This is a genomic window from Methylobacterium sp. J-118, from assembly GCF_057836565.1.
This window is the reverse complement of sequence record NZ_JBYQFA010000001.1, coordinates 5,015,001-5,129,235: the sequence shown is the minus strand read 5'-3', so window position 1 is coordinate 5,129,235 and position 114,235 is coordinate 5,015,001. Positions and strand designations below refer to the sequence as shown.

The window sequence follows — 114,235 nt, the reverse complement described above, 5'->3', positions numbered from 1 at the left end:
TCGCCTGCTCGGCCGAGAGGGTGACGAGCCGGCGGGCGGCCGCGAGGTCGAGGCTTCCGGACGCGAAGGCCGCCGAGGCGGCCGCCCGCTCCTGGCCGGCGGCCTCCTTCAGGGCCAGGAAGGCCGCGTAGGCGTTCGCCCGGGCGGCGAGGCCGGCCTCGTCGATCACCCCGCCCATCTCGCGCACGAGCCCCAGCCCCTCGCCGATCAGGCCGGTATAGAACGCCGCCGCCTGGGGCACGCCCGGCGTCAGGGCGTCCACCGCCCGGCGCTGCGCCGGGAGCCCGGCGAGCACCCGCGTGAAACCCGACCCGCGCGCCGCGAAGGCCGGGCCGAAGCCCGTCGCCGCCGCCATGGCCTCGGGCAGGCCGGCGAGCGCCGCATCGGTGCGCCCGCGCTGGGCCGCGAGTTCGGGCCCGAACTGCGCCCCCTTCGCGCCCAGGAACAGGCTGGAGGCTCCGCGCTCGCGCTGGGCCTCGTGCACGAAGGCGCTGATCCGGGAGGCGAGGCCGACGAGGGTCTCCACCCGGTCCATCTCGGCGCGCCGCGCCCACTGGTCCGACACCGCCAGGCCCGCCGCCGCCGCGAAGGCCAGGGTCGGAGCGAGCGCCACCACCAGGATGCGGGCGCGGAGGGAGGAGAGGACGGGCATTGCGGCGGTCTCGGGTCTTGGCGGCTTCAGAACCCCCGATGTCGCCGCATTTGGTAAAGGTCCGGTTTACCAAGGCGATCGGCGATCTCTGTAGGTCTACATTCGGGCGGCGTTCTGATCAGCATCAGTGACTTCGACAGACGGATAGATAAAGATGTTTGCATTGAATATAGCTGTGCTGAAGGTGAGAAAAGCTTGTCGGCGGTGTATTAAACCACTGGTTGTGATGTGGCGTAGATTTTCCGCGTGGCCAGACCGTCCGCCGCCATCTCGCGCAGCGGCGTCGTGATCCTGTTCGACCGGGCGCGCACGCCGGGTTGACCCGGGCCGCCTGCGCGCCATCCTGGGTGAGCATCACGGGCGGATCGACGCCGCGCCCCTCCAGCGCCCCCGGACGCGCCAAGGGCGCGATCGTGTCCCGGGCTTTGTGGCGTGAGGGGAACGCGATGGCCGAGGCGGATCCGGGGACCGGCATCTTCGACCTGGCGGCGCTGGCGGCGGCTTTGCCGGACAGCGCGGCGACGCTCCTGGTCGACACCTACCTGACCGACCGGGCGGCGGCGAGCGCCCGGGTGTTCCGGATCTACCGGCCGACCCCGCCGCATTACCATGCCACCTGCGACGAGTACCTCTACTGTCTCTCGGGCCGGGGCCGGGTCTGGCTGGGCGACCCGGCCGCCGTGACGGCGTTCGGCCCCGGCCAGCTGCTGTTCTTCGAAAAGGGCACGATCCACGCGATGCCGGAGCTCGAACCCGGGGAGCCGGTGGTGTTCCTGTCGATCGACACCCCCCGGCGGGCGCCCACCGACATCGTCTTCGTGAACCCGGAGGACGGCAGCCCCGCGACCTTCATGGCGCGCAACGCCGGGGCTTGAGCCTCAGACCCGCAGGGACCGCCCGGCCGCCGCCACGCCGAGGAGCAGGGCGGCCACGATCAGCAGGGCCGCGGGCAGGCCGAGCGCCTGCGCCACGAAGCCGATCACGGCCGGGCCCGCCAGCACCCCGGCATAGCCGAGCGTCGTCACCGCCGGCACCGCCACGCGCGCGGGCATCGCGGTCTGGCGGCCGGCCGCCGTGAACAGGACCGGGACGATGTTGGCGCAGCCCGCCCCGACCAGGGCGTAGCCGGCGAGCGCCGCCTCCCAGGCCGGGACCAGGACCGAGAGCGCGAGGCCGGCCGCCGCCAGGAGCCCGCCGAGCACGACCACCCGCCGCCGGCCGAGCCGGGCCACGATCCGGTCGCCCGCGAGCCGCCCGGCCGTCATGGTCACCGAGAAGGCCGCGTAGCCGAGCGCCGCCCAGGCGGGGTCGAGCCCGCGCTGCTGGATCAGGAACAGGGCGCTCCAGTCGAGGGCCGAGCCCTCGGTGAGGAACACCACGAAGCAGAGCAGGCCGAGCACCAGCACCGGGCCGCGGGGCAGCGCGAAGGCGGGTCCGCCGCCGCCTGCTCCGTCCGCCGGCAGGATGCCGGGCCAGGAGGCCGCGAACAGGGAAGCGAGGCCGGCGACCAGGAGCAGCACGCTCCGATCCGCGCCGATCCCGGCAGCCAGCAGGCCGCTGGCGATGAGCGCCCCCAGGATGCAGCCGAGGCTGTAGAGGCCGTGGAAGCCCGACATCATCGGCCGGCCTCCGGCGCGCTCCACCGCCACCGCCTGCAGGTTCATGACGCAATCCACCGTCCCCATCCCGGCCCCGAACAGCAGCAGCGCCCCGGTGAGCGGCACGAGCCCCGAGGCCGTGGCCAGCACCGGCAGGGCGAGGCCCAGGGCCAGCGTCCCGGCGAGCAGGACCGGCCGGAAGCCGAGCCGCGAAGCCGCCGCCCCGGCGCTCGGCATCGCCAGGATCGAGCCGATGCCGAAGGTGAGGAGCAGCAGGCCGAGCCCCGCCGCGTCGAGGCCGGCGCGGGCCTTCACCAGCGGCACCAGGGGCGCCCAGGTGGCATTGGCGATGCCGACGATCAGGAACAGCAGCCGGGTGGACAGGCGCTGCCGGCCGGCGGCCCGGTCCTCGGCTCCGCCGCGGGCGGCCGGGGCGGTCAGGTCGAGCGTCGGCATCGGCACCTGCGGTCGGGAGGGGCTGGGGGTGGAACGGAAAAGCGCGCGCCGAAATCAGTCCGACGCGACGTGGGGCCTTGGCTGCTGCTGCGCAACATGGCGGATGGGTTGGGCCATACCGCTTTGGCTCCGCTCTCCGTCATCACGCGCGCAGCGAAGTGACCCCGGGCAGCGCGACACCGGGGAGCGTAGCGCCGACTGGATTGCTTCGCTTCGCTCGCAACGACGGTTGCCTTTCACCGCGTGGTTGCCGACGTACGCGTTTCGTTCTAGCAAGGGCGGCATATGACGGGCCTGCGTCCCGCCGGCCCCCACCTTGCCGTCGGCCCCCTCGGGCTCGACATGTGTCGGAGCGGCGGCTGGCCCGCGCGCGAATCCGATCCGGAATCCGATCCGACTGCGTCGACGCCTCGAAAGACCGCTGCCCTCATGGCCAAAGCCCAAGCTGGAAGTCGTGCCGCAAGCCGCGCCGGTGCTGCTCCGAAAGCCGCCGCCCCGGCACCTTCCAAGACGGCTCCAAAGGCGCCCTCCAAGACCCCTGTCGCCAAGACCCCCGTCGCTGCCAAGACCCCTGAGCGCAAGGCACCCCAGCCCAAGCCCGACCGCGCCGGATCCGAAAAGAGGCGCCCGGCCCGGCCCGGCGCGGCCGCGGAGGCCGCCACCGACGCCAAGCTGGAGGCCCTGTTCGACGCCGCGCCGACGCCCGACCTGGACCGGCGGGTCATCGCGGTCCGGGGCGCCCGGGAGCACAATCTCAAGAACGTCGACCTGACGATCCCCCGGGACAAGCTCGTGGTCTTCACCGGGCTCTCGGGCTCGGGCAAGTCGTCGCTCGCCTTCGACACGATCTACGCCGAGGGGCAGCGCCGCTACGTCGAGTCGCTCTCGGCCTATGCCCGCCAGTTCCTGGAGATGATGTCCAAGCCCGATGTCGACCAGATCGACGGGCTCTCGCCGGCGATCTCCATCGAGCAGAAGACGACCTCCAAGAACCCCCGCTCCACCGTGGGCACGGTCACCGAGATCTACGACTACATGCGCCTGCTCTGGGCGCGGGTCGGCATCCCCTATTCGCCCGCCACCGGCCTGCCGATCGAGAGCCAGACCGTCCAGCAGATGGTCGACCGGGTGCTGGAGCTGCCGGAGAAGACCCGGCTCTACCTGCTCGCCCCGGTGGTCCGCGGGCGGAAGGGCGAATACCGCAAGGAAATCGCCGAGTACCAAAAGAAAGGCTTTCAGCGGCTGCGCATCAACGGCGAATATTACGCGATCGACGACGTGCCGAAGCTCGACAAGAAGTTCAAGCACGACATCGACGTGGTGGTCGACCGGATCGTGGTCCGGGCCGACATCGCCGCGCGGCTGGCCGATTCCTTCGAGACGGCGCTGGAACTCGCCGACGGGATCGCCGAGATCGTGTTCGCCGACGTCCCGGAGGGCGAGACGCCCCGGACCATCACCTTCTCGTCGCGCTTCGCCTGCCCGGTCTCGGGCTTCACCATCGCGGAGATCGAGCCGCGGCTGTTCTCGTTCAACAACCCGTTCGGCGCCTGCCCGACCTGCAGCGGCATCGGCCACGAGATGCGGATCGACCCCGAGCTGGTGATCTCCGATCCGGCCCTGAGCCTGAAGCGCGGCGCGGTCGGCCCCTGGGCGAAGTCGACCTCGCCCTATTACGGCCAGACCCTCGACGCGCTGGCCGAGCATTACGGCTTCAAGACGAGCGTGCCCTGGCAGGGCCTGCCGGAGGCGGCCCGCGCCATCGTGCTGTACGGATCGGGCAGCCAGGCGGTCCGCTTCGCCTACGACGACGGGTTGCGCAAATACACGGTCAACAAGCCGTTCGAGGGCGTGATCCCGAACCTGGAGCGCCGCTACAAGGAGAGCGATTCCGACGCGGTGCGCGAGGAGATCGGGCGCTTCATGAGCGAGACGCCCTGCGCGGCCTGCGGCGGCAAGCGCCTCAAGCCCGAGGCCCTCGCCGTGAAGATCGCCATGGCCGACATCGCCGACGCGACCGCGCTCTCGGTCTCCGAGGCGCACCGCTGGTTCTCGGACTTGCCGGACAAACTCACGCCGAAGCAGAACGAGATCGCGGTCCGGATCCTGAAGGAAATCCGCGACCGCCTGAGTTTTCTGGTGGATGTCGGCCTCGAATACCTGACGCTCGCCCGGGGCTCCGGCTCGCTCTCCGGCGGCGAGAGCCAGCGGATCCGCCTCGCCTCGCAGATCGGCTCCGGGCTCACGGGGGTGCTCTACGTGCTGGACGAGCCCTCGATCGGCCTGCACCAGCGCGACAACGAGCGCCTGCTCGGCACGCTCAAGCGCCTGCGCGACCTCGGCAATTCGGTGATCGTCGTCGAGCACGACGAGGACGCGATCCTGCAGGCCGATTACGTGGTCGATGTCGGCCCGGGCGCCGGCATCCACGGCGGCGAGATCATCGCGCAGGGGACGCCCGCCGAGGTGCTGGCCAACCCGGCCTCGCTCACCGCCCAATACCTCACGGGCAAGATGTCCGTGCGCACGCCGACCGCGCGTCGCAAGGGCCGGAAGGGCAAGCTCGGCCTGTTCGGCGCACGGGGCAACAACCTCAAGGACGTGGATGTCGAGATCCCGCTCGGCACCTTCACCTGCATCACCGGCGTCTCGGGGGGCGGGAAGTCGACCCTGGTGATCGATACCCTGTACAAGGCCGTCGCAAAAAAACTGAACGGCGCGCTGGAGCACCCGGCCCCCTACGGCCGGCTGGAGGGGCTGGAGCACCTCGACAAGGTCATCGACATCGACCAGTCGCCGATCGGGCGCACGCCGCGCTCGAACCCCGCCACCTATATCGGCGCGTTCACGCCGATCCGCGACTGGTTCGCGGGCCTGCCGGAGGCCAAGGCGCGGGGCTACCAGCCCGGCCGCTTCTCGTTCAACGTCAAGGGCGGGCGCTGCGAGGCCTGCTCGGGCGACGGCGTGATCAAGATCGAGATGCACTTCCTGCCCGACGTCTACGTCACCTGCGACGTCTGCAAGGGCAAGCGCTACGACCGCGAGACCCTGGAGGTGAAGTACCGGGCCAAGTCGATCGCCGACGTGCTCGATTCCACCGTCGAGGAGGCGGCCGAACTGTTCAAGGCGGTGCCGGCGATCCGCGAGAAGCTCGAGACCCTCAAGCGCGTCGGCCTGCATTACGTCCATGTCGGCCAGCAGGCCACCACCCTGTCGGGGGGCGAGGCCCAGCGGGTGAAGCTGTCCAAGGAGCTGTCGAAGCGCGCCACCGGCCGCACCCTCTACATCCTCGACGAGCCGACCACCGGCCTGCACTTCCACGACGTCGCCAAGCTGATGGAGGTGCTCCACGAGCTCGTGGACCAGGGCAACACGGTGGTGGTGATCGAGCACAACCTCGAAGTGATCAAGACCGCCGATTGGGTGATCGACATGGGTCCCGAGGGCGGCAACGGCGGCGGCCGGGTGGTGGCCCAGGGCACCCCGGAGGAGATCGCCCGCTCGACGGCGAGCCATACCGGCCGGTTCCTGCGCGCGGTGCTGGAGCGGCGTCCCGCCCGCCGCAGCGCCGCCGAGTAGCCCACCGAGTAGCCCGCCGCGTCACCCGCCCGGTCGCCTACGACGCGCGAATCCGGTGGCGCAGGGTGCTCCGACCCGGCAGGTTCTGCCGGGTGGCAGCCGGATCCGGTCCGCATCCGGGGTGATTCGAGCCGTCCTGCCGCCGTCCGGACCCGGCGCCGACGCGTCCGGACGCGGATTTCGGCCGCCTCCGGGCCCGCAGGGTCGGCGCGCCCCATGCCCGATCGCCCCCCTCGGGCTTGCCGGTTTCTCCCGCGAACCGCGGCGCCAACAGCTTGACCATTCAACGATATTCTTCCGGATGGGACGCTCCGCGCCGGTCCTGTGGACAGTGTTGCATCGCCGCAAAAATGCGGCTTTTGCGCAACGGTTCGGCCGGTTGTGCCGTTTCAGCGAGCATTCCACTGTCTTTCCGCAGGTCTCTGTAGAATAGTTGCAGACGTTGAGACGGGCAGGCTCCGTGGGGGCGCTCGGCAGGTCCGAAGCCGGCAGCCGCGATGGGCGAGCAGACCGGCATGGAAATGCCGAATGCGGGACGGATGCCTTGGGACCTTGGGAAGGAATGAGAAAATGATGAAACACTGGCTCGCGGCCGGCGCGGTCGCGCTCACGGTCGGCATGACGTCGACGATCGCGCAGGCGCAGACCACGACCGTGCCGGGCGAGCAGGTCGGCCTCGCCGTCGGCGCGCCCCTGCCGGAAGGCATCTACGCGATCAACACGTTCACCTACCGCCGCACCGACGGCCGGAACGACGCCGACACGGCCGTCAACATCCCGGTCCTGGTCTGGTCGACCCCGCTGGTGCCGCTCGGCGGCCGGGTCGAGCTGCTCGTCGCCCCCCCGACCGTGTTCGCCTTCACCCGCAACCCGGCGGGCCAGGCCAACAAGGACATCTCGATCAACGTCGGCACCTTCGTCGGCGGCATCTGGGCGTTCGACCTCGGCAGCAACTTCGGCGTCAGCTTGCTCGGCGGCGTGTACCTGAACGACCTCGACGGCGACCGCGGGTCGATCAATGGCCGCGTCGTCAACGGCGTTGTCACCGGCACGCCTGTGCTGCCGCAGCTCTCCTCGAACACCTACCGCTTCGGCGTGGCCGGCAGCTACACCGGCGACGGCTGGAACATCACCGGCAACCTGACCGCCAATATCTACGACTCCCCCGGCCGCTTCCCGGGCCAGGTCGGCGCCGCGATCGGCCCGCTGCGCCTGTCGGACGCCCTGAACTTCGACATCACCGCGACGAAGAAGTTCGGCAACTTCGAGATCGGTCCGGTCGCCTACGGCACCTACAACTTCGACATCAGCCAGTACAGCGCGGCGGCCGGCAACCGCGGCCGCTTCGCCATCGGCGGGCTGGTCGGCTACGACTTCAAGATCTTCACCGTCCAGGCCTACGTCGCCCGCGACGTGGTGACCGGCGCGAGCTACACCAACGCGTTCGGCCGCACCCGCAGCGACTACTCCACCGACGGCTGGATCCGGTTCATCGTCCCGCTGTACTCGCCGGTCGCCGCCGCGTCGCCGATCCCGGCGCCGCTGGTCCGCAAGTACTGAGACGCGCCCCCCGGTCCCCCGCCCCGCGGCGGGTGACCGGAGGCTTCGACAGACCGTCCCTCCGGACGGTGGACCGCCCGGCCCCGGCCGGGCGGTCTCTTCGTTTGGCCGGTGCGGCGAATGGCGTGCGGGTGGCCTCGCATGGGTGTCGCCGGCGGCGCGGGCATCCTATCTTGTGCGCTTTCGTGCGCCCGGTTCCCGCCAGGGCGCGGACGAGCCGAAGGACTCTCATGGCGACGCAGGGTGAGTGGAAGATCCCCGCGCAGGCCCAGCCCAGGCCGGCGGATTACGGCTACGACCTCGACCGGGCGCTCTCGGCGGTGCTGGCCCTGTCGGCGCGGGTGCCGGACGGCGCCTTCACGGCCGAGACGCTGGGCACCGAGCGCGCCGGCAACGGCGTGGTGATCCGCGAGGACGGCCTCGTGCTCACCATCGGCTACCTCGTCACGGAGGCCGAGACCGTCTGGCTGACCACCCGGGACGGCCGCTCGGTGCCCGGCCACGTCCTGGGCTTCGACGCCGCCACCGGCTTCGGCCTCGTCCAGGCGCTGGGGGACCTCGGCGTGCCGGCCCTGCAGCTCGGCCGTTCGGCCGGGCTCAAGACCGGCGACCGGGCGGTGCTGGCGGGGGCGGGCGGGCGCCAGCGCTGCGTCGCCGTCGAGGTGGTCGCCCGCCAGGAATTCGCCGGCTACTGGGAATACGTCCTGGACGAGGCCCTGTTCACCGCCCCCGCGCACCCGCATTGGGGCGGCACCGCCCTGATCGGCCCCCAGGGCGAACTGCTCGGCATCGGCTCGCTGCAATTGCAGCAGGGCGGCTCCGGCAGCGCGCGCCCGATCAACATGGTGGTGCCCATCGACCTGCTGCCGCCGATCCTCGACGACCTCGCCACGCGCGGGCGGGTGAACCGGCCGCCGCGCCCGTGGCTCGGCCTCTACGCCACCGAGAGCGAGGAGGGCATCGTGGTGATGGGGCTGGCCGATGGCGGCCCGGCCGAGACCGGCGGCCTCCAGCCCGGCGACGTGATCGAGGCGGTGGCCGGCGAGCCCGTGGCGGATCTCGCCGCCCTGTTCCGCAGCGTCTGGGCGCTCGGCGCGGCGGGGGTGCGGGTGCCGCTCAACGTCCGCCGCGAGGGGCGCGGGGTGAAGCTCGCCCTGGTCTCCGCCGATCGGGAGCGGTTCCTGCGCACGCCCTCGCTGCACTGACGGTCCGGACACCCCTGCGGCGTGCGCGGCCTTGCCTGCACGGACTTGCCCGTGCGGACTTGCCCGTGCGGACTTGCCCGGGCCGCCGCGAGCCTGTCCCCGGTACAACCTGTGGCTCAGCGTCGGTTCAGGCGGCCGCGCCGAATCTCCCGCGACCGGCCGTCGATCCGCCGGATGTGAACGAGGAGATCCCGTCATGACGATTCCGGGCGCATCGCGCGTGAAGGCGCTCATCCTGGTGGCCGCGGTCACCGGCGGCCTCGGGCTCGCCGGCTCCGCCCAGGCGGCCGGCGGCTGTGGCCCCGGCTTCCACCCCAATCCCTGGGGTCTCTGCCGCCCGAACTGGGGCCCCCGGCCCTACGGCTCCTGGCGCCGTCCGGTCTATTACGGCGGCTACGGCTACGGCTACGGCCGGCCGCGGCCCGTCTACCGGCCCTACGGCTTCTACGGGCCGCGCCCGTTCTATTGATACCGGACCTCACGGATCCCGATCCGCGGTCGGGATCCGTGAGACCTGGGGGAGCGGGCACGCCCCTCGCTCCCGGTCATCGGGGCGCTTCGCGGCCGGCGCCACGCGCCAGAGGCCGGTGTCCCGGACCGACATGCGCCTAAAGAATGACCATTCGTAAACCTTGCCGATTTCTTAATCCGGTCATGCAATCATCGCAGGTCTGATGCTTGAGCTTGGGACTCCTGCTGCGCTGCAGCGGGTTTATATGTGCGTTGCACCAACAAGAGGCAGCGATGCGCAAGGAAGCGTCATCGTCTGCCCGAGCAGAGGTCACAGCACATATGTCCGCCGCCCGTAGCGTCCTGAGCCGCGTACGCGCCTATCTCCGGTACCGCGACACCGTTTCCCAGCTGTCGCGCCTGTCGGATCGCGATCTTGCCGATCTCGGCATCAACCGCAGCGAGATCCACGGCATCGCCCGCGCCTGATCGCAGCGTCCGCACGCCGATCGAAGGACCGCCGCCCGCTGATCCGGACGACGGTCCTTCGCGTATCGGGACCGCAGCCGGCCGGGCGCCCCGCACCGAAAGCGGCCTAAGCCGCCGGGATACGGCCGGGCCCCGCGCCCTTTTCGCCGCCGGACCGGTGACCCTGCCGGCGAATGGTGCTTAATCGCGGGCATGACACAGACCATCCACATCGTCGGCGGCGGCCTCGCCGGGTCCGAGGCCGCCTGGCAGGTGGCCGAGGCCGGCCACCGCGCCGTCATCCACGAGATGCGCCCGGTGCGCGGCACCGAGGCCCACCGGACGGACGGGCTCGCCGAGCTCGTCTGCTCGAACTCCTTCCGGTCGGACGATCCCGAGGCCAACGCCGTCGGGCTGCTGCACCAGGAGATGCGCAGTCTCGGCTCGCTGATCATGCGGGCCGCCGACGCCAACCAGGTGCCGGCGGGCGGGGCGCTCGCGGTCGACCGTGAGGGCTTCTCCGCCGCGGTGACCCGGGCCCTGGAGCAGCACCCCAACGTCACCCTCGTGCGCGGCGAGGTCGAGGGCCTGCCGCCGGAGGATTGGGGGCCCTGCATCGTCGCCACCGGCCCGCTCACCGCCTCGGGCCTGGCCGAGGGCATCCGCGGGCTCACCGGCGCCGAGTCCCTCGCCTTCTTCGACGCCATCGCGCCGATCGTCCACCGCGACTCCATCGACATGGAGGTGGCGTGGTTCCAGTCCCGCTACGACAAGCCCGGCCCCGGCGGCACGGGGGCCGACTATCTCAACTGCCCGATGACCCGCGCACAGTACGACGGGTTCGTTGCCGCCCTCGTGGAGGGCGAAAAAATCGAGTTCCAGCAGTGGGAGGGCACGCCCTATTTCGACGGCTGTCTGCCGATCGAGGTGATGGCCGAGCGCGGCGCCGAGACCCTGCGGCACGGCCCGATGAAGCCCGTGGGGCTGACCAACCCGCGCGACCCGCTGGTCAAGGCCTGCGCGATCGTCCAGCTGCGCCAGGACAACGCGCTGGGCACCCTCTACAACATGGTCGGCTTCCAGACGAAGCTGACCTATGCCGAGCAGGTGCGGATCTTCCGCACCATCCCCGGCCTGGAGCGGGCCGAGTTCGCCCGGCTGGGCGGCCTGCACCGCAACACCTACCTCGACAGCCCGCGCCTGCTCGACGCCACCCTCCGGCTGAAGGCCCGGCCGTCCTTACGCTTCGCCGGCCAGATCACCGGCTGCGAGGGCTATGTCGAGAGCGCTGCGGTCGGGCTGATGGCCGGCCGCTTCGCGGTGGCGGAGGCCGCTGGCCACCCCCTCGCGCCGCTGCCCCAGACGACGGCGCTGGGCGCGCTGATCGCCCACATCACCGGCGGCCATGTCGCGGCGGATGGCGAGGCCAATGCCCCGCGCTCGTTCCAGCCGATGAACGTCAATTTCGGCCTGTTCCCGCCCCTGGCGCAGGCGCCCCGCAACGAGACCGGCCGGCGCCTGCGCGGGCCCGAGAAGGCGGTGCTGAAGAAGCGCGCCCTGACCGACCGGGCCCGGGCCGACCTCGGGGCCTGGATGGCGGGGGCGCAACCCGCGGACTGGAGACAGGCGGCGGAATAGCGCCGCGTCCCGGTTTCAAAAGGTCCGGGACCTTTTGCGGGTGCAGGGCAGCGCCCTGCTGTCGGGCTCCGCCCGATTGCGGGGCTCCGCCCGATCGCGGGGCTCCGCCCCACGACCCCGCCAAAGGGCTGGAGCCCTTTGGAAACCCCGTACGCGCATGGGCCTTGCACGGTCCGGGTGTTCAGCACCCGGGCCGCCCATGACTGCGATCGACACCCAAGCCTTCCTGGCCGACCTCTACGAACTGCGCGCGATCGGCCGGTTCCGCACCGGCGTCCACCGCCCGACCTTCTCGGCCGCCGACATGGAATCCCGCCGCTGGCTGATGGCCAGGCTAGAGGCCTGCGGGCTGGAGGCATCCATCGACGGGATCGGCAACGTGCTGGGGCGCCATCGCGGCCCCGGCCCGCATCTCCTCGTCGGCAGCCACATCGAGACCCAGAACGAGGCCGGCTGGCTCGACGGGGCGCTCGGCGTCGTGGCCGGGGTGGCGTTGGCCCGGGCCGGGCTGCCGGTGGACGTCGTCGCCTTCGCCGACGAGGAGGGCCACTTCTCCGGCGGCTTCCTGGGCAGCCGCTCGGCGATCGGCGACCTGACCGAGGCCGAGATCGATGAAGCCCGCAACCGCACCGACGGCACCCCCTTGCGCGCGGCGCTCGCGACCGCCGGCCTCGCCGGCCTGCCCCGGATGCGGCTCGACCCGGACCGCTACCGCGGCTTCCTGGAGATGCATATCGAGCAGGGCACGCAGCTCGAATCCGCCGGCCTGCATCTCGGCGTGGTGAGCGGCATCGTGGCGATCTGGCAGTTCCGGATCGTGTTCGAAGGCAACCAGGACCACGCCGGCGGCACCACCATGGCCGAGCGCCGGGACGCGGGTCTCTCGGCGGTGCGGCTCCTGGCGGCGATCGACCGGGCATTCCCGACGGTCTGCGGCCCGCGCAGCACCTGGACCACGGGGCGGATCACCCTGGATCCCGGCGGCTACAGCATCATCCCCGGCTGGGCCGAGGTGGCCTTCCAGTTCCGCGACGTGGCGATGCCGGTGCTGGAGCGGATGGAGGCCTGTCTGGAAGCGCTGGTGCGCGAATCGAACCGGCGCGAGCGCTGCCCCGCCACGCTGACGGCCCTGTCCAAGGCGATCCCCGCCCCCTGCGATCCGGCGCTGATGCGCGCGCTCTCGGAGGCCACCGAGGCGGTCTGCCCCGGGGGCTGGCAGGTGATGCCCTCGGGCGCCGGCCACGACGCCCAGAACGTCGCCCGGATCCTCCCGGCCGCGATGCTGTTCGTGCCCTCGATCGGCGGCATCAGCCACCATTGGGCGGAGGACACCAGCGACGCCGACCTGGCGCTGGGGGTGCGGGCGCTCGGGGATGCGGCGGCGCGGGTGCTGGCGGGGTGAGGGTGTCATGGAGCGTAAGGCCGCAGGGCACCGTCAAACGCCTTCGACGGCAAAGCCGTAAGTATTTATTTTGATCATATGGGAAATTTCGTAAATAATTCAAAATATCGAACTCTAAGGGATCGGTATTTACTGCGTCGATTGAGACAGTGAAAGCTGATCCGACGCGACGGCTATGTCCAGGCGGACCCCGCGAGGCCTTGCCTGAACGCCGGTGGGCATCCTGGGAGCGAGGACCCGCAACGCAAAGCTGGTTTCGGACCACGTCGTCGGGCGAGCATTTCCCAACGTCCAAGGTCTCGGCAAACGCAGATATGCTGCTCTGCAAACTATTTAATCAAATCCTTCAAAATGATATAAAATCATCCCAGCGACACGCACCGTCTGGAAAGCCCTTTTTGGCGCAAGGCGACTGACGCGCGACTTGACCCATGCCATGTGAAATTTTTTGAACAACTATACGGTGATATAAATTTCTTATCTTAAATAAAAATCCGAATTTTTACTCCAAAATATCTCGCATAAATCGCGAGAAAGTCGATTTTTTGACCCTAAACGGCGCTTGACGCGTCTCTGTGTGGCATATAACTCACAAACTATGCTTGATAGGCATGTCATTGTTTGGAGATGAGCGAATCAAATCGATATGAGTGTCTACAATAACTAATGTTATGCAAATAAAAACCTCGGAACGGCAATGATATTAGAAGATATATTACTATATGTAATATATAATCAGCGGTCTTGCTGGGAATAAGTGTCTCAATATTGAAAGCTGATCGAGCGTCGGGGTCGGAGGGACAGGTGGCAGCCACTGCCTTATCGGTCGGGGTCATCATACCGTCGCGCCTGCAGCGGATTGAGCCCGAGTCGCGGACGAGTAAGTATTTCGTGGAGCGCGCGATCGCCAGCGCATTGGCGCAGTCCGTCGTCGTAGAGAACAATGTCAGGCTCAGTTTCATTGTGGGCATCGACACGGATGCGGATATCCCGCCGCATCTTGCGGAGCGCAGCGATATCGTCTGGGCGCGCAGCGACGGTCGTTCTCAGGCTGGAGCCCTGAATGCCGGTATCGATGCGGTCGGAAGTCAATTCGACTGCATCGCATTTCTGGAAGACGACGATCGCTGGAACCAGAACTATCTGAATCTGTGTTCGGCGGCGCTGAGAAGCTACGGCTTCGTCTCGACGACCCAGCTCGAAGTCGACGAGAGCGGCGAGATCGTCCGCATCAACGACTTCCCGACGCCGTCCGGCTGGATCATGCGGCGCGACACCCTCCGGCGCGTCGGCCGCTTCGATCCCGCGATGCGCTGGCATCTCGATAACGAATGGCTCGGCCGGCTCGGTGACAGCGGGATCCGGCGTTGCCACCTCATCGACGCCCTGGCGCCCGCGACCGTCGCACTCGCGGAGCAGGTGCGGCCTTGGATCGCCAACGTCGCGCGACTCGGCGGGGCCAATTCGGAGTTGCAGCGCCATACCCTGCTGGCGCCCCTGGTCACGCGCCTGGTGCATTCCCGCTCGGGCATGGCTCGGATCGCCGCCGATCCGGCCCTCATTCAGGAGAGCCGGACGGAATACGCGACGCTCAACCGCCGGTACGGCCGCATCCCCTGGTGAGACAGCCCTGGGCAAGGATCCGGCGTGATGAGACGGAGGCCAGAGATGGTGGACGGGATTGTGGAAGGGGCTGCGTTCAGTGTCCGAACAGCTGCATGTTGCGATCGACGCGCGGGCAAACCTCGGGGCGGCCGGCGGCGTGGCCGAGGTCACGCGCGGACTGGTGACGCATCTTTATCATCTCCCGCCGGACGCGTTCAGATTTTCTCTGATCGTGGATTCCGCGGCGCGCGACGATCTGCGCGCCATCATGCCCGATCATTGCAAATTGCTGCCGCTGCAGGGGGAGGCCCTACCCGTGCGCGAGCGCGAACTGAGGCTGGCCGGCACGCAAGTGGCCAAGCGGATGTTCAATTTCCAAGATGCGAGTGCGACCCTTCAGGTTAATCTCTTAGACGCCACCGGACCCTTGCGGGCCGCAGGTGTGGCGGCGGTGCACGCCCCGACGCAATTCACGCTCGATTCCGATCTGCCGCTCCTCTACCATCCGCACGATCTCCAGCATCTCCATCTGCCGCAGTTCTTCTCCGACGATGATCTCCGGCATCGCGAGGTCATCTATCAGTACTTCTGCAGAGCAGCGACGATCGTTCCGGTGGCCTCGCGCTGGATCGCCGATGATGTCCATCGGCAGTACCGCGTACCGCTCGAGAAGATGCCCATCATTCCGTTCGCGCCGCCCGCCTCCGACCGCACGCCGCCGACACCCGCCGAGGTTCGGGCGATCTGTGAGCGTCTCCAGCTTCAGCCGGGCGGTTTCCTGCTCTATCCGGCGGCCGGCTGGGAGCACAAGAATCACATCCGCCTGGTGGAGGCCGCCGCCCTGTTGCGGGCCCAGGGTCTGACGGCGCCACTCATGGTGTTCACGGGTGCGTTCACGCCGTTCTCGCTGCGCATCCTGGAGCGGGCGGCCGAACTGAACGTGACCGATTGCATCCGGTGGGGCGGTTACATCGCCCATCGCGATCTGGTCCTGCTCTATCACTTGGCTCGGGGTGTCGTCGTGCCGACGAAGTTCGAGGCCACCAGCTGCCCGATCTACGAGGCGTTCGCGATCGGTTGCCCTGTCGCCTGCTCCACCGCGACGTCGCTTCCGGCACAGACGGCCGGGGGGGCGCTCCTGTTCGATCCCGACAACAGCGGCGAAATCGCCAGCGCTCTCTTCAAGCTGTGGTCGGATGCGCCGATGCGGGACCAACTCGCCGCCCGCGGGCGGGAGGTCGTCGCCCAGCACACCTGGGAATCGGTCGTGCGTCGGTTCGGCGTGCTCTACCGCAAGGCCGCCGGTCGGCCGTTGAGCGAGGCGGACGAGAGACTGCTCGCAACCGGTCCGTCCGTCTGATCGGGACCGCGCGTCCCGCCCTCCGAGGGCGCGTCGCCCCGGCCTGGCCGGGCGGCAGTCGCCGCTTGACGCGGCTTGCGGGGCCCCTCCCCTCGGAGGGCGCCTGCGATCCCGGCAGCGCCGCGAAGGCCGCTCCGATGCGGTCCCGCCGAGGCAACGCTCCGCCGTCTCGCCCGTTGCTCCGAAGCGACACCGGAGGGCGGCCATGCAGATCCGCAAGGAAGCGACCTACGACGGGGTGTGGACCGTGTTCGTCGGCGAGGGGCTCTGCTTCAGCGATCTGAGCGAGCCGGCCGCCGACGCGCTGGTGGCGGCATTCGTGCGGTTCGCCCTCTCCCGGCACTGAGCCTCACCCCCCCGGCACCAGCGACCGGAGCGGGATCACGTCCGGCCGGTATTCCTGCATGCCGCCGGCGATCCGCTCCTCCACGGCGTCGAGGAATTTTTCCGGGTCGGTGATCGAACACTGGCGCAGGTCCCAGAAGGCGTAGCGCCACCATTGCACCTTCAGGTAGCGCTCGATCAGTGTGTCGGGGAAGCGCATCTTCACCACCCGGGCCGGGCTCCCGGCCACGATCGCGTAGGGCGGCACGTCCTTGGTCACCACCGCCATGGCGCCGACGATCGCCCCATCGCCGATGGTGATGTCGGGCATCAGGAAGGCGCCGTGGCCGATATAGACGTCGTTGCCGATGCGGACGCGCTTGGGCCAGAGATACGGGCCGCAGATCTCGTAATCCTCGGCCCGCGGATCGACGCGGTCGAACACCGCCGCGTGGTGCGTGTAGAACAGCGGCGAGGTCGAGCCGCAATGCACCGGGTGGCTGCCGCGGCCGACCTGCACGCTCTCGCCGATCGAGCAGTAGCGGGCGATGTCGGCGCCGAAATAATAGCCGCTCACCGCGTAGGAGAACGCCCCCATGGTGAGGCAGTAATCGACCCCCATCCACTTGAGGCTGCACGGCGGCTCGAAGGTGCAATCCTCCGGCAGGCCGAACGGGGCCGGATGCAGCACCGAGATGCCGCGCCGCAGCATCTCCTGTTTCATGTCCTCGTTGACGGAGATCATGCGGCGTCCTCGGCGATGGGGCGTTCGGTCCGGACCCGCGCCCTGTCGGCGCCGACCCCGAGGCGGCGCCGGATCTGCTGCGGGGCGGAGGTCCCGCGGCGCGTCTCGGGGCTCGGCGGAGGCGCCCTCACCGCCTGCCGCCACGGGGCGCGGTCACGGCAGCGGTCTCGGATCGGGTCATGGGCGGCTGTCGGGGGGGCGTCGGGATGTGCGGGATGGCGGGGTCGGTGACCGGTCGCACTAACGGAACCGGCGAGGCCCGTAAACCGGGGCGCCCCCGGACGATCCTGGTCCCGACGCGGCGGCCCCGCAGATCCGAGCGCCGGGTCGCCCGCCCGAGCCGTTGCACGCGGCGGAATTTCGATATATCTAAAAATACGTCATATCGAGAGTGAGTCGACATAGGGGCATCCCGATCCCATGGACACCTTCCGCAGCGATCCGTTCCACACCCATCCCTTCGACGCCTATCGCGTCCGGGCCCATCGCGGCCCGATGGGGGGCGATCCCCACGGGCGGCACGGTCCCCACCGGCCTCACGGCCGCGGCGAGCGCCGGATGTTCGGCCGCGGCGGCCGCGGCGACCTCGCGCGCTTCTTCGCCCATGGCGACCTGAGGCTCGTGATCCTGCACTTGATCGCCGAGAAGCCGCGGCACGGCTACGAGATCATCAAGGCCATCGAGGAGCGGGTCGGCGGCGCCTACAGCCCGAGCCCCGGCACGGTCTATCCGACGCTCACGCTCCTGGAGGAACTCGGCCACGTCACGGTGACCCAAGGGGAGGGCACCAAGCGGCTGCACACGATCACCCCGGAGGGCCAGGCCGTCCTCGACGGCAACCGCCCGACCCTGGAGGCGATCCTCGCCCGGATGGCGCAGGCGGAGGCCGCCCGGGGCGACGGGCCGCCGCCCGCGCTGGTGCGCGCCAGGGAGGGGCTGACGCTCGCCCTGCAGATGCGCCTCGCCCGCGGGCCGCTCGACGCCGGGCAGGTTGCCGCCATCACGGCCGCCCTGGAGGCGGCGACCGCCGCGGTGGAGCGGGCGTGACCGGCCGCCATCGGGATACGGCCGGTGCCTGATCCGCGGCTGGGGCGCGTCGCCGTCGGGATCACCCTGTTCCGGCCGGACCCGAGCCAGGTGGACCGCGTCCTGGCGCAGGTCCCGGCCGGCTACGCCGCGGTGATCGCCTTCGACAATGGCGGTCTCGCCGCCGGGGACGCGGCGCGCCTCGCCCGCGCCGGGGTGCCCCTGCTGTCGGAGGGGCGCAACCTCGGCATCGCCGCGGCGCTCGACCGGATCGCCGGGGCCGCCCGGGCCGCGGGGGCCGACGCGCTCCTGCTCCTCGACCAGGATGCCGAGCCGCCGGCCGGCCTCGCCGCCGCGCTGCTGGCGGCCCGCGGCCGGCTGCGGGCCGCCGGGATCCCGGCGGCGGTGGTGGGCCCCGCCCCGGCGCCGGCCCCCGGCCACAAGGCGCCGGCCTACCCGCGCCGCCCCGGCGCGCGGGCCTGCGGCGACCTCGCCCCGGTGCAGTTCCTGGCGACTTCGGGCTCGCTGATCGACCTCGCCGCCCTGGCCCGGATCGGCCCGTTCCGCGCCGACTTCTTCATCGACGGGGTCGAGCTCGAATGGTGTTTTCGCGCCTGGAGCCTCGGCTTCGGCTGCTATCTCGCGCGCGCCGTCGCGATCCCCCACCGGGTCGGCGGCGGGGTGATCCGCGCCTTCGGGATCACGATGCCGCGCCAGCCCCTGTTCCGCATGGCGACCTACCTGCGCAACGCGGTCTATGCCTGGCGCCTGCCGCACGTGCCGCTGCGCTGGAAGCTCGCCCAGGCCGCCTACCTGCCCGTCCAGGCCGGGCTCTACTGGGCGGATTCGGGCTTTCGGCCCGCCGTGCTGCTGCGGCTCCTCGCGGCCGCCCGCGACGGCGCCCTCGGGCGCCTCGGCCCGCCGAAGGACCTGTTTTGACCGACCGCCCTGCCCCCCGGGCCGATCTGGACGTGGTGATCGTCAACTGGAACGGCGGCACCCTGCTCCACGCCTGCCTGGCGAGCCTCGCATCCGTCCAGGATGCCGGCTCCGTGCAGGTCATATTGGTCGACAACGCCTCCCGGGACGACTCGACGAGCGACCTGCCGCCCCTGCCCCGCCCCCTCCGGCTGATCCGGAACGCGGAGAATCGCGGCTTCGGCCGGGCCTGCGACCAGGGGGCCGCCGCCGGGGACGCCCCGGCGATCCTGTTCCTCAACCCGGACACGCAGGTGGCGCCCGACGCGCTCCGCCTGGCCCGGGCCGCCCTGACGGCCGATCCGCGGACCGGGATCGTCGGCGCCCGGCTCGTTGACCCCGAGGGGCGGACTGCGCGCTCCTGCGCCCGGGCCCCCTCGGCGCTCGGCCTCCTCGGCCGCGCCCTGGCGCTGGACCGGATCGGGCTCGTGCCCCCGCATTTCCTCCTCGACTGGGACCACGCGGAGGACCGCGCCGTCGATCAGGTGATGGGCGCCTTCCTGATGATCCGCCGCGACCTGTTCCGGGCCCTCGGCGGGTTCGACCCGCGCTTCTTCGTCTACTGGGAGGATGTCGACCTCTGCACCCGCGCCCGGGCGGCGGGCTTTTGCGTGCGGCACGTGGCCGGGGCGGTCGCCCGCCATCTCGGCCAGGGCACGACCCGGCAGGTGCGGGCGCGGCGGCTGTTCTACTTCCTGCGCAGCCAGATCCTCTACGCCGGCAAGCACCACGGCACCGCGACCGCCCTGGCCGTCACGGCGGCGAGCTTCGGCGCGCAGGTGCCGCTGCGGCTCGCCCTGGCGCTCGCCCGCCGCGCGCCGGACGAGGCCGCGGCGGTGCTGCGCGCGGCCGGCCTCCTGGCGGCGGCGCTGCCGGGCCTCGTGCGAAGCCTTCTGGCGCGGCCGACCGGCTGATCCCACGGGTTCGGGCCCAAGCCGGCAGGAGCCGACAGGAGCCGACCGGGCCCGATCTCCGAGTCGCGTCCCGGACATGCGCGCGTCGCGAATAATAGATGCCGGGCCGGTCCGCGTGCGCACACCGTCGCGGCGACCTCCCGGACCTGTGCGCGGCCGCATCCGCGCGCCACGCGGTCGATCCGGACCGATTCAAATTTTCATCCCTGAAAATTCGACCAGTTTGGTCAATAAATCATAAAATTCGATGTTTAATATAACAATTCAAATATACATGATCGAATATTAGAATATATATTTGCAATATTTCGAGATCGAATGTTGCATAAATCCGTCAGTTACAATTTTTCGATGGCCGGATGATGCCCTGTCACTTGCGCTTAAAAATCTGAATTGCAAACACGCGTCACGGTGAAAAATTCCATAGGCTCTGGAGCTTTTTTATCAGGCTGCGAGATCAATCATGAAAACACCCACTTATAGTGTGCTTGACTTGCGCCAGGCCCTTACATTTTCGGCCGCGGTCGCGAGCGTTGGAATCTTCGCGATGGCGGTGGCGCCCGGACATGTCCTGGCGCAGGGTGTGAATGTCGGGACGCTCAACAACGGGTCAGGTGGCACCATAACCGGTGGAGCTGGCAACGTCGGTCCCGCAGGTGCGGCCGGTACACAGGGGGCCACCGGGACGGCAGGTGCGACAGGCGGAGCGGGCACGGCGGGGACTTCAGGGGCGGACGTTTCCGGCAGCAATGCGAGCAACAGCAACGCGGGAACCGTGACCGGCGGGGCCGGCGGGGCCGGCGGCACCGGCGGGACCGGTGGCGCTGGCAGAGACAGCAGCGCTCCCTTCTCCCCGGCGACCGCGGGGCACGGCGGGGATGGCGGCCCGAGCGGCGCTGGCGGTGCCGGCGTGTCGGTCACGGGTTCGAGCGTGACGTTTTCCAACACCGGCACCCTCGGAGGCGGTGCAGGCGGCGTTGGGGGCGACGGCGGCCCCGGGGGACGAGTGTACTTCAGCGGCACGGACGGTGCCGGGGGCTCCGGCAGCACCGGCGGTGCCGGCGGCATCGGCGCTGTCTTTTCCGGGGCCGGCGCCGCGTTCACCAACGGGGGCCGGGTCCAGGGTGGCCTCGGCGGTGCCGGCGGCCGGGGCGCCACCGGCGGGGGTGACAGCCTGCTCAATTACACCACCGACGGCGGCGCCGGCGGTCATGGCGGCGACGGCGGTGCCGGCGGCTTCGGCGTCTCGTTCTCGGGACCGAACGCCGTCTTCACCAGCAGCGGCACCATCATCGGCGGCTCCGGTGGCGCGGGGGCCGCCGGCGGGACCGGCGGCGTGAGCGGCGGACCGAACAGGACCGGCAGCGGCGGTGACGGCGGCGATGCCGGAAACGGCGGCGCCGGCGCCGCGGGCGTCTCGTTCACCGGGACGAACGCAACGTTCACGAATACCGGCACGGTGACCGGCGGCAGCGGCGGGACCGGCGGCGACGGCGGTGCCGGTCAGCCCAGGGGCGTCAACAACACGTCAGGTTCACGCGACGGAATCGGAGGTCGGGGCGGAAACGGCGGTCCGGGCGGTCCCGGCATCGTCGGCGCGGGCGCGGCCATCACCAATTCCGGCACGATCAGCGGTGGCAATGGCGGCGCGGCCGGAAACGGCGCGGGGGGGAGCCCCAACGGCACCCCTGGCCTTGGAGGCGCCGGGATCACCGGTTCCGACCTGAGCGTCGTCAACGCCGGCACCGTCTCGGGGGGCCTCGGCGGCGACGGTACGACGCGCGCCAATGCCATCACCTTCACCGGCGGGACCAACCGCCTGGAACTGCAGGCGGGCTACACCGTCACCGGCCTCGCGGTGGTGCAGGGTGGCACCGCCACGTTCGCACTCGGCGGCGCGACCAATGCCAGCTTCGACGCATCCCTGCTCGGCCCCGTCGGCTCGCCCACGGCCCAGTATCAGGGCTTTTCCACCTACGAGAAGACCGGAGCCTCCACCTGGGCGCTGACAGGGACCAACAACACCCTGTCCGACCCCTGGACCGTCAGAGGCGGGATTCTCAACGTCACCGGTTCGCTCTCGGCGGCACCGTTCACGGTCGGCTCCGGTGGGACGCTGGCGGGGTCCGGCACCATCGGGAGTCTCGCCGTCGCCAACGGCGGCCTCGTCAGTCCCGGTGCGGTCTCGGGTGCGCCCACGACGCTGACGGTCAATGGATCCGTCACCTTCGCCGCGGGCGCGACCTACGCTGTCCGCGCCACGCCCACGGCCTCCGATCGCATCGCCGCGACCGGTGTCGCGACGCTGGGCGGCGCCCAGGTCTCCGTGCTGGCCGGCTCGGGCACCTACGCGGCCTCCAACACCTACAATATCCTCGCCGCTCAGACCGTGTCCGGTACGTTCGGGTCCGTAACTTCGAACATGGCGTTCCTGACGCCGAGCCTCAGCTATCCCAACAACACGGTGGTGCTGACGCTCACGCAGACCGCGCCGGTCCAGAGCGTGTCGACCACGCCCAACCAGACCAGCACCGCCACAGCTGTCCAGGCCGCAGTCTCGACGACACCCCCGGCCGCGACGCCGGCCGCGACGCGATCAACGCCGCCAGCCGCAGCGCAATCCACGACACCGGCTGCGACGCAGCCGACGACACCGGCCGCGGTGCAGTCCACGACATCGGCCGCGGCGCAGTCCACGACACCGGCCGCGACGCAGTCCACGACATCGGCCGCGACGCAGTCCACGACATCGACCGCGGCGCAGTCCACGACACCGGCCGCGACGCAGTCCACGACGCCGGCCGCGGTGGTTGCTTCGGCGGTCCTGACACAGTCAGCACCGGGTGCGATCCAGGCGCTCAACGCCCTCTCGGGCGAGGTCCAGGCCAGTGCCGCGAGCGCCCAAGCCCAGATCGCCTTCCTGGTCCAGGAAACGATCTTCGACCACCTGCGCTTCGGCGAGAGCAACGGTTTCGCTCAGGGCCTCGGCCTCGGCGGCCCCGGCCTGACGGGCTCGATCGGCCAGCGCTTCGCCCCCGGCACTACCCTGCCGGCAACCTACACCACCGGCGGGTCCGGCGCCCCGACCGTCAGCCTCATACCGGTGCGGCCCTTGCCGCCGACCTACGCGGTCTGGGGCCAGGTCTTCGGCGCGTTCGGCGAGACCGCCAGAACCGCCAACACCGACCGCCTCACCGCGCAGGCCGGCGGGTTCATGCTCGGCATCGAGACCGCGCCGGGCGTGCTCGGGGGACCCCTGGACGGGTGGCAGGCGGGTATCGCGGCCGGCTACAGCCTCACGGCCTTCGACGTCAGCGCCCGGCAGTCGACCGGACAGATCGAGAGCGGTCTGGCTGCGATCTATGCCCGCGGGCCGGTGGGGCCGCTGCAGGTGCGGCTCGGGGCGGTCTACTCGGGCGATGCGCTGGACACGCGCCGTACCGTGATCTTCCCCGGCTTCAGCCAAGCGCTGACCGGCAAGGCGGGGGGGTGACAGCGCCTACGGCTTCGGCGAGGTCGGCTACCGGTTCGCCTGCGCGCAGGGCTATGTCGAGCCGTTCGTGGGCGGGTCTGCGCTGCACGTCCACCGCGAGGGTTTCACGGAGGTGGGCGGCGCCTCGGCGCTGACGGTGTTCGGGCGCTCCTACGACATCCAGACGGCCACGACCGGCCTCCAGGGGCAGGTGCTGCTGGATCTGTTCGGGACGGAGCGCCCGGTGGTCGCGCGCGGTCTGATCGGCTACCGGCGGGCGTTCGGAGATGTCGTCCCGTCCGCGCTGCTGGCCTTCGGGGGTGGGACGCAGACGTTCCAGACGGCGGGCGCACCGGTCGCGCGGGATGCGCTGGTGACCATGGTCGGTCTGGACTGGCAGGTGGCGACCAGCACGACAGTGGGCGTAGCCTATGTCGGACAGGTGGGTGAGCGGGCAGAGAGCCACGCCATCAAGGGAAGCTTCAACGTCCGTTGGTGACGGGGCTCCGTCCCGCCCGGGGTGTCCCGCAGGTTCCCGATCGCGCGACGCCGGGTCCATGACCGGGCGCGGCGCCCGGCGCCTGCGGGACACTCGAGACCGGCCAGACCTGCGACCGAGGGGTCGAAGCCGGACCGTCCGTCACCGGCCGATATGGGCCACGGAGGCGATCTCCACGCGGGCGTCGGGCTTCACCAGCCCGCACTGGATGCAGTACCGCGCCGGCTTCTCCCCCGGGAAGTATTCCGCGTAGACGGCGTTGATCGCCGCGTAATCGGCCCAGTCCGTCAGGAAGACGTGGTTGAAGGTGACGTCGTCCATCGTGCCGCCCGCGGCCTCGACCACGCCCTTGATCGTTTCCAGCACGTGGCGGGTCTGGGCGCCGGCGTCGCCGACATGGACGACGTTGGCTTGCCGATCGAGCGGCAGCGTGCCCGAGACGTACAGCACCCCGTCGGCCAGCGTGCCCGGCACATAGGGCGCCAGGGGCTTGGCCGAACCCGGCGGAACGACGACCTGCTTCGGCATTTTTTCGGGACTTTCGCGTTGCGGGTGCCGGGACGGCGGGCGGTCTATCCGGCGGCGGTGCGCGCCTGCGCGGCCAGGGCCTGTTCGAACGACGCCACGTCCGAGACCCAGCCGAAGAAGGTCTCGATATTGGCGAGCGCCCCCTCGTGCAGGCTCCGCGGCCCGGCCTGATGGGTGGCATCCGCCAGGACGATCCCGAAATACTCCCGGTGGTAGCCATCCCGCAGGGTCGATTCCACGCAGACATTGGTGGCGATGCCGGTGAAGACCAGCGTGTTCACGCCCCTTGCCCGCAGCATGCTGTCGAGCGGCGTGTTGTAGAAGCCGCTGTAGCGCGGCTTGCCGAGCACGATATCCTCGGGCTCCGGCTTCAGGGCGTCGACCAGGGCGTAGTCCCACGAGCCCTTGGCGAGCAGGCGCTCGTTCATGTCGGGTCGCCGCCGCATCGTCTTGAGGGCGTTCGACTTGTGCCAGTTCGGCGAGCCCGGGCCGCCGGCCTCGACGTAGTCCGGGTCCCAGCCGTTCTGGAACCACAGGACCCGGATCCCGGAAGCCCGCGCCGCCGCCACCGCGCGGACGATCTGGGCGATGACCGGGCCGGTGCCCGACACGTCGAACCCCGCGAGGTCGAGGTAGCCCCCCGGGCTCGCATAGGCGTTCTGCACGTCCACCACGATCAGCACCGTGGCGGCGGGATCGAAGGCGATCGGTTCCGGCCGGGCCGGCAGCGTCACGCCGCCGTGCCGGCCCCTTGCATCGCGGAACCCCGCGGGGGCGGCGCCCATCACGCGACCTCCGCCAGCGGCGCCGCGGCGATGTGCCGGCGCGTGTGCATCAGCGGCTGGATCCGCGTCCCGAAGGCGTCGAGCCCTTTGAGGAAATCGTCGAACACCAGCAGCACGCCCTCCACCCCGGCGATCGCCCCGATCGCGTCGAGCATGGCGGCCACGGTGGCGTAGCTGCCCACCAGGGTGCCCATGTTGAGGTTCACCGCCCCGGCGGCATCGGCGAGCTGGCGCACGTTGGTGTCGGCCCCGGAGGTCGTGTCGGCCGCGCCCTGGCGGCCGAGCCACGCGATCGCCTCGGCATCCGCCCCCGCCCGGTAGTGCTCCCAGGTGGCCATGGCCGCGGCGTCGGTCTCGTCGGCGACGATCATGAACAGGGCGTAGCAGGTCACCCGCCGCCCGGTCTTCGCGCTGGCCTCCGCCAGCCTGTCGACCACGGGCGCGAAGGCGGTGGGCGTGTTGAGACCCTTGCCCAGGCAGAAATTGTAGTCGGCATACTGCGCCGTGAAGGCCAGCCCCGCCCCGCTCTGGCCGGCGCAGATGATCTTCATCGGCGCCTGCGGCCGGGGGCTCAGCCGGCAATCGTTCATCTGGAAATACGTGCCCTTGAGGTCGCTGACGCCGGTCTCCCACAGCGCGCGCAGCACCTGAGCATACTCGGCCAGGTATGCGTAACGATTGGCGAAATACGCGTCGCCCGGCCACAGGCCCATCTGGTCGTATTCCGGCTTCTGCCAGCCGGTGACGAGGTTCAGGCCGAAGCGCCCGTCCGAGATCGAGTCGATGGTCGCGGCCATGCGGGCGACGATCGCCGGCGGCAGGCACAGGGTCGCCGCGGTGGCGAACAGCCGGATCCGGGTGGTGACGGCCGCGAGCCCGGCCATCAGGGTGAAGGATTCGAGGTTGTGGTCCCAGAACTCGGTCTTGCCGCCGAAGCCGCGCAGCTTGATCATCGACAGGGCGAAGTCGAACCCGTAGCCCTCCGCCTTCAGGGTGATCGCCTTGTTGAGCGCGAAGCTCGGGCGGTACTGCGGGGCGTTCTCCGACAGGAGCCAGCCGTTGTTGCCGATCGGGATGAACACCCCGAGGCTCATGGCCGCCTGTCCGCCCGGCGTCCCGCCGGCGGGATCCCCGGGCGACGGCGCCCCCGTCGCGGCCTCGCTCTGCGTCATCCACCTGCACTCCACCGGGCCGGCTCCCGACGCCCGGGACCTGAGTCGGCCGATCGGAGGCTCGCAAAACCGGGCTGGAGGGTCAAACCCGCGGCGGCGATTCGGCGCGAAAATGCCTCTCTTTCCAGCGGCTTGCACAACCGCAGCGCGATGCCTGCCCAACCCATGCGCGCTCGATGCGTGCGGGCCGCAGGGCCAGAACAGGTTTCCATGCGGGAAGTCTGAATGCGATGTCGCGCGCCGATTGTCGTCGCCGAACCGGAGACCATTTCCTGACGTCGATGATAAGTCTCGGTTCGGTCTTGCCGGAGTGACAGCGATGCGCGCGTGGCCCGCCCTCCTCCTCGTCCTCGGCCTCGCGGGACCGGCGGCCGCCGACGAGGGGGGCCGGGCGGCGGCCCGGGCGGTGATCGCCGCGCAGGAACAGGCCTTCGGCCGCGACGACGCGCAGGCCGCCTACGATCAGGCCGCACCGGCGATCCGGGAGCTGTTCCCGAATGCCGACCTGTTCCTCGGCATGGTGCGCAACCAGTACCGCCCGGTCTACCGCCACCGCAGCTTCGTGTTCGGCGAAGCGCAGGACACGGACGCGGCGGGGGTGACGCAGTCGGTGGCGATCCAGGACGAGTACGGCGTCGACTGGACCGCCGAATACAGCCTCGCCCGGGATGCGGACGGGCGCTGGCGCATCACCGGCTGCCGCCTGATCAAGGCGCCGGGCACCAACGCCTGAGCGGCGGCGCCCGGCGCCGGCGGGGTCAGCGCGCGTCGGACCGGAGGGTCGCGAGCTTGTCGAGGAGCTGCAGGGTGATGTCGGCGCAGGCCTTCGTCGTCTCGTCGTCGGCGCATTTCACGTCGAGGCGGGCGTCGCCGCGCGCGATCACGAAATGGGCGCCCCTCGGCGGCGGGGGCGGCGGGCCGTCGGGGCCGGGGCCGCGCCGGGGCCCGCCCGGGGGCGGCGGCGGCGGCGCACCGGCCTCGGGGCCGGGTCTCGGGCCGCCGGGCGGCGGCGGCGGGGTCTGGGCGAAGGCCACGGTGCCGGACAGCAGGGCCGCGACGCCGGCCAGGGCGATGATTCGGGTCATGTCGGCTCTCTTCGAGGATCGGTCCGCCCGCATCTTTGCGCAGGGATCCGCGCGTCGCCGGGCCATCCGGCTGATAGGCGTCGGTGTCCGAACCGGCCCTGAACCGTGCCGTTCAGCCCCGGTTAAACCACCGGCCCTGCCCCGCGGGCAGACCGGCCGCGCGGCGGAGACCGCCCTCTTCTTTCGACACGCCCGCCGGCATCGTGTAGACGGGGCGCCTTCCTCGGAGGCCCCTGTGCTCCACGTCTCGACCCGCGGCGAGGCCGCGCCGCTCTCGTTCTCGGACGCGCTCCTGGCGGGCCTCGCCCGCGACGGCGGGCTCTACGTGCCCCAGACCTGGCCGCAGCTCGGCCGCGCGGAGATCGCCGCGCTGGCGGGCCGGCCCTACGCGGAGGCCGCCAAGCGCGTGCTCCGCCCGCTGATCGACGGCGAGATCGCCGGCCCGGACCTCGACCGGATGATCGACGAGTCCTACGCCACGTTCCGCCATCCGGCGGTCTGCCCGCTGACCCAGCTCGACGACAACCTGTTCCTGCTGGAGCTCTTCCACGGGCCGACGCTCGCCTTCAAGGACGTGGCGATGCAGCTGCTCGGGCGGCTGATGGACCACGTCCTCGTCCAGCGCGACACCCGCGCCACCATCGTGGGTGCGACCTCGGGGGATACCGGCTCGGCCGCCGTCGAGGCCTTCGGCGGCCTCGACCGGGTCGACATCTTCATCCTCTACCCGCACGGGCGCGTGTCCGAGGTCCAGCGGCGGCAGATGACCTCGGTGCCGGCCCAGAACGTCCACGCGCTGGCCGTCGACGGCACCTTCGACGATTGCCAGAACCTGGTCAAAGCCCTGTTCCAGCACGCCGATTTCGCCGATGCGGTGCGCCTGTCCGGGGTCAACTCGATCAACTGGGCCCGGGTCGCCGCGCAGGCCGTCTACTACTTCACCAGCGCGGTCGCTCTGGGCGCCCCCCACCGCCCGGTCTCCTTCGCGGTGCCTACGGGCAATTTCGGCGACGTGCTCGCCGGCTGGGTCGCCAAGCGGATGGGCCTGCCGATCGAGCGGCTGATGATCGGCACCAACGCCAACGACATCCTGGTGCGCACCCTGGAGCACGGCGCCTACGCGCTGCGCGGGGTCGTGCCCACGACCTCGCCCTCCATGGACATCCAGATCTCGTCGAACTTCGAGCGGCTGCTGTTCGAGGCGCTCGGCCGCGACGCCTCGTCCCTCGCGCGGCTGATGGCCGGGCTGAAGCAGTCCGGCGGCTTCTCCCTGAGCCCGGAGGTGCTGGCCACAATCCGCTCCGAGTTCGACGCCGTCGCGGTGCCGGAGAGCGACGTGATGGAAGAGATCGCCCTGACCCAGGCGGCCACCGGGGTGGTCCTCGATCCCCACAGCGCCATCGGCGTGCGCGCCGCCCGCCGGCTCCTGGAGCAGGACCCCGCAACCCCTGTCGTCGCCCTCGCCACGGCGCACCCCGCCAAGTTCCCGGACGCGGTCGCCAAGGCCACCGGCGGCCTGCGCCCGCCGCTGCCGCCGCACCTCGCCGACCTCATGGACCGGCCCGAGCGCATGACCCCGGTAGCCAACGACCAGGCCGCCGTGGAGCGGCTGATCCGCGCGCGCGCCCGCATCACGAGGGGCGCGTGAGCTTGGCGCGACGGTCCCCCTTCCCCCTCTGCGGGGGGGGGGGTGGCCCAATGGGCGCCCTCTGCGTCAGCAGGGGTCGGGGCGGGACGAAGTCCCGCAAGAGGGGAGCGACGGTGCAGGACATCGCTCGGCCTTCATGAAGGCTTTTGCCCCTTCCGGAAGCCGGGTTCCCCACTCCCGACTCCCTTCGGGGGCCACCCGCCCCCGCAGACGGGGGAGGGATCCCGCGCCGGATTCGGCCCCCCACGCGACGAGCCGTTGATGAACCAGCACTTCTCCACGCACGCCGCCTCCCCGTCCCTGCGCACGACGCAGCTGCCCAACGGCGTCACGGTGGTCACCGAGCCGATGCCGGGCGTGGCCACCGCCAGCCTCGGCGTCTGGGTCGGGGCCGGCTCGCGCAACGAGCGGGCGGACGAGGCCGGGCTGTCCCACCTGATCGAGCACATGGCGTTCAAGGGCACGCGGACGCGCTCGGCCCAGAGAATCGCCGAGGAGATCGAGAATGTCGGCGGCGAGATCAACGCCGCCACCTCCACGGAGGGGACGAGCTATACCGCCCGGGTGCTCGGCGAGGATGCCGGCCTCGCCCTCGACGTGATCGGCGACATCCTCACGGATTCGGTGTTCGACGCCGGCGAACTCGCCCGGGAGAAGGGCGTGATCCTGCAGGAATACGCCGCCGTCGAGGACACCCCCGACGACGTGGTCTACGACGCCTTCACCGAAGCCGCCTTCCCGGACCAGCCGGTCGGCCGGCCGATCCTGGGGCGGCCCGAGACGATCCGGAGTTTCGACGAGGCCGGGATCCGCGCCTATCTCGCCCGGGAATACACGCCGGACCGCATCGTCGTGGCCGGGGCCGGGGCCGTGACCCACGAGGCGATCGTGGCGGCGGCCGAGCGGCATTTCGGCGCCCTGCCGGCCGCGGGGGCGCCCGCCGCTGTCCCGGGGGTCTATGGCGGCGGCGAGCGGCGGATGCCGCGCAAGCTCGAACAGGCCAACGTGGTGATCGGCCTGCCGGGCCTGTCGTTCCGGGACGCGGGCTACTACGCGCTGCACATGTTCGCGCAGGTGCTCGGCGGCGGCCTGACCTCCCGGCTCTGGCAGGAGGTGCGCGAGACCCGCGGCCTCGCCTACGAGATCCAGGCCTTCCACTGGCCGTTCTCCGATTGCGGCCTGTTCGGCATCGGCGCCGGGACCGCGGGGGCGGACCTGCCCGAGCTCGTGGACGTGACACTCGCGGCCACCGCCCGGGCGGCCCGCGACCTCGACGCCACCGAGATCGCCCGGGCCAAGGCGCAGCTCAAGGTCTCGCTGCTCTCGGCGCTGGAGACCCCGGGCGGGCGGATCGAGCGCAACGCCCGCCAGATCCTGGCCTGGGGCCGGGTGATCCCCGCCGGGGAGGTGATCGCCAAGGTCGACGCCGTCACGGTGGCGGATGTCCGCGCCGCGGCCGCCGCGATGCTCAAGGGCGCACCGACGCTGGCGGCGATCGGCCCGATCCGCAAGCTGCCCAGCCTGGACCGGATCGGAGCCGCGCTCCGGGGGGCGTGATTCTTTGGTGGGCCGCGCGGGCGCGCGCCATGCCGTGCGCCCTCCCTCCCTCCCCGTTGCGGGGCAGGGGGCCCCCCGGAGGGGGGCGGGGCGAAGTCCCGCTCGGGGGGGGCGACGGTGCAGGATGAAGCTGCGCCCGCCATGAAGGCTGTGCCTTATCCTGAAGCCGGGCTCCCCTCTCCCGACCCGGCCTGACGGCCGGCCCACCCTCCCCCGCAGAGGGGGGAGGGAGCGAGGCGGAGCCGCTTGCGCCCACGCGCCGAGGAAGATCTGTGAAGCCGACGGGGATCGGCGCGCAGGGGAGAATCCGAGCCGGACAGGCCCGGAGACGCCCCGGAACGGCCGGCCCCTGCCCCGCCCAACTTGATTTGGCCGCAAAGGAGCGCGATCCGCGGCATGTGGACCGGCCCCGGGGCGACCTTGCCCCGGGTCGGGCCCGCACCTATCGATCGAGGCCGCCCGGGCGGTCGATGCCGCTTCTCGCACGGCCGGAAGTCAAGACACCCTTGCGCATCCTCGCCCTCCTCCTGACCCTGGTCGGCGGCCTCGTCGGTGCCCTCGCGCTCAGCGGTCCCGCCCGGGCCGTGGAGGCGGTGCGCGTCACCCTCGACGCGCCGGTGATCGACCTGACCTCCGCCATCGAGCGCTATCGCTCGGACGGCGACCTGATCCAGATCTCCACGGCGCCCGGCAAGGACGGCATCGTCCGCCGGATCGTCGTGAAGGCCCGCGATGCCGGCGCCCGGCCCGACTGGATCGTGTTCGCGCTCACCAACGACACCGACGAGCAGATCGACCGCATCCTGGTCGCCCCGCATTTCCGGCTGGTGGATTCCGGGGTGATCTGGCCGGATCTCGGCGGCTCGCGGATCGCCGCCATCACGGCGAGCCAGGGCATCCGCCCGGAGCGGGACGAGAATCCGGAAGCCGACCAGTTCACCATCACCCTGGATCCCGGCACGACCATCACCTACGTGGCCGAGTTGCGCGGCGCCAACATCCCCCAGCTCCACCTCTGGGACCAGGACGCCTATCGCCGGAAGGCCGCCGGCCTGACCCTCTACAAGGGCATCATCATCGGCATCAGCGGGCTGCTGGCGCTGTTCCTGACCATCGTGTTCGTGGTCAAGGGCGCGATCATCTTCCCCGCCGCCGCCGCGCTCGCCTGGTCGGTGCTCGCCTATGCGTGCATCGATTTCGGCTTCCTGCAGCGGGTCTTCCCGGTCACGGAACTTGCCGAGCGGGTCTACCGGGCCTCCGCGGAGGCGGTGCTCGGGGCGACGCTCCTGGTCTTCCTGTTCGCCTATCTCAACCTCGCCCGCTGGCACGTGCGCTACAGCCACGTGGCGTTCTTCTGGCTGGCCTTCCTGGCCGGCCTCGTCGGGCTCGCGGTGTTCGACCCGCCGGTGGCCGCGGGGGTGGCGCGCATCTCCATCGCGGCGGTCGCCGGCATTGGGCTGCTGCTGATCCTCTACCTCGCGGTCCATAACGGCTACGACCGGGCGATCCTGCTGGTGCCGACCTGGCTGCTGCTGGTGATCTGGGTGACGGCGGCGGGCTTCGCGGTCACCGGCCAGATCGGCAGCGACCTCGTGCAGCCGGCGCTGATCGGCGGCCTCGTGCTGATCGTGATGCTGATCGGCTTCACGGTGCTCCAGCACGCCTTCGCGGGGGGCGGCCTCAGCCACGCCCTCGTGTCCGACACGGAGCGCCGGGCGCTGGCGCTGACCGGGGCGGGCGACGTGGTGTTCGACTGGGACGTGCCCGCCGACCGGGTTTTTGCGGGTCCCGAGATCGAGGCCCAGCTGGGCCTGCCCCGCGGCACCCTGGAGGGGCCGGCGACCAACTGGCTCGGCACGCTCCACCCGTTCGACGTGGAGCGCTATTCGGCGGCCCTCGACACGGTGATCGAGGAGCGGCGCGGCCGCATCGTCCACGATTTCCGCCTGCGCTCGGCCGCCGGCACGTTCTTCTGGTACCGGCTGAAGGCGCGGCCGGTGATCGGCGCCGACGGCGAGGTGATCCGGGTGGTCGGCACCATCGCGGACGTCACCGAGATCAAGACCGCCGAGGAGCGCCTGCTCCACGACGCCGTGCACGACAGCCTCACCGGCCTGCCCAACCGCGAATTGTTCGGCGACCGCCTCGACGCGGCTCTGGCCTTCGCCAGCCAGGACCCGCGCCTCAAGCCGACCGTGCTCGTGCTCGACGTCGACCGGTTCAAGGGCATCAACGACGCGATCGGCCTGTCGGCGGGCGATTCGATCCTGCTGACCCTGTCCCGCCGGCTCGGCCGCCTGCTGCGGCCGCAGGACACGCTGGCCCGGGTGGCGGGCGACGAGTTCGCGGTGATCCTGCTGTCGGAGCGCGAGCCCGACCGGATCCTGGCCTTCGCCGAGATGATCCGCCGGGCGATCGCCACGCCGATCACCTACGCGGACCGGGAGATCTTCCTCACCGTCTCGATCGGGCTCGCCCTCCACGAGGCCGGCGCCAACCTGAAGCGCGAGGAGGTGTTCAAGAGCGCCGAGGTCGCCATGATCCAGGCCAAGCGCAACGGCGGCGACCGGATCGAGGTGTTCCGCGCCCATATGCGCACCGACCGGACCGACCGGCTGATGCTGGAGAGCGACCTGCGCAAGGCGATCGAGCGCAACGAGCTGAAGGTGCTGTTCCTGCCGGTGGTCCGCCTCGAGGACCGCACCGTGGCGGGGTTTGAGACCGTCCTGCGCTGGGACCATCCGAAGCTCGGGCGCATCCCGGCCACGACCTTCCTGCCGCTCGCCGAGGAGAGCGGCTTCGTGGTCAATCTCGGCATCTTCGCCCTGGAGCGGACCGCCCTGGAGCTCGCCGCCTGGCAGCGCTCCCTGGAGGTCGAGCCGCCGATCTTCGCGGCCTGCAACCTGTCCTCGCGCCAGCTCCTGCGCCACGACCTGCTGCACGACGTGAAGACCGTGCTGGCCCGCTCCGGGGCGCTGCCGGGCTCGCTCAAGCTGGAATTCAGCGAGAGCCTGGTGATGGAGAACCCGGAATATGCCGCCCAGATGCTGGCGCGGATCCACGACCTCGGCGCGGGCCTGTGCCTGTCGGATTTCGGCACCGGCTACTCGGCGCTCTCCTACCTGCAGCGCTTCCCCTTCGACACGATCAAGGTCGATTCGACCTTCGTGCGCCAGATCGGCACCGGGCAGACCGCGATCCTGCGCTCCATCGTCCGCATGGCGAGCGAATTGAACCTCGCCATCGTGGCGGAGGGCTGCGAGTCCGAGGCCGACGCCCAGGCGCTCGCCGGGCTCGGCTGCGAATACGCGCTCGGCCCGGCCTTCGGCGAGCCGATGACCATGCTCCAGGCCCGCCAGATCGTCGGGGCGGCGCCGGAGGCGGCGTGAGGTCGGGCCGGCCCGGCCGATCCGGTCCGTTGCCGACCGGCGATCGACGCGGTGGCAGGGGCGGTGACGACCCTGCACCCTGTTGGGCTCCCGGGCCGGAGTTTCGGGGACATGCCTTGGGGGCCCGTCGCGTCCCGCCAACGGGCACAAAGCGATCGATCGGTTTAAGCCGCCCTTAACCATGCCCGCGCAAGATCCTGTTGATGGACGGGTCCTTCAGCGCCCGGGATGGGGATGGTCGGATGGCCGAGGCGGCGCGGCGTTACCAGCAGGCAGGCAGCTCCGATCTCGTGCGCCGCCTGATGGCGCGTCCGGTGCGGCTCGAGCAGCAGGCCCGGACCCGTCTGCCCCGCCCCGGCCGCGATCCGCGCCCCGCCGAGGCGGCTGCCGACGACCTGCTGGACGGCCTGTCGAACGATCTGGACGAGGCCGACGAGATCGTCCGCCTCGAGACCGAGCTTCAGGTGGTCAAGGCGGTGCTCCGCGCCCAGCGGCAGGAGGTCGAATCGCTGCGGGCGCAGCGCCAGCTCCTCACCGAATCGGCCCCGACCGACGACGTCCGCGCGACCCGGGAACGCTGGGCGGCCCTGGTCGACTCGCTCCTGATCCGTGCCCGCTGATCGCGCGGCGGACATGCGGGGTCAGGCCATGGGGGCGCGCTGCTCGCTCGTCGTCAACGGTCGGTCGGTGCGGGTCTCGACCGGCGACACGCCGCTCGAGGCGGCGCTCGCCGAGGGCATGATCGCGCCGCTGCAGGCCCAGCCCGGCACCCTCCTCGCCGGCCAGGGGGCCGTCGCGCCGTCCGGGCGCCGTCCGCCGGCCCGCCGGGCCCGGGCCGAGGCCCTGCGGCCGGCCCTCCCGGGGGCCCCGATCCCGGGCCAGGAGGCGGCGGCGGCCCAACCCGTCACCGTCCGCAAGGGCCATGTCACGGAGATCCGCCGGCTCAGCCCCGGCATCGTCGAGATCGTCGCGACCCTGACCCGGCGCCCCACCCTCGAACCCGGCCACCAGGCGCTGGTCACCTTCGCGGGGATGCAAGCGCTGACGCTGTCCCCGACCCTGCGGGTCGACGGCGCGGCCGAGATCAACGAGGCGGTGTTCCACGTCGCCTGCGACCCCGAGGGCGGCCCGGTCGACGCGATCCGGCTCGACCAGCCCGTGCGCCTCAAGGGCCCCCTGGGCCGGGGGCAGTACCGCCCCGGGGGCGGGCGCCTCGTCCTGGTGGCGGCCGGCGCCGGCTTCGGCGCGATCTGGGCGATCGCCCGGGCGGCCCGCTACGTCGAGCCCGCCCGCGAGATGGCGCTGGCGGTCGGGGCCCGGGACGCCCTCGACCTGTACATGCGCGAGAGCCTGGACTGGCTGCGCCGCACCGGCGTCGCCCGGATCGTGCTCTGCGCCGACCGCGGCCGCCAGCGGCCGCCGGACGTGCGCTCGGGTCCCCTCACCGCCCACCTGCCGAGCCTGCGCTCCACCGACGTGGTCCACGTGGCCGGCGACGTCTCGACGGTGGGCGCCGTGCAGGTGCTCGCCGCCTCGGTGGGCGCCCGCTGCTACCCGATCGTGCTCGACTGAGGACCGCCGCCTCGACGCGGGCGGGATCGGCTGGTACCTGGCCCGATCCCCCTCCCCGACCGTGAGCCGAGCGGTTCCCCCTTCCGATGGTCCGCGTCCTCTGTCTCGGCTACAGCGTCACGGAGCTGCCGGGCTATGTCGAGCGGGCCAACGCCCTGGCCGAGGCCGAGGGCCGCCCGGTCACCTTCGTCCGGAGCGGCTGGGGCGGCCACTCCCTGCCCTCCATCGCCGGCCTCATCGACGAGATCCTGGACGCGATCCCCTGCGACCACGTCCTCCTGGAGCTGTTCACCGGCAACGTCCGCTATTTCGACGGCGCGACCCTGCGGGCCTATCTCGACGACATCCTCGCCGGGACCGCCCGGCGGAACCTGCCGGTCGCCTTCCTCAACCTCCACCAGGGCGGGGTCGACTACGCGGCCGAGCCCGTCGCCGGCCTGCTCGCGGAGTACCGCGCCCTCTACGGCATCCGGACCCTCGATATCGCCGCCCCCGTGGCGGCGGCCGGCGCCGGCGACATCACCTATCTCCTGAGGGACGGGACCCATGCGAGCCCGGCGGGGGCCGACCTCTACGGCACCCTGGTCTACAGCTTCCTGCGCGCGCCGCCGCCGGGCCGCGACTACATCCCGTGGTTCCGGGGACTGCCGGGCCGGTTCGAATCGCTGCCCCTGCGCACCCTCCCCGGCCAGGTCTGCGGGTTCGATCTGCGCCGCAACGGCATCCCGCTGCACTTCCGGGAGATTCCCGAGGGCGCCCGCGCCGAGATCCCCCTGGGGCGGCCCCGCGACGTGATCGGCATCCTCGTCACCTACGGGCCGCGGTCGGGCACGCTGATGGTGCAGGATCCGGAGACCGGGCGGGGGCGCGGTCTCGTCGCCTACGATGAATTCTCCTACTACACGCGCGCGATGTTCCGCAGCGTCACCCTCCGGGGCGCCCGCGTCCTGACGATCGCGCAATCGGCGGAGCGCCCGGACATCCCCCTGCGCAAGGGCGAGCCGGATCCGGGCCCGCGGCTCGGGCGGGTGTCCCACGTCTTCTGTCTCCGCCGGCTGAGCCTCGCCGAGCGCGCCGCGCTCCTGCGCCATCGGGTCCGGCGCAGCCTGCGCCGCGTCGGGCTGCGGCTCGGCGGCGTCCGGAGGGCGTGACGCCAGCCCGCACGGGGCACGGACGGGGCACGGAGCGCGGATCGGGGCCGGGCACCACGGTCTGCATCCCCGCGCGCGGGACCTGTGGTTGGGGGAACTCGACGGGGATCCGGCCCTTCGAAGCGCGCGACCGCCCCTGGCGGCACGGTCGTGACACCGGACCGTTCCGGCATCGCCCCGGGGCGTCCCCTCCCCCGCGAGCGACCAGGATGGGATCCCGATCCATCCGGTGAATCCCGGCCCGGGATGAGGCACGAAGCGTCCGATGCGCGTCATCCTGAGCGTCGGCGACCGCCGCTCGGGATGTGGGGCCCGAACGCGAAGGCCATTTCGGTCCTGGCAAAGCACAATCTGATTTCTTGAGATCAGAAGACAGGCGTCAAAATTGAGTGCTGTCTTATTCATCTATTGATTTATAAAACGCTCGATAAATCCACGACGATTTCAAAACATGCAGTGCAAACGTCGGGAGATTTCGAGGCCCTGTCATGGTACCGTCGCGACGAGAGCACGTGGGAGAGAGAGAAGCATGCGCATCCTGCAGAACGCCGGATTGCTCGTCAAAATATCCGTACCCATCTTGATCATGGTCTGCACCAGCACGTTTATCGTAATTTATTCGATGAATGCGCTCCATCTTATGGAGCAGAGAAGCAATTATATGGTCGATTATTATTTTTCGCGTCTGGAAATGTTTGCGCAGGTCCGCGAGAAATTCGTCGACGCGACCCTCATGAACCGCAACATCGTCATCGGCCAGCCGGAGATCGACCGTCCGGCCTTCAGGAAACAATACGATGCGGCCGTCAAGGCCGTGGCCGACAATCTCGAGACGCTCGCCGCGGGTTCGCGGCGCAAGGAGATCCGGGACATGCAGCGCAACCTCGGCACCATCGCGCGCGACTATTTCGATCTGCTCGACCGCTCCAACGCTCTCGCCCTCGGGAACGACAGGGCCGCGGCGATCCAGGTCGGCGTCGTCGCGGGCCGTGAGATCCGGGCGCGGTTCAACGCGGCGGCGGAGGCTTACGAAGCGCAGGCGGCAGCCCGTCTCGGCGAGGCGAAGATCGCGTCGCAGCGGGAGACCGCGCAGGCCCGGATGGTCCTGATCGGGTCCGCCCTGGGGGGGCTGCTCGTCGCCCTGGGCCTCTCGGCGGCGATCGTCATCCTCGGCGTGGCGCGGCCCCTCTACCGCCTCGTCGCCGCGCTGCAGCGCATGGCGCGGGGGGATATCGGGGCCGCGATCCCGGAGGCCCGGCGCGGCGACGAGATCGGGATCGTCGGTCGCGCGGTCGAGGAGATCAAGGCCATGGTCGCCCGCAACGCCGCCGCGGAGGCCGCGCGCAGGCAGCAGGCGGAGGCCGCCGCCGCCGCCGAGCGCCGGCGCGGCCGGTTGGATCTGGCCCGGACCTTCGAGGAGGCGGTGGCCAAGATCGCGGACCGTGTCTCGTCCGCCGCGGGGGCGCTCTAGAACACGGCCCACCAGATGAGCCTGACCGCCCAGGAGACGGCCAGCCAGTCCGGGGCGGTGGCGAGCGCCGCCGAGGAGGCGGCGGCCAACATCACCACCGTCGCGGTCTCGACCGAGGAACTCGGCCAGTCCATCCAGGAGATCGGCCGCCAGGCGGGCGACGCGTCGAGCCTCGCGCACCAGGCGGTCGGCGAGGCCGACCAGACCGCCGGCCTCGTGTCCGAGCTGCAGACGGCGGCCCGGGAAGTCGGCGACGTGGTGCGGCTGATCGCGTCCATCGCCGCGCAGACCAACCTGCTGGCGCTCAACGCCACCATCGAGGCGGCGCGGGCCGGGGAGGCCGGCCGGGGCTTCGCGGTGGTGGCGGGCGAGGTGAAGGCGCTCGCCGAGAAATCTGCCCGGGCGACCGACGGGATCACCGCGCAGATCGGCCGGATCCAGGGCGTGACCGGCGCGGCGGTCGGCGCGATCGGTACGATCATCGACCGGATCCGCGAGATCAACGGCGTGGTGACCGCGATCGCGGCGGCCGTGGACGAGCAGGGCACGGCGACCCGGGAGATCGTGCGCGCCGTCGCCCAGGCGACGCAGGGTGCCGCGGAGGTGACCGGCACCATCGCCGGGGTGGCCCAGGCCTCGGAGCGGACGGGGGGCGCGGCCGATCAGGTGCTCATGGCCGCCACGGCCCTGCTGCGTCAGTCCGAGGGGCTCTCGGCCGAGATGGACCGCTTCCTGGTCGGCATCCGCGCCTGAGGGCGGCGGCCGGCCGGCGAAGCCGCCGATCCCCCGACACGGCTCGACGCGGCCCCCGCGGCCTGCCACCATCGGCCTCCCGGGCGGCCGCGGCCGCCCGCAGCCAAGGGTGCGCCATGATCGGATCGGTATCGCGGGCCGTGATCGTCCAGCCGGGGGGCGGCTTCGATCGGGTGGGGTTCGGCGAGCGGCCGGTCCCGGAACCCGGCCCCGGCGAGATCACCGTCCGCCTGCGGGCCAGCTCGCTCAACTATCACGACTACGCCGTGGTCAGCGGCCTGTGGGGCCCGAGCGAGCCCCGCGTCCCGATGTCCGATGGGGCCGGCGAGGTCGAGGCCCTGGGCCCCGGCACCGACGCCTTCGCCGTGGGCGACCGGGTCGTCAGCACGTTCTTCCCGACCTGGACTGAGGGCACGCCGCGGGTCGAGGGCTTTGCCACCGTGCCGGGCGACGGGGTCGACGGCTACGCCCGCGCGCGGGTGACGGCGCCGGCGACGGCCTTCACGCACGCCCCGCGGGGCTGGGACCACGCCGAGGCGGCGACGCTGACCACCGCCGCCCTGACCGCGTGGCGGGCGCTCCACGCCGATGCCGGCCTCAAGAGCGGCGACGTGGTCCTCGTGCAGGGCACCGGCGGCGTGTCGCTGTTCGCCCTGCAATTCGCCAAGGCGGCGGGCGCCACGGTGATCGCCACCTCCTCCAGCGACGCGAAGCTGGAACGCCTGCGCGAACTCGGCGCCGACCACGGGATCAACTACCGCGCCGACCCGGCCTGGGGCGAGACCGCCCGGCGGCTGACCGGCGGGCGCGGCGTCGACCACGTGCTCGATGTCGGCGGCCCGGCGACGCTGGAGCAGTCCATGGCCGCCGTGCGGGTCGCCGGCCACGTCTCGGTGATCGGCATCCTCTCGGGCCTGGCGGGGGAGCTGCCGCTGGTGCCGGCCCTCCTGAAACAGATCCGCCTGCAGGGCGTGCTGGTCGGCAGCCGGCGCCACCAGATCGAGATGATCCGCGGGATCGAGGCCTGCGGGCTGCGGCCGGTGATCGACCGCCGCTACCCGCTGGACGATCTCGTGGCAGCCTTCCGCCACCAGGAGAGCAACCGCCATTTCGGCAAGATCTGTATCGAGATCTGAGGTCCGGGGCGGTCCATCCCGGCCGGGGCTCAGCGGAAGGCGATCCCGAGCCCGCGGGGCATCGCACCCGCGCGGCGTGGTTCCGGCCGGCTCGACGGCGCGGGGGCATGCGCGCAGCCGTTCTCGCAGAAGGCGCGGAGCGTCCGCCGGTCAAGGCCGATATCGTGGAGCGCCGCGTCGTCGAGCGCCGACAGGACGTGCAGATTGCGCGCCGCGGCACGCCGGCTCCGGATAGACTTCAGGAACGCGACGATCATGATCCAGCCTCCGTCGGGTCGATCGATCACGGGTCATCCGTGATCCGCCCACGCAGCGTCGCCGTCTCGCCCCGTCTTCGCATCCTCCATTCTGACGGTCGCCCGCGGGTCTGGCGGTCGCCCGCGGGTCGAAACCACCCGCGGGCAACGCCGGCCGCGCGACGCCGCGTCGACCGCGTCCGCGATCACCCGGGGATCCGGCCGTGTCCCGGGATCACAGGACGACAGGACAGGCGGCCGTTCCCTGGGCGCGGTCGCCTGTCCTTCGGATCGACACGCGGGGGCCGCCAGGGTTCGGCGGAACCGGGCGCGCCGCGCGATCGCCTCAGTAGCGGCAGACGCGCCGCGGCCCGAAGGGCGTCGGGCGGAAGAAGCAGCGCGGGCCGTAGAAGCGCGGCCGGCGGTAGATCGGCCGGCAGCGGCCGTAGGGGCCGGGCGCCCAGCCGGGGCCGCAGCCGAAGGCGACGGTGCCGACCGCCGGGGGACCGGCGATCGTATCGGTCCCGACGGGCGTCAGGGGCGCCGCGCCGGCGGAGGCGAGGCCGAGGCCGCCGATGACGGCCGCGGCGGCCGCGAGCATCTTCACGTGCATCATGATCAGACCTTCTGTTCGGGCTCGCGCCGGGCCAGCCCGGCACGAGGGCGAGGCAGATCGGTCATCGCGCCTGAATAGCGGCTGACCTTGGCCGTAATCGTCCGGAAACAAGCGATTGGACGTCCCGGGCGGCTCTACAGGGCGGAATCGGCTCCCGGTGCCGGTCGGGCGCGACGCCCGTCGATAGCCCCCGACCCGTCGGGCCTGCCGACATAGCCGGGGATAAAGCAGGGCGCGTCAGGTCCGCGCGCCGCGCCGCCGGAACGGAGCCGCGGGCCTGGTGTTGTCTGCCAAATCTTTATTCGGAGACACGACGATGTCGGGAACCGCCAAGAAGACCGATCCCAAGCTGTGGGAGAAAGTCAAGAAGGATGTCACCAAGTCGGAGAAGGGCGGCAAGCCCGGTCAGTGGTCGGCGCGCAAGGCGCAGATGGCGACGGCCGAATACAAGAAGGAAGGCGGCGGCTACGCGGGCAAGAAGGCGGATGACAACCACCTCAAGCAATGGACCGACGAGGAGTGGGATACGAAGTCGGGCAAGGCGAGCGGCAAGACCGGCGAGCGCTACCTGCCCAAGAAGGCCCGCGAGACCCTGAGCGACGCGGAGTACGACGCCAGCACGGCCAAGAAGCGGGCCGATACCGCCAAGGGCAAGCAGTTCTCGAAGCAGCCCAAGGCCGCGGCCAAGAAGGCCGCCGCGGCGCGCAAGACCGGCAAGGCGGCCGGCAAGGCAAGCGGCAAGACGGCGGGGACCACGAAGGCCGAGCTGATGCGCAAGGCCCGGGCGCAGAACGTTCCCGGCCGGTCTCGGATGTCGAAGGCGGAGCTGGAGCACGCCGTCCAGGCCTGACACCGGATTGCGATGAGCCCGATTCATCGCACACCGCCCGCGCGCCGGCGGCCGTCCGCCGAACCTCACGGATCCCGACCATGGATCGGGATCCGTGGGCTCGGTCGAGGCGGTCATCGGGACGCCTGGGGCCGCCCCCACGATGCGAGACATCCCGGGAGAGACTCCAGGGCCGCTCCGCGGCGCGAACGGCCGGTCCGATCGGGCCGGGGATGCTCAGGTCGAGGGACGGTGCGGCGGGGCCGGGGTGGCCCGCAGGTCCGCCATGACCGGACGGGTCCCCGCCGTGCCGGAGGGCGCGGCGGGGTGGCTGGCGGCCGGGTCTCAGTAAGAGCCGAACTTGTAGTTCAGACCGACGCGCCCGAGCACGCCCTCGTTCCGGAACCGCGTGGCGAAGGATCCGAAATTCCCGATGATTGGCAGGAGCGGGACCGTGCGGCTGCCGAGGTCGTAATAGAGCGCCTCGGCTTTCACCGTCACCGCGTTGGAGTGGAAGACGTTCAGGAACGAGTCGGTGGGGAGGGCGTACTCGACGCCGCCGCCGACCGCGTAGCCGGTCTCGGTGCGCGAACGAGTGCCGAAGAAGACCGGCGGCAGCCCCGCGAACTGGAAGAAGCTGCCGCGGTAGATCTGATTGGCATAGGCGAAGCCGCCGGTCGCGTAGAACAGGGTCCGGTCGACGGCATAGCCGAGGCGGCCGCGCACGGTCCCGAGGTAGTCGCCGGACTGGCTGTAGGTGTTGTTGCCGATGACCTTGTTCTGGAAGCTCCGGGTGCGCTTCAGATCGGTGTAGGCCGCATCGGCTTCGACGCCGACGACGAAACCGGAGCCTGGCGTGACCTGATAATTGTAGCCGACCTGCCCGCCGCCCGTGAAGCCGTCCCGCGGGAGCGGGATCGTGCTCGTGTAGGAGCTCGGGAAAATCACCCTGCGGCTGACCAGGGTACCCGCGGTGTACGCGGTGTCCTGGGTCGAGGTGATGTAACCGGCGTTGATGCCGAAATAGGCGCCCGTCCAGGTGAAGACCGGCAGCGGAGCCGGCACCGGCTGAAGGGCGCGGCGGGGCAGATCGGCGGCCGAGGCGGTCGCGGTCAACGCTGCGAGGGCAGCCATGGAGGTGAGGATCTTGCGCATGCCTGATTGTTCCAAGGACAGGATGTGTCGTCCGAGGTAAACGATCCGTTCGGAACGTTCTGTAGCAGGTCGGCAACAGTCAAAAGTGAAGTCTATTGGCCAATAATTAGCGGATTGCTCCAAAATTTTGAGGAAAAATTGCCTGCCAGAAAATGGAATTTCCGCCTGGATCGTCGGTAGATTTATGGTGAGCCGGTCTTTTAGTTTGAACGCCGAGACTTATACGGCGCGGGCGACGGTCCTTCGGCGTGAGGGGCCTGAAAAGACAACGGCACCCGATCGGATCGATCGGGGCCGTTTCGGGCCGCCGGCTTCTCGGCATCGCCTCGCGCCGAAGTGTCATCCGCTCCGGTCACGCCTCTCGGGAGGGGACTCGATCGGCTTGAGCGTGCGGCGGCTGCCTTCGACCCAACTTGGCCGCTTGGGTCTCCACGGGCGCTTGCCATGAGCGGCCATGCGTGGGCCGTCCGGCAACCTCGCCTCAGAGGTGGACATCGGACGTTGCGGGCAGGGATAGTTCGCGCAGGACCGCCCGGTGGGACCGATCATGCTGCAACTGCAACCTGTGCCGAAGGTGATTACCTTCGATTGCTACGGGACTCTGGTCCGGTGGCATGACGCTGTCCGGTCTGCGGCCCGCGCGATCCTGGCCAAACGCCTCACGGAGCCTGACGCGCAAGATCAATCGGTCGCTCTGGCTGACCGGCTGCGCAGCGCCGCCGTGGAGCGGCAGCAGCGCCCGCCCTACTGCGACTACAAGTCCGTCCTGCGGTCTGCCCTCGCCGTGACCCTCGCCGAGGCCGGTCATACGGCGAAGCCCGAGGACGAGGAGATGCTGCTATCGACCCTGGGCCGGATCGAGCCGCACCCCGACGTCCCGGCCGCGCTCGATCGCTTGCGCACACGCTACCGGCTCGCGGTCATCAGCAATACGGACGACGACCTGATCGCCGGCACCGTCGCGGCGATCGGGGTGCCGATCGACTTCGTCGTCACCGCCGAGCAGGCTCGCGCCTACAAGCCCGACCACCGGCTCTTCCTGCACGCCTACGCCACCTTGGGCGTGACCAAGGAGGAGACCGTGCACGTCGGCATGGGACAGTTCACCGACCTCAAGGTCTGCCACGAACTCGGCATCCGGTCCGTGTGGATCGACCGGGTCGGCGAGCCGCTAAACCCGGACTGGCCGCCGCACGCCAAGCTGGACGATCTTGCGGGTTTGCCCGACATGCTGTCGGTCTCTTGAACGGCTTCCGAGCCGGTCTGTGGGTCCGCAGAGGGTCGCGACCGGGTGCGACGGCGATGCCTGATCTCTTCGATTGTCGCCCGGAAGCGGACCGGCGAAAACCCACCCTTCTCAGACGTTATCACGGCCACGCTGATTGAGTTCAGGCCCTGGAGCGGTCGCCGCCGACGTCAGAGACCGGTTCGGCGGCGCGCGCACGTCACATCCAGGCCCTTCAGCCGTTCCCTGTCGCAACGCGATCGGGCGCGGCTCTAATGGTCGTGGCCGCAGCCCGGGCCGTGCGCATGGCCCTGCTCGGGATGCGCATGCCCGTGGTCATGCGCATGGCCCTGCTCGGAATGCGCATGCCCGTGGTCATGCGCATGGCCTCCGGCGTGGTCAGGGCCGTGATCGTGGCCGTGCGTGTGGGCATGCCCATGGCCGTGCTCGGGACCGTGATGGTCGTGGTCGTGATGGTCGTGCCCGTGATCGTGCCCCTGCCCGTGATCGTGGCCGCAGGTGCTGTGGTCGTGGGCCGCGTTCTCGGGCCGGAAGGCCCGCGAGACCGGGCTCGCGAGGCAGCCCTGGCCGCGCACCAGCTCGGCCGTGGCGGCACTGGCCGGGATGTAGAGCGCCTCCGCGGCGATCTCGGCGGGGACGTGGCTGCTGCCGAGCTGCCAGGCCAGGCGCATCAGCCGGGCCGGGTTCTCGGCGCGCACGGCGAACAGATCCTCCGCGGCGGCCCGCACCGCCACGAGCCGGCCGTCGTCGAGGCGCAGCGCGTCGCCGTCATCGAGGGTCGCGGCCTTGGTCAGTGCCACCGCGAAGCCGAGCCCCCCCTCGGCGACCAGGGTTCCCGGGAGCGCGGCCCGGCCCGCGTGGTCGAGGCTCACCGTGTCGGCGACGCGGTCGGAGCGCACCGCGGCCCGGCGGACGATCGTGGTGGCTGTCGGCATGGGACCCTCGGACAAGACCTGCTGCACCCCGGCCGGGGTGCCCCTCGGGGCCGAGGCATAGGGCGAGACCGGAACCGGGCGCAACTCCGGTCCCGGGCCGATGGAACCTTAGCCGTAGGCTCGCCATTAGCATTCCTGCTAAGCTCGGCGCGATCCGTCACGATCACGGCCAACGGCCGGACCGGATGCCAAGGGAGTTCTGGGGACCATGAAGAAGCTGACTGCCGCCGCCCTCGCCACCATCGCCGCCCTCTCGCTCGGCGCCTGCAACACCCCCGAGGACCGGGCGCTGGGCGGTGCCGGCCTCGGTGCGCTCACCGGCGCGGCGATCGGCGCGGCCGCCACGGGCCGCGCGGGCGGTGCCCTCGCCGGTGCGGCGATCGGCGGCGCCGGCGGCGCCATCGTGGGCGCCTCGACCGCGCCCGCCTGCCCCTACGGCACCTACCGGGACGCCTACGGCAACGTCTACTGCCGCTGAGACGGGGGCGGGCCGGGCGCGTCCCGGCCCTTCCGCGGGGCTTGAGGAGCGGCTATCCCGGCCCTCGGCCGGGGCGTCCCGGTGCCGGACGCAAAGCCCCTCGCGATGATCGCACCGAGTCCACGAATCGCCCCGGAACCGGTCTGGCCATGAATGCGGCGGCCGAGTCCCAGGGCGTCTGGGGCAAGATCGGAGGCGCCGGCCTCGGCCTCGCGATCGGCGGTCCCCTCGGGGCGCTGGTCGGCGGCGTCGCCGGCCATTTCCTGCTCGACCGGGTCGGCGCGCCCTTCGGCCGGACGCCCCGGGACGTGGTGTTCACCACCGGCTTGGTGGCGCTGGCCGCCAAGATGGCCAAGTCCGACGGCGTGGTGCTGCCCTCCGAGGTCGAGGCCTTCGGCCGGGTCGTGCGGGTGGACGCGGCGGCGCGGCCTGGGGTCGAGCGCCTGTTCGACCTCGCCAAGAAGACGACGAACGGTTTCGAGGCCTATGCGCGCCAGCTCGCCGCGACCTTCGGCGACGAGCCGGCCCTGCTCGAGGACGTGCTCGACGGCCTGTTCCAGATCGCCGGCGCCGACGGGGCGCTCCACGAGGCGGAGGAGCGCTACCTGCGCGCCGTCTCGGGCATCTTCGGCTTCGACGAGGCCGCGTTCCAGCGGATCGCCGCCCGGCACGTGCGACTGCCGGACGATCCCTACGCGGTCCTCGGGCTCGACCGGGACGCCGACGAGGCGGCCCTGAAGGCCCGCCACCGGGCGCTGGTCGCCGAGCACCATCCCGACCGGGCGCTGGCTCGGGGCCTGCCCGCCGAGGCGGTGGCGATCGCCACCCGGCGGCTGGCCGCCATCAACGCCGCCTACGACCGGATCGCGCAGGAGCGCGGGGTGCGGTGAGCCTCATCCCGGACAGCCCCCTCGCCCGCCGGGTCGCCCCCTCGCCGAACCACGGCGCGCGCCGGGGCGGGCGCCTCGACACGCTGGTCCTGCACTATACCGGCATGGACAGCGCCGCCGCCGCCCTGGCGCGGCTGCGCGACCCGCTGAGCGAGGTCTCGGCGCATTACCTCGTCTTCGAGGATGGCGGCCTCGTCCAGATGGTGCCGGAGGCGCGTCGGGCCTGGCACGCGGGCGCGGGCGCCTGGAAGGGCGAGACCGACCTCAATTCTCGCTCGATCGGGATCGAGATCGTCCATCCGGGCCATGCCGGCGGGCTGCCGCCCTACCCGGAGGCGCAGGTCGCCGCGGTGATCGCGCTGGGCCGGGACATCCTCGGCCGCTGGCCGATCCCGCCGGAGCGGGTGCTCGCCCATTCCGACATCGCCCCCGAGCGCAAGGAGGATCCCGGCGAGACGTTTCCGTGGGACAGCCTCGCGGCGGCGGGGATCGGCCATTTCGTGCCGCCGGCACGCCTCCGGGACGGACGGTTCTTCGCCCAGGGCGATGTCGGCCAGCCCGTGGAGGCGCTGCAGGCGATGTTCGCCCTCTACGGCTACGACCTGCCGGTTTCCGGGGTGTTCGACGCGCGCACGCACGCGGTGGTCACCGCGTTCCAGCGCCACTTCCGGCAGGCGCGGGTCGACGGCGTGGCCGATGCCTCGACCATCACCACCCTGCGCGATCTGATCGCGGCCCTCGGCTGACGCATGTCCAGAGCGTTCTTCCCGTTTTGGCGGGGCGTCGGGGTAAAACGCCGATCCGCGCGGAGGGAGATGTTTCGCGCCGCCGCAGCATCGATGGCCGCGATACCCGAGTCTACTTCAGATAGACACGTGTGTCTGTGAATTGAACTGAAAGTTAAAATCTACTTTTTCAAGCATTCATGTCTTGCAGACAGGTGCTGTTCAGATTGTTTTCCATACTGGCATCCGTGAGCGGATCCACGACGGCCGCTACCCTGTCTATGAGCTGGCGGACATGAATAAGTCAATATCATCCATGGCTTTCGCGCTTCTCTTCTGTCTTGGCGGATGTGGAAAGTCGGGCTTGACCAGCGAAGAGATCGAGAAGGCGTTTCGATCCATGGCTCCTTTCAACGAGCGAACGTCGCCGGCCTTTCATGATTTCAAGGTCCGCCGGTGCGATGCCGTAACGGATGACAAGGTCTTCAACTGCGAATTCCAGTTTATGCAGATGGGCAGAACGGAGGTCGCGAAGGCGCAGTTCAGCCGCAGCCGTGACGGCTGGGCGATGGTCGATTTCGCCTCGATCGCCTCCTACAACGATTCGAAATAGAACCCGGACGGCCGGGACATCGACCCGCGCAGGACCGCGCCTGGGCCGGGGGATGCGCAGGCACCGCCGGCAAATCGTCCGGGGTCGGCGCCGGGCCCCGCTCCCGTTTCCCGGATCGCGGCGCGCACGGCGAAGCCGGGGGGCCCTACGCCCCGTGGGCCCGTGCCTCACGCTCGGGCTGGCCCGTGTCCCGCTGCGCCTTGTCCTCGCCGCGGGTCCGCCACAGGCTGTAGCCGACGCCCGCCGCCAGCAGCGCCAGCGTCACCACGAGGGAGACCCAAGGCGGGACCGCCACGAGGCCGAACGTGTCGGCGACCACGATCTTGGCGCCGATGAAGATCAGGATGAAGGCGAGCGCGGTCTTGAGATAGGCGAAGCGGTCGACCATCGCGGCCAGCGCGAAGTAGAGGGCGCGCAGCCCCAAGATCGCGAAGATGTTGGAGGTGTAGACCACGAAGGTGTCGGTGGTGATCGCGAAGATCGCCGGCACGCTGTCGACGGCGAAGATCACGTCGGCGCCGTTGACCAGCACCAGGGCGAGCGCCAGCGGCGTGAACCACAGGGCCCTGCGGCCGGTCTTCGGGTCGGTCCTGCGCACCGCGAAGCGCTGGCCGTGCAGGTCGGGCGTGACCCGGAAGGTCGTCTTGAACCAGCGCACGACGGCGCTGTTCTGGAAGTCACCCGCCTGTTCCTCGCCCGAGAGCAGGATCTTCAGCCCGGCGTAGATCAGGAAGGCGGCGAAGAGCGAGAGCACCCAGTGCACCTGATGCACCAGGGCGGCGCCGAGCCCGATCATCAGGCCGCGCAGCAGCACGGCGGCCAGGATGCCCCAGAGCAGGACCCGGTGCTGGGCGGCGCGCGGGACGCCGAGCGCCGTGAGGATCATGGCGATGACGAAGACGTTGTCCATCGACAGCGACTTCTCGACCACGAGGCCGGTGACGTATTCCTCGCCCGCCTGGGAGCCGAGATACCACCAGACCCAGCCGCCGAAGGCGAGACCCAGGGCGAGGTAGAAGCCGGTGAGCAGGAGGCTCTCCCGGACGCCGATCTCGTGCTCCTTGTCCCGGTGCAGGAGGCCGAGGTCGAAGGCGAGCAGGCAGGCGATCAGGACGTGGAAGCCGAGCCACATCCACAACGGCTTGCCGAGCCATACGACGGTAAGGACGTCCATCATGCGCGGGACCTGATGCTGATTCCGAATGGAAAGCATCGGCTCCGACATCACGGGCGCTGAGAAGCGCCCGCCAGAGGGGCCCGCAGCCGATGGGGCCGAGGTAAGCGGTGATCCGGGCGAATCAAGGGCAGGCGCGGCGGCTGACGGCCGGGTGGAGCGCGCCCCGCCGAGGTGGAGACCGGTTCGGTGTCAGCGAGCCCGTCGCATCGCGGATCTGGCGCCGCCCGCGATCGGGGAGCGGATCTAGATCCGGAACGGGAGCGAGTGGCCGAAATTGGCCACCACGGCTTCGGCCGAGCCGATCTGCTGGCCGTCGAAGAAGGCCTCCAGCGCCGCCCGGTCGTTGGGCATCGCGTGAAACTCCGCGACGATGTCGAGATAGCGATCCTCCAGGACGGTCGAGGACGGATCGAGGTTGGTGAGGCAGACCAATCCGGTCGGGGCGCAATCGACGAGGATCACCTTGAGATCCGGACGGTATTTCTGGATGATGGGGATGATCTTCCAGACATCACCCGTCCAGGCCGCCGCCCACGGACCGGGCGTCCGCCCCGGTGTATTGTTCTGCCGTTCGATCATCTCGCCGTCGAACGGCAGGCAGTCGTGGATGGTGATCAAGCCGGAGCGGCCGGACAACCGCTCGGTGTTGTACACGTCCCGAAGCAGGTATTCGAACAGATGCATGCCGTCCAGGAATGCGAAATCCAACGGTCCGGCGGACCGGACTTCGTCGGCGTGATCGCGGAAAAACCGATCGCTCGTCATCCGATAGAGGCGCAACGACTCCTTCCCCGCCGTCGGATCGACCGTCAAGGCGAACCCAGGATCGACGCCGAAAGCGGAGGGGACGGAGATCTTGGACAGATTGATCCCGTTTTGGACACCGATTTCCAGGTAGGTCCGTGCTTCCCGCTCGAGGACGAGCCGTGCGATGAAATCCTGGTAGAGCAGGCCAGTATAAGGGGAGTCCGTTATCTGTGCCATGGTCTATCGTTCCCCGTCGCGCCATCGATTCGGCTGGCGTCGAATGCTGTGCAGGATGTCCGCAAGCCTGGACTTGTCGAGAGCCTATCGAACTCTGTCGGCATACGCCTTCAGCAGGGCGCCGGTGTAGTTGAGAGCCGCCCCCTTGCAAAGCACGTTCTCGGCGAAGTGCGACCCGGCCGCCGCGATGGGCGCGTATAGACCCGGGGACCGCCGCTCCTCCCGGACGATCGCGATGACCTGTTCCTCGCTGGTGATGTCCAACATGTTGCGGCCGTCGATCAGGCCGCTGGAGTAATGCAACAGGCAATCGCTTCTGTATTTCATCAGCACGCAGTTGCTCTTCAATATGATCGCCGGCCTGGAACAGGCCGCTCCATTGCCGTCGAGGGACAGCGCAAACTTGCCGCGGTAGGTAAAGTCCCAGTCGAGGGGGCCGGTGCCGAAACCTTCGGCGCGCATCAGGGCATCGGCCTCCGGATCGCATTGCACGACCGAGGTCAGCCTGAAGTCGGCCTCGGGGCGATCGGCGAAGAACCGCGCTGCGCGCAATCGGGGGAAGCGGGCCCCGCGCACCGCGTCCGCCGTGATGTGACCGCCGCCCGTGGTCGATCCGCAGAAGGTGGCCACCGGCGTCTTGTCCGCGTAGGCGCGGTGGTCTTGCGGAGCCGCCCCGAGATAGTCGAGGGCGATGAGGTCGACATCGGGTAGGAGCAGGTTGCGCTGGCCGGCCAACTTCTGAAACGAGAAGACGGGAAGCCCTTCATGGTCCGGCGCCTCATCCTGGATGTCGACCGCGATCAGCATGTCTCGCCGCGTGGGAAAGGCGCGGAACGTTTCGATCAATAGCCTCAGGTAGCAGTGAAATCTCGATACGTAACTGGGATGTACGAATACGTCCGCGGGCTTGTCGAGAAGGCTGACGGTATCGTCCGTTGCTTGGAACAGGCCGATGGACGGAGAAGTGTTCAATCGTTTCAGGCGATCATTCAGGTCGACGACGCCGAAGGAGGCATCCTGCCACGGCCGCATCTGATCCGCGACGAAGCTGCTCAGCAACGTGCCTGTATCAGGGGGAGATCGGCCGGTCATAACGCGCTCTTGAACCTAGACAATACGGGGCCTGCCATCGGCGGCCGCGAGATCGCAGACCATGCCGTCCCGATCGATCACCGGCGCCGATACGGCAACGGGCCGATGTCGATGATGGAAGCGGCGATGCAGGAGCGATCATCGCAGGCGAGGGCGCACCATAATGCATCCGCGATAGGCGGTACAGTCAAGCTCGTGGTCTCTGCCTCGCTGCCGTCGCGCGGCGTGCGATGCAAGCGCGTCGTCTCTGTCCCGGGGGCCGGCACCGCCGTTCGGGACGATGCGCCGGCTACGGCCCCACGCCATCCTGGCGGTGGGGAGGCCCGATCGGCTCGGCCGCGTCGCCCTCCGGATGCCCGCCCGCGGCCGGCCCGCCGCCCATCGTCGGCGAAGAGCGCTCGCCGAGCGGCCGCTCCTCCATCAGCGCCAGGAACGCGAAGGCCGCCAGGAGCCCGAGGCAGGCGGCCACGAACACGAAGCGGAACGTCAGGGCGAGGCGGGCCGGGTCGGCCCCGCGGATCAGGCTCTCCACGTCGTGGCCCCCGGACGTACCCGCGACGCCGCCCAGCACGATCGTGCCGAAGGCCGCCACGATCAGGGCTCCGCCGAGGGACCGAAAAAAATTCATCGACGCCGTGGCGATGCCGAGCTGGTGGCGCGTCACCGCGTTCTGGATCGCGATGGTGGAGAGCGGCAGGATCGTCCCGATCCCCATGGAGAGCAGCGCGAACAGCAGCTCCATCAGCCAGAAGGGCAGCGCCCGCCCCTGCCACGCGATGACGGCGCAGCAGGCGATGCTGAGGCTCATCATGGCGAGCGGCACGCGCTTGTAGTGCCGGAAGTAGATCATCGACCGGCCCGACAGCGTCGCGCCCGTGACGGTGCCGACCATCAGCGGCACCAGGGCCAGGCCGGATTCGCTCGCCGAGAGGCCGATCACCCCTTCGAGGAAGATCGGCACGTAGATGGTGAGCCCGATGAAGGTGCCCATGGCGAAGCAGGCGGCCAGCGTCGCACTGTAGACCACCTGGTTCCGCAGCACCTCGGTGGGGATCAGCGGCTCGGCCGCCGTGGCGAGCCGCGCCGCGAAGCCGCCGCCGAGCAGGAGGGCCAGGGCGAGGAGGCCGAGGACCGGCGCGGAACTCCACGGGTAGCGCACGCCGCCCCAGCTCAGGGCCAGCAGCAGGGCGATGGAGCCGGAGACCATCAGGGCGGCCCCGGGCCAGTCCAGCCGGTGCCGGCGGTCGTGGCGCGGCAGGCGCTTCAGGTTGGCGTTGGTCAGCGCGAAGGCGAGGCAGCCGATCGGCAGGTTGATCCAGAAGATCAGCGACCAGTGCAGGTGCTCGGCGAAGAAGCCCCCGAGCAGCGGCCCGGCCACCGAGGCCGCCACGAACACGCCAGCGATCACCACCTGATAGCGCGCCCGCTCCTTGGGCGACATGATGTCGGCCAGGATGGTCTGCGCCAGCGCGATCAGCCCGCCGCCGCCGATGCCCTGGAGGCCCCTTGCCAGCGCCAGCGTCACCATCGTCGGCGCGAGCGCGCAGGCCAGCGACCCGAGCACGAAGGTCGCGATGGCGATCAGCAGCATGATCCGCCGGCCGTGGATGTCGGACAGCTTGCCGTAGAGCGGGGTCACCGCCGTGGAGGCCAGCAGGTAGGCGGTGACGATCCAGGGGAGGTTGGCGGCGTCGCCCAGCGCCAGCCCGATGGTCGGCATCGCGGTGGCCACGATGGTCTGGTCGAGGGCCGCGAGCAGCATCGCGGTCATCAGGCCGTAGACGATCGCCCGGATCTCGAGGGGACTGAGGCGGGCCTGCGCGGCGGAGGCGGCCGGCGTGGACGGGGCGGCGTCCGCCTCGGTCGCGGGGACGGTGGTGGAGAGCGCCACGGGTCGGAAGCCTCTTTCTGGTCCGCGCCGGACCGGCCGGCTGGACGGGAACGAGGTCGCAGCGTCACGGTTGCGCGGGCGATACGGCATTCGCTGCCAAACTGGACACCGGTTCGGCGCCAGCGAGCGCGTAACTACAGGGGCTTTAACGACGCGCAGCCCCGGATCCTACGCGGCCCGCGGTCCCCTGCCTTGTGCCTGAGACGGGGTGAAAGCTGTGCCGGTACGCTCCAGGTATCCGGGCACGGCAGGCGCCGGAGCGAAGGGCTGCATCCGGCATCGGATCCGGATCGGCCCTGATTTGCCTCACGCGACGGCCGGCGCATAATTCGACGATGGCCGACATCATCTACCGTGCCGCGCGGGCGACCGACGCGCTGACCATCGCTGCGATCCACGTGGCCAGCTGGCGGGACGCCTATCGTTCACTCCTCGATCCGGTCTTTCTCGCCGGCCCTATCGAAGACGATCGCCGCTCCCATTGGCTCGGGAAATTCGACACGCCGTCCGCGAATTTCCTGGTGGACGTCGCCGCGACCGCCGATGGAAACCTTGTCGGCTTCGCCGCGACACACCGTGATCGCGATCCGCGCTGGGGCAGCTTGCTGGACAACCTGCACGTCCTTCCGGAGATGCGGGGCAGGAAGATCGGTGAGGCCCTGCTGCGCTCGGCGGCGCGCGCCCTTGCCTCTCGGCAGGCGGACGATGGCCTGCACCTCTGGGTTTTCGAGGCCAACGCGGCTGCCCTTCGGTTCTATACGCGTTTGGGCGGCCATGTCGTTGAACGGAAACTGTCGCAGGCCCCGATCGAAAACGACAGGATGATTCTGCGGGTTCATTGGCCGACACTGTCGGACTTGCTTTAGAGCATCATCCCGAAAGGCGGTTTCCGGCTTTCGGGGAAAAGTTGATGCAAAACTAAAGACCTAGCGCATCGTCCCGGTTCTGATATCCGGGACGATGCGCTGGAGATCGGGGCAGGCTCGCACGGCCACCCCAGCCAGACGGTCCGGCCCCGGAAGGCCGGCCGGCCGCGGCCCCATCTTGACAGGCCCGCGCCGCCTGCCGCTCTCCAGGCGGATGCCCGACGACATCCATGACATCGCCCGAGAGGTGGCCATCGTGGGCGGCGGACCGGCCGGGCTGGCCGCGGCCGAGGTGCTGGCGCAGGCCGGCCACGCGGTCACGGTGTACGACCGGATGCCGTCGGTGGGCCGCAAGCTGCTGATCGCCGGGCGCGGCGGCCTCAACCTCACCCACAGCGAGCCCCGGGGGGCGTTCCTGTCCCGCTACCATCCGGCCGGCCACCTGGACGCCGCCATCGCGGCCTTCCCCCCGGAGGCCCTGCGGGACTGGTGCGCGGAGCTCGGCGAGCCGACCTTCGTCGGCTCAAGCGGGCGGGTCTTTCCGCAGAGTTTCAAGGCCTCGCCCCTGCTGCGGGCCTGGCTGGCGCGGCTCGACCGTCTCGGGGTCCGGATCCGCACCCGCCACCGGCTCGCGGCGATCGCCGAGGCGCTGTCTTCCGCGGACCCGGGAGATCCCGATTCCGGGGCGGGATCGCCGCACCTGCAGCTCTATTTCGAGACGCCGGACGGCCCCCTCGTGGTCCGCCTCCGGGCCGCCCTCCTGGCCCTCGGCGGGGCGAGCTGGCCGCGGCTCGGGTCGGACGGGCGCTGGGTGCCGCTGCTGGAAGGGCTCGGCGTGGCGGTGGAGCCCCTGCGCCCTGCCAATGCCGGTTTCACCGTGGCGTGGTCCGCCCTGTTCCGGGCGCGCTTCGCCGGGGCGCCGCTCAAGCGGGTGGCGCTCGCCTGCGACGGCAAAGCCGTCCGGGGCGAGGCGGTGATCACCGCCGCCGGGATCGAGGGCGGGGCGGTCTACGCCCTGTCGCGTCCCCTGCGCGAGGCGGTGGCGGCGCGGGGCCACGCCCGGCTGCTCGTGGACCTGCGCCCCGACCTGACCCGGGAAGCCCTCGCCCGCCGCCTCGCCGGCGCCCGACCCGGCGACTCGGCCGCGACCCGGCTGCGCAAGGCCGCGGGGCTCGCGCCCGTGGCGGCGGGCCTGCTGCGCGAGGCCGCCGGGGCCGCGCTCCCCGCGGAGCCCGAGGCGCTCGCCGGGCTGATCAAGGCCGCGCCGCTCACCCTCACCGGCTCCGCGCCGATCGACCGGGCGATCTCGACGGCGGGCGGGGTCCGGCTCGACGCCCTCGACGGGCGGTCGATGCTGCGCGCCCATCCCGGCCTGTTCCTGGCCGGGGAGATGCTCGACTGGGAGGCCCCGACCGGCGGCTACCTGCTCCAGGGCGCCTTCGCGGGCGGCCGGGCCGCCGCCGCCGGGCTGCGCGACTGGCTGCGCGGCGCCGGTGGCTGAGGCGCCGGCCTCACGGCCGCGCGCAGAACCCGACGATGCCCGCGGCCTCCGCCGGGCAGCCGGCGCCCTCCCCGTCATAGACCGGGGCGCCGGCCTTGAGGCAATGGGCCGTGACCAGCGTTTCTTCCGACGGACAGGTGATGGTGCAGCCGCCCGCGCAGTCGGACTTGCGCACGGCCCGGAGGGCGGGGCCGGCCTCGCCCCGGGGCCCTGCCCCGCCCGGTGATCCCGCCTGACCGCCGGGACCCGGCGGACCCTGAAGGCCCGGGGCGCCCGGATCGCCCTTCGGACCCGGCGCGCCCTGTGGGCCGACCGGACCGTTGGGGCCGGCCTCGCCCCGGGGTCCGACAGCCCCCTGCGGGCCGGTCTCGCCCTTGTCGCCCGCCTCGCCCTTGGCACCGGTCATCCCGGGCGTGCCCGCGGCGCCCTGGGGGCCGGGCGGTCCCTCGGGGGCGCAGTTGGCCACCACCGCCTCGCGCTCGTCCGGATCGGACTTGAGCGTCACCACGCAGGTCGCGGGCCGATAGGGGAGCCGGACGGTGAACCGCCCGCGCCGGTCGGCCTGGACCGAGATGTCGTCGTCCAGGACCACGATCGCCCCCGGCTTGCGCACCGAGCCCGAGATGCGCAGGTCGCCAGCCTCGATCCGGGCGTCGTAGACCATGATCGGCTGGCTCGGGGCCTGCGCGCGCCGGGGCCGCGGCCTGGCTTGGCGCGAGGGCGTCTCGGAGGATGGGGCGGGGCCGGGATCCGGCGGCTGCTGCGCGAAAGCCGCCCCCGAGAGGGCGAGCAGGATCGTCAAGGCGAGGGCTGGGCGCATGCTCGGACCGTGTCGGCCGCGTCTGGCGCGGCACACGACTTGTGGTCCCGGGTCGCGGACCCGGTCAACCGTGGCTTTGGTCGCGGGCGGCCCGACCGATTCCACAGGCGTCCACATCCATCCACAGGCCAAGCCGCTGAACCAGCGTCCGATTCCGCGACCCTGCGGAAACGGTTTGAACGTGTTCCTGTTATGTTCCTATCGTCCGGCATGATCGGAGCACGCGCAGATGGGGCTGGACCCTGCGAACCAGACCGGGCGGGATCCCGCTCCCGGCAGCCCCCGGGAGCAGCTGGCGGCCCTGCGGGTGCGCCTGGCGGGTCCCGGCGCCCCGGCGGCCCCGCGACCGGTCCTGCCGCTGGGCCTGACGGCGGTCGACGCGCATCTGCCCGGCGGCGGGCTGGCCCTCGGGCCGCCGCACGAGGTCGCCCCGGCCGAGCCTGCGGATGCGAGCGCGGCCCTGGGCTTCGCCCTGGCGCTCTGCGCCCTCCACCTCGCCCGCGCGGAGGGCGCGGCGCTGATCGCCGCCGCGCCGAATCAGCCCCTGCCCCACGGTCACGGCCTGGCCGGCCTCGGCCTCGATCCGGCCCGGCTGCTGCTCTTGGAGGCCGGCAGCGACGCGGAGGTGCTCCGCGCCCTGGAGGCGGCGCTCCACGCCCGCGCCCTGCCGGCGCTCGTCGGTCTGCTCGCGGACGGCCTGCCGCTGAAGCCGGGCCGGCGCCTGCAGCTCGCCGCCGAAGGGGGGCAAGGCGACGCGCCGCCGCTCCTGGTGATCCTGCGGCCCGCCGAGGCCGGGCTGCCCAACGGTGCCGCCACCCGCTGGCGGATCGCCTCGGCCCCGGCCGCCCGGGACCGGTTCGGCACCCTGGACAACCCGCGCTGGCGGGCGCGGCTCGAACGCTGCCGCAATGGGCGGGGCGGCGCCTGGCTTCTGGAGTGGGACCATGCCGCGCATCGTCTGCGTCTGCCTGAGCCACTGGCCCGTGACGCGGCTGCGGCGGGCCGGTCTCGCGCCTGATCAAGGCCCGCTCGCGGTGGCGGCCGAGGGGCCCGGCGGCCTGCGGCTCCTCGCCCTCGACCCGGAGGCCCGCGCCCTGGGACTGCGGCCCGGCGAGCCCCTGGGCCGGGTCCGGGCGCGGATCGGCGTGCCGCTCCAGGTCCATCCCGCCGATCCCGACTCCGACCGGGCGGCCCTTCTGCGGCTCTGCCGCTGGGCGGAGGGCTACGCCCCCGGGGTGGCGCCGTTCGGGCCGGCCGAGGCGGCGGACGGGTTCTATATCGACGTCGCCGGGGCGAGCCATTTGCGCGCCGGCGAGGGGGCCCTCGTGGACGACCTCGCCGGGCGCCTGGCGCGGTCAAAAATCCCCGCCCGGATCGCGCTCGCCGACACGCCCGGCGGCGCCTTCGCGCTGGCCCGCTACGGGGCCTCCGACCGGGTGATCGTACCCCCCGGCGGGGCCGCAGGGCCTCTGCGGGCGCTGCCCGTGGAGGCCCTGCGCCTCGATCCCGGCACGGTCTCGGGCCTGCGGCGGCTCGGCCTGCGCCGGGTCGGCGAGATCGACGCGCTCGCCCGGGGGCCGCTCGCCCGCCGCTTCGGGGAGGCGCTGCTGCTGCGCCTCGACCAGGCGATGGGCCGCCGGCCCGAGCCCCTGGCGCCGCTCACCGCGGAGGCCGCGTATCGGGCCGCCCGGGGCTTCCTTGACCCGATCGGCCGGCAATCGGACATCGTCGTCACCGCCCGGCTGCTGATGGCCGAGATCGCCCCCCGGCTGGAGCGGGACGGGCTCGGCGCCTGCGCCCTGCGCCTCGTGCTGCACCGGGTCGACGGGGTGATGCGCGTCCTCGATCTCGGCCTGTCCCGGCCCGAGCGCTGCCCCGAGCGCGTCGCCGCTCTGGTCTCCCTGCGCCTCGACCGCCTCGGCGCCGGCCTCGATGCCGGCTTCGGCTTCGAGACCGTGGCGCTCACCGTGACGGTGACCGGTGCCCTGTCGGCCCGCCAGACGGAACTCGGGGCGGCGCCCGAGGGCGACGGCATCGACGCCCTCGCGGACGCCCTGGCGCAGCGCCTCGGCCGGCCGCTCCTGCGCCTCGGGGCGCGGGCGAGCTACATCCCGGAGCGGGCCGCCCAGCCCCTCCCCTGGACCCGCGCCCCGACATCCTGGCCGGATCACCTCCCGCCCCGGCCCCTGGTGCTGTTCCCCCGGGGCGAGGCCGCCCTCGACGTGCTGTCCACGGTGCCCGAGGGACCGCCCCGGCGCTTCCGCTGGCGCGCCCGGATCCACGCGATCGTCCATGCCGAGGGGCCGGAGCGGATCGCGGCCGAGTGGTGGCACGCGCCCGGCGCGGCCCGGGACTATTACCGGGTGGAGTGCGAGGCCGGCCGGCGGCTCTGGCTCTACCGCGACGGGCCGCACGCCCCCGGCCGCCCGGCCGCGTGGTTCGTCCACGGGGTGTTCGCGTGAGCCATCCCGCCTACGCCGAGCTCGCCCTCACCACGAATTTCTCGTTTTTGCGCGGCGCCTCGCATCCGCAGGAATACGTCGTGCAGGGGGCGGCCTACGGGCTCGCGGCCCTCGGGATCGCCGACCGCAACACGGTCGCCGGGGTGGTGCGGGCGCATGCGGCGGCGCAGGCCCTCAAGGCGGAGGGTTTGACGATCCGCATCCTGCCGGGGGTGCGCCTCGTCACCGAGGACGGGTTCGAGGCCGTGACCTATCCCGCGGACCGGCAGGCCTGGGGCCGCCTGTGCCGGCTGCTCACCCGAGGGAACCGGCGCAGCCGCAAGGGGGCGTGCCAGTTCTCCTTCGCCGAGATGCTGGAGGCCGCCGAGGGACAGATGTTCATCGCTATCCCGCCGGGCCGGCGCCTGCGCCCCCCGGACGGTTTTTTGGGCCGGCTCGAAGCCCTGGCCGCGGCCGCCCCGGGCCGGACCTGGCTCGGGGCGAGCCACGCCAGGCGCGGCGATGAGCGCCGCCGGCTCGGTCTGCTGGCCGAGCTGGGCGAACGCTCCGGAGCGCTCATGGTGGCGGTCTCGGACGCGCTCTACCACCATCCCGACAGGCGCCCGCTCCAGGACGTGGTGGCCTGCATCCGTGAGCGCTGCCGGATCGGGGAGGCCGGCTACCGGCTGGAGGCCAATGCCGAGCGCCACCTGAAGTCGCCCGCCGAGATGGCCCGGCTGTTCGCCGACCATCCGGAGGCGCTCGCCCGCACGATGGAGATCGCCGAGAGCTGCGACTTCCACCTGTCGCAGCTGCACTACGAGTATCCCGACGAGCCGGTGCCCCCCGGGCGCACGCCCCAGGCATACCTGGAGGAGAAGACCTGGGAGCGGGCGGGCTGGCGCTATGCCGGCACCATCCCGGCCGCCGTCGAGGCGACGCTCCGCGAGGAACTGCAGCTCATCGCCCAGCTGGACTATGCCCGCTACTTCCTGACCCTGTTCGACGTGGTCGAGTTCGCCCGCGGCAAGGGCATCCTCTGTCAGGGCCGCGGCTCGGCGGCCAATTCCGCCGTGTGCTTCTGTCTCGGCATCACCGCCGTGGACCCGTCCAAGCACCGGCTGCTGTTCGCCCGGTTCATCTCGGAGAACCGGGGCGAGCCCCCCGACATCGACGTCGATTTCGAGCACGAACGCCGGGAGGAGGTGATCCAGCACCTCTACGACCGCTACGGCCGGGAGCGGGCCGCCCTCTGCGCCACGGTGATCCACTATCGCCCGCGCATGGCGATCCGCGAGGTCGGCAAGGTTCTGGGCCTCACCGAGGACGTGACCGCTTCGATCGCCGACACGGTCTGGGGCTCCTGGGGCAAGGACGTGCCGGACAAGCACGTGCGCGAGGCCGGCCTCGACCCCGACAACCCCGCGCTCCGGCAGGCGCTCGATCTCGCCCACCAGCTGATCGGCTTCCCCCGCCACCTGTCGCAGCATGTCGGCGGCTTCATCCTGACCCGCGGCCGCCTCGACGAGACCGTGCCGGTGGGCAACGGCGCCATGGCGGACCGGACCTTCATCGAGTGGGACAAGGACGACATCGACGCGATCGGCCTGATGAAGGTCGACGTGCTGGCGCTGGGCATGCTGACCTGCCTCAAGCGCGGCCTCGATTTTTTGGAGAAGGACCACGGCGCCTTCTACGAGACCCTGGCCGACCTGCCCCCGGAGGATCCCGAGACCTACGCGATGCTGGCGAAGGCCGATTCCGTCGGCGTGTTCCAGGTCGAGAGCCGGGCGCAGATGTCGATGCTGCCGCGCCTCAAGCCGAAGGAATTCTACGACCTCGTGGTCCAGGTCGCGATCGTGCGCCCCGGCCCGATCCAGGGCGACATGGTCCATCCCTACCTGCGGCGGCGCTCGGGGATCGACCCGGTGGTCTATCCGGCCCCGCATCCGGACCACGGGCCGGCGGACGAGCTGCACACGGTGCTGCACAAGACCTATGGGGTGCCGCTGTTCCAGGAACACGCGATGCAGATCGCCATCACGGCCGCCGGCTTCACCCCGGCCGAGGCCGACGGGTTGCGCCGGGCGATGGCGACCTTCCGCCATGTCGGCTCGATCGGCGGCTTCGAGCAAAAATTCGTGGGCGGGATGACGCGCCGCGGCTACCCGGCGGAGTTCGCCGAGCGCTGCTTCGCGCAGATCAAGGGCTTCTCCACCTACGGCTTCCCGGAGAGCCACGCGGCGAGCTTCGCGCTCCTGGTCTATGCCTCGGCCTGGATGAAGTGCCGGCACCCGGACGTGTTCCTGGCGGCGATCCTCAACGCCCAGCCGATGGGCTTCTACCAGCCGGCCCAACTGGTGCGCGACGCCCGCGCCCACGGGGTCGAGGTGCGGGGTGTCTGCGTCAATGCCAGCGCCTGGGACTGCACCCTGGAGCCGGCCGGGGATCCGAAGCGGCACGCGGTGCGCCTCGGCCTGCGGCAGGTGAGCGGTCTGCCCGAGGCCGCCATGCACCGGCTCGTGCGGCTGCGGGCCAACGGCTATGCCAGCATCGAGGGCCTGCAGGCGGCCCTCGCCCTGCCCCGCAACGCCCTGGAGCGGCTCGCCGAGGCCGACGCGTTCCGGTCGCTCGGCCTCGACCGGCGCGCCGCCCTGTGGATGGTGCGCACCCTGGAGGGGACCTCGGCGCGCAGGGCGGCCAAGGCCGACGGCGCCGAGCGCCGCGGCCACCTGCTGGAGGCGCCCCTGCCGCTGTTCGCCTGGCACGCCGATGACGGCCTGTTCCGGCACGAGCCGGCGGTGGACCTGCCGTCGCTGCCGCTCTCCGAGGCGGTGGCCGAGGATTACGCCGCCACCGGCCTGTCGCTGCAGGGGCACCCGGTCGCGTTCTTCCGCGGCCGGCTCGCCCGGATCGGCGCGATCCCGGCCCGGGCCCATCTCGATCCGGCCCTGCCCCAGGGCGCCCGGGTCACGGTGGCGGGCCTCGTGCTGATCCGCCAGCGGCCGGGCACCGCCAAGGGCGTGGTGTTCCTGACCCTGGAGGACGAGACCGGCATCGCCAACGTGATCGTCTGGAAGACGGTGTTCGAGGCCAACCGCCGGGCCGCCATGCAGGCCCGGTTCCTCGCCGTGCGCGGCCGGGTGCAGCGGGCCGAGGGGGTGGTCCATCTGGTGGCCGAGGGATTCCGCGATCTCACCGAATCCCTGCGCGACCTGCGCGCGGCCGGGATGAAGCTGCCGCCCGAGACCACGGATTTCGGCGCGCCCCCGGACCGGCGGGTGTATCCGAGCCGGGATTTCCACTGAGGCCGGCCCGGATCGCCGCCGCGGACGCGCCGGCCCGCGCGGCCCCGGTGCGGCGTTCTGTCTATCCCAATCCGGCGCCAAAGCGCCCCGGCCCTGAACCCATCGCGTGGATCGTCCGTTAAGGCAGCGCCTGTGACTGCGCAGGCAGAAGCCGATTGCCGGAGGTGACGAACGCCGGGCACGAGAGAGCAGGGACGATGGAACAACCCGACGCCTGGCATCAGACGGACCAGCTCGACGCCGCGCCGGGCAAGGGCGATCCGTTCGCCGCGGCGGTGCGCGCCACGCGGATGGCGATGATCATCACCAATCCGCGCCTGCCCGACAACCCGATCGTGTACGTCAACGACGCCTTCCTGCGGATGAGCGGCTACACGCGGTCCGAGGTGCTCGGCCACAATTGCCGGTTTCTCCAGGGCGCGCAGACCGACCACGGCGCCGTCGCCCTGATCCGCGAGGCGGTCGAGGCCCGCACCGATATCGCGATCGACATCCTGAACTATCGCAAGGACGGGACGCCGTTCTGGAACGCGCTCTATCTCAGCCCGGTCGCCGACGAGTCCGGCGAGGTTCTGTTCTTCTTCGCCTCGCAGCTCGACGTCACCGACCGCGTCGACGCGCATATGCAGATCCAGCAGGAGAAGGACCGCTTCGAGGCCGAGGTCGCCAAGCGCACCCGGGACCTGACCGATGCCCTGGCCACGCAGACCATGCTGGTCCACGAGGTCGATCACCGGGTGAAGAACAACCTCCAGATGATCGCGGCGCTGCTGGCCATGCAGACCCGGGCGATCACCGATCCCGCGGCGCGCGCCGCCATGGAGGCGATGCTGACCCGGGTCGAGGCCCTCGGCACGGTCCATCGCCGGCTCTACCAATCCAACAACGTCGAGCGTTTCGACGTGGCCGAGTTCGCCCGCGACCTCGCCAACGACTTGGTCCGCGGCTCCGGCCGCGACCGGATCCGCCTGCACCTGGACCTGGAGACCGTGGAGATCCCGGTCGCCAAGGCGCCGCCGGTGGCGTTGATGATGAACGAGTTGATCACCAACGCCCTCAAGCACGCCTTCCCGGACGACCGCCCGGGGCGGCTCTCGGTGACGGTGGCGCCGGACGGCACGCATGTCACCATCAAGATCGCCGATGACGGCGTCGGCATGCCGGTCCAGGCGATGGAGCAGCGCTCCTTCGGAAAGCGCCTGATCGGCACGCTCTGCCGCCAGCTCAATGCCAGCATCGCCTGGATGACCAATGATCCGGGCACGATCGTCAGCATACGCCTGCCGCGCGAGATGGCCGGCGGTCTGGAGGCCCCGTGACCGAGCCGCTGCGGATCCTCGTCGTCGAGGACGAAGCCCTCATCCTGATGCAGATCGAGATGATGCTGGAGGAGGCCGGCCACAGCGTCGTGGGGACGGCGATGACCGCGGGCGAGGCCATCGCCCTCGTCCACGAGACCCGGCCCGAACTGGTCCTCATCGACCTGCGCCTCGGGGACGGCTCCTCGGGTCTCGACGTGGCGCATGCGGTGCGCGATCTCGGCGGCATCACGGCCGCGTTCATGACCGCCAACGCCCGGGCGCTCAGCGACGACATGGCGGGGGCGACGGCGGTGATCGCCAAGCCGTTCACCGGCACGGTGCTTGAGGAATCCCTGGCCTATCTGGAGGATTGCGTGCGCCGGCCGCCGCCGGACGCGCTGGTGCCGGCGGGGATGCGGGTCGCGCCGGCCTGGCTCGCGAGCTTCGCCCAGATGCGGGCCTGACCTCGACAGGCGCCGCGCCGCGGGTAGAGTGCCGCCATGCCGAGCCTGACCGTTCCACGCCTCCTCGCCGCCCTGGCCTGCCTGCCGCTCCTGGGATCGGCCGCCCGGGCCGATCCCTGCGACGACCTCGCCCGCCAGATCGCGGGGGCCATCGGAGGCAGGGTCGGCAAGCGGGCCGGCCCGAGCATCGACATCCGCCTCGCCGGCCCGATCAAGTTCGACGTGACCTGCCGGGCCGAGCCGATCGTGCAGGCGACCTCCGCCGAGCCCGCCCCCTCGGCGACCTTCTTCCACGACCTGTCGGCGGCCTCCGAGATCCTGATCGGCGAACCGGCCGCGACCGTCGAGCCGATCATCGCCAACGCCTACCGGACGTCCCTGTCGGAGCGGCGCAAGTCGTTCATCCAGCAGAGCGGCTGGTCGGCCTCCTGCTACACCGACCCGGGCAGCACCACGATGCGCACCCTGTGCTCGGTGGGGCGCATCCCGCCGGGATGACGCGCCCTTGACCGAGTGGAGCGCCGGCGGGATCCTCGATCTGCGTCGACTTGGCCCGGGCTGCCCACGATGATCCCATGACGATTCTCGAGACTCCGCCCGTCGACAGGACCGATCCCCACCAAGGATTCTGGGACTTCATCGAGACGCGGCCTGATGAGGAGAAATGGGAACTCATCGGGGGCCAGATCGTGATGCAGGCCCAACCCAACCTCGTTCATCAGTTCATTGCCAGCGCCTTGCAGCGATTTCTCGACGGCGGCCTCAGGCGGATAGGCTCACCACGCGTTACCCTGCAGAATCCCGCCATCGACCTATGGCCGGTTCGCGAGGGCCATATCTACGTGCCCGACGTTGCGGTTCTCGATCTGGCCGACATCGAGGCCGGATTGAATGCTGTCGAGCGCTGCTACTTGGCCGCCGAGATCCTGTCTCCGAGCGACCACCGCAGGCTTCCCGGCACGCGCCAGAAGAAGATCGACGTCAAGTGCGCCGGCTACGAAGCCCTGCCGCTGTGCGAGGCCGTGCTCCTGATCGAGCTGAAGAGCCCCGCCCTGACCCTATCGGCGCGAACCCGAGAGACCTGGACCCGCACCCGCCTGACCGGGGACGACCGTCTGGTCCTCCCCGGCTTCGGCCTCGACTGCGCGGTGGCCGACCTCTACGTCCACACGCCCGTTGCGCAGGGCTGATCAGTACTCGATCACGCCGTCCAGCGCGTAATGCTTCACGGTCTTCCGATTGGCGATCAGCTCGTCCACCGTCGGCTCGCCCTTGAGGGCGCGGGCGATGGCGAGCTTCGTCGCCTCGTAGTTGGTCCTGTAGAGGTCCTTCTGGTCGAGGTTGTCGTCCTCGGCGCAGCGCTGATCGAGCCAGATCATGATGATCATGCACAGCTCGTCGAGGCCGTCCTTGGGCAGGATGCCCTCGATGATGCAGTCCACGATCGCGTCGCCGGTGGCCGCCTGGACCACGCCGCCGAGGAGCTCGGCATACTCGGCCGTGTGGATCGTGACCTTGGTGGTCATCATCGTGGCCGGGCGCACCAGCTGATTGAGGTCGCGCACCACGAACATCCGGGTGTGGCCCTGGACCTGCCCCATCATCGAGGCGAAGGCCTGGCCCACCGGCCCGCGCACGGAACCGATCAGCACCTCCGGCATGGCGTCGGTGTACTGGCCCTCGGCCGCCAGCACCGTGGCCTCGCCCGTACGGAACCAGATCTCTTGCATGTCTCGACTCCACCTGATCGGAGCCCGCGGGAGACATCATCGCGCCGCCCGCGTCAATCGGGTCAGAGCAGGCCGATCCCGTCGAGCACGCCGACCATCGCGAAGGCGATCGTGAGGCCCGAGACGGCGTAGACCACCCACTTGTAGGCGCCGTCCACGCGCTTCCCCTCCGGCAGGGCCCGGGTGGCGAGCAGGATGAGGAGGCCGAGCGCGAGCGGCAGGAGCAGGGCGTTCATCACCTCGACCGCGATGTTGAGCGCCACGAGATTCGGCACGAGCTGCACGGACACCGCGCCGGCCGCCACCACCAGCGCGAAGGCGCCGTAGAAGGCCGGCGCCTCCCGGGGCGATTGCTCCAGGGAATGCGGCTTGCCCGTCACATCGCCAAAACCCCAGGCGAGGGCCAGGGCCACGACGTTCAGCGCCACGAAGGCCGCCGCGATGATCCCGACCCCGAACACCACCTGACCGAGCCACGGCCCGAGGGCCGGCGTGAAGGCCCCCGCGAGGTCGCCCACGGTCTGCAGACCGTCCTTCGTGCCCTGCCCGGCCTTGCCGATCGTGGCGGCCGCCGCGATCAGGATCGCGCCCATCACGCATTGCGAGATCACCGCGCCCAGGAGCGTGTCGAGCCGCGAGCGCCTGGCGTGGTCCCAGCCGAGGCCTTTGTCGACGATCGCCGATTGCTGGTAGAAGATCATCCACGGCATGATCACCGCGCCGATATTGGCGGCGATCAGGACTCGGTACTGGCCGTCGCCGAGCGGCATGTGGGCGAAGGATGCCACGATCGCCCCCGGATCCGGCCGCGCCGCCACGGCGAGCCCGATGAAGACCAGCTCGAACAGGCCGACCGCGATCGCCACCCTCTCGACCCGCCGGTAGCTCCCGGTGAACACGAGGCCGAGCAGCAGGGCGGCCGGCAGGCCGAGGCTCACGAGCCGCGGCACCCCGAACAGGTCGCCGATGCCGGCGATGCCGGAGAATTCCGTGACGATGGCGCCGATCCCGGCGACCACGAGGCCGCCAAAGGAAATCCAGGCCCAGACCGGCCCGTAATGCGCCCGGATCAGCTCGCCGTGGCCGCGGCCGGTGGCGGTCCCGAGCCGCACCGTCAGCTCCTGGACGACGTAGAGGATCGGCACCAGCAGGATCTGCAGGAGCAGCAGCGAGTAGCCCCAACGGGCGCCGCTCTGGGCCGCCGTGATGAGGCTTCCGACATCGGTGTCGGCGAGCATCACCACGAGTCCGGGGCCCGCAGTCTTGAGGAACGCCGCGAGGCGGGGCAGGGAAGCGCTTGGCACGGCTCGGGAACAGTCCCGGGCCGGGGCAGTTCCGGCGGGAGCCTGCGGCGTTTTCCCGGGGCGCACCGGGAGGGTTGAGCGATGGCGGAGAGCGCGGAACGGGGGCCGGGCTGGAGCCTGCAGGCGAGCGCCGTGCCCGAGGGGGTGCGGCTGGAACTCGCCCTGTCGGATCTCGGGGGCGGGCCGGTCACCGCCGCGATCGTGCTGGACCGGGCCGAGGCCCGGGCCTTCGCGCGCGCCCTGCTGGCGGCGGCCGGCGACGCCACCGAGCGCACCTTCCCGAAGCCGGATGCCTGACGCATCCCCCCGGCACCGGTGTCCCGGCCGGCGGGTCAGGGACGCCGGACCCCTCCGGCCCGGCGGATCAGCGCTGGGCGGGGCCCGGATTGCGGCCGGGCAGGCGCGGCACCACCGTGCCCCGCCTCTCGACCGGCGCGTCGCAGGCATAGGCGAACTCGGTCTTCAGCGGATCGAACACGGTCTCGCCGGTGACCCGGCACTCCTCCCGCACGGTCTCGTCGAGATAGGCGCGGGCGGCGGTGCGGAAGCGCTTGACCCGGGTCGCCTCCGGCTCGGGATCGATCCGGACCTCGCTCAGGTTGCAGCCGGCATATTCGCGCAGGGCGTTCGAGACGATCAGCATCCGGCGCAGCTGCCGGTTGTCGTAGACCTCGTAGGGCTCCTTGCAGCCGATCGTCACCACCTGGGGGGTGAGCGCCACGTAGTTCCGCGAGATGTACGAGAAGCCGGTGGTGCAGCCGGCGAGTGCCGAGCCCAGGAGGGCGACGCCCAGGGCGAAACGGATGGACCCTGGCGCCGCGAGCTGTCGCATCCTCGTCATTCCCAGCCCGATACCGACCCGCCGCCGGAGCCGCCGGTCTTGTCCGGCGGGGCGCCCGGGTGCATTGAAACGGCTCCGCTTGTGCCGTCAATGCGTTTGTGCCCCGCCTCTGCCGCCGGGACACGAGCGTGGCCGTATTACGCTTGCGGAACACTTGCGGAACGTTTAACGTGTTCGCGATTTGTTTCAGCGGCCGCCCCGGGGCGGTCCGCCAAGCCGCGAGGCCCCCTTCGATGCTCACGCGCAAGCAGCTGGACCTTCTGCGGTTCATCCAGAGCCGCATGCAGGAATGCGGCGTTCCCCCGTCCTTCGACGAGATGAAGGACGCCCTCGACCTGAAGTCGAAATCGGGCATCCACCGGCTGATCACGGCCCTGGAGGAGCGCGGTTTCCTGCGCCGCCTCCCGAACCGGGCGCGCGCCATCGAGGTGATCCGCATCCCCGAGAGCCTGCACCAGTCGCCGACCCCGGCCCCCGCCCCCGAGCCGCGCCGCTTCACCCCGAGCGTGGTCGAGGGCGGCAAGTCCAGGCAGCCGTCCCAGCCGTCCCAGCCGGCGGCGACCCGGATGATCGACGACGGCGGCCGGGCCATCTCGATCCCCGTGATGGGCCGGATCGCGGCGGGTACGCCGGTCTCGGCGATCCAGAACCAGAGCCACGCCATCACCCTCTCCCCGGACTTCCTGGCCGGGGGCGAGCACTACGCCCTGGAGGTGCGCGGCGATTCGATGGTCGAGGCCGGAATCCTCGACGGCGACCTCGTGGTGATCCGCAAGCAGGACACCGCCAATACCGGCGACATCATCGTGGCGCTGATCGACGACGAGGAGGCGACGCTCAAGCGCCTGCGGCGCCGCGGCTCCTCGATCGCCCTCGAGGCCGCCAACCCGGCCTATGAGACCCGCGTGCTCGGTCCCGACCGGGTCCAGATCCAGGGCCGGCTCGTCAGCCTCGTGCGCCGCTACTGAAGCGGTTCCGCCGGGGCGTCGGCCGGGGCTTGCGGCACTTCGGATGAGGCCATGCCGCCGGTTCCCTCGGCGGGGGGATCCGCCCCCGGCTCGGAGCCGGCCGGCGGTGCCGCCCGCGGACGCCAGGGCAGCGACCGTCCGTCGCCGCGGGCCGCGCGCATCGTGAACCCGCCCCCGTCGACGCGCAGGGCGACGGCGCCGTGCGCCGCCAGGACCCGGCGGTCGATCACCAGCGGCCCCGTGCAGGTCGGCGGCGCCGTGAGACTCGTGATCACCACCGCGGCCCGGGCGCAATCCTCGGGGAAGGCGCGCCGGTCCCGGATCAGGGCCACCGCCCGTCCGTCCGGCAGAAGCGTCGTACAGCCGAGCCGGTCGCAGCGGCCGCCGGGCCCCGCTCTGGCCGCCCGGTCGGGCCGGCGCCCGTCGCCATCCGCCTTCAGCCATTGTTCCAGCACGAAGCCGGAGGGGCTGCCGAGGGCGGCCAGGCGGCCGTCCGGCCCCCGCACCGCCGCGCCCCAGCCCTGCCGGTCGACGTAGAGGTCCTGCCGGTCCGGAAGGGCCGCGAGGCCGAGCCCGAGCAGGAGGGGCGGCACGGCGAGCCAGCGCAGCCGCGAGGCCGGGAGCGTCGCCAGCAGCAGGCCCGCCGTCATCGCGGCCAGGGCGCCGGTGCCGAAGGCCGGCAGCACCACGGTCGCCCGCTCGAACCCGGCGATCCACGCGGAGATCGCCAGCATGCCGCCGACCGCCTGCCCCATCAGCCACCAGACCGGCCGGTCGAGGGCGAAGGGATAGGCCAGGATCCCGATGACCGCGGACGGCATCACCACCAGCGAGACCAGCGGCAGGGTCAGTGCGTTGCCGACGAGGCCGAACGGCTGGACCGTCTGGAAATGGTAGGTGGCGAAGGGCGCGGTGGCGACCTGCGCCACCAGGGTCGTCGCCAGGGTGCCGGTGACCGCCGACAGCCCGGTGCCGACGAGCCGGCCGATCCGCCCCGCCCCGGGCCGGACGAAGAGGCGCCCGTCGATCAGCCGCGCGCAGGCGATCAGCCCGGCCACCGCCCCGAACGACATCTGGAAGCTGGGGCCGAGCAGGCCTTCGGGCTCCCGCGCCAGGGCGATCAGGGCGGCCAGCGCGAGGTTGCGCATCGACAGGGCCGGCCGGTCGGCGAGGATCGCGCCCAGCATGATCAGGGTCATGATCAGCGAGCGCTCGGCGGCGATGTCCCAGCCCGAGAAGGCGCAGTAGGCGCTCACCCCCACCATGGCGAAGCCGGCTGCGATCTTCTTGATCGGCCAGAACAGCGCGCAATGGGGGACCAGGGCGAGGGCGGCCCGGACCAGCCAGAAGACGACGCCGGCGGCCAGCACCATGTGGAGACCCGAGATCGAGACCACGTGGTAGATGCCGGCGGCGCGCAGCGCATCGTTGGTGGCCGGGCCGATCAGCCCGCGCTTGCCCGTCACCAGGGCGGCCGCCACCGCCCCCGCCTGGCCGCCCTCGGCCCCCGCGATCCGGCGGGTCAGCGCGTTGCGGGCCTCGTCCAGCAGGGCGGCGAGGCGCAGGCGCAGGGGCGGCGGCTCCACGGGTGCCCGGACCGTGACCGCGCCGACCAGGGAGCCCACCGCGCCGATGCCCTGGAAATAGGCGTCCCGGGCGAAGTCGTAGCCCCCCGGCCGGGCCGCCTCCGGGGGTGGCAGCAACCGGGCGGTCGCCGCGATGGACTCCCCGGGCCGCGGGATCGGCGTCTTGCGGAACGAGACCCGCACCCGGGCCGGCCGCAGCTCCGGCGCGAGCCCGGCAAAACTCTCCACCCGGATCACCAGCCGGGCGCCGACCTCGCGCTCGTCCAGCGCCTCGACCATGCCGGTGAGCGGCCCGATGGTGGTCCGGGCCAGGATCGGCGCGTCCACCTGCGCGACCCGCCAGGTCGCCGCCGCGAAGCCCAGGAACGCGGCCGCCGCCGCCAGGGCCAGGGCCAGGGCCGCCGGCCGCGCGCCCAGGACCGGCACCGGCGCCAGGGCGAGGGCGGCCCCGATCAGCGGGGCGGCCAGGACCGGCTCGCCGTCCGCCGCCGCGAAATAGACCAGGATCCCGGCGCCGAAGGCCACCGCCAGCCAGGGGAACAGGCGGCGCTGCTCGGCCTCCCGGGCGAGGCCCGCGGCGGCCCAGTCGCGCAGCGCCGGGAGCGCCGCCGCGCGCGGGGTGGCCCGCGTCAGCACGCCCCCCGCCAGCCTCGCGCCGATCCGCCGCATTGCCGCCGCCCCGATCCGCGCGATCTGTCGACGCCGGCCCAGCGATTCCCGGCCCGATTCTTAACCCATCCGGCGGCCCGTGCTACAGCCGGCGCTTCGTGCTAGGGCGCCGTGTCGAGCCCCGCGCCGCGCCTCGCGCCCCCTCCCGACCCGCCCCCGAACACACCGGACCGATGTCCTCAGCCGTCGTCACGCGCTTCGCCCCCTCGCCCACCGGCTACCTGCATATCGGCGGGGCCCGCACGGCTTTGTTCAACTGGCTCTATGCCCGCCACACGGGCGGCCGGATGCTGCTGCGCATCGAGGATACCGACCGGGAGCGCTCCACCAAGGGCGCGATCGACGCGATCCTCGACGGCCTCACCTGGCTCGGCCTCGATTGGGACGGGGACGTGATCTTCCAGTTCGCCCGGGCCGAGCGCCACCGGGCGGTGGCCGAGGAACTGCTGGCCGCGGGCCGCGCCTATCATTGCTACGCCACCGCCGAGGAACTCACGCAGATGCGCGAGACCGCCCGGGCCGAGGGTCGTGCGCCCCGCTACGACGGGCGCTGGCGCGACCGCGACCCGGCCGAGGCCCCCGCCGGGGTCAAGCCGGTGATCCGCCTGCGGGCGCCCCAGGAGGGCGAGACCGTGGTGGAGGACGCCGTCCAGGGCCGGGTGACCTGGGCCAACAAGGATCTGGACGACCTCGTGCTTCTGCGCTCGGACGGCACGCCCACCTACATGCTCGCCGTGGTGGTCGACGACCACGACATGGGCGTCACCCAGATCATCCGCGGCGACGACCACCTCACCAACGCGGCGCGCCAGAGCCAGATCTTCTCGGCCCTGGGCTGGGCGATCCCGAAGATGGCCCATATCCCGCTGATCCACGGGGCCGACGGGGCGAAGCTGTCGAAGCGCCACGGGGCGCTCGGCGTCGAGGCCTATCGCGACCTCGGCTACCTGCCGGCGGCCCTGCGCAACTACCTCGTGCGGCTCGGCTGGAGCCACGGCGACCAGGAGGTGTTCTCCACCGAGGAGATGGTCTCGGCCTTCGATCTGGGGTCGGTGGGGCGCTCGGCGGCGCGGTTCGACTTCGCCAAGCTCGCCAACCTCAACGGGCTCTACATCCGCTCCAGCGCCGATGCCGACCTCGTGGCGGCGATCGAGACGATCCTGCCGAATGTCGGGCCCGAGCGCGGCCTCGCGGCGCCCCTGCGGCCGGAGCTGAAGGACAAGCTCACCCAGGCCATGCCGGGCCTGAAGGAGCGGGCCAAGACCCTGATCGAGCTCCTCGACAGCGCCTATTATCTCACCGCGCAGCGCCCCCTGACGCTGGACGACAAGGCCCGCGCCCTCCTCTCCGACGAGGGCCGCGCCCGCCTCGCCGGGGTGCGCCCGGTGCTCGAAGCGGTGTCCGACTGGAGCGCGGCCTCGACCGAGGACGCCGTGCGCCACTACGCCGAGACGGCCGGCTGCAAGCTCGGGCAGGTGGCCCAGCCCCTGCGGGCGGCGCTCACGGGGCGGACCACCTCCCCGCCCCTGTTCGACGTCATGGCGGTGCTCGGCCGGGACGAGACCCTGGCCCGCCTCGGCGATCAAGCGCCGCAGGGCTGAGGGTCTCCGCGGCGTGCGGGATGGGACCTGCGGCCTTCGGCCCGGATTTCGCTTGGTCGAATTCGCTTGGCGTCGGGGTCCGGTTGTCACCGACCCCGTTGCTGCTGCAGTGCCGTTTGGGTAACCCATGACAGTGAGCACCCGCAGCATACGGCGCGGTGCTCAGGCCCCCGGGACCGGCTCGGGCAGCCCGAGGCCGGCATCCGCCACGTCGCCACAGAAGGGTCCACGATCCATGAGCGCACCCAGCACCATCACCGTGGACGGCAAGTCGATCGCGCTGCCGGTGAAATCCGGGACGATCGGGCCGGACGTCATCGATATCGGCAAGCTCTACGCCCAGACCGGCGCCTTCACCTTCGACCCGGGCTTCACCTCGACGGCGAGTTGCGAATCGAAGATCACCTACATCGACGGCGACGAGGGCGTGCTGCTCTACCGCGGCTACCCGATCGAGCAGCTCGCCGAGAAGGGCGACTTCCTCGAGACCTGCTACCTGATGCTGTTCGGCAGCCTGCCGACCGCCGCCCAGAAGGCCGATTTCGACTACCGGGTCACGCGCCACACCATGGTGCACGACCAGATGAACCGGTTCTTCACCGGCTTCCGGCGCGACGCGCACCCGATGGCCGTGATGGTCGCCTCGGTGGGGGCGCTCTCGGCCTTCTACCACGACTCGACCGACATCACCGACGAGAGCCAGCGGATGATCGCGTCGATCCGCATGATCGCCAAGATGCCGACACTGGCGGCGATGGCTTATAAATACTCGATCGGCCAGCCCTTCGTCTATCCGAAGAACGATCTCGACTACACCTCGAACTTCCTGCGGATGTGTTACGCGGTGCCGTGCGAGGAATACGAGGTCAACCCGGTCTTCGCCCGGGCGCTGGACAAGATCTTCATCCTGCATGCCGACCACGAGCAGAACGCCTCGACCTCGACGGTGCGTCTGGCGGGCTCCTCGGGCGCCAACCCCTTCGCCTGCATCGCGGCCGGCATCGCCTGCCTGTGGGGCCCCGCCCATGGCGGCGCCAACGAGGCGGCGCTCAAGATGCTGATGGAGATCGGCACCCCCGAGAACGTCGGCAAGTACGTCGCCAAGGCCAAGGACAAGAACGATCCGTTCCGCCTGATGGGCTTCGGCCACCGGGTCTACAAGAACTACGACCCGCGCGCCCGGATCATGCAGAGCACCACGCACCAGGTGCTCAAGGAGCTCGGCAAGACCGACGATCCGCTGCTCCACGTCGCCATGGAGCTGGAGCAGATCGCCCTCAAGGACGAGTACTTCATTGAGAAGAAGCTCTACCCGAACATCGATTTCTACTCGGGCATCACCCTCAAGGCGATGGGCTTCCCCACCGACATGTTCACGGTGCTGTTCGCGGTGGCGCGCACGGTCGGCTGGATCGCCCAGTGGGCCGAGATGATCGAGGACCCGATGCAGAAGATCGGCCGGCCGCGCCAGCTCTATGTCGGCCCGGCCCAGCGCGACTACGTGCCGGTCGACGCCCGCGGCTGAGGCTGGACCTGTCCCGGACGACGAGCAGCGGGGCGGCCGAGAGGCCGCCCTTCGCGTTTGCGGAGGCGATCGAGCTTCGCCTGCCCTATCGGCCGCCCTACGATTGGGCGGCGATCCGCGCCTTCCTGGCCAGGCGCGCGATCCCCGGCGTCGAGACGATCGACCCTGCGGCGGCCTACGCCCGCACGATCCGCGTCGCGGGGCGGCACGGCCTCGTGACCGTCGAGTCCGGCGACGGCTGCCTGCAGGCGACGCTCCGCGGCGTCGGGACCGGCGACGCGCCGGCGGTCTCCGCGCGCCTGTGCCGCCTGTTCGATTGCGACGCCGACCCGGCCGCCATTGCCGTCTGCCTGGCCCGGGATCCGGTTCTGGCCCCGCTCGTGGCGGCGCGGCCGGGCTTGCGCCTGCCCGGCGCCTGGGACCCGTTCGAGACCGGCTGTCGGGCGATCCTCGGCCAGCAGGTCTCGGTCGCCGCCGCGATCGGGCTCGCCGGGAAGATGGTGGCGGCCTTCGGGACGCCCCTCGCGGAGCCGTTCGGCGGCCTGACCCACGTCTTTCCCGCACCGGCCGATCTGGTCGAGGCGGATGTCGCCCTGGCGCTCAACATGCCGCGGGCCCGCGGCGCGGCGATCCGGGCGCTGGCCGCGGCGGCGCTGGCCGACCGGGACCTGTTCGCCCCGGCCGAGTCCCTGGAAGCCGCGGTGCTGCGCTTCACGGCGATCCGCGGGATCGGACCCTGGACGGCGCAGTACATCGCCATGCGGGCGCTCAAGCTGCCGGACGCCCTGCCGGTGGGCGATGTCGGCCTGCTGCGGGCGCTCGCGACGGCCACCGGACGGCCGAGCGCGGCCGAGCTTCTGGCCCTGGCCGAGGCGTGGCGGCCGTTCCGCGCTTACGCGGCGCAGCACCTCTGGGCGGCGGACGAGGCGGCCGTGACGGGGCGGTGATCGGGGTGCCAATCCCCCCTTCGGCGCCGCCGTCTTTGCGAGCGGAGCGAAGCGATCCAGTCGGCCCCGCGCTGATGGATCGCTTCGCTAACCCTGGGTCACTTCGCTGCGCTCATGAGGACGGAGGACCGGTTCGCATCGGCGTTCAATCACCATGGTTGTTTGCGGGGTCATGGATGGCGCCATACATCGGGGTGTGCGGCACCCGCTTCGGGATCTTCGCCCATGACGACAGCCCAGTTCCTTCTCCTGCTCGCGGTGCCATTTGGTGGCGGCGTGCTGGCCTTCGGCGCGTTCTGGCTCGGCCAGCGTTCGCACTGAGACGGGGTCTGTCCCACCCGCGCCCTCATCGCCTGACGGATCTACACTTCGCCTTTGGGATCCTCGTCCGGCTGCCGAGTATGGCATTCCGGAACTGCCACGCGCGCACCCTCCCCCCTCTGCGGGGGAGGGTGGCCCCTGCGTCAGCAGGGGTCGGGCCGGGACGAAGTCCCGCACGAGGGGAACCCGGTGTCCGGAAGGGGCGCGACCTTCACATAGCACAGAGCTATGTTCTGCACCGTCGCTCCCCTCTCCCGACCCCCTTCGGGGGCCACCCTCCCCCGCAAAGGGGGGAGGGAGACGCGCGGATCCGGCCTCGTCGAATGAAGATGTGGGAACATCGCGGCCGCGCAGCATCTCAGGATGAGGCGGTGGATTGGAGATCCCTCACGCCTTCACGCCCACTTCAGCGCCCGAACCGCTCGAACTTCGGAAAACTGCGCGCCATCATCAGCCCGACCTCGGCGCGGTGGCCGAGCCACTTCTCCAGCACCGCCGCGTTGGCGAGCCGCCCTTCGGCCGAGCCGTCCTGCCAGGGAAGGCCGTCCGCCAGCTTGAACACGTGCGCGTCGAGCAGCCCGCCGCTGCGGCAGCGCTGGAGGCGGACGCCCTTGCCTCGGGCGAGTTCGGCCACTTCGGAGACCGGGAAGACCAGCAGCAGCTTCTCGGTGTTGACCACCGCCACGTGGTCGCCGTCCGCCGGCACTAGCACGGCCGCCGTGGCGTCGCCGTCGAGGCCGAGCACGCTCTTGCCCTTGCGGGTGTTGGCCACCAGCGCGTCGGCCGGCGCCACGAAGCCGCGCCCGTCCGAGCCTGCGATCAGCAGCTTGGTCTCCGGCCGGTAGGGCAGAGCCGCCACGATCTCGGTGCCGTCGTCGAGGTCGGCCATCAGCCGCACCGGGTCGCCGAAGCCGCGCCCGCCCGGCAGCTTCGAGGCCTCCAGGGTGAAGACCTTGCCGTTCGTGGCGAGCAGCAGGATTTTCTGGGTGGTCTCGGTGGGGAAGGCGATCTTCAGGCTGTCGTCGCCCTTGAACGCCACCCCCGACAGGTCGGCGACGTGGCCCTTGAGCGCCCGGATCCAGCCCTTGGTGGAGACGATCACGGTGATCGGCTCGCGCTCCACCAGGGCCGCCGTGAAGTCGATGCCGCCGACATCCGGCGGGCTCGCCAGGGTGGTCCGGCGCTTGCCCAGCTTGGTCTCGGGCCCGAACGTCTTCTTCACGGCGCGGATCTGCGCCTGGATCGTCTTCCACTGCGCCGGCTCGGAGGCGAGCAGATCATCGATCTCGGCCTTCTCGGCGGTGAGCGCCTCGAACTCGCGCTTCAGCTCCATCTCCTCCAGCTTGCGCAGGGAGCGCAGGCGGGTGTCGAGGATCGCGTTGGCCTGGAGTTCGGTCAGCTCGAACCGGGCCATGAGGGCGGCCTTGGGCTCGTCCTCCTCGCGGATGATCCGGATCACCTCGTCGAGGTCGAGGTAGACGATCAGCAGGCCGCCCAGGATCTCCAGGCGGCGGTCGATCTGGCCCAGGCGGTAGCGCGAGCGGCGCTGCAGCACCACGCGGCGGTGGTCGACCCATTCCCGCAGGCACTCGACGAGCCCGATCACCTTCGGCACGAGGCCGCCGACCAGGACGTTGAGGTTGAGCGGGATCCGGGCCTCCAGCTCGGTGAGCCGGAACAGCGATTCCATCAGGATCACCGGATCGACCGTGCGCGAGCGCGGCTCCAGCACCACGCGCACGTCCTCGGCCGATTCGTCGCGCACGTCGGCCAAGAGCGGCAGCTTCTTCTCCTGGAGGAGTTCGGCCATCTTCTCGATCAGCCGCCCCTTCGGGATGCCGTAGGGGATCTCGGTGACGACGATGTTCCAGGTGCCGCGGCCGAGATCCTCCTTGGTCCAGCGGGCGCGGACCCGGAAGGCGCCGCGGCCGGTCCGGTAGGCCTCGGCGATCGACTCGGCCGAATCGACCAGGATGCCCCCCGTGGGGAAGTCCGGCCCCTGCACGAATTTGGCGAGATGCGCCGAGGTCGCCTCGGGATGGTTGATCAGGTAGAGCGCCGCGTCGCACAGCTCGGCGGCGTTGTGCGGCGGGATCGAGGTCGCCATGCCGACCGCGATGCCCTGGCTGCCGTTGGCGAGCAGGTTCGGGAAGGCCGCCGGCAGAACGACCGGCTCCTCCTTCTCGCCGTTGTAGGAGGGCCGGAAATCGACCGTGTCCTCGTCGATCCCGTCGAGGAGCAGGCGGGCGACCTCGGTGAGCCGGGCCTCGGTGTAGCGGTAGGCGGCGGGGCCGTCGCCGTCGATGTTGCCGAAATTGCCCTGCCCGTCGACCAGCGGGTAGCGCTGGGCGAAGTCCTGGGAGAGCCGGACCAGGGCGTCGTAGATCGCCTGGTCGCCGTGCGGGTGGAAGTCGCCCATCACGTCGCCGACGATCTTGGCGCATTTCTTGTGCGCCGTATTCGGATCGAGGCGCAGCAGCCGCATCCCGTAGAGGATCCGCCGGTGCACGGGCTTCAGCCCGTCGCGGGCATCCGGCAGGGCCCGGTGCATGATCGTGGAGAGGGCGTAGGCGAGGTAGCGCTCTTCGAGCGCGGATTTCAGCTCGACGCTCTCGATCCCGTCGCCGGATGGCGGCTCGAAGGGCTGGCCCATGACGGCTCCTCAATGCAACGTTTCGAACGCCCGGCGTCTCGCCCCCGGGGCCGTGCGGCGAGACCCGGATGACGGATCCGCCGCGGTCACCCGCCGGCGTGGCGGATCTGGAGGCGGGGCTTGGCCGGAATGCCCCGGCCGAACGGGTTCGAACAGAACAGGAACATTACCCGGCCTCGCGACCGAGCGCAACGAATCGCGCCCGCTCCTCGGGGGGGGCGAGGCCGCGCGGGCCCCAGACGTGCCGGTCGAGGAAGTACCCCGTCAAGGTAAACCCTTGGGCAACGCCGTCCGGCCCCGGCGATCCGCCCGCGTGCAGGAAGGTGGGGAGGGCGAGCAGCCGATCGCGAAAAGGCTCGCCGGCCGAGGCGCTGACCGCCCGGCCGCTCCGGGGCGACACGTAGGCCAGGGCGTCATTGCCGCCGGTGGCGGCGCAGGCGGTCAGGTCGAGGCCGAAGCCGAGCTCCGACAGGATCTCCAACTCGAAGCGCACCATCAGGGGCGGCGCGATGGCCGGATCGTCGAGGTGCTCGACCAGGATCCCGGCCGCCGCATAGAGCGCCGGGTGCGGGTCGCGCTCGGGGAGGAGCCGCAGCAGGGCCGCCAGGTGGCCGATCCCGTAGAGGGCGAGCCCCGACCCGATCAGGCGCGAGACCTGCGAGTCGAGGGGCTCCACCGCGTAGGCGCCGAGACCCTCGTCGAGGCGCGCCCGCCAGGTCAGCCGGACCCGGTTGCCGGGCTGGAGCACCGGCTGCATCCGGCGCGAGCGCCCGCCATGCACGAGCCCGAGATGGCGCCCGTGCGCCTCGGTCATCGCCTCCAGGATGACGCCGCTCTCCCCGTGCCGGCGTGAGCCCAGCACCAGCGCGTCGTCGGTCCATTGCATCGGGGTCACATCACCGGCGGGCAGGATCGGGATCGCGGCCTCCGTGAGCCGCGTCGAGGCCGTCATATAAGATGCTGTTGCCCGGATCCCGAGCCGTGGTCGGGATCCGTGAGGCCCGGCGGCCGTGCCGCCTTTGCGCGGCCGGCGGGGGGCGGTAGCTTGGCCGCGGAGAATCGCCCGCATGCCGTCTCGCGCCGTCCTGGCTCTCGCCGCCCTGATGATCACCTCGGCCGCCGCGCTGGCCGCCCCCAAGGCGACGAAGCCGCCCGCCGCCGAGGACGCGCCCTCCCCGGCCCTGAAGGCGCGGATCGCCGCCCTAGCCGTGAGGCAGGTCGAATTCGGTTCGGTCTCGCTGCTGCCGGTGCGGTTCGAGGGCAGCCGGCTCGCCGGCCCGGTCGCGGATGGCGGCCGGACGATCTACTGCGTGTCGAGCCGGATGAGCGGCCGGACCTTCGGCAAGCCCGAGCGGCCCAAGGCGGTGATGCGCTACCAGGCCGACCGGCTGGAGGTGATCGACGACGACGAGGTCTGCACCGGCCATCGCAGCCAACCCTTCCCGGAACTGGACACGCTCGGCAACGCCCGGTGAGCCGGCCGCGTTGACCGCCGTGTCCCCGATGCCGGCACGCACCCTCGACCTCAGCCTCGACCTGATCGCCCGCGCCCATTCCGTCCCGGTGCCCGATGATCCGAGCGCCCTCGACCTCCTGAGCGACGCGGAACTGCGCCCGGGGCTGGAGGCGATCGTCGCGGGGCGCGCGGGCCGCGATATCTGGGTCTTCGCCTACGGCTCCCTGATGTGGCGCCCGGAATTCCCCGTGGCCGAGCGCCGGATCGGGACCGTGCGCGGCTTCCACCGGCGATTCTGCCTGCTCCAACGCCGGTTCCGCGGAACGCCGGAGCGGCCGGGCTTCGTCCTGGCGCTCGACCGCGGCGGCCTGTGCCGGGGCGTCGCGTTCCGCCTGCCCTGGACGGAGATCCGCACGGCGCTGATGCCGGTCTGGCGGCGGGAGATGCGCGGCCGGGGCTACGTCGCCCGCTGGCTGCCGGTGCAGACCGAGGCCGGGACCGTCCCGGCGCTGACCTTCCTGGCCAACCGCGCCAGCGAGCGCTACGCCGGCCGCCTCTCCGACGCCGAGATTGCGGAAAAAATCGCCGTCGCCTGCGGGCATGCCGGCCCGAGCGCCGAGTACCTGTTCCGCACCGTCGAGGCCTGCGAGCGGCTCGGCATCCGCGACCGGCACCTGTGGAGCCTCCAGGCCCTGGTGGCCGCCCGGCTCAGGGCCTGCGCGGCGCCGGCCTGACCCTCACGACCAGGCCCGCTTCATCGCGATCACCATGCGGCCACCCGCCTGCTCGGTATCCGGGTTGCGCGGCTCGCGGATGCCCGGCGCACGCCCGGTCGTGACGTAGACGACCAGGGTCAGGGCAAGGAGGATCTTGATGCGCATCGCGACGCTCAGGGTTGAGCGGGCGTGCATAGGATCGATCGGTTTGTACGGAGTTTCCGCCGGGCTCACAGGTTGCGGTTGTGGGCCGTTCCCGCGAGCATGGTGAACGAACAGTTGCGGCCGGGCCGCGATCGTCCGGAGCATCATCCCGAAAGGTGGTTTTCGGCTTTCGGAAACAGATGATGCCGAACCAGAGACCTCGCGCATCATCCCGAAAGGAGGTTTCCGGCTTTCGGAAACAGATGATGCCGAACCGGAGACCGCGCGCATCATCCCGAATGGTGGTTTCCGGCTTTCGGAAAAAATGATGCGGAATCAAGGACCTGCGGCATCGTACCGGGTCCGATTGTCGGGACGGTGCTGGAGCGCATCGTCCTGGTTCCGATGTCCAGGACGATGCGCTATGCCGCCGGCCCGGGTTTCCCACGGGTGGAGGACAGGATGCGGCTCAGGATCGGCGTGGCTCTGGCGATTCTGGGGGTTGCGGTCGCTGTGCTCGTGGCGGGTCCCTGGCCGCACGGCGTCCGGCTCTCGGACGTCCTGACCGGAGGCACCCCCGTCCTGCCTGATGGGTCGCGGCCGGTGGCGGGATCCATGGAACTCTCCGGCCATGCCACCTTCGGCGCCGGCCAGCATCCGGCCACCCTGCGGCTCGCCTGCGATCCGGCCGGATCCGGCCTGTCGGCGGTGCTGACGGTCCCGCACTCCGCGGCAGCGGCGGAGGGCTTCGATGTCGCCGGTCTGGAGGGGGACGGACATGCGGCGCCGCTCACCGGCATCCTGGTCGCGAATGCCGGCGGCGTCCGGTCCGTGCGGATGCCGGCGCAGGGCGCGGAAACGCGCGATCCCGACACGGGCTTCAGCCTGACGGTGGCTGGCGCCCGCCGGGGCGAGGATCCCCTGCGCGGCGTTACCCTCGCCCTGACCCAGGCCGGCACGCGGCTGACCTGGACACAGGCAAGCCCGCGCGCCGGGGATCAGACCCTGACGGCGGGTTTTTCGGTCGCGGACAGTGACGCGGCGGCGCTGAGGACGGCGCTCGGCGGTTGCCTCGCGGTGCCGCCGCATTAGGGGGCGTAGCCGGGTCCGGCGTCGCCGGACCCGCGGTGATCAGCGCCCCTTCTTGTAGAGCTTGCTGGCGATCTCGAAGATCTCCTCCGGCGCGTAATCCGGCGCGAAGGCGCCGTAATTGCCGTCGAGTTCCGGGATCTTGCCGCCCTCGGGATAGCCGTCGACCACTTCGAGGTTGCCCGGCGGGTCCCCCGGCAGCGCCACCTCGTCGTTCGACCAGACGCCGGCGGCTTCCTGGTAATCCGCCTCGCTGAAGGTGTAGAGGCGCCGGTGCTTGCCCTCGTCGAGGTACTTCTGACACTCGGGCACCCGCGACAGGTCGATGTTCGGGGTCGGCAGCATCTTCTCGATCTCGACGCCGGTCAGCTTCTTCAACGCCAGCGCGTAGGCGTGGGCGTGCAGGGATCCGCGCACCAGCAGGTAGGCGCAGACTTCCCGGCCGGTCGGCTCGATCATGGTCTCGTAGACCCGCAGCTTGTGGATGCGCGCGCCGCATTCCAAGTGGAAGTTGTGCAGCAGGTCGATGATCAGGTTCCCGGTCGTCGTCACCATGTCCATGTTCCAGGACGCGGCGTTGGCGTTCATCGGCATCGCGCCGCCGCCATTCGCCAGGAAGCTGCCGGCGAGGCGGACATCCTGCATCTCGGCGAAGGGCGCCTTGGAGATGTCGACGTCCTTGGCCGGGTTGCCCGGGCCGTTGTTCAGCATAGCGATGCCGGTCGAGACCAGCTCGACATGGCCGATTTCCTCGGCAAAAATGCTCGACACGAGGCTGTAGAATGGCCGCAGCTTGGTCTTGTTGCGGAAATTGAAGCTCTGGAACATGTAGTTCCCGAGGGTCGACATCTCGCCATACTTGCCACCGAGCAGTTCCTGCAGGGCGGCGGCTGCGTTGGGCTCCGGCTTCTTCGGCTCCGGCAGATCCGTCAGCAGGCGGTCGATCTTCATGAACATGCGGAAAGCTCCGTTTGCGCGAGACGCGCATAGGGCTTACCGGCGAGGCCGCCACATGTTCCGGTTGTAACCGTCGATCTTCGCCCCCGGGGCCGGTCCATGACGCCGCGGCGGCCGGGGCCCGACGCGGCGCAGCCGTGCGGATTTCCATGATGGCGCGGACCGCCGGAAGCCCGCCAACCTCAACGACGATCGCCCGCAAGCCATCGCCCTCCGGGCCTCGGCCCCGAAACCCCAGGCGGTCGGAGGCGCGGGCGTCGGCCAAAAACAAACCACGCGGCGCGCGTTCGGCGCGCCGCGTGGTTCGGGTGGTCACTCGGCAGCGTTCCGAACCGACCCTGCCGAACAAGCGGCAAGGTCGGGCCGTCAGTCACTGCCCTCGCTGTCGGATCTCAGTACGAGCCGAACTTGTAGTTCAGGCCGGCGCGGATGACGGCGAACTCGTCGGAGCGGCGGCCGAGGGTGTTGTACGCCACCGGGAAGTTGGTGGCGGCGTTGATGACGAACGCGCCCTGGTTGCGGGTGTTGCGGTCGAGGTTGACGTACAGGCCTTCGACCTTGAGCGTCACGGCCGAGGAGCGGAAGAAGTTCAGGAACGAGTCGGTCGGGAGGGCGTACTCCATGCCGCCGCCGACCGCGTAGCCGGTGCGGAAGCTGTCGTTGCCGGCGTAGCCGCCGAAGGAGCGGTCAGCGCTGCCCGAGCCGTAGGCGAAGCCGCCGGTGCCGTACACCAGCACGCGGTCGAAGGCGTAGCCGAGGCGGCCGCGCACGGTGCCGAAGTAGTCGAGGCTCGACAGGCCGCGCGGGTCGGTGACGTAGTAGCCGGGGGCCAGGCCGCCGACCAGCAGGGCGTTGTTCCGGCTGCGGCCGAAGTCGAGGTACTGGGCATCGGCCTCGATGCCGACGACCACGCCCGAGCCCGGGGTGAACTGGACGTTGTAGCCGACCTGGGCGCCGCCCGAGAAACCTTCCTGGTTGCGCTGGCCGAAATAGGCCGTCGTGCCGTTGCCGTACGGGGCCGGGACGGCGAAGCTCGAGGTGTTGTTGCTGCTGGCGTCGAACGCGTAGCCGGCGTTGATACCGAAATAGGCGCCCGTCCAGGTGAACACCGGCACGGGGGTGAACACCGGCGGCGGCGCGGCGCGGCGCGGCAGGTCGGCGGCCGAGGCGGCGCCGGTCAGGAGGGCCGTGGCGGCGCTCGCGAGAAGAAGCTTCTTGATCATCTGGTCCTCTGTCTCCCGTTGGGCGGGATGTGTACCCGATCACAGAACGACAGGTTGCGGCCGCGCGATAGTGCAGCGCTGCAACAGCGCGAAGTGATGTTTTCGGGCGGCCGATAATCCCGTGCGCTGCGGCACATTCCCGATGAAAGTGCCGCGATGCCGGTATTCCAGATGATTCCGTGAACAAGAAGCCCCGCCGCGCGAAGGCGTGCGGGGCTTGAGTTCGCTTGTGAACGTTCCCAGGACCAACCAGGAAGCTTCCCGGTGCGTTAGACCGCACCGGGTGACGGCCCGCAAGCCCACTCGGCGCGGCAGAAAGCAGTTACCCTTAACCGACGCCCGGTTGCGATCGTGCCCGCCGTCGAACGCCCGGAGACCCGGCGGGTCGCCGCCGCGTTCCACCGGGACCTCACGTCAATCTTCCGCGGGTCGGACCGGCCGGCGCCTGGACATGACCAGTGATCGCCGGGGCTCATCCGCCGCCGACAATTGCGGCTCATCTCGGCGACCCGCGGTTTATGCCCTTGGCCGATGGGGTTTCAGCAGTGCAGGGTCGCGCCGATACGACGAAGCGCGGGGTAAATCACGCACCCTCGCACGATCTGGCGCCGGCACAGCCCGCGCCCGGGCGGAGCGACCGGCCTGTGGAGAAGCGGCAGATGTCGAGCGTGACCGAGCGGACCGCCCGGCATCAGCGGATCGTGGCGCCCCTCCCCGGCCCGTATCCGGCGCTGCGGTCACGATCCCGGGACACGCGCATCAACCCGGTCGCGCGGCCGTTGATGGCGGCTTGCGCGCGGGGGCCGTCCTGTGGTGACCCTGTCGGCATGGTGCCGCTGCGATTCCCCGTCCGAGCCGGTCCCGGGCGTGGCCCGGGCGTGCCTTGCCTGCGGGCCTAGCGCGCCGATGTTCGGCTTCTCCCTCAATGCCACCGAACCCGACAGCATCGCGCACATCATCCAGGTGGCGCTCGCCCCCGCCTTCCTGCTCTCGGCGCTGGCGACGCTGCTCAACGTGTTCTCGACCCGCCTGGGCCGGATCTCCGACAAGGTCGACGCCCTCTCGGCCGAGGCCGCCCGGGCGACGACCGCCGAGGCCGCCCGCCTGTCCCGCCGGCTGACCTTCCTGCGGCGGCGCTCCTTCGTGCTCGACGTGGCCGTCGCCCTGGCCTCGCTCGGGAGCTGCCTGATCGGCCTGGCCGTGCTGACGCTGTTCGTCGGGGCGCTGCGTGACGGCGCCGCCGCGTCGATCCTGTTCGCGTGCTTCGGGGCGGCCCTGGTCTGCACCGTCGCGGCGATCACCGCCTTCATGACCGAGATCCTGATGGCCGGTCGCGGCGTGCGCGACGAGGTCGACCGCCATCAGGAACAGGCGCACGCGCGGCGGTGACGCCGCCGGCCCCGCACCCGGCGCCGTGTGCGCTCCGATCCCGTCCGCGCCGCCGCCGGCCGTGTTTCGATTGCATCTTGGCGGGAACCGGGCCTTAATCGGCTCGGTGCTTCATGTCGCCGCACGCGACGTCCGAGGGTTCCGTCATGACGATCGCGATCCTGGTGGCCCTCCTGGCCGGAGCTCTCTCCCTCGGCGTCCTGTCGTCGGTCGCGCCGTTCCGGCGTCGCGAAGAGATCGAGCTGGATGACGGTGGCCCGCTCGACGACGCGCTGTTCGATCCGGCCGGTCCGGTGATCGATCTGGAGCCGCGTCGCTAGAGCCTCGTCCCGACAGGCGGCTGCCGGCTTTCGGACCAAGACGAGGCCGATCAGAAACTCAGCACCTCGTGCCGGTGCCGATATCCGGCATGATGCGGCGGACGCGGCCGGGCCGGCGCTCTCCGCGGCGGCGTTACGATTCGGTCTCGGGCGCCCCCGCCCCGGAGGGCGTGTTCTTCTGCCCGGACCAGACGATCCGGCCGGCCGCGTCCCTCAGGGCCGCCGAGCCCGAACGGCCGGAGAGGAGCTGCGCGAATCGGGCCTTCGCGTCGGCCACGGCCGCGGCCTCGGAGGGCGCGTGGATCTGCTCGTCGTGGATGATGATGCCGCTGGCGCTCTCCCGGTGCACGACGCAGTGCAGCCGATAGGGCGCCGGCGGTGGGGGCGCGGCCATGGCGATCTCGGGACCGGCTGACGGCACCTACGCGGCGACCGGGCCGCCGGGCGCCGAGGATCCCCCGTCCCGGCTCGCGAAGACACAGCCCGACACGTACACCTCCCCAGTCGACCCTTGGGACAGATGGCATATCAGAAATATCCGGCCCGAAAACGCGCGCCCGAGATCGGTCTTTCCCCCGGCCGATCCGGTTCCAGCCCCGCAGACCCGGTCGCGAGTGCGTTCCGCCGCAGGGGATGCCGGTTCGGCGCAGGAACGCACGTTTTGACCCGGAGCCGGAGCCGTTCCCCGTCGCAACGCGACCGGGAACGGCCCTCGCGCATCGTCCGGGATATCGGAACCCGGACGATGCGCGTGGTCTTCGGTTTCGCGTCATCGCTCCGGAAGCCGGAAACCACCGTTCGGCCTGATGCTTTACCGGCGCCGATGCGTGTGCCGCTCGACCACCCGCTGCCGATGCGTCGGCAGGCCGAGCCCGCGGGCGGGCGCCGTCCGGAGGCCGGCGGGGCGGGGCGCGGGCAGCAATTCCGGCGGGGCCCTGGGTGTCTCCACCACGACGGCCTCCAGAACCATCGGCCGTACCGGTCGCGCGGGGCGCGTCGGCCGCGCCGCGAGGGTCCCGAGGGCCCAGAGGCCGAGGCAGAGCAGGCCGACCAGGATCCCGTCCCCGGACGGCTCCGCGCGGCACATCAGGATCCCGGTGCCGGTGAGGGCGGCGGCGGCCGCGAAGAGCCGCGGTGTCGGATCGCCGGAAATCATGCCGCAGCCTCCGCGCTTCGTGCTGAATTCCCCTCGACGAGGCCGCTGCACGTGTCGTCAGCGGCCCGGCGCGCCGGACCTGTCCCCAGGCCGGCGCAGAACGCTCCCGCCTCAGCCGGCCAGGCTGGATGGCGGCTGCCACGCGACCCCGGGATGCTCGCGAATATCGCCCGCCCTGGTCCCGGTATCGGCATCGCTCGTCCAGTCGCCGGGCTCCGCGATGGCGGCGATCTCGGCCTCCGGATAGGCCGCCGTCAGGAACAGGCGCGCCTCGCCCTCGGCCTCCGCCCTGACCGTGACGAGGGGCTTCTGTCCCCGGGCGTCGCGCACCTGCGCGATGAACAGCTTGGTCATGATCCCCCTCAGGCCTCCACTTCCTCGACGTGAAGGCCGCCGGCCCGCAGGTGGGGCGGGATGCCGGCACGGTCGCGGTAACCGGCCGCGTGGGCCATCGCGTCCAGGGCCGTCAGGGAATCGAGCGCTGCGCCGATCCAGAGGATGACGCCCGTCGCCGCCTGCATGATCCGGAAGACCTTCACGCCACACTCGCGTCCGCACAGCCCCATTGGTCGGACAAGCTTGGCGCCCGCCCGGCTGTTCCCGGTCGAAACGGTCGCGACGAACGATTGTGCCAACGCCGCCGAAGCGTCTCGCCCCGGAACGGGCCCGGCCGGCCGGCGTTGTTCGGCCCGAGCTGGCGGCAGCCGGCGTTCTCAAGGTCGTCGCCGGCAGCAGCCGGTGGTTTCAAGGTCATCGCCGGCTACAGCCGGCACGGCGAGACCCGATCGGGACGGAGCATCATGACCAGCCGCACCGTCCCGTCCGCCCTGCTCGCCCGCGTCGCCGGCTCCGCCGGACTGGCTGTCGCGCCGCGCACGCCCGACGGAAGCACCGGCAATGGCGCCATGGGCAGCGGCGCAGCGCCCGGCGGCCGGTAACGCGCCGTTAACCATGACCGCCGAAACCCCAGGGCCTCACGACCGTGCAACTTTCCCGTCCCGCAGCCGTCCGGCTCGCGGGACGTCTCGTATCCGGCCCGTCGTCCCGGATGGCAGCAGGCGCGGCACCCCTCGGCGCGCAACGCGCTCACGGGTCGAGGGCGTCGTCATCGCCGTGATCGCCGGCTCTCGGAACCAGGCGAAGCCCCCGCGCTGTCCGGGTCCGCATTCGATCACCGGCGGGGCATCGTCTCTTCCTCTTTTCTTTAAAGCCGCATCTCCTGTAAGAGGCGCGGCCGGACGAGTACTCGAACACGGGGGTGTACGACACGGGTGATGCGATCGAACTCAGTTCTCCGGCTCGAGGATGAGCGGCCAGGTCTTCATCAGGCGGCGGCCTGGCGCGAGGCCGTCGCGCCGTTCTGGACCTTCGCGATCCGGAAGGAAGATCTCGCGGACTTCCGCGGCCGGTCGCATGTCCAGCACCTCGGCAATGCGATCTTCTGCCGTGCCGGCGCCTCGGGCCTGCGCTTCACCCGCGAACGCGCCCTCGTGGCCCGCATGGGGGTCGATCACATCCTGGCCCATGTCCGCCTCTCCGGACGGTCCCGGATCGAGGCCGGCGGCGGCGAGCGGGATTGCGGCCCGGGCGACATCTGCCTGCTCGACCTGTCGCGGCCGCTCTCCGCCTGCTCCACGGACTACGAGGCCCTGACGGTGGTGCTGCCGCGCGGGCTCTTCGGCGCGCATCAGGGGGGGCTCGATTCCCTCCACGGTCGGGTGATCCCGGGCGCGAGCCCGTTCGGCCGGATGCTGAACGATCATCTGCGCGCCCTCGCCGCGCACGCCCCCGGCTTCTCGGAGCCGGAGGCCGCGGCGGCCGCGCAGGCGACGGCTTTGCTGCTCGGCACGGCGGCCTCCGGCCTGCCCGGCGCGGGGCCGGCCGGTCGAGACCCGGACAGCGCCCCGCTCCGCCTCGCCCTCCGCCGGTTCATCGAGGCCGAGCTGGCCGCCCCCGACCTGAACGCCGAGACGCTCGGGCGGCGGTTCGGCCTCTCGCGCAGCGCCCTGTACCGCCTGTTCGTCCCGCTCGGGGGCGTGTCCGGCTACATCCGTCAGCGCCGGCTCGCCCGCGCCTACCGCGACCTCGCCGCGGGCGGCGGGCGCGGCGCCCGCATCTCGGAGGTGGCGTATCGCTGGGGGTTCGAGAGCCCCGCGCATTTCGCCCAGGCCTTCCGGGCCGCGTATGGCCACGCCCCCCGGGACCTCCGGACCCGGCCCGAGGCCCCCGCGGACGCGGCCCCGACCGAGGCCTGGACGGATTTCTACGGCTGGGTCCTCAGGCTGGCGGCCTGAAGCGCAGGCCCGTGCGGAGCCCGCGTCGGGACAGGCCCCTTGTGCGCCCCGCCCCGCATCGACCATAACCCCCGCGATGATCTTCGGGGTTCGGCATGGGCGCGCCGTCCGGGCGCGGGGCTGGTGGGCGCTCACCGTCCGCATGCTCGCGCTCGTCCTGACGCTGTCGGTCGCCGGACCGGGCTTCGGCCTCGCGGCGGATCTCGCCTTCCACGCGGGCAGCCATCACGGCCGGGGCGCGGGACCGGCCCTCGACGCGCCGGCAGCCGCCGCTACCGTCGATCCCGGCCTCGACACCCACCTCCATTGCGGCTGCCATCAGGCCGCCCGCCTGGAGATCGCGGCGGTGGCGCCGGCCGCCGTCCCGGGCCGGCCGCTGCGGGCCGGCCGCGCTGAGGTGCGCGCCTCCGTCAGTCCCGACCGGCTGCCGCGGCCCCCGCGGGCGTGAGCTGACGCCGCCGACCGGCGCGCGTCCCGCCCGGAGACCGGAAACGGCCCGGGCCCGCCCTCACGCGACCCCTGAACCGGACCTCCGGGCCGCCGCGCGCGGCGCCCCGCCGTCCCGGCCGAGCCGATCCCATGCGCATCCTCCCGTCCGCGGCCCTCGCCGGGGCCCTTCTGGCCGCCGGCATCGCCCTCGGTGCCGCCGTTCCGACCCTGCCCGCCCGCCTGCGGCAGGCCCTCGCCGTCGCCGGGCTCGCGTCGGCCCCGGCCGCCGGCGACGGTCACGCCGCACCGGACGACCACCCGCACGACGGCCCGGCCCACGAGGCGGGCCAGGCGGAGGGGGCGATCCGGATGCGGCCCGATCAGGTCGCGGGGCAGGACATCGTCACGGCGCCGGTCGGCGGCGGCACCCTGGCGCGCCACCTCCTCGTGCCCGGCACCATCACCCCCGACACCGACCGGATCGCCCGGGTCCCGGCCCGGGTGGTCGGGACCGTGGCCGAGATGCGCAAGCGCCTCGGCGACCCCGTGCGGACGGACGAGATCGTGGCGATCCTCGACAGCCGGGAGGTCGCCGACGTCAAGAGCGAGTACCTCACCGCCCAGGTCCAGGCCGAGCTTCAGCGGATCAACTACGAGCGCCAGCAGAAGCTGCTCGCCTCCCGGAGCGCCTCGGAGGCGGCCTTCGAGACCGCCCGGGCCGCCTTCCTGGAGACCCAGCTCCGGGTCGACCTCGCCCGCCAGAAGCTGTCGGCGCTCGGCCTCGACGCCGCTGAGGTCGCGGCCGCCCAGAAGCGCGACGAGGCGACCCCGAACCAGTCCACGCTCCGGCGCTACCCGCTGCGCGCGCCGCTCTCCGGCCGCATCGTCGAGCGCCGGGTCGATGTCGGCACCGCGGTCGGCAAGGAGGGCGACCCGGCCGACCTCTACACCGTGGCCGATCTCTCCACGGTCTGGATCGAGCTGTCGGTGCCCACGCTCGATCTCGCCCAGGTGCGGGAGGGCGCCCGCGTCACGGTCACCCCGGGCCGGGCGGGCGAGGCGGAGCGCCGCGCGGAGGGACGGGTGATCTTCGTGAGCCCGTTCCTCAACGCCGACACGCGCTCGGCCCGGGTGGTGGTCGCCCTGCCGAACGCCGACCTCGCCTGGCGGCCCGGGACCTTCGTCACCGCCGAGGTCGCGATCGCCGAGGACGTGGTCCCGGTCCGGATCCCCAAGGCGGCCGTCCAGACCCTCGCGGGCCGGAGCGTGGTCTTCGTGCGCACGGCCGAGGGTTTCGCCGCGCGCCCGGTCACCCTCGGCCGCTCCGACGACGAAGCCCACGAGGTCACCGCCGGGCTCGAGCCCGGCGCCGAGATCGCGATCGGCAACACCTTCCTGCTGAAGGCCGAGCTCGGCAAGGCCGAAGCCGGCCACGACGATTGAGGCGGCGGACCATGATCAGTCGCATCCTCGCCGTCTCGGTCCGCCAGCGCTGGCTGGTGCTGCTCCTCGTGCTGCTGGCGGCGGGTCTTGGGGCCGCCGCGCTGACGCGGCTGCCCATCGACGCCGTGCCCGACATCACCAACAACCAGGTGCAGATCAACACCCTGGCGCCGTCGCTCTCGCCGGTCGATGTCGAGCGCCAGGTCACCTACCCGGTCGAGACGGCGCTCGCCGGCATCAAGGGGCTGGAGTATACCCGCTCGCTCTCGCGCAACGGCTTCTCGCAGATCACCGCGGTCTTCGCCGAGTCCCTCGACATCTACTTCGCCCGCCAGCAGGTCGCCGAGCGCCTGTCGCAGGCCAAGGAGGACCTGCCGCCCGGGATCGAGCCGCGGATGGGCCCGATCTCCACGGGGCTCGGCGAGATCACCATGTGGTCGGTCCAGTACGCGCCGGCGGCCGAGCGGACCGTGGTGCCGGCGGGGCGCCCAGGCTGGCAGCCGGACGGGCGCTACCGGACCCCGGAAGGCCAGATCCTCGCGACGGAGCTGGAGCAGGTCGCCTACCTGCGCACGGTCCAGGACTGGATCATCCGGCCGCAGATCAAGTCCGTTCCCGGCGTCGCCGGGATCGACGGGATCGGCGGCTTCGAGAAGCAGTACCACGTCCAGCCCGACCCGACGACGCTGACCGCCCTCGACCTGTCCTTCGCGGACGTCGCCCGGGCGCTCCAGGCCAACAATGCCAACCAGGGCGCCCGCTACCTGGAGGAGAACGGCGAGAGCTACGTGGTGCGCGCGGCCGGGCGCCTGGAGAGCCCGGAGGCGATCGCCGACGTGGTGGTGGCCAGCCGCGGCGGCGTGCCGGTGCGGATCCGCGACGTCGCCGCGGTGCGGATCGGGCGCGACCTGCGCACCGGCTCGGCCAGCGAGAACGGGTGGGAGACCGTCATCGGCACCGCCCTGATGCGGATCGGCGAGAACAGCCGCACGGTGGCGGCCGCGGTCGACGCCCGCCTGGATCAGATCCGGCGCGCCCTGCCCCCGGGCATCGTGGTCCAGACGGTCCTCGACCGGACGCAGCTCGTCGACGCCACGATCCGGACCGTCGCGAAGAACCTCGCCGAGGGCGCGGCCCTCGTCATCGTGGTCCTGGTCCTGCTGCTCGGCAACATCCGGGCCGCGCTGATCGCCGCCCTGGTCATCCCGGTCGCCATGCTGATGACCGTCACCGGCATGGTCGCGGGCAGGATTTCCGCCAACCTGATGAGCCTCGGGGCGCTCGATTTCGGCCTCATCGTCGACGGGGCGGTGATCATCACCGAGAACGCGCTCCGCCACCTCGCCGAGCGGCAGCAGGCCCTGGGGCGTACCCTCGCGCTGGAGGAGCGCCTGGAGACAGTGCGGGTCTCGGCCGAGGAGATGATCGCGCCGTCCCTCTACGGGCAGGCGATCATCATCCTGGTCTACGTGCCGCTCCTGACCTTCACCGGCGTCGAGGGCAAGATGTTCCAGCCGATGGCGCTGACCGTCATCCTGGCCCTGGCCGCGGCCTTCGTCCTGTCGCTGACCCTCGTGCCGGCCCTGATCGCCATCGCGCTCACCGGCCGGATCACGGAGGCGGAGAACCCCCTGCTGCGCGGGCTGAAGGCGGCCTACCGGCCCGTCCTCGGCGCGGCGATCCGGGCGCCCGCGCCCTTCGTCGGGGCGGCGCTGCTGCTCCTGGCGGGGGCGGGCCTGCTCGCCGCCCGGCTCGGGACCGAGTTCATCCCGCTCCTCGACGAGAAGAGCATCGCGCTCAACGCCACCCGGATCCCGTCGACCTCCCTGACCCAGTCGCAGGCGATGCAGCTCAAGGTCGAGCAGGTGATCGCCCGGTTCCCGCAGGTCGCCTACGTGTTCTCGAAGACCGGCACCGCCGAGGTCGCCACCGACCCGATGCCGCCGAATTCCTCCGACACCTTCGTGATGCTCAAGCCGCAGGCGGACTGGCCCGACCCGGCCCTGACGAAAGCCGAACTGCAGGCGCGGATCGAGGCGGCGCTGAGCGAACTCGCCGGCAACGTGTACGAATTCTCCCAGCCGATCCAGCTGCGCTTCAACGAGCTGCTCGCCGGCACGCGGGGCGACCTCGCCGTCAAGGTGTTCGGCGAGGCCTTCGCGCCGATGCTGGAGACCGCCAACCGGATCGCCGCGATCCTGCGCGGGATCCCGGGGGCCGACGACGTGAAGGTCGAGCAGATCGCCGGCCTGCCGGTCCTCGAGATCCGGATCGACCGGACCGAGGCCGCCCGGCTCGGCCTCAGCACCGGGGCGATCCAGGAGGTGATCGGCGCCGCCATGGGCGGCAAGGCGGCCGGGCTCGTATTCGAGGGCGACCGGCGCGTCCCGATCGTGGTGCGCCTGACCGATCAGGTTCGCGAGGACCGGGAGGCCCTGGAGAACCTGCCCGTCCCGCTGCCCCCGGGGCTGAACGGCAAGGCCGCCTCCGTGCTGCTGCGGCAGGTGGCGCAGTTCTCGGTGAGCGAGGGGCCGAACCAGATCAGCCGCGAGGACGGACGGCGGCGGGTCGTCGTCACCGCCAATGTCCGCGGACGCGACATCGGCTCGCTGGTGGCGGAGGCGCAGGCGCAGGTCGCCGCTCAGGTGAGGCTGCCGGCAGGCGCCTCCGTGACCTGGGGCGGCCAGTTCGAGAACCTCGCCTCGGCCCGGGCGCGCCTCTCCGTGGTGGTGCCGGTCTGCTTCGTGCTGATCGTCCTGCTGCTCACCGCGGCGCTCGGCGGCGCGCGGGACGCGCTGCTCGTGTTCAGCGCCGTGCCGCTGGCGCTCACCGGCGGCATCGCGGCCCTGTGGCTGCGGGGCATGCCGCTGTCGGTGCCGGCCGCGGTCGGGTTCATCGCGCTCTCGGGCGTGGCGGTGCTGAACGGCCTCGTGATGCTCAGCGACATCAAGCAGCGCGTGGTCGCCGGACAGCCCCTGCGGGCGGCGATCCGGGACGGCGCCCTCACCCGGCTGCGGCCCGTGGCGATGACCGCGCTGGTGGCGTCGCTGGGCTTCGTGCCGATGGCGCTCGCCACCGGCACGGGCGCGGAGGTGCAGCGGCCGCTCGCCACCGTGGTGATCGGCGGCCTGATCAGCGCCACCCTGCTGACCCTGGTGGTCCTGCCGGCGCTCTACGCGCGATTCGGCCGGGCCGGCGGTTCCGCATCGCCCGGAGGGTGACCGGATCCGGGCCCTGCATGGGTGCTGCGCGTCGGCGGCGGGCCCTGCCGAGACGCACAGGCATGTGCGGCATCCGGATTATTGAGACGCCGACTTTGGATAAGTGCCGCCATCATTCGTTCTGTCGTGACTATTGTTTGTGATACTCGACGTGTAGCTACCCGTATAAACCAAACAATATTAGAACATGGTTTCAAACTTGACAGAGTGCCGTTTAAATTACAAGGAATAGTGTTTCATGGACACAATCATATCCGACAAAGAGGCCTATAAATTTATGAAAATCGGCATTCGTCTGCGACTATACGCGGGATTTGGGCTGCTTGTTCTGATCGCCGCCGGTATCAGCGGATATTCGCTCTACCAGCAATCTGTCATCAACGAGCAATATGCGCTCCGCGGCCGCCTGGAGCTGATTGCGCGGACGATCTTCTCGGTCAACAGCCTGGCTGCGCGCCTCGCCGGTGAGGCCGAGCAGTACCGGCTCGCCCCCACGCCCGAGCGGATCGTCGCCCTGGAGCAGACGCGCCGCGACATCGAGGAGACGGGCAAGACGCTGATCGGATTGGCGATCACGGAATCGCGCCGCAAGGTGTATGGCGAGATCGAAGACAACGCCCGCGCCCTGAAGCCGGAGCTGGACCGCCTCGCTTCGGCGGGCGTCAGCCTGTCTCAGGCCAAGGAGCGCCTGTTCACGGGTGGCGACGAGCTGACCAGCGCGACCAATACCCTGGTCGCCGAGGCGCACGCCCGCGCCAGCGCGGCGCTGCTCGGCGACGCCCAGACCGTCGAGAGCGCCGTGCTGCTGGTTCGCGTCGCCAACTGGCGCTTCCTGGCGACGCTCGACCCGAAGGGCCCGGCGACCTTCACGAAGAACGTCGAGAAGGCCGAAGCCACCCTGAAGGCCCTCCAGGGCGCCGAAGGGAGCATCGCCTTCGCCCCCCAGATCAAGGCGGTGATCGAGAAGCTGGAGGCCTATGGCAGCAACTTCCAGACGACCGCGAGCGCCCTGGACGGCCTAAAAACGGTGTTCGAGACCGGCATCAAGCCGCACACGGGCGTGATCGTGGCGCGCAGCAACGCGGTGCGCGACGGCATCAACGTCGCGGTCGAGGAGAACGCCCGGGCCGTGGAGACCGCGGTGGCGAGCGCGCGCAGCGTCCAGTTCGTGCTCGTCGGGCTGGCGCTGGTGCTGGGCGTGGCCCTGGCCCTGGTCATCGGCCGCAGCATCATCCGCCCGGTAGCCGGCATGACCGATGCGATGCGCCGCCTCGCCGCGGGGGACACCACCGTCGCGGTGCCGTCGCGGGGTGCCACGGACGAGATCGGTGCCATGGCCAAGGCCGTGGACGTGTTCCGGCAGAACGCCATCGCCCGGGCCGAGCTGGAGGCCGCCCAGGCCGCCGAGCAGGAGGCCCGCCAGAACCGGGCCGACCGGATCGACCAGCTCGTCCGTGCCTTCCAGGAGAAGATCGCCCATTCGCTCGGTATCGTCACCGCGGCCACCACCGAGCTCGACGCCACGGCCCGCGCGATGACCCGGGTCGCCGACGACACCAGCAGCCAGGCGGTCGCCTCCAGCAGTGCCGCCGAGCAGACCGCGTCCAACGTCCAGACGGTGGCGGCAGCCGCCGAGGAGATGGTGTCCTCGCTCCAGGAGATCGAGCGGCAGGTGGTCCGCTCCAACGCGGTGGCCGGTCAGGCCGCCCACGAGGCCGAGGCGACCAACGCCGCCATGGCGAGCCTGCGCGCGGCCGCCGAGCAGATCGGCGCGGCGGTGACGACGATCTCGGGGATCGCCGGGCAGACCAACCTGCTGGCGCTCAACGCCACGATCGAGGCGGCGCGGGCCGGCGAGGCGGGGCGGGGCTTTGCCGTGGTGGCGGCCGAGGTGAAGGAGCTGGCCGGCCAGACCGCCCGGGCCACCGACGAGATCGGCGGGCAGATCGCCGCGATCCAGGCGGCCACGGGTCAGGCCGCGGAGGCGATGCAGCAGATCGCCCGCACGATCGCCAGCGTGAGCGAGATCAGCGGCGCGATCGCCTCGACGGTGGTGGAGCAGACGGCGGCCACGAGCGAGATCTCACGCAATGCTGGCCAGGCGGCGAAGGGGACGCAGGACGTGTCGGCCAACGTCGCCCGGGTCCTGACGGCATCGGGCGAGACCGGCAGCGCCGCCACGCAGGTCCTGAACGCGGCGGCCGAGCTGGCCAAGCAGTCGCTGGCCGTCAAGCAGGAGGTCGACGGCTTCCTCCGCGACATCCAGGCCGCGTGACCGGCGGCCGGGGCCCGGATCCGGCGCCGCCGGTCCCCCGGAACCGGCGCCGTCAGGCCGGGAGGAGGTGCAGCAGGGTGCCGACCACGCCGAACGCCCCGAGGCCGATCAGCCCGACGAGGATGTACATACGCATCCGGCTCGCGCCGGTCTCCGACGTCAGCTGGGCGTCTTCGGGCAGGTCAAACCAATCCATCGGACCATCGCATCGGCTCGGATGAGCGGAGGGGCGACCCTATGCCGGCCCGATGACGCTTGGACGACCATTCGCCGGAGGGCAGACAGCCCGCGGCTCCGCCGCCGAGCTGTGTCCGCCGGATGCGGCCGCGCCCGGGAATCGCATCTCGGCCAATCGATACGGGCTGTTACGAGGTTTCGGTCGGACGGATTTTCGTCTGAAATGCGGACCGGGCGTTGTTATATTGCTTCGGCGTTTGAATTCGCCCGTGCCGGCGGTTGCACGGTGGTGATTCCTGTGCTCCAATATTCTGAGCGTCAGTATCTCATCAGATCGTCGGGGACCGATTGCGGTGCATCGCGCGCCGTAAGGAGGCCGAGCATGTACGCTCCAACCAAGTTCAACGAGAAGACGGATTGGGAGCTGGTCACTATCTTCGGTGTCTGGATCGTATGCGAGGCATGTATATTGATGGCGTGCTTGTTTGTGCTGTAATACATTGCCTCGCCGTGGATGATCACGAAGGGCGCGCCCGCGCGGCGGCGCATGCGCGATCGCCGGATCGCGAACGCCGAGGAGGCGGGTCGCCGGGCATGTCCGGGTTCGATGGTGGGCCCGGCAGGACTCGAACCTGCAACCAGACCGTTATGAGCGGCCGGCTCTAACCATTGAGCTACGGGCCCGGCAGAGGCGAAGCCTCCCGGGAAGCGATACCCGAAGGACACGGTCGCGTCACCCCGGCGGACCCGCGGGTCCCCGCTTTCCCGTTCCGGACCGGATCGGGTCCGCGCGCGTCCCGGTCAAGTCAGCATATCGGCGCAAGCTGCACGAATCGTGAGGTTGCGCACATCGCCGTCACCCGTGGCCTCGCCGGGGGCGAAGGTCCGGCTATCTGTAACGGTTCCAGCCTTTGCAAGCCGGGACCCCCATGACCATTCCCCTCAGGCTCACCCTGAACGGGCAGCCGCGCGAGATCGCCCTCGACGATCCCCGCGTCACCCTCCTCGATCTCCTGCGCGAGCGCCTCGGCCTGACCGGCGCCAAGAAGGGCTGCGACCGCGGCCAGTGCGGCGCCTGCACGGTGCTGGTGGACGGGCGGCGGATCAACAGCTGCCTGACGCTCGCCGCGAGCCTCGACGGGGCCGAGATCCTGACCATCGAGGGGCTGGCCGAGGGCGACCGGCTCCATCCGGTCCAGGCGGCCTTCATCGCCCATGACGGCTTCCAGTGCGGCTTCTGCACCCCCGGCCAGATCATGAGCGCGGTCGGGCTGATCCGCGAGGGCCAGGCCGGGACCGATCCCGAGCGGATCCGCGAGGGCATGAGCGGCAATCTCTGCCGCTGCGGCGCCTATGCGGGCATCCTGGACGCGGTGCAGGAGGCTTCGCAGGCGGCCTCGGCCCGGACCGAGCAGCGGGAGGACGCGGCGTGAGGCAGTTCGACTACATCCGCCCCGCGAGCCTGCCGGAGGCCGTGGCGGCCGGGCAGCAGCCCGACACCGCCTATCTCGCCGCCGGCACCAACCTGGTCGACCTGATGAAGGGCGGCGTCACCGCCCCGGCCCGGATCGTCGACATCACCCGGCTGCCCGGCCTCGCGGCGATCGAGCGGCTGCCGGACGGCGGCACCCGGATCGGCGCCCTGGTGCGCAACAGCGACCTCGCGCACGACGCGATGTTCGAAAAGACCTACCCGATGGTGGCCGAAGCCCTGCTGGCCGGCGCCTCGGCGCAGCTGCGCAACGCCGCCACCGTCGGCGGCAACCTGATGCAGCGCACCCGCTGCCCGTACTTCACCGACGCCGTCTCCCCCTGCAACAAGCGCGCGCCCGGCTCCGGCTGCGCGGCCCTGGGGCACGCCACCCGCATCCACGCGGTCCAGGGCTGGAGCGAGCACTGCATCGCCACCCACCCCTCCGACTTCTGCGTGCCGCTGGCCGCCCTCGACGCGGTGGTGGAGATCGCCGGGCCGGACGGCGCCCGGGCGGTGCCGCTGACCGCGTTCCACCGCCTGCCCGGCGACCATCCGGAGCGGGAGACGGACCTGCGGCCCGGCGAGCTGATCACCGCCCTGCGCCTGCCCCCGGAGGCGGCCGATTTCCGCGGCCATGCCCGCTACCTGAAGGTCCGCGACCGTACCTCCTACGCCTTCGCGGTGGTCTCGGCCGCCGCCGCCCTCACCTTCGACGGCGAACGGATCGGCCGGGCCCGGCTCGCCCTCGGCGGGCTGGCCCTGAAGCCCTGGCCGGTGGAGGCCGCCGAGGCGGCGCTCGCCGGCCAGGCGGCCGCCCCCGAGGTTTTCGCGAGGGCCGCCGACGCGGCGCTCGCCGGCGCCAGGCCCACCGGCGAGGCCAACGCCTTCAAGATCGAGCTCGCCCGCCGGGTGGCGGTCCGCGCGCTCACCCAGGCGGCCGCGGGCACGCCCGCCCGGATCCCGGCGCTCCCCGCCTCCCCGTTCGGCATCGTCTGAGGAGACCCGCATGACCGCGACCTCCACGCCTGTATCGAATCTCCCCGCCGGCGCGATCCGGCACGGCTCCAGCATCGGCCAGCCGCTGACCCGGCGCGACGGCCCCCTCAAGGTGACGGGCCAGGCCCGCTTCTCCGCCGACAACCTGCCCCCCGGCACGCTCCACGCGGCGCTCTGCGTCGCCCGGATCGCCAAGGGCCGGGTCACCGGCCTCGACGTGGCCGCCGCCGAGGCGCATCCCGGCGTCGTCGCGGTGATGCGGCCGGGCCACGCCCCGGCGCTCGCCAAGGACCCGGACGCCAAGGACGGGCCGTTCACGTTCCGCCTCGACCTCCTGCAGAACGACACGGTCCGCTACGCCAACCAGCCGATCGCCGTGGTGATCGCCGAGACCCTGGAGGCGGCCACCGAGGGCGCGAGGCTGCTCGCCCCGACCTACGCGGCCGAGACGCCGCGGATCGGCCTCGACGCGGGCGACGTGTTCACGCCGCCCTCCGTGGGCGTCGGCGCGCCGGCGACCGAGAGCGACGGCGACGTCGAGGCGGGGCTCGCATCCGCGGACAAAACCATCGCGGCCACCTACGAGACGCCGGCCCAGTACCACAACGCCATGGAGCCGCACGCGGCCGTGGCCAGCTGGGACGGGGACCGGCTGACGCTGCACATGCCGACCCAGGCGCTCGCCATGTCGCAGGGCCGCCTCGCCGGGCTGTTCGGCATCGACGCCGACGACATCCACATCGAGAGCCCCTATCTCGGCGGCGGCTTCGGCTCGAAGGGTGTCCCGGCCGGGCCGCAGGTGCTCGCCTGCATGGCGGCCAAGCTCGTCGGCCGCCCGGTCAAGCTGGTGCCGACCCGGACCCAGATGTACGGGCCGATGGGCCATCGCGGCCCGACCCGCCAGACGCTGCGGCTCGGCACCGACGCCGCCGGCAAGCTCACCGCGCTGGACCACCACATCCTCACCGCCTCGTCGAGCTTCGACGACTTCTTCGAGCCGGCGGGACGGGCGACCAGCACCCTCTATGCCAGCCCCGCCATCGCCATCCGGCACGAGGCGGTGCGGCTCGATACCGGGACGCCCCTGTTCATGCGCGCCCCGGGGGAGGCCACCGGCAGCGTCGCCCTGGAGAGCGCGCTCGACGAGATGGCGCACGAACTCGGCATGGACCCGCTGGAGTTCCGGCTCGCCAACTACGCCGAGGTCGAGCCGCTCACTGGCAAGCCGTTCTCCTCCAAGGGCCTGCGCGAATGCTACCGGCGCGGCGCTGCGGCGTTCGGCTGGGCCGGGCGCCCGCTCCAGCCCCGCCAGACCCGGGACACGGACGGGTTCCTGGTCGGCACCGGCATGGGCACCGCCACCTTCCCGGCGCTGATCTTCGAGGGCATGGCCCGGGCCGAGATCCGCGCCGACGGCACCGGCACGGTGGAGCTCGGGGCGATCGACATGGGCCAGGGTTCCTGGACGGCGCTCGCCCAGATCGCCGCCGACGGGCTCGGGATCGGGATGGATTCCCTCACCTTCCGGATGGGCTCCTCGGATCTGCCGAATGCCGGCATCGCGGGGGGCTCGGGCCACACCGCCACGGCGGGCGGGGCGATCCACGCCGCCGCCGGCGACGTGATCCGGCAGCTCTCGGATCTCGCCACCAACGACCCCGCCTCCCCGCTCTACGGGGCGGGCAATGCCGGCGTGACCGCAGCGGACGGGCGGCTGACCCGGCGCGACGACCCGGGCCGGAGCGAAGCCTTCACCGACATCCTGGCGCGGGCCGGCCGGTCCAGCATCGCGGGCCAGGGCAAGGCCGGGGCCGATCCGGCCGCGCAGGCGGCCTACGCCATGCACGCCCACGGGGCGGTCTTCGCCGAGGTGAAGGTCGATCCCGACCTCGGCCAGATCCGGGTGAGCCGCCTCACCGGCGCCTTCGCGGCCGGCCGGGTGATCAATCCGCGCCTCGTCCAGAGCCAGTATTACGGCGGGATGATCTGGGGTCTGTCCTTCGCCCTGCACGAGCGGGCCGAGATGGACCCGCGCACCGGCCGCTTCCTCAACGACAACCTCGCCGAATACCACGTGCCGGTGAACGCCGACATTCCCGCGATGGAGGCGATCCTGGTCCACGAGGACGACGCGGTGGTGAACGCGCTGGGCGTCAAGGGCGTCGGCGAGATCGGCATCACCGGCACGGTGGGGGCCATCGCCAACGCGATCTGGCACGCCACCGGCGTGCGGGTGCGCGAGATGCCGATCACGCTCGACAAGCTGCTCGGCTGAATCCGTTCCGGGCGCGTCGCGGCGCCCGGGATTTTTTAGTATGGGGCATGCCATCGGCGGCCGGCGGCCGCCGCAGCAGCGCGGAGACCGGCATGCCCCTCCTCACCAGCGATATCGGCGGCGTCGTGCCGATCGCCCCGACGCCGTTCCACCCGGACGGACGGATCGACGAGGCTTCCCTCGACCGGATGACCGATTTCTTCGGCGCCGCCGGGGTCGACGGCCTGACGATCCTCGGCCAGCTCGGCGAGGCCGGCAAGCTCGACCACGTCGAGGGCATCGCGGTGGCCAAGCGCGTTCTCGGGCGGACCCGGCTGCCGGTGATCGTCGGCGTCACGGCGCCGGGCTTCGCGGCCATGCGGGCGCTGGCCCGGGAGGTGATGGAACTGGGCGCCGCCGGCGTGATGATCGCGCCGCCCAACACCCTGCGCACCGACGACCAGGTGGTCGGCTATTACCGCAACGCCACCGAGGCGATCGGGCCGGACGTGCCCTTCGTGCTGCAGGACTATCCCCTCACCTTCTCGGTCCAGATGACGCCCGGCGTGATCCGCCGGATCGTGTCCGACAATCCCTCCTGCGTGATGCTCAAGCACGAGGACTGGCCGGGGCTGGAGAAGATCTCGATCCTGCGCGGCTTCGAGGCCGAGGGCGCGATGCGTCACATCAGCATCCTGGTCGGCAATGGCGGCCTGTTCCTGGATTTCGAGACCGAGCGCGGCGCCGACGGGGCCAATACCGGCTACGCCTTCCCGGAGATGCTGGTCGACGTGGTCCGCCTCGGCCGGGCCGGGGACCGCGACGCCGCCCACGACCTGTTCGACGCCCACCTTCCCTATCTGCGCTACGAGCAGCAGCAGGGCCCGCTCGGGCTCGCCGTGCGCAAATACGTGTTCCAGCGCCGGGGGATCTTTTCCTCCGACGCGCAGCGCAAGCCCGCGCAGGCGCTCACCCCCCAGGCGAAGGCTGAGGTCGAGTACCTGCTGGCCCGCCTCGCCCGCACCGATCCGCGGGCCAGGCTCCAGGCTTCATAGGGCGTCGTTTTCTGGGGCATCGTCTTTTGGGGCATCGTCTTGTGCCGCAGGCCGGGCGGGTCAGGCCCCCGCCTTGCCCTCCGGCCGCAGGGCCACCCGGTCCCCGTCGCGCAGGGAGGCCGGGGGCCCGACGATGACCCGCTCGCCGCCGGACAGGCCGGTGCGCAGTTCCAGCAGGCTCTGGGTCTGGCGGAAGATCGTCACCGGCCGCATCCGCGCCACCGTGGTCCCGTCCGCTCCCGTCTCGACCACCGCCACGCGGGTCCCGTCCTGGTCGAAGATCAGGGCGTCGTTCGGCACCGTCACGGCGGGGGAGACCCGCGGGATCTCCAGCGTGACGGTGATGTAGAGGCCCGCCTGGAGCGCACCGTCCGGGTTGGGGATGTCGACCTGCGTCACCAGCGTGCGCGCGGAGGAGAGCAGCGTCGTCGACGAGCGCGCCACCTTGCCGGGGAAGATCTTTCCGGGGATCTGCGCCACCTCGACCCGGGCGTTCAGCCCGTCGCGGATCCCGTCGGCGGCGTAGAGCGGCACGTTCACCGCCATGCGCAGCACGTCGTCCCGGGCCAGCGTCAGGAGGGGCATCCCCGTATTCGTGTCCGCCGTGACCGCGTCGCCGACATCGTTGTTGCGGGTCGTCACCACCCCGTCGAAGGGGGCGCGGATCTCCTCGAAGCCGGTCAGGACCTTGAGCCGGGCGACCTGCGCCTCCTGGGCGGCGATGTTGGCCTCGGCGACCTTCACGGCGGCCTTCACCGCGTCGACATTGGCCGCCTGGGCGAGCACGCCGGCCTGGGACGTGTCGGCGTTCTGCCGGGTCTCGGCCCCGGTGCCGGCCAGCGTCGAGGTCCGCCGGTTGGTCACGTCCGCGAGGTGGCGGTTGGCCTCGGCCTGGTCGACCATGGCCCGCGCCTGGATCAGCGCCGCCTGCAGCTGCAGCACCTGCGCCTGCGCCTGGACCAGCTGCTGGTCGAGGTCGGGGGCGCTGATCCGGAACAGCAGGTCGCCCTTTCGCACATGCGAGCCGATATCGACCTGCCGCGCGACGATGTAGCCGGTCGCCCGCGGGTAGAGGCTCGCGGTGTCGAAGGCCTGGGTGGTGCCGGTCTGCGTCAGGGTCAGGGGGCCGGAGGCCCGCGCGGCCGCGGCCGCCCGCACGGTCGGCGGCTTCGCCTCGGCCGATTGCGGTGGGCTCGCCGCCCGGGACTGGTCCGGCCAGTAGCGGTATCCGAGGAACCCGGCGCCCGCCAGCGCCAGGAGGGCGAACCAGACGCGGCCGCGATGCGCGCGCGGGCCGGCCTCGCCCGCCGCTGAACTGTTCCGGTCCGCCATCCTCGCCCTCGGGTCGCGCTGCGCATCGACCGCCGTCACGGCGCTCGCCGACCGGCCGGGATGCGTCCAGTGCTCTGTTCAATACATAGGCCGCCCGCGGGGTCCGGGCGAGATGCCGCACTGCACGATCGGAGCCGGATCCTGCGGGCGCGCTCCCGGTTACCCTGCCGAACATCAGGGACCGATCGACCATGACCGAGATTTCCAGGCGCGCCATCATCGCCGCGGCGGGCGGCGCCATGATGGCGTCCCCCGCGGCGGCGCAGGCCTCCGGCCCCGCCGCCCCGCTGCCCGAGCGCGGCACCAAGGGGGCCGACATCCTGGGGCCGCGCAACCAGCCCCGGGCCGCCGAGGAGCCGTTCACCCTGGCCCCGCCCGCCACCGACCACGGCACGATGCCGAACCTGAAATGGTCCTTCGCGGACAGCCACATGCGGCTGGAGGAGGGCGGCTGGGCGCGCCAGACCACGATCCGCGAATTGCCGGTCTCGAAGGCCATGGCCGGGGTCAACATGCGCCTTAAGGCCGGGGTGGTCCGCGAGATGCACTGGCACAAGGAGGCCGAGTGGTCCTACATGATCAAGGGCAAGGCCCGGATCACCGCGGTCGATCAGGACGGGCGCACCTTCGCGGACGATGTCGGCGAGGGTGACCTCTGGTACTTCCCCGGCGGCATCCCGCATTCGATCCAGGGGCTGTCGGCCGACGGGGTCGATGGCTGCGAGTTCCTGCTCGTGTTCGATGACGGCGCGTTCTCGGAGGATTCGACCTTCCTGCTGACCGACTGGCTGGCGCACACGCCCAAAGACATCCTGGCCAAGAATTTCGGCCTGCCCGAGAGCGCCTTCGCCAAGATCCCCGAGAAGGAACTCTACATCTTCCCCGGGCCGACGCCCGGCCCGCTCTCGGCCGACCTCATGGGCGGCGCCGGCCAGATCCCCAAAACATTCAGCCACCGGATGCTGGCGCAGGAGCCGATCCGGACCAGGGGCGGGCGCGTGCGCATCACCGATTCCACGGTGTTCCCGGCCTCCGTGACGATCGCCGCGGCGCTGGTCGAGGTCGAGCCCGGGGGCATGCGCGAGCTGCACTGGCACCCCAACGGCGACGAGTGGCAGTACTACCTCTCGGGCACGGGCCGGATGACGGTGTTCGGCTCGGAATCGAAGGCCCGCACCTTCGACTACCAGGCGGGCGACGTGGGCTACGTGCCCTTCGCCATGGGCCACTACATCGAGAACACCAGCGACACGACGCTCACCTTCCTGGAGATGTTCAAGAGCCCGCGCTACGCCGATGTCTCGCTGACGCAATGGCTGGCGCTGACCCCGCACCCCCTGGTCCAGGCCCATCTCGGGATGGATCCCAAGCAGATCGATGCCCTGCCGCAGACGAAATCACCCGTCGTGTCCGGTTGACGCGCCCCGGAACCCGGCCCGATCCTGGGGCGTCGACCCCGATAGAGATCCCGCTACGGAGCACGGAGACAGCCATGCGCGCCGCGTCCCGCGCGCTCCTCGCCCTGGCGCTCGCCTTCCCGGCGGGCGCCGCCTGGGCGCAGGTGCAGCAGAACGACCCGAACGCCGCCAACGCTTCGTTCGGCCTGCAGAGCCAGATCCGCACGCTCAACCAGCAGCGGGTCACGGACTTCAACACGCTGAACCAGTCAATCCAGCGCAACGTCCAGTTCGAGCCCTACGCCCCCTATCTGCCCGGCCGGGGCCTCTACGGGGGCCGGCATGCCGGCGCGCATATCGGCCGGCATCTCAGCCGGGACGGGATCGTGCGGCGGGGCGGCGGCATCAACACGAGCGTGTGCACCGGCTGCTGAGCGGCCGGAAAGGCTGGGCAGAGCGGGGAAAGCCCGAAAAAATCCTTTCCCCGCCGACAGGCTTCGCCCAGAAGCTCAGCCCATGGTGGCGTGCGCATGAACATCCTGCTGATCGGCTCCGGCGGCCGTGAGCACGCCCTGGCCTGGCGCCTCGCCCAGAGCCCCCTGTGCACCCGCCTGTTCACGGCGCCGGGCAATCCCGGCACGGGCCGCCACGGCACCAACCGGCCGGAGCTCACGGTCGCGGACCACGACGCGGTCGCGGCCTTCTGCGCCGCGGAGGCGATCGGTCTCGTGGTGGTCGGGCCCGAGGCCCCCCTCGTCGCCGGGCTGGTCGACGACCTGACGGCCGCCGGGATCCGCGCCTTCGGGCCCACCCGCGACGCCGCCCGGCTCGAGGGCTCGAAGGGCTTCACCAAGGACCTCTGCGCCGCCTGCGGCATCCCCACCGCCGCCTTCGCGCGCTTCACGGCGCTGGAGCCGGCCCTGGCCTATACCCGCCGGCAGGGCGCCCCGATCGTCGTGAAGGCCGACGGGCTCGCCGCCGGCAAGGGCGTCACCGTCGCCGAGACCCTGGATCAGGCCGAGGACGCGCTCACCGCCCTGTTCGCCGAGCCGGGCGCCGAGGTGGTGGTCGAGGAATGTCTGTTCGGCGAGGAGGCGAGCTTCTTCGCCCTGTGCGACGGCACGCGGGCGATCCCCCTCGGCACCGCCCAGGACCACAAGCGCGTGTTCGACGGCGACCGCGGCCCCAACACCGGCGGCATGGGCGCCTATTCCCCGGCCCGGGTCGTCACCCCGGAGATCGAGGCCCGGGTCATGGCCGAGATCATCGCCCCGACGCTCGCCGGCATGCGGGCGCGCGGCTGCCCGTTCACCGGCATCCTCTACGCCGGCCTGATGCTCACCGCGGATGGCCCGAAGCTGATCGAGTACAACACCCGCTTCGGCGATCCCGAGGCGCAGGTGCTGATGCCGCGCCTCGCCTCCGACCTCGTGCCGGCCCTGCTCTCGGCCTGCGACGGCGACCTGTCCGGGGTGAGCCTGGAATTCGACGCCCACCGGGCCGCGCTCACCGTGGTGATGGCGGCCGCCGGCTATCCGGGCGCCGTGGTCCGGGGCTCGGTGATCCGGGGGATCGAGGCGGCCGAGGGCGAGGGCGTCCACGTGTTCCAGGCCGGCACCCGGGCCGAGGACGGACAGCTGCTGGCCGATGGCGGCCGGGTGCTGGCGGTCACGGCGCTCGGCGACAGCGTCACCGACGCCCAGGCCCGCGCCTATGCGGCGGTGGCCCGGATCGACTGGCCGGAGGGGTTCTGCCGGCGCGACATCGGGTTCCGGGCCGTGGCGCGGGAGGCCGGCCAGGGCTGAACAGTCCCGGTCCCGGGCGAAGCCCGAATGTCGGGGCCCTGCCCCGATGCCCCGCCAAAGGGCTCCCCCCTCGGAAACCCCTACTCGCCGATCGCCGCCCCGGCCGGCCTCCGGTTGTCGTTGGCGCCGTAGAGCAGGTCCGGCCGCATCCGCTCCGTGCGCGAGGCGTCGTTGCCCGAGGAGGCCGCCTCCGGCGCGGCTGGCCCTGCGCCGCGCACCGCGATCAGCTCCTGCGCCCCCCAGGGCTTCTGCTCGTGGATGATGTGTCCCATGCCCTTCAGGATCGCCTGCGTATCCGCCGAGAGCGCGAAGGGTTCGGCATAGACCGTGTCGGGCAGCCACTGGTGGTGGATGCGTTGGGCGTCGACCGCCTCCTGCGGCTCCATGCCGAAATCCAGCATGTTGAGGATGGTCTGGGCGGTGATCGTGATGATCCGCGAGCCCCCCGGGGAGCCCGCCACCATCACGACCCTGCCGTCCCGCAGCACCAGGGTCGGAGCCATGGACGAGAGCGGGCGCTTGCCCGGCTGGATCGCGTTCTTGGTCCCCTGCACGAGGCCGAACAGGTTCGGCACCCCGGTCTTGACCGTGAAGTCGTCCATCTCGTCGTTGAGGAAGAAGCCCGTGCCGGGGGCGATCACCCCGGCGCCGAAATAGCCGTTGATCGTGTAGGTCAGCGAGACCGCGTTGCCGGCCTTGTCCATCACCGAGATGTGGGTGGTCTCGGCCCGCTCCCGCGTCTCCAGGCCGGGATCCGGGCGGATCTCGGCCGAGGGGGTCGCCCGGTCCGGCCGGATCGAGGCCCGGAGCGTCTCCGCATAGGCCGGCGACAGGAGCCGGGCGACCGGATTGTCGACGAAGGCCGGATCGCCGAGCAGCAGGTTGCGGTCGGCATAGGCGCGCCGCATCGCCTCGACCATCAGATGGACGCTCCGGGCGGAGTTGAAGCCCGCCGCCCGCAGGTCGTAGCCGTCGAGGATGCCGAGGATCTCGCAGAGCGTCGTGCCGCCGGACGAGGGCGGCGGCGCCGACAGGATGGTCGCGCCCCGGTAGCGGCAGGTCAGCGGCTCCGACTCGGTCACCGTGTAGGCGGCGAAATCGGCCGCCGTCAGCAGGCCGCCCCCCGCCCGGGAGGCCGCCGCGACGGCCTCGGGGACGGCGCCCCTGTAGAAGGCGTCCGACCCGCCCTCGGCGATGGCCTGGAGGGTGCGGGCGAGGTCGGCCTGGACCAGCCTGTCCCCGGGCCGCCAGGGGCTCCCGTCCGGGCGCAGGAACACGCGGGCGACGTTCGCTTGAGCGGCGAACAGCGTGGTGCCGGATTCGAGGATGTCGGTGTCGCCCCGGGTCAGCACGAACCCGTCCCGGGCCAGCGCGATCGCCGGGGCCATCACCCGGGCCAGCGGCAGGGTGCCGTATGCGGCGAGGGCGGTGTTGAGGCCGAGCACGGTCCCGGGCACCCCGGCGGCCTTCCAGCCGCGCAGGCTCGCGCCCTTCACGACTTTGCCGGCGGCGTCGAGATACATGTCCCCGGTTGCGGCGGCCGGCGCGGTCTCGCGGAAATTGATGAACCGGCTCGGGCCGTCGGCGCGGTGGAGGACCAGGAAGCCGCCGCCGCCGAGATTGCCGCAGCACGGGTTCACCACCGCCTCGGCGTAGGCCACCGCCACCGCGGCATCGACGGCGTTGCCGCCGGCCTTCAGGATCTCGGCCCCGACCTGCGAGGCGAGGCGCTGGGACGAGACCACCATCCCGTTCTCGGCCTCGACCGCCGGTCCCGAGGCGGCCCGGGCCGCGGGACTTGCGAGGGTGAGCAGGGCGGCCAGGAACAGCGCGCGTGCCGGTGCGATCATCCCTGCCCTCTCCGGTTCGGGTCCCGCGCCGCCATATAGGGGACCACACGCCAGAGTCGCCGCTTCCACCCTCCACTTCATCCTGGGATCAGGAGGTGAGGAGGGATGGGAGCCGTGTTTGCCCGGCTTCAACCGTTGCGGAAGGTGTAGCTGTAGCCGTTGAGCGCCGGCGCGCCGCCGAGATGGGCGTAGAGCACCTTCGCGCCCTTCGGGAAGAAGCCCTTCTTCACGAGGTCGATCATGCCCTGCATCGACTTCCCCTCGTAGACCGGGTCGGTGATCATTCCCTCGAGCCGGGCCGAGAGCCGGATCGCCTCCACGGTCTCCTTCGAGGGCACGCCGTAGACCGGGTAGGCGTAATCCGCGTTGAGCACGACGTCGTCGGCCACGATGTCGCCCGCGCCGACCAGGGCGGCGGTGTTCTGGGCGATGTCGAGCACCTGGGCCTTGGTCTGGTCCGGGGTGCAGGAGGCATCGATGCCGATGACGTTGCGGGCGCGCCCGTCTGCGGAGAAGCCGACCAGCATGCCGGCATGGGTCGAGCCGGTGACCGTGCAGACCACCACGTAGTCGAAGCGCAGGCCCATCTCGGCCTCCTGCTTGCGCACCTCCTCGGCGAAGCCGACATAGCCGAGCCCGCCGTACTTGTGCACCGAGGCGCCCGCCGGGATCGCGTAGGGCTTGCCGCCCTCGGCCTCGACCTCGGCCAGCGCGCGCTTCCAGCTGTCGCGGATGCCGATATCGAACCCGTCATCGACGAGCTGCGTCTGCGCGCCCATGATCCGCGACAGGAGGATGTTGCCGACCCGGTCGTAGACCGCATCCTCGTGGGGCACCCAGGCCTCCTGGATCAGCCGGCACTTCATGCCGATCTTGGCGGCCACCGCCGCGACCATGCGGGTGTGGTTCGACTGCACGCCGCCGATCGACACCAGCGTGTCGGCCCCGCTCTTGATCGCGTCCGGCACGATGTATTCGAGCTTGCGCAGCTTGTTGCCGCCATAGGCGAGGCCGGAATTGCAATCCTCGCGCTTGGCGTAGAGTTCGACTTCGCCGCCGAGATGGGCGGTGAGCCGCTTGAGCGGCTCGATCGGCGTCGGGCCGAAGGTCAGGGGATAGCGCTCGAATTGGTCCAGCATCGGGTCTCTCCGGGGCTCGGGACGCATCCAGGCCGAAGCGGTCTCGGCCCGGCCCGGATGCGTCGAGGCGACGCCCACAGGACGGCCGGATCGGGGGGAAACCGGTTCGTCTGCGAGGCGCCGAGGAAATCTACCAGACGTCGGCCGGAAGGTGCTCTCGATCTTTTCGCGTCGAAGGCCTGACGCTTGCATTGCCAGGCCGAGATGCCGCAGAGGATTTCGAATTCGGGATCCAAGGTGAAAGAATCCACCATGGCCGCAGGGCTCGACCGGATCGACCAGAAGATCCTGCGCCTGCTGCAGGCGGACGGCCGCATGGCCAATGCTGAGATCGCCGAGCGCTCCGGCACCAGCGCGGCCACCTGCCACCGGCGGATCCAGCGCCTGTTCGCGGACGGGTTCGTGCGGGCGGTCCGGGCGCTGATCGACCCGGCCCGGGTCGGGCGGGGCACGCTGGTCTTCGTCGGCGTCGTTCTCGACCGCTCGACGCCCGAGAGCTTCTCGGAGTTCGAGGCCGCCGTGCGGACGATCCCGGTGCTGCTCGACTGCCATCTCGTGGCCGGCGACTTCGACTACATCCTGAAGATCCGCGTCTCCGACATGGCCGATTTCAACCGGCTCCACAGCGCCACGCTGATCGGCCTGCCGGGGGTGCGCCAGACTCGGACCTTCTTCGTGATGAAGGAGGTGATCGACAACGCGCCGCTGGCCCTGTGACACGCGGGGCCGCCGCATCCGGGCTCCGGTTGGATCACCCGCCAGGGGACTGCGTGCCCTTGGAAACCCCGTGACGGGGGCGGCCTACCCCTCCCCGCGCCGCGCCTTGCGCAGCGTTTCCCACCGCTCCAGCCGCTCGGCCAAGCGGGTCTCGTAGCCGCGGTCTGTGGGCGCGTAGAGGTGCTGGCGCCCCAGCGCGTCGGGCCAGTAATTTTGGCCCGAGAAGGCGTCGGGCTCGTCGTGGTCGTAGCGGTAGCCCTCGCCGTAGCCGATCCGCTTCATCAGCTTGGTCGGCGCGTTGAGGATGGTGCGCGGCGGCGGCAGGGAGCCCGCTTCCTTGGCGAGCCGGGTCGCGGCCTTGTAGGCCTCGTAGACGGCGTTCGATTTCGGCGCGCAGGCGAGGTAGAGCGCGGCCTGCGCCAGCGCCAGCTCGCCCTCCGGACTGCCGAGGAAGTCGAACGCGTCCTTGGCGGCGTTGGCCACCACCAGGGCCTGCGGGTCGGCGAGCCCGATATCCTCCACGGCCATCCGGACCAGCCGGCGGGCGATGAACAGCCGGTCCTCGCCGGCATCGAGCATCCGGCAGAGATAGTAGAGCGCCGCGTCCGGATCCGAGCCGCGCACGGTCTTGTGCAGCGCCGAGATCAGGTTGTAGTGGCCCTCCTGCGCCTTGTCGTAGATCGGCGCCCGCCGCTGCACGATTCTTTGTAACTCTTCGGCGTCGAGGGTCTCGCCCGGTTGCGCCGAGCGCCAGACCTCTTCGGCAAGCGTCAGCGCCGCCCGGCCGTCGCCGTCGGCCATCCGCACCAGCACGCCGCGGGCCTCCTCGGTGAGCGGCAGGGCCTGTTCGGTCAGCGCCTCGGCCCGGACCAGCAGCCGGGCGATCGCCCCCGGATCGAGGGCGCGGAACAGCAGCACCCGGGCGCGGGACAGGAGGGCCGCGTTCAGCTCGAAGGAGGGGTTCTCGGTGGTGGCGCCGACCAGGGTGACGGTACCGTCCTCCATCACCGGCAGGAAGGCGTCGAGCTGCGCCCGGTTGAACCGGTGGATCTCGTCGACGAACAGCAGGGTCGCCTGTCCGGTCGCCCGACGCCTGCGGGCGGCCTCGAACACCTTGCGCAGCTCGGGCACACCAGAAAAGATCGCCGAGATCTGCTCGAAATGCAGGTCGGTGCCCTGGGCGAGCAGCCGCGCCACGGTGGTCTTGCCGGTGCCGGGCGGTCCCCAGAAGATCAGCGAGCCGAGGCTCTTTCCGCGCAGGAGGCGGGTGAGGCTGCCGCCCTCGCCGGTCAGGTGCTCCTGACCGACGACCTCGGTGAGGCTCTGCGGCCGCAGCCGGTCCGCGAGGGGGCGGGCTGCCTCGGGGCCGGGCGCGCGCCCGGGATCCGGCGTGGCTGGGGGCTCCGCGGAGGCGAACAGGTCGGACATCCGCGCATCAACACCGGGCGCGGGCGGGGGCGCAAGCCGGTCGCCGGCGATCGCGCGGGATCAGCCCCCGAACACCGAGGTCAGGACCTCGCCGTTGCGGTTGATCGCGACCTCCCAGGAATTGAGGCTGTTGCGGGTGACCCGGTCGAGATCCTTGGTGGTCGCCATCGGCACGCCGTTGACCGCCACGATCAGGTCGCCCCGCTGCAGCCCGACCCGGGCCGCGACGGAGTTCTCGTCCACCGCCTGCACGGCCACGCCGTCGGCGGGGAAGTCGACCTGCATCTCCTCGGCCACCGCCGGCGAGGTGTTGACCAGCGTCGCGCCCAGGAAGGGCGAGCGGGTCTTCACCTTGAGCACGTCGCGCGGGCGCGTCTCGGGGGCCGGGGCGAGCTTGACCGCGACGGTCTGGCGGGCTGTGCCGCGCAGGATCCCGAACCGGGCCTGGCCCTGGACGCCCTTGAGCGCGAAGCGGTACCCGAACGCCTCCGGGTCGGCGACCTCCTGGCCGTCGACCGTGAGGATCAGGTCGCCGCGCTTCAGGCCCGCCTCGTCGGCCGGGCTCTTGGCCTGCAGGCTCGCCACCAGCACGCCGGTCGGATGGTCGAGGCCCATGCTGTCGGCGATGTCGGGGGTGACGCTCTGGATGCGTGCGCCGAGCCAGGGCCGGCGCACGACGCTCGCCCCGTCGCGGGCGGCGTCGACCACCGCCTTGACCATGCCCACCGGGATCGCGAAGCCGATGCCGTGGCTGCCGCCCGACTGCGAGTAGATCGCCGTGTTGATGCCGACCAGCTGGCCGCGCAGGTCGACCAGCGCGCCGCCCGAATTGCCCGGGTTGATCGCCGCGTCGGTCTGGATAAAGTACTGGTAGTCCGCCGAGCCGACCTGCGTGCGCGCCAGCGCCGAGACGATGCCCTGCGTCACGGTCTGGCCGACGCCGAATGGGTTGCCGATCGCCATCACGAAATCGCCGACCTCGAGGGCGTCGGCGTCGCCGAAGGGCATCGGCACGAGGTTCTTCGGCGGCTCCTTGATCTTGAGCACGGCGAGGTCGGTGCGGGTGTCGCGCATCACGATGGCGGCCTCGAACTCCCGCCGGTCCGCCAGCGCGATCCGCACCTCGTTCATGTTGTCGATGACGTGGTTGTTGGTGATGACGAGCCCGTCGGCATCGACCAGCACCCCCGAGCCCAGGGATTTCTGGGCCCGGTCGCCCCGCGGTCCCCGGCCCCCCTCCGGCTCGCCGAAGAAGCGGCGCATGAACTCCTCCATGGCGCTGGAGCGCGCGCTGGAGCTCTTCTCCACGTGGGAGGCGTAGACATTCACCACCGAGGGTGCGGCCCGCTTCACCACCGGGGCGAAGGAGAGCTGCACGTCGGCCTTGCTGAGCGGCACGGCCTTGGCCGTCCCGTCTTTGACCGTCCCGTCCCTGTTGGTGTCCCGTGCCTCGGTGCGCGCCATCTGGGCCGCGGCCGGGCCGGCGGCCATCAGGACTGCGACGAGGGCGGGCAGGGCGAGGCGGTTCAGCATGCAGGGCTCCGGCGTCAGGGCGGGCACGCCGTCCAGGCCGGGACGAGGGGCGCGCGCCGCGCACCCCTACGCTATCGTGACCGATTGCGGCAGGTCCACGACACCGTCGCCGCAAGGGGCCGGGATCCGGTCAGGCGATCTCCTTGCCGCGCGCCCGGCTCTTCCTGGCGGGCGGGGGCGGCGCAGGCTCCGGTTCGACCGTTTGCACGGCGGTGTCCCGACGCTGCTGTTGGTGTCCGAGCCCCAGAGAGCGGGCCAGCTGTGAGCGTTGCTCGGAATATGTCTGGGCCGTCATGGGGTAATCGACGGGGAGGCCCCACTTGGCGCGGTAGGCTTCGGGGGTCAGCCCGCGCAGGGTGAGGTGACGGCGCAGGGTCTTGTAGGGCTTCCCGTCCTCGAACGAGATCAGGAAGTCCGCGCTCACCGAGCGCCGGATCTCCTGCGCGGTCGCTCTGGCGACCGATGCGCTGACGCTGCCGGAACAGAGGCCGCGAAGCGTCTCGTGAACATCGGTGAGGAGCTTCGGCAGATCCGCACTCTGAATGTGATTGTGGATCACGTAGGCCGAGACGATCTCGGAGGCGAGCGTGACGAAGCGGATGTTGCTGTCGTTCGGGTGAACCATGTCTTGAGCGTTGCCTTCCCGTGTTGACGAAACTCGCCAGAACGCAAGCACTGCGTCGCGACTCGGTCGCTCGATACAAGCGCATTTGCCGGGTTGGTCAAGTCGAAATTCCGAATCTGACCTGTAGTAGCGAACAAGACGCAAGAATATCGGTCTCAGAAATCCAACCTGAAGGAAAATGGTCTGATATGAAGTTATTTGTGCGCAATCGATATTGCTGCGTCGATCGTCCGACGCGACCGCACCTGCTCTTTACAGGCGGAACGCGACGACACCGCGGGCAGGGATGGGTCAGGGGTTGCAGAGAGGCTGTGAGCCTGTCCACCGAGCCCGAGGATCGGAGACGATCCCGGCCGTGACAGAGCCCGTGGCGAAGCGAGCCTCGGCCCGGACGGGGGGCCAAGGTGTCTCGAGCGGCGGGTCGGATTCCGGTGGCCTGTGCGACGGCCG

General features: G+C 71.2%; 98 protein-coding genes, 1 tRNA gene and 2 pseudogenes (1 of these 101 running past the window's edge). 64 read left to right on the top strand and 37 right to left on the bottom strand.

What is annotated here, in order from left to right; translation table 11 throughout:
* A protein-coding gene (locus AC3IF3_RS25080) for a methyl-accepting chemotaxis protein (protein WP_243968795.1) crosses the window boundary here: on the bottom strand, positions 1-652 show its 5' end (the start). Its footprint begins 1,400 nt before the window's first position; 652 of the gene's 2,052 nt are visible here — the first part of the coding sequence; it begins with the start codon at positions 650-652; the stop codon falls past the left edge of the window.
* 446 nt (positions 653-1,098) lie between these two features.
* Here AC3IF3_RS25080 and AC3IF3_RS25075 point away from each other — a divergent pair, with 446 nt between their 5' ends.
* Positions 1,099-1,527: a cupin domain-containing protein gene (locus tag AC3IF3_RS25075; RefSeq protein ID WP_489231365.1), complete on the top strand. Its 429-nt coding sequence runs from the start codon at positions 1,099-1,101 to the stop codon at positions 1,525-1,527.
* Between the two features lie 3 nt (positions 1,528-1,530).
* On the opposite strand, the gene AC3IF3_RS25070 is transcribed toward AC3IF3_RS25075, so the two are convergent.
* A complete protein-coding gene (locus AC3IF3_RS25070) occupies positions 1,531-2,706 on the bottom strand; it encodes an MFS transporter (RefSeq protein ID WP_489230700.1) in 1,176 nt (391 codons plus the stop codon).
* 429 nt (positions 2,707-3,135) lie between these two features.
* Here AC3IF3_RS25070 and uvrA point away from each other — a divergent pair, with 429 nt between their 5' ends.
* The 10 genes from uvrA (at position 3,136) to AC3IF3_RS25020 (ending at position 16,319) form a co-directional block, all read left to right on the top strand.
* Entirely contained in the window at positions 3,136-6,285 is a 3,150-nt protein-coding gene (uvrA, locus tag AC3IF3_RS25065) for an excinuclease ABC subunit UvrA (RefSeq protein ID WP_243968791.1), read from the top strand.
* 570 nt (positions 6,286-6,855) lie between these two features.
* On the top strand, positions 6,856-7,845 hold the full coding sequence (locus AC3IF3_RS25060) for a transporter family protein (RefSeq protein WP_243968789.1): 990 nt from the start codon (positions 6,856-6,858) through the stop codon (positions 7,843-7,845).
* Positions 7,846-8,075: 230 nt separating this feature from the next.
* A complete protein-coding gene (locus AC3IF3_RS25055) occupies positions 8,076-9,050 on the top strand; it encodes a S1C family serine protease (RefSeq protein WP_243968786.1) in 975 nt (324 codons plus the stop codon).
* Positions 9,051-9,246: 196 nt separating this feature from the next.
* Entirely contained in the window at positions 9,247-9,519 is a 273-nt protein-coding gene (locus AC3IF3_RS25050) for a GCG_CRPN prefix-to-repeats domain-containing protein (RefSeq protein WP_489230699.1), read from the top strand.
* Between the two features lie 323 nt (positions 9,520-9,842).
* On the top strand, positions 9,843-9,989 hold the full coding sequence (locus AC3IF3_RS25045; RefSeq protein WP_243968864.1) for a DUF1127 domain-containing protein: 147 nt from the start codon (positions 9,843-9,845) through the stop codon (positions 9,987-9,989).
* Between the two features lie 192 nt (positions 9,990-10,181).
* Entirely contained in the window at positions 10,182-11,606 is a 1,425-nt protein-coding gene (trmFO, locus tag AC3IF3_RS25040; RefSeq protein ID WP_489230698.1) for a methylenetetrahydrofolate--tRNA-(uracil(54)-C(5))-methyltransferase (FADH(2)-oxidizing) TrmFO, read from the top strand.
* Between the two features lie 199 nt (positions 11,607-11,805).
* A complete protein-coding gene (locus tag AC3IF3_RS25035; protein WP_489230696.1) occupies positions 11,806-13,008 on the top strand; it encodes a Zn-dependent hydrolase in 1,203 nt (400 codons plus the stop codon).
* A gap of 804 nt (positions 13,009-13,812) precedes the next feature.
* Complete coding sequence (locus tag AC3IF3_RS25030; RefSeq protein WP_489230695.1) at positions 13,813-14,631, top strand: glycosyltransferase family A protein; 819 nt, start codon at positions 13,813-13,815, stop codon at positions 14,629-14,631.
* A 79-nt stretch (positions 14,632-14,710) separates the two neighbouring features.
* On the top strand, positions 14,711-15,973 hold the full coding sequence (locus tag AC3IF3_RS25025; protein ID WP_243968778.1) for a glycosyltransferase family 4 protein: 1,263 nt from the start codon (positions 14,711-14,713) through the stop codon (positions 15,971-15,973).
* Between the two features lie 205 nt (positions 15,974-16,178).
* Positions 16,179-16,319 carry a hypothetical protein gene (locus AC3IF3_RS25020; RefSeq protein ID WP_243968777.1) on the top strand — a complete coding sequence of 47 codons (141 nt, stop codon included), beginning with the start codon at positions 16,179-16,181 and terminating at the stop codon, positions 16,317-16,319.
* Between the two features lie 3 nt (positions 16,320-16,322).
* On the opposite strand, the gene AC3IF3_RS25015 is transcribed toward AC3IF3_RS25020, so the two are convergent.
* On the bottom strand, positions 16,323-17,042 hold the full coding sequence (locus AC3IF3_RS25015) for a CatB-related O-acetyltransferase (RefSeq protein WP_489218710.1): 720 nt from the start codon (positions 17,040-17,042) through the stop codon (positions 16,323-16,325).
* 420 nt (positions 17,043-17,462) lie between these two features.
* Here AC3IF3_RS25015 and AC3IF3_RS25010 point away from each other — a divergent pair, with 420 nt between their 5' ends.
* The 5 genes and pseudogenes from AC3IF3_RS25010 to AC3IF3_RS24990 form a co-directional block, all read left to right on the top strand.
* A complete protein-coding gene (locus AC3IF3_RS25010; protein WP_489230694.1) occupies positions 17,463-18,089 on the top strand; it encodes a PadR family transcriptional regulator in 627 nt (208 codons plus the stop codon).
* Positions 18,090-18,113: 24 nt separating this feature from the next.
* Positions 18,114-19,007 carry a glycosyltransferase family protein gene (locus AC3IF3_RS25005; protein WP_489230693.1) on the top strand — a complete coding sequence of 298 codons (894 nt, stop codon included), beginning with the start codon at positions 18,114-18,116 and terminating at the stop codon, positions 19,005-19,007.
* On the top strand, positions 19,004-19,960 hold the full coding sequence (locus AC3IF3_RS25000) for a glycosyltransferase family 2 protein (RefSeq protein ID WP_489230692.1): 957 nt from the start codon (positions 19,004-19,006) through the stop codon (positions 19,958-19,960). The genes AC3IF3_RS25005 and AC3IF3_RS25000 overlap by 4 nt, the downstream gene beginning before the upstream one ends.
* 910 nt (positions 19,961-20,870) lie before the next feature.
* A complete protein-coding gene (locus AC3IF3_RS24995) occupies positions 20,871-23,453 on the top strand; it encodes an autotransporter outer membrane beta-barrel domain-containing protein (RefSeq protein WP_489230691.1) in 2,583 nt (860 codons plus the stop codon).
* Between the two features lie 22 nt (positions 23,454-23,475).
* Positions 23,476-23,931 (top strand): annotated as a pseudogene (locus tag AC3IF3_RS24990) (autotransporter outer membrane beta-barrel domain-containing protein); the annotation flags it as partial.
* A 141-nt stretch (positions 23,932-24,072) separates the two neighbouring features.
* On the opposite strand, the gene rutC reads toward AC3IF3_RS24990, so the two are convergent.
* Genes rutC through rutA form a run of 3 tightly spaced genes read right to left on the bottom strand, consistent with a single transcriptional unit; the run spans position 24,073 to position 26,338 of the window.
* Positions 24,073-24,459 (bottom strand): pyrimidine utilization protein C, encoded by a 387-nt coding sequence (rutC, locus tag AC3IF3_RS24985; RefSeq protein ID WP_243968769.1) that lies wholly within the window; start codon positions 24,457-24,459, stop codon positions 24,073-24,075.
* A gap of 44 nt (positions 24,460-24,503) precedes the next feature.
* Complete coding sequence (gene rutB / locus AC3IF3_RS24980) at positions 24,504-25,244, bottom strand: pyrimidine utilization protein B (protein ID WP_489230690.1); 741 nt, start codon at positions 25,242-25,244, stop codon at positions 24,504-24,506.
* Positions 25,244-26,338: a pyrimidine utilization protein A gene (rutA, locus tag AC3IF3_RS24975; protein ID WP_489231364.1), complete on the bottom strand. Its 1,095-nt coding sequence runs from the start codon at positions 26,336-26,338 to the stop codon at positions 25,244-25,246. The genes rutB and rutA overlap by 1 nt, the downstream gene beginning before the upstream one ends.
* Positions 26,339-26,735: 397 nt before the next feature.
* On the opposite strand from rutA, the gene AC3IF3_RS24970 reads away from it, so the two are divergent.
* Positions 26,736-27,149, top strand: coding sequence for a DUF4864 domain-containing protein (locus AC3IF3_RS24970; RefSeq protein WP_243968765.1), 414 nt, complete (start codon positions 26,736-26,738; stop codon positions 27,147-27,149).
* A 25-nt stretch (positions 27,150-27,174) separates the two neighbouring features.
* On the opposite strand, the gene AC3IF3_RS24965 is transcribed toward AC3IF3_RS24970, so the two are convergent.
* Complete coding sequence (locus tag AC3IF3_RS24965; RefSeq protein WP_243968764.1) at positions 27,175-27,501, bottom strand: hypothetical protein; 327 nt, start codon at positions 27,499-27,501, stop codon at positions 27,175-27,177.
* 235 nt (positions 27,502-27,736) lie between these two features.
* On the opposite strand from AC3IF3_RS24965, the gene thrC reads away from it, so the two are divergent.
* From thrC to AC3IF3_RS24925, 8 genes and pseudogenes are all read left to right on the top strand, one after another.
* On the top strand, positions 27,737-29,149 hold the full coding sequence (gene thrC, locus AC3IF3_RS24960; RefSeq protein ID WP_489230689.1) for a threonine synthase: 1,413 nt from the start codon (positions 27,737-27,739) through the stop codon (positions 29,147-29,149).
* A gap of 261 nt (positions 29,150-29,410) precedes the next feature.
* Positions 29,411-30,706 (top strand): M16 family metallopeptidase, encoded by a 1,296-nt coding sequence (locus tag AC3IF3_RS24955; RefSeq protein WP_243968760.1) that lies wholly within the window; start codon positions 29,411-29,413, stop codon positions 30,704-30,706.
* Between the two features lie 470 nt (positions 30,707-31,176).
* A complete protein-coding gene (locus AC3IF3_RS24950) occupies positions 31,177-34,095 on the top strand; it encodes an EAL domain-containing protein (protein WP_243968758.1) in 2,919 nt (972 codons plus the stop codon).
* A 242-nt stretch (positions 34,096-34,337) separates the two neighbouring features.
* Positions 34,338-34,715 (top strand): hypothetical protein, encoded by a 378-nt coding sequence (locus AC3IF3_RS24945; RefSeq protein ID WP_489230687.1) that lies wholly within the window; start codon positions 34,338-34,340, stop codon positions 34,713-34,715.
* A gap of 28 nt (positions 34,716-34,743) precedes the next feature.
* The gene (locus tag AC3IF3_RS24940) at positions 34,744-35,667 is read left to right on the top strand and encodes a ferredoxin reductase domain-containing protein (protein ID WP_489231363.1); all 924 of its coding nucleotides are present in this window, start codon (positions 34,744-34,746) and stop codon (positions 35,665-35,667) included.
* 86 nt (positions 35,668-35,753) lie between these two features.
* Positions 35,754-36,818: an SGNH/GDSL hydrolase family protein gene (locus AC3IF3_RS24935; protein WP_489230686.1), complete on the top strand. Its 1,065-nt coding sequence runs from the start codon at positions 35,754-35,756 to the stop codon at positions 36,816-36,818.
* Between the two features lie 640 nt (positions 36,819-37,458).
* Positions 37,459-39,042, top strand: a pseudogene (locus tag AC3IF3_RS24930) (methyl-accepting chemotaxis protein).
* 116 nt (positions 39,043-39,158) lie between these two features.
* Positions 39,159-40,178, top strand: a complete 1,020-nt coding sequence (locus AC3IF3_RS24925) for a zinc-dependent alcohol dehydrogenase family protein (RefSeq protein ID WP_489230685.1) — start codon at positions 39,159-39,161, stop codon at positions 40,176-40,178.
* Positions 40,179-40,207: 29 nt separating this feature from the next.
* Here AC3IF3_RS24925 and AC3IF3_RS24920 read toward each other — a convergent pair whose 3' ends face one another.
* Positions 40,208-40,465 (bottom strand): YjiS-like domain-containing protein, encoded by a 258-nt coding sequence (locus AC3IF3_RS24920; protein WP_489230683.1) that lies wholly within the window; start codon positions 40,463-40,465, stop codon positions 40,208-40,210.
* A 295-nt stretch (positions 40,466-40,760) separates the two neighbouring features.
* Complete coding sequence (locus AC3IF3_RS24915) at positions 40,761-41,030, bottom strand: GCG_CRPN prefix-to-repeats domain-containing protein (protein WP_489218695.1); 270 nt, start codon at positions 41,028-41,030, stop codon at positions 40,761-40,763.
* A gap of 316 nt (positions 41,031-41,346) precedes the next feature.
* Here AC3IF3_RS24915 and AC3IF3_RS24910 point away from each other — a divergent pair, with 316 nt between their 5' ends.
* On the top strand, positions 41,347-41,880 hold the full coding sequence (locus AC3IF3_RS24910) for a hypothetical protein (RefSeq protein WP_489230682.1): 534 nt from the start codon (positions 41,347-41,349) through the stop codon (positions 41,878-41,880).
* A gap of 324 nt (positions 41,881-42,204) precedes the next feature.
* Here the strand turns inward: AC3IF3_RS24910 and AC3IF3_RS24905 are convergent, their stop codons facing one another.
* Complete coding sequence (locus AC3IF3_RS24905) at positions 42,205-43,014, bottom strand: outer membrane protein (protein WP_489230681.1); 810 nt, start codon at positions 43,012-43,014, stop codon at positions 42,205-42,207.
* A 547-nt stretch (positions 43,015-43,561) separates the two neighbouring features.
* Between AC3IF3_RS24905 and AC3IF3_RS24900 the strand changes: the two genes are divergently transcribed.
* On the top strand, positions 43,562-44,260 hold the full coding sequence (locus tag AC3IF3_RS24900; protein WP_489230680.1) for a haloacid dehalogenase type II: 699 nt from the start codon (positions 43,562-43,564) through the stop codon (positions 44,258-44,260).
* A 251-nt stretch (positions 44,261-44,511) separates the two neighbouring features.
* Here the strand turns inward: AC3IF3_RS24900 and AC3IF3_RS24895 are convergent, their stop codons facing one another.
* Complete coding sequence (locus AC3IF3_RS24895; RefSeq protein WP_489230678.1) at positions 44,512-45,195, bottom strand: urease accessory protein UreE; 684 nt, start codon at positions 45,193-45,195, stop codon at positions 44,512-44,514.
* Between the two features lie 208 nt (positions 45,196-45,403).
* Between AC3IF3_RS24895 and AC3IF3_RS24890 the strand changes: the two genes are divergently transcribed.
* The 4 genes from AC3IF3_RS24890 to AC3IF3_RS24875 all read left to right on the top strand — a co-directional run bounded on the left by AC3IF3_RS24890 (position 45,404) and on the right by AC3IF3_RS24875 (position 47,901).
* Complete coding sequence (locus tag AC3IF3_RS24890; protein WP_243968736.1) at positions 45,404-45,673, top strand: YMGG-like glycine zipper-containing protein; 270 nt, start codon at positions 45,404-45,406, stop codon at positions 45,671-45,673.
* 149 nt (positions 45,674-45,822) lie between these two features.
* Complete coding sequence (locus tag AC3IF3_RS24885) at positions 45,823-46,563, top strand: TerB family tellurite resistance protein (RefSeq protein ID WP_489218690.1); 741 nt, start codon at positions 45,823-45,825, stop codon at positions 46,561-46,563.
* A complete protein-coding gene (locus AC3IF3_RS24880) occupies positions 46,560-47,309 on the top strand; it encodes an N-acetylmuramoyl-L-alanine amidase (RefSeq protein WP_489230677.1) in 750 nt (249 codons plus the stop codon). Before AC3IF3_RS24885 ends, AC3IF3_RS24880 begins: the two co-directional genes overlap by 4 nt.
* Positions 47,310-47,493: 184 nt before the next feature.
* Entirely contained in the window at positions 47,494-47,901 is a 408-nt protein-coding gene (locus AC3IF3_RS24875; protein ID WP_489230676.1) for a hypothetical protein, read from the top strand.
* A gap of 145 nt (positions 47,902-48,046) precedes the next feature.
* Here the strand turns inward: AC3IF3_RS24875 and AC3IF3_RS24870 are convergent, their stop codons facing one another.
* The 4 genes from AC3IF3_RS24870 to AC3IF3_RS24855 form a co-directional block, all read right to left on the bottom strand.
* Positions 48,047-49,078 carry a TerC family protein gene (locus tag AC3IF3_RS24870; protein WP_243968728.1) on the bottom strand — a complete coding sequence of 344 codons (1,032 nt, stop codon included), beginning with the start codon at positions 49,076-49,078 and terminating at the stop codon, positions 48,047-48,049.
* 243 nt (positions 49,079-49,321) lie between these two features.
* Complete coding sequence (locus AC3IF3_RS24865; protein WP_489230675.1) at positions 49,322-50,062, bottom strand: class I SAM-dependent methyltransferase; 741 nt, start codon at positions 50,060-50,062, stop codon at positions 49,322-49,324.
* Between the two features lie 84 nt (positions 50,063-50,146).
* Positions 50,147-51,121 (bottom strand): hypothetical protein, encoded by a 975-nt coding sequence (locus tag AC3IF3_RS24860; protein ID WP_489218685.1) that lies wholly within the window; start codon positions 51,119-51,121, stop codon positions 50,147-50,149.
* Between the two features lie 322 nt (positions 51,122-51,443).
* Positions 51,444-52,925, bottom strand: a complete 1,482-nt coding sequence (locus AC3IF3_RS24855; protein ID WP_489220412.1) for an MDR family MFS transporter — start codon at positions 52,923-52,925, stop codon at positions 51,444-51,446.
* A 455-nt stretch (positions 52,926-53,380) separates the two neighbouring features.
* Here AC3IF3_RS24855 and AC3IF3_RS24850 point away from each other — a divergent pair, with 455 nt between their 5' ends.
* A complete protein-coding gene (locus AC3IF3_RS24850) occupies positions 53,381-53,911 on the top strand; it encodes a GNAT family N-acetyltransferase (RefSeq protein ID WP_489230673.1) in 531 nt (176 codons plus the stop codon).
* Between the two features lie 214 nt (positions 53,912-54,125).
* On the top strand, positions 54,126-55,412 hold the full coding sequence (locus AC3IF3_RS24845) for a TIGR03862 family flavoprotein (protein ID WP_489230671.1): 1,287 nt from the start codon (positions 54,126-54,128) through the stop codon (positions 55,410-55,412).
* A 10-nt stretch (positions 55,413-55,422) separates the two neighbouring features.
* Here AC3IF3_RS24845 and AC3IF3_RS24840 read toward each other — a convergent pair whose 3' ends face one another.
* Positions 55,423-56,232 carry a collagen-like protein gene (locus tag AC3IF3_RS24840; protein WP_489230670.1) on the bottom strand — a complete coding sequence of 270 codons (810 nt, stop codon included), beginning with the start codon at positions 56,230-56,232 and terminating at the stop codon, positions 55,423-55,425.
* Between the two features lie 229 nt (positions 56,233-56,461).
* Between AC3IF3_RS24840 and AC3IF3_RS24835 the strand changes: the two genes are divergently transcribed.
* From AC3IF3_RS24835 to AC3IF3_RS24805, 7 genes are all read left to right on the top strand, one after another.
* Positions 56,462-57,250, top strand: a complete 789-nt coding sequence (locus AC3IF3_RS24835; protein ID WP_489230669.1) for an ImuA family protein — start codon at positions 56,462-56,464, stop codon at positions 57,248-57,250.
* On the top strand, positions 57,177-58,694 hold the full coding sequence (locus AC3IF3_RS24830; RefSeq protein WP_489230668.1) for a Y-family DNA polymerase: 1,518 nt from the start codon (positions 57,177-57,179) through the stop codon (positions 58,692-58,694). Before AC3IF3_RS24835 ends, AC3IF3_RS24830 begins: the two co-directional genes overlap by 74 nt.
* Entirely contained in the window at positions 58,691-61,981 is a 3,291-nt protein-coding gene (locus AC3IF3_RS24825) for an error-prone DNA polymerase (protein ID WP_489230667.1), read from the top strand. The genes AC3IF3_RS24830 and AC3IF3_RS24825 overlap by 4 nt, the downstream gene beginning before the upstream one ends.
* 197 nt (positions 61,982-62,178) lie before the next feature.
* A complete protein-coding gene (locus AC3IF3_RS24820; RefSeq protein WP_243968711.1) occupies positions 62,179-63,300 on the top strand; it encodes a histidine kinase dimerization/phosphoacceptor domain -containing protein in 1,122 nt (373 codons plus the stop codon).
* Complete coding sequence (locus AC3IF3_RS24815; RefSeq protein WP_243968709.1) at positions 63,297-63,746, top strand: response regulator; 450 nt, start codon at positions 63,297-63,299, stop codon at positions 63,744-63,746. Before AC3IF3_RS24820 ends, AC3IF3_RS24815 begins: the two co-directional genes overlap by 4 nt.
* A gap of 36 nt (positions 63,747-63,782) precedes the next feature.
* The gene (locus AC3IF3_RS24810) at positions 63,783-64,244 is read left to right on the top strand and encodes a hypothetical protein (RefSeq protein WP_489218677.1); all 462 of its coding nucleotides are present in this window, start codon (positions 63,783-63,785) and stop codon (positions 64,242-64,244) included.
* Between the two features lie 77 nt (positions 64,245-64,321).
* Positions 64,322-64,936, top strand: coding sequence for a Uma2 family endonuclease (locus tag AC3IF3_RS24805; RefSeq protein WP_489230666.1), 615 nt, complete (start codon positions 64,322-64,324; stop codon positions 64,934-64,936).
* On the opposite strand, the gene fae is transcribed toward AC3IF3_RS24805, so the two are convergent.
* Positions 64,937-65,476 carry a formaldehyde-activating enzyme gene (fae, locus tag AC3IF3_RS24800; RefSeq protein WP_020092273.1) on the bottom strand — a complete coding sequence of 180 codons (540 nt, stop codon included), beginning with the start codon at positions 65,474-65,476 and terminating at the stop codon, positions 64,937-64,939. It lies immediately after the preceding gene.
* A 62-nt stretch (positions 65,477-65,538) separates the two neighbouring features.
* Entirely contained in the window at positions 65,539-66,780 is a 1,242-nt protein-coding gene (locus AC3IF3_RS24795) for an NRAMP family divalent metal transporter (protein ID WP_243968704.1), read from the bottom strand.
* Positions 66,781-66,861: 81 nt separating this feature from the next.
* On the opposite strand from AC3IF3_RS24795, the gene AC3IF3_RS24790 reads away from it, so the two are divergent.
* On the top strand, positions 66,862-67,077 hold the full coding sequence (locus AC3IF3_RS24790; protein WP_489218673.1) for a hypothetical protein: 216 nt from the start codon (positions 66,862-66,864) through the stop codon (positions 67,075-67,077).
* 67 nt (positions 67,078-67,144) lie between these two features.
* Here AC3IF3_RS24790 and AC3IF3_RS24785 read toward each other — a convergent pair whose 3' ends face one another.
* A complete protein-coding gene (locus tag AC3IF3_RS24785; protein ID WP_489218672.1) occupies positions 67,145-67,612 on the bottom strand; it encodes a hypothetical protein in 468 nt (155 codons plus the stop codon).
* A gap of 242 nt (positions 67,613-67,854) precedes the next feature.
* Between AC3IF3_RS24785 and lexA the strand changes: the two genes are divergently transcribed.
* Entirely contained in the window at positions 67,855-68,589 is a 735-nt protein-coding gene (gene lexA, locus AC3IF3_RS24780; protein ID WP_489230665.1) for a transcriptional repressor LexA, read from the top strand.
* On the opposite strand, the gene AC3IF3_RS24775 is transcribed toward lexA, so the two are convergent.
* The gene (locus AC3IF3_RS24775) at positions 68,583-70,844 is read right to left on the bottom strand and encodes a ComEC/Rec2 family competence protein (RefSeq protein WP_489230664.1); all 2,262 of its coding nucleotides are present in this window, start codon (positions 70,842-70,844) and stop codon (positions 68,583-68,585) included. The genes lexA and AC3IF3_RS24775 overlap by 7 nt on opposite strands.
* A 173-nt stretch (positions 70,845-71,017) precedes the next feature.
* Between AC3IF3_RS24775 and gltX the strand changes: the two genes are divergently transcribed.
* The 3 genes from gltX (at position 71,018) to AC3IF3_RS24760 (ending at position 74,917) form a co-directional block, all read left to right on the top strand.
* The gene (gene gltX / locus AC3IF3_RS24770) at positions 71,018-72,445 is read left to right on the top strand and encodes a glutamate--tRNA ligase (RefSeq protein ID WP_489230663.1); all 1,428 of its coding nucleotides are present in this window, start codon (positions 71,018-71,020) and stop codon (positions 72,443-72,445) included.
* A gap of 235 nt (positions 72,446-72,680) precedes the next feature.
* Positions 72,681-73,970 carry a citrate synthase gene (gltA, locus tag AC3IF3_RS24765; protein WP_489230662.1) on the top strand — a complete coding sequence of 430 codons (1,290 nt, stop codon included), beginning with the start codon at positions 72,681-72,683 and terminating at the stop codon, positions 73,968-73,970.
* 68 nt (positions 73,971-74,038) lie between these two features.
* Complete coding sequence (locus AC3IF3_RS24760) at positions 74,039-74,917, top strand: DNA-3-methyladenine glycosylase family protein (protein WP_489231362.1); 879 nt, start codon at positions 74,039-74,041, stop codon at positions 74,915-74,917.
* A 727-nt stretch (positions 74,918-75,644) separates the two neighbouring features.
* Here AC3IF3_RS24760 and parC read toward each other — a convergent pair.
* Together parC and recO are read right to left on the bottom strand one after the other, a co-directional pair.
* Positions 75,645-77,891, bottom strand: a complete 2,247-nt coding sequence (parC, locus tag AC3IF3_RS24755) for a DNA topoisomerase IV subunit A (protein ID WP_489230661.1) — start codon at positions 77,889-77,891, stop codon at positions 75,645-75,647.
* Between the two features lie 166 nt (positions 77,892-78,057).
* Entirely contained in the window at positions 78,058-78,777 is a 720-nt protein-coding gene (gene recO, locus AC3IF3_RS24750) for a DNA repair protein RecO (RefSeq protein ID WP_489220410.1), read from the bottom strand.
* A gap of 181 nt (positions 78,778-78,958) precedes the next feature.
* Here recO and AC3IF3_RS24745 point away from each other — a divergent pair, with 181 nt between their 5' ends.
* Positions 78,959-79,366, top strand: coding sequence for a hypothetical protein (locus AC3IF3_RS24745; protein WP_243968334.1), 408 nt, complete (start codon positions 78,959-78,961; stop codon positions 79,364-79,366).
* A 28-nt stretch (positions 79,367-79,394) separates the two neighbouring features.
* Positions 79,395-80,081 (top strand): gamma-glutamylcyclotransferase, encoded by a 687-nt coding sequence (locus AC3IF3_RS24740; protein ID WP_489230660.1) that lies wholly within the window; start codon positions 79,395-79,397, stop codon positions 80,079-80,081.
* A gap of 3 nt (positions 80,082-80,084) precedes the next feature.
* On the opposite strand, the gene AC3IF3_RS24735 is transcribed toward AC3IF3_RS24740, so the two are convergent.
* Positions 80,085-80,501: a hypothetical protein gene (locus AC3IF3_RS24735; RefSeq protein WP_489230659.1), complete on the bottom strand. Its 417-nt coding sequence runs from the start codon at positions 80,499-80,501 to the stop codon at positions 80,085-80,087.
* A gap of 168 nt (positions 80,502-80,669) precedes the next feature.
* Here AC3IF3_RS24735 and AC3IF3_RS24730 point away from each other — a divergent pair, with 168 nt between their 5' ends.
* Positions 80,670-81,299: a hypothetical protein gene (locus AC3IF3_RS24730; protein WP_489230658.1), complete on the top strand. Its 630-nt coding sequence runs from the start codon at positions 80,670-80,672 to the stop codon at positions 81,297-81,299.
* A 39-nt stretch (positions 81,300-81,338) separates the two neighbouring features.
* Here the strand turns inward: AC3IF3_RS24730 and AC3IF3_RS24725 are convergent, their stop codons facing one another.
* Both AC3IF3_RS24725 and AC3IF3_RS24720 read right to left on the bottom strand, forming a co-directional pair.
* The gene (locus AC3IF3_RS24725) at positions 81,339-82,253 is read right to left on the bottom strand and encodes a manganese catalase family protein (protein ID WP_243968331.1); all 915 of its coding nucleotides are present in this window, start codon (positions 82,251-82,253) and stop codon (positions 81,339-81,341) included.
* Between the two features lie 392 nt (positions 82,254-82,645).
* Complete coding sequence (locus tag AC3IF3_RS24720) at positions 82,646-83,476, bottom strand: outer membrane protein (protein ID WP_489218663.1); 831 nt, start codon at positions 83,474-83,476, stop codon at positions 82,646-82,648.
* A 906-nt stretch (positions 83,477-84,382) separates the two neighbouring features.
* On the opposite strand from AC3IF3_RS24720, the gene AC3IF3_RS24715 reads away from it, so the two are divergent.
* Together AC3IF3_RS24715 and AC3IF3_RS24710 are read left to right on the top strand one after the other, a co-directional pair.
* A complete protein-coding gene (locus AC3IF3_RS24715) occupies positions 84,383-84,865 on the top strand; it encodes a DUF2721 domain-containing protein (RefSeq protein ID WP_243972818.1) in 483 nt (160 codons plus the stop codon).
* A 146-nt stretch (positions 84,866-85,011) separates the two neighbouring features.
* Positions 85,012-85,185: a hypothetical protein gene (locus AC3IF3_RS24710; RefSeq protein WP_243972820.1), complete on the top strand. Its 174-nt coding sequence runs from the start codon at positions 85,012-85,014 to the stop codon at positions 85,183-85,185.
* Positions 85,186-85,318: 133 nt separating this feature from the next.
* Here the strand turns inward: AC3IF3_RS24710 and AC3IF3_RS24705 are convergent, their stop codons facing one another.
* The 4 genes from AC3IF3_RS24705 to AC3IF3_RS24690 form a co-directional block, all read right to left on the bottom strand.
* The gene (locus AC3IF3_RS24705) at positions 85,319-85,579 is read right to left on the bottom strand and encodes a hypothetical protein (RefSeq protein WP_243972822.1); all 261 of its coding nucleotides are present in this window, start codon (positions 85,577-85,579) and stop codon (positions 85,319-85,321) included.
* Positions 85,580-85,996: 417 nt separating this feature from the next.
* A complete protein-coding gene (locus tag AC3IF3_RS24700; RefSeq protein WP_489218661.1) occupies positions 85,997-86,341 on the bottom strand; it encodes an energy transducer TonB in 345 nt (114 codons plus the stop codon).
* 111 nt (positions 86,342-86,452) lie between these two features.
* Positions 86,453-86,695 carry a hypothetical protein gene (locus tag AC3IF3_RS24695; protein WP_243972824.1) on the bottom strand — a complete coding sequence of 81 codons (243 nt, stop codon included), beginning with the start codon at positions 86,693-86,695 and terminating at the stop codon, positions 86,453-86,455.
* 8 nt (positions 86,696-86,703) lie between these two features.
* The gene (locus tag AC3IF3_RS24690) at positions 86,704-86,880 is read right to left on the bottom strand and encodes a hypothetical protein (protein ID WP_243972825.1); all 177 of its coding nucleotides are present in this window, start codon (positions 86,878-86,880) and stop codon (positions 86,704-86,706) included.
* 261 nt (positions 86,881-87,141) lie between these two features.
* On the opposite strand from AC3IF3_RS24690, the gene AC3IF3_RS24685 reads away from it, so the two are divergent.
* The 6 genes from AC3IF3_RS24685 (at position 87,142) to AC3IF3_RS24660 (ending at position 96,003) form a co-directional block, all read left to right on the top strand.
* Positions 87,142-87,279, top strand: coding sequence for a hypothetical protein (locus tag AC3IF3_RS24685; protein WP_489230656.1), 138 nt, complete (start codon positions 87,142-87,144; stop codon positions 87,277-87,279).
* Between the two features lie 336 nt (positions 87,280-87,615).
* Entirely contained in the window at positions 87,616-88,635 is a 1,020-nt protein-coding gene (locus AC3IF3_RS24680) for a helix-turn-helix domain-containing protein (protein WP_243972827.1), read from the top strand.
* A 76-nt stretch (positions 88,636-88,711) separates the two neighbouring features.
* Complete coding sequence (locus tag AC3IF3_RS24675) at positions 88,712-89,083, top strand: hypothetical protein (RefSeq protein ID WP_489230654.1); 372 nt, start codon at positions 88,712-88,714, stop codon at positions 89,081-89,083.
* A 131-nt stretch (positions 89,084-89,214) separates the two neighbouring features.
* On the top strand, positions 89,215-90,507 hold the full coding sequence (locus tag AC3IF3_RS24670; protein ID WP_489230653.1) for an efflux RND transporter periplasmic adaptor subunit: 1,293 nt from the start codon (positions 89,215-89,217) through the stop codon (positions 90,505-90,507).
* A gap of 11 nt (positions 90,508-90,518) precedes the next feature.
* The gene (locus tag AC3IF3_RS24665) at positions 90,519-93,728 is read left to right on the top strand and encodes an efflux RND transporter permease subunit (RefSeq protein ID WP_489230652.1); all 3,210 of its coding nucleotides are present in this window, start codon (positions 90,519-90,521) and stop codon (positions 93,726-93,728) included.
* 277 nt (positions 93,729-94,005) lie between these two features.
* Complete coding sequence (locus tag AC3IF3_RS24660) at positions 94,006-96,003, top strand: methyl-accepting chemotaxis protein (protein ID WP_489230651.1); 1,998 nt, start codon at positions 94,006-94,008, stop codon at positions 96,001-96,003.
* Between the two features lie 52 nt (positions 96,004-96,055).
* On the opposite strand, the gene AC3IF3_RS24655 is transcribed toward AC3IF3_RS24660, so the two are convergent.
* Entirely contained in the window at positions 96,056-96,199 is a 144-nt protein-coding gene (locus AC3IF3_RS24655) for a hypothetical protein (protein ID WP_243973610.1), read from the bottom strand.
* Positions 96,200-96,788: 589 nt separating this feature from the next.
* Positions 96,789-96,864 (bottom strand) — tRNA-Ile (locus AC3IF3_RS24650).
* A gap of 245 nt (positions 96,865-97,109) precedes the next feature.
* Here AC3IF3_RS24650 and AC3IF3_RS24645 point away from each other — a divergent pair.
* The 4 genes from AC3IF3_RS24645 to AC3IF3_RS24630 all read left to right on the top strand — a co-directional run bounded on the left by AC3IF3_RS24645 (position 97,110) and on the right by AC3IF3_RS24630 (position 101,959).
* Complete coding sequence (locus AC3IF3_RS24645) at positions 97,110-97,613, top strand: (2Fe-2S)-binding protein (protein ID WP_243972617.1); 504 nt, start codon at positions 97,110-97,112, stop codon at positions 97,611-97,613.
* Positions 97,610-98,650: an FAD binding domain-containing protein gene (locus AC3IF3_RS24640; RefSeq protein ID WP_489230650.1), complete on the top strand. Its 1,041-nt coding sequence runs from the start codon at positions 97,610-97,612 to the stop codon at positions 98,648-98,650. The genes AC3IF3_RS24645 and AC3IF3_RS24640 overlap by 4 nt, the downstream gene beginning before the upstream one ends.
* A 10-nt stretch (positions 98,651-98,660) precedes the next feature.
* Positions 98,661-100,925, top strand: a complete 2,265-nt coding sequence (locus AC3IF3_RS24635; protein WP_489230649.1) for a xanthine dehydrogenase family protein molybdopterin-binding subunit — start codon at positions 98,661-98,663, stop codon at positions 100,923-100,925.
* 92 nt (positions 100,926-101,017) lie between these two features.
* Positions 101,018-101,959 carry a dihydrodipicolinate synthase family protein gene (locus tag AC3IF3_RS24630; protein WP_489230648.1) on the top strand — a complete coding sequence of 314 codons (942 nt, stop codon included), beginning with the start codon at positions 101,018-101,020 and terminating at the stop codon, positions 101,957-101,959.
* A gap of 60 nt (positions 101,960-102,019) precedes the next feature.
* Here the strand turns inward: AC3IF3_RS24630 and AC3IF3_RS24625 are convergent, their stop codons facing one another.
* The gene (locus tag AC3IF3_RS24625; RefSeq protein WP_243972609.1) at positions 102,020-103,291 is read right to left on the bottom strand and encodes an efflux RND transporter periplasmic adaptor subunit; all 1,272 of its coding nucleotides are present in this window, start codon (positions 103,289-103,291) and stop codon (positions 102,020-102,022) included.
* A gap of 191 nt (positions 103,292-103,482) precedes the next feature.
* Here AC3IF3_RS24625 and AC3IF3_RS24620 point away from each other — a divergent pair, with 191 nt between their 5' ends.
* The 3 genes from AC3IF3_RS24620 (at position 103,483) to purD (ending at position 106,493) form a co-directional block, all read left to right on the top strand.
* Positions 103,483-104,709 (top strand): oxalate decarboxylase family bicupin, encoded by a 1,227-nt coding sequence (locus AC3IF3_RS24620; protein ID WP_489230646.1) that lies wholly within the window; start codon positions 103,483-103,485, stop codon positions 104,707-104,709.
* Between the two features lie 74 nt (positions 104,710-104,783).
* Positions 104,784-105,122 (top strand): hypothetical protein, encoded by a 339-nt coding sequence (locus AC3IF3_RS24615; protein ID WP_243972607.1) that lies wholly within the window; start codon positions 104,784-104,786, stop codon positions 105,120-105,122.
* 96 nt (positions 105,123-105,218) lie between these two features.
* Complete coding sequence (purD, locus tag AC3IF3_RS24610) at positions 105,219-106,493, top strand: phosphoribosylamine--glycine ligase (RefSeq protein WP_489230645.1); 1,275 nt, start codon at positions 105,219-105,221, stop codon at positions 106,491-106,493.
* Between the two features lie 80 nt (positions 106,494-106,573).
* Here the strand turns inward: purD and ggt are convergent, their stop codons facing one another.
* The gene (gene ggt, locus AC3IF3_RS24605) at positions 106,574-108,343 is read right to left on the bottom strand and encodes a gamma-glutamyltransferase (RefSeq protein WP_489230644.1); all 1,770 of its coding nucleotides are present in this window, start codon (positions 108,341-108,343) and stop codon (positions 106,574-106,576) included.
* Between the two features lie 128 nt (positions 108,344-108,471).
* Positions 108,472-109,482 carry a 1-aminocyclopropane-1-carboxylate deaminase gene (locus tag AC3IF3_RS24600; RefSeq protein WP_489230643.1) on the bottom strand — a complete coding sequence of 337 codons (1,011 nt, stop codon included), beginning with the start codon at positions 109,480-109,482 and terminating at the stop codon, positions 108,472-108,474.
* Between the two features lie 252 nt (positions 109,483-109,734).
* Here AC3IF3_RS24600 and AC3IF3_RS24595 point away from each other — a divergent pair, with 252 nt between their 5' ends.
* Positions 109,735-110,199, top strand: a complete 465-nt coding sequence (locus tag AC3IF3_RS24595; RefSeq protein WP_489220408.1) for an Lrp/AsnC ligand binding domain-containing protein — start codon at positions 109,735-109,737, stop codon at positions 110,197-110,199.
* Positions 110,200-110,283: 84 nt separating this feature from the next.
* Here AC3IF3_RS24595 and AC3IF3_RS24590 read toward each other — a convergent pair whose 3' ends face one another.
* The 3 genes from AC3IF3_RS24590 to AC3IF3_RS24580 all read right to left on the bottom strand — a co-directional run bounded on the left by AC3IF3_RS24590 (position 110,284) and on the right by AC3IF3_RS24580 (position 113,785).
* Entirely contained in the window at positions 110,284-111,627 is a 1,344-nt protein-coding gene (locus AC3IF3_RS24590) for a replication-associated recombination protein A (RefSeq protein ID WP_489230642.1), read from the bottom strand.
* A 60-nt stretch (positions 111,628-111,687) separates the two neighbouring features.
* A complete protein-coding gene (locus tag AC3IF3_RS24585; RefSeq protein ID WP_489230641.1) occupies positions 111,688-113,160 on the bottom strand; it encodes a Do family serine endopeptidase in 1,473 nt (490 codons plus the stop codon).
* A gap of 130 nt (positions 113,161-113,290) precedes the next feature.
* Positions 113,291-113,785, bottom strand: a complete 495-nt coding sequence (locus AC3IF3_RS24580; protein WP_489231361.1) for a Ros/MucR family transcriptional regulator — start codon at positions 113,783-113,785, stop codon at positions 113,291-113,293.
* Between the last annotated feature and the right edge of the window lie 450 nt (positions 113,786-114,235).

Coding starts and splice junctions, on each gene's coding strand:
- AC3IF3_RS25075 (WP_489231365.1), top strand. CDS start 1,099: ATGGCCGAGGCGGATCCGGGGACCGGCATCTTCGACCTGGCGGCGCTG.
- AC3IF3_RS25070 (WP_489230700.1), bottom strand. CDS start 2,706: ATGCCGACGCTCGACCTGACCGCCCCGGCCGCCCGCGGCGGAGCCGAG.
- uvrA (WP_243968791.1), top strand. CDS start 3,136: ATGGCCAAAGCCCAAGCTGGAAGTCGTGCCGCAAGCCGCGCCGGTGCT.
- AC3IF3_RS25060 (WP_243968789.1), top strand. CDS start 6,856: ATGATGAAACACTGGCTCGCGGCCGGCGCGGTCGCGCTCACGGTCGGC.
- AC3IF3_RS25055 (WP_243968786.1), top strand. CDS start 8,076: ATGGCGACGCAGGGTGAGTGGAAGATCCCCGCGCAGGCCCAGCCCAGG.
- AC3IF3_RS25050 (WP_489230699.1), top strand. CDS start 9,247: ATGACGATTCCGGGCGCATCGCGCGTGAAGGCGCTCATCCTGGTGGCC.
- AC3IF3_RS25045 (WP_243968864.1), top strand. CDS start 9,843: ATGTCCGCCGCCCGTAGCGTCCTGAGCCGCGTACGCGCCTATCTCCGG.
- trmFO (WP_489230698.1), top strand. CDS start 10,182: ATGACACAGACCATCCACATCGTCGGCGGCGGCCTCGCCGGGTCCGAG.
- AC3IF3_RS25035 (WP_489230696.1), top strand. CDS start 11,806: ATGACTGCGATCGACACCCAAGCCTTCCTGGCCGACCTCTACGAACTG.
- AC3IF3_RS25020 (WP_243968777.1), top strand. CDS start 16,179: ATGCAGATCCGCAAGGAAGCGACCTACGACGGGGTGTGGACCGTGTTC.
- AC3IF3_RS25015 (WP_489218710.1), bottom strand. CDS start 17,042: ATGATCTCCGTCAACGAGGACATGAAACAGGAGATGCTGCGGCGCGGC.
- AC3IF3_RS25010 (WP_489230694.1), top strand. CDS start 17,463: ATGGACACCTTCCGCAGCGATCCGTTCCACACCCATCCCTTCGACGCC.
- rutC (WP_243968769.1), bottom strand. CDS start 24,459: ATGCCGAAGCAGGTCGTCGTTCCGCCGGGTTCGGCCAAGCCCCTGGCG.
- rutB (WP_489230690.1), bottom strand. CDS start 25,244: ATGGGCGCCGCCCCCGCGGGGTTCCGCGATGCAAGGGGCCGGCACGGC.
- rutA (WP_489231364.1), bottom strand. CDS start 26,338: ATGAGCCTCGGGGTGTTCATCCCGATCGGCAACAACGGCTGGCTCCTG.
- AC3IF3_RS24970 (WP_243968765.1), top strand. CDS start 26,736: ATGCGCGCGTGGCCCGCCCTCCTCCTCGTCCTCGGCCTCGCGGGACCG.
- AC3IF3_RS24965 (WP_243968764.1), bottom strand. CDS start 27,501: ATGACCCGAATCATCGCCCTGGCCGGCGTCGCGGCCCTGCTGTCCGGC.
- AC3IF3_RS24955 (WP_243968760.1), top strand. CDS start 29,411: ATGAACCAGCACTTCTCCACGCACGCCGCCTCCCCGTCCCTGCGCACG.
- AC3IF3_RS24950 (WP_243968758.1), top strand. CDS start 31,177: ATGCCGCTTCTCGCACGGCCGGAAGTCAAGACACCCTTGCGCATCCTC.
- AC3IF3_RS24945 (WP_489230687.1), top strand. CDS start 34,338: ATGGCCGAGGCGGCGCGGCGTTACCAGCAGGCAGGCAGCTCCGATCTC.
- AC3IF3_RS24940 (WP_489231363.1), top strand. CDS start 34,744: ATGGGGGCGCGCTGCTCGCTCGTCGTCAACGGTCGGTCGGTGCGGGTC.
- AC3IF3_RS24935 (WP_489230686.1), top strand. CDS start 35,754: ATGGTCCGCGTCCTCTGTCTCGGCTACAGCGTCACGGAGCTGCCGGGC.
- AC3IF3_RS24925 (WP_489230685.1), top strand. CDS start 39,159: ATGATCGGATCGGTATCGCGGGCCGTGATCGTCCAGCCGGGGGGCGGC.
- AC3IF3_RS24915 (WP_489218695.1), bottom strand. CDS start 41,030: ATGATGCACGTGAAGATGCTCGCGGCCGCCGCGGCCGTCATCGGCGGC.
- AC3IF3_RS24910 (WP_489230682.1), top strand. CDS start 41,347: ATGTCGGGAACCGCCAAGAAGACCGATCCCAAGCTGTGGGAGAAAGTC.
- AC3IF3_RS24905 (WP_489230681.1), bottom strand. CDS start 43,014: ATGCGCAAGATCCTCACCTCCATGGCTGCCCTCGCAGCGTTGACCGCG.
- AC3IF3_RS24900 (WP_489230680.1), top strand. CDS start 43,562: ATGCTGCAACTGCAACCTGTGCCGAAGGTGATTACCTTCGATTGCTAC.
- AC3IF3_RS24895 (WP_489230678.1), bottom strand. CDS start 45,195: ATGCCGACAGCCACCACGATCGTCCGCCGGGCCGCGGTGCGCTCCGAC.
- AC3IF3_RS24890 (WP_243968736.1), top strand. CDS start 45,404: ATGAAGAAGCTGACTGCCGCCGCCCTCGCCACCATCGCCGCCCTCTCG.
- AC3IF3_RS24885 (WP_489218690.1), top strand. CDS start 45,823: ATGAATGCGGCGGCCGAGTCCCAGGGCGTCTGGGGCAAGATCGGAGGC.
- AC3IF3_RS24870 (WP_243968728.1), bottom strand. CDS start 49,078: ATGATGGACGTCCTTACCGTCGTATGGCTCGGCAAGCCGTTGTGGATG.
- AC3IF3_RS24865 (WP_489230675.1), bottom strand. CDS start 50,062: ATGGCACAGATAACGGACTCCCCTTATACTGGCCTGCTCTACCAGGAT.
- AC3IF3_RS24855 (WP_489220412.1), bottom strand. CDS start 52,925: ATGACCGCGATGCTGCTCGCGGCCCTCGACCAGACCATCGTGGCCACC.
- AC3IF3_RS24850 (WP_489230673.1), top strand. CDS start 53,381: ATGGCCGACATCATCTACCGTGCCGCGCGGGCGACCGACGCGCTGACC.
- AC3IF3_RS24845 (WP_489230671.1), top strand. CDS start 54,126: ATGCCCGACGACATCCATGACATCGCCCGAGAGGTGGCCATCGTGGGC.
- AC3IF3_RS24840 (WP_489230670.1), bottom strand. CDS start 56,232: ATGCGCCCAGCCCTCGCCTTGACGATCCTGCTCGCCCTCTCGGGGGCG.
- AC3IF3_RS24835 (WP_489230669.1), top strand. CDS start 56,462: ATGGGGCTGGACCCTGCGAACCAGACCGGGCGGGATCCCGCTCCCGGC.
- AC3IF3_RS24830 (WP_489230668.1), top strand. CDS start 57,177: ATGCCGCGCATCGTCTGCGTCTGCCTGAGCCACTGGCCCGTGACGCGG.
- AC3IF3_RS24820 (WP_243968711.1), top strand. CDS start 62,179: ATGGAACAACCCGACGCCTGGCATCAGACGGACCAGCTCGACGCCGCG.
- AC3IF3_RS24810 (WP_489218677.1), top strand. CDS start 63,783: ATGCCGAGCCTGACCGTTCCACGCCTCCTCGCCGCCCTGGCCTGCCTG.
- AC3IF3_RS24805 (WP_489230666.1), top strand. CDS start 64,322: ATGACGATTCTCGAGACTCCGCCCGTCGACAGGACCGATCCCCACCAA.
- fae (WP_020092273.1), bottom strand. CDS start 65,476: ATGCAAGAGATCTGGTTCCGTACGGGCGAGGCCACGGTGCTGGCGGCC.
- AC3IF3_RS24790 (WP_489218673.1), top strand. CDS start 66,862: ATGGCGGAGAGCGCGGAACGGGGGCCGGGCTGGAGCCTGCAGGCGAGC.
- AC3IF3_RS24785 (WP_489218672.1), bottom strand. CDS start 67,612: ATGCGACAGCTCGCGGCGCCAGGGTCCATCCGTTTCGCCCTGGGCGTC.
- lexA (WP_489230665.1), top strand. CDS start 67,855: ATGCTCACGCGCAAGCAGCTGGACCTTCTGCGGTTCATCCAGAGCCGC.
- AC3IF3_RS24775 (WP_489230664.1), bottom strand. CDS start 70,844: ATGCGGCGGATCGGCGCGAGGCTGGCGGGGGGCGTGCTGACGCGGGCC.
- gltX (WP_489230663.1), top strand. CDS start 71,018: ATGTCCTCAGCCGTCGTCACGCGCTTCGCCCCCTCGCCCACCGGCTAC.
- gltA (WP_489230662.1), top strand. CDS start 72,681: ATGAGCGCACCCAGCACCATCACCGTGGACGGCAAGTCGATCGCGCTG.
- parC (WP_489230661.1), bottom strand. CDS start 77,891: ATGGGCCAGCCCTTCGAGCCGCCATCCGGCGACGGGATCGAGAGCGTC.
- recO (WP_489220410.1), bottom strand. CDS start 78,777: ATGCAATGGACCGACGACGCGCTGGTGCTGGGCTCACGCCGGCACGGG.
- AC3IF3_RS24745 (WP_243968334.1), top strand. CDS start 78,959: ATGCCGTCTCGCGCCGTCCTGGCTCTCGCCGCCCTGATGATCACCTCG.
- AC3IF3_RS24740 (WP_489230660.1), top strand. CDS start 79,395: ATGCCGGCACGCACCCTCGACCTCAGCCTCGACCTGATCGCCCGCGCC.
- AC3IF3_RS24735 (WP_489230659.1), bottom strand. CDS start 80,501: ATGATGCGCGCGGTCTCCGGTTCGGCATCATCTGTTTCCGAAAGCCGG.
- AC3IF3_RS24730 (WP_489230658.1), top strand. CDS start 80,670: ATGCGGCTCAGGATCGGCGTGGCTCTGGCGATTCTGGGGGTTGCGGTC.
- AC3IF3_RS24725 (WP_243968331.1), bottom strand. CDS start 82,253: ATGTTCATGAAGATCGACCGCCTGCTGACGGATCTGCCGGAGCCGAAG.
- AC3IF3_RS24720 (WP_489218663.1), bottom strand. CDS start 83,476: ATGATCAAGAAGCTTCTTCTCGCGAGCGCCGCCACGGCCCTCCTGACC.
- AC3IF3_RS24715 (WP_243972818.1), top strand. CDS start 84,383: ATGTTCGGCTTCTCCCTCAATGCCACCGAACCCGACAGCATCGCGCAC.
- AC3IF3_RS24710 (WP_243972820.1), top strand. CDS start 85,012: ATGACGATCGCGATCCTGGTGGCCCTCCTGGCCGGAGCTCTCTCCCTC.
- AC3IF3_RS24705 (WP_243972822.1), bottom strand. CDS start 85,579: ATGGCCGCGCCCCCACCGCCGGCGCCCTATCGGCTGCACTGCGTCGTG.
- AC3IF3_RS24700 (WP_489218661.1), bottom strand. CDS start 86,341: ATGATTTCCGGCGATCCGACACCGCGGCTCTTCGCGGCCGCCGCCGCC.
- AC3IF3_RS24695 (WP_243972824.1), bottom strand. CDS start 86,695: ATGACCAAGCTGTTCATCGCGCAGGTGCGCGACGCCCGGGGACAGAAG.
- AC3IF3_RS24685 (WP_489230656.1), top strand. CDS start 87,142: ATGACCAGCCGCACCGTCCCGTCCGCCCTGCTCGCCCGCGTCGCCGGC.
- AC3IF3_RS24680 (WP_243972827.1), top strand. CDS start 87,616: ATGCGATCGAACTCAGTTCTCCGGCTCGAGGATGAGCGGCCAGGTCTT.
- AC3IF3_RS24675 (WP_489230654.1), top strand. CDS start 88,712: ATGATCTTCGGGGTTCGGCATGGGCGCGCCGTCCGGGCGCGGGGCTGG.
- AC3IF3_RS24670 (WP_489230653.1), top strand. CDS start 89,215: ATGCGCATCCTCCCGTCCGCGGCCCTCGCCGGGGCCCTTCTGGCCGCC.
- AC3IF3_RS24665 (WP_489230652.1), top strand. CDS start 90,519: ATGATCAGTCGCATCCTCGCCGTCTCGGTCCGCCAGCGCTGGCTGGTG.
- AC3IF3_RS24660 (WP_489230651.1), top strand. CDS start 94,006: ATGAAAATCGGCATTCGTCTGCGACTATACGCGGGATTTGGGCTGCTT.
- AC3IF3_RS24655 (WP_243973610.1), bottom strand. CDS start 96,199: ATGGATTGGTTTGACCTGCCCGAAGACGCCCAGCTGACGTCGGAGACC.
- AC3IF3_RS24645 (WP_243972617.1), top strand. CDS start 97,110: ATGACCATTCCCCTCAGGCTCACCCTGAACGGGCAGCCGCGCGAGATC.
- AC3IF3_RS24635 (WP_489230649.1), top strand. CDS start 98,661: ATGACCGCGACCTCCACGCCTGTATCGAATCTCCCCGCCGGCGCGATC.
- AC3IF3_RS24630 (WP_489230648.1), top strand. CDS start 101,018: ATGCCCCTCCTCACCAGCGATATCGGCGGCGTCGTGCCGATCGCCCCG.
- AC3IF3_RS24625 (WP_243972609.1), bottom strand. CDS start 103,291: ATGGCGGACCGGAACAGTTCAGCGGCGGGCGAGGCCGGCCCGCGCGCG.
- AC3IF3_RS24620 (WP_489230646.1), top strand. CDS start 103,483: ATGACCGAGATTTCCAGGCGCGCCATCATCGCCGCGGCGGGCGGCGCC.
- AC3IF3_RS24615 (WP_243972607.1), top strand. CDS start 104,784: ATGCGCGCCGCGTCCCGCGCGCTCCTCGCCCTGGCGCTCGCCTTCCCG.
- purD (WP_489230645.1), top strand. CDS start 105,219: ATGAACATCCTGCTGATCGGCTCCGGCGGCCGTGAGCACGCCCTGGCC.
- ggt (WP_489230644.1), bottom strand. CDS start 108,343: ATGATCGCACCGGCACGCGCGCTGTTCCTGGCCGCCCTGCTCACCCTC.
- AC3IF3_RS24600 (WP_489230643.1), bottom strand. CDS start 109,482: ATGCTGGACCAATTCGAGCGCTATCCCCTGACCTTCGGCCCGACGCCG.
- AC3IF3_RS24595 (WP_489220408.1), top strand. CDS start 109,735: ATGGCCGCAGGGCTCGACCGGATCGACCAGAAGATCCTGCGCCTGCTG.
- AC3IF3_RS24590 (WP_489230642.1), bottom strand. CDS start 111,627: ATGTCCGACCTGTTCGCCTCCGCGGAGCCCCCAGCCACGCCGGATCCC.
- AC3IF3_RS24585 (WP_489230641.1), bottom strand. CDS start 113,160: ATGCTGAACCGCCTCGCCCTGCCCGCCCTCGTCGCAGTCCTGATGGCC.
- AC3IF3_RS24580 (WP_489231361.1), bottom strand. CDS start 113,785: ATGGTTCACCCGAACGACAGCAACATCCGCTTCGTCACGCTCGCCTCC.